The organism is Chryseobacterium joostei (assembly GCF_003815775.1).
In the GTDB taxonomy this organism is placed as follows: domain Bacteria; phylum Bacteroidota; class Bacteroidia; order Flavobacteriales; family Weeksellaceae; genus Chryseobacterium; species Chryseobacterium joostei.
Genome location: NZ_CP033926.1, coordinates 2191512 through 2306854, shown reverse-complemented (window position 1 = coordinate 2306854; position 115343 = coordinate 2191512). Strand labels below are relative to the sequence as shown.

General features: G+C 34.8%; 103 protein-coding genes and 2 pseudogenes (1 of these 105 only partly in view). 31 read left to right on the top strand and 74 right to left on the bottom strand.

The genetic code is table 11. The features are described from left to right. The 4 genes from EG359_RS10555 to folK form a co-directional block, all read right to left on the bottom strand. Positions 1–632 carry the 5' portion of an OmpA family protein gene (locus tag EG359_RS10555; protein WP_076354480.1) on the bottom strand. 808 nt of this gene lie to the left of the window's left edge, so 632 of the gene's 1440 nt are visible here — the first part of the coding sequence; its start codon is at positions 630–632; its stop codon lies off the left edge, out of view. Between the two features lie 212 nt (positions 633–844). Next, positions 845–2368 carry an OmpA family protein gene (locus EG359_RS10550; RefSeq protein ID WP_076354478.1) on the bottom strand — a complete coding sequence of 508 codons (1524 nt, stop codon included), beginning with the start codon at positions 2366–2368 and terminating at the stop codon, positions 845–847. 51 nt (positions 2369–2419) lie between these two features. Continuing rightward, positions 2420–3529, bottom strand: coding sequence for a flagellar motor protein MotB (locus EG359_RS10545; RefSeq protein ID WP_076354476.1), 1110 nt, complete (start codon positions 3527–3529; stop codon positions 2420–2422). 17 nt (positions 3530–3546) lie between these two features. Next, positions 3547–3963 (bottom strand): 2-amino-4-hydroxy-6-hydroxymethyldihydropteridine diphosphokinase, encoded by a 417-nt coding sequence (folK, locus tag EG359_RS10540; RefSeq protein ID WP_076354474.1) that lies wholly within the window; start codon positions 3961–3963, stop codon positions 3547–3549. Between the two features lie 20 nt (positions 3964–3983). On the opposite strand from folK, the gene sppA reads away from it, so the two are divergent. Further along, positions 3984–5744 (top strand): signal peptide peptidase SppA, encoded by a 1761-nt coding sequence (gene sppA, locus EG359_RS10535; protein WP_076354472.1) that lies wholly within the window; start codon positions 3984–3986, stop codon positions 5742–5744. Positions 5745–5815: 71 nt separating this feature from the next. Here the strand turns inward: sppA and EG359_RS10530 are convergent, their stop codons facing one another. The 6 genes from EG359_RS10530 to rpmB all read right to left on the bottom strand — a co-directional run bounded on the left by EG359_RS10530 (position 5816) and on the right by rpmB (position 8274). Continuing rightward, positions 5816–6070: a GlsB/YeaQ/YmgE family stress response membrane protein gene (locus EG359_RS10530; protein WP_076354470.1), complete on the bottom strand. Its 255-nt coding sequence runs from the start codon at positions 6068–6070 to the stop codon at positions 5816–5818. Between the two features lie 70 nt (positions 6071–6140). Next, positions 6141–7094, bottom strand: a complete 954-nt coding sequence (ftsY, locus tag EG359_RS10525) for a signal recognition particle-docking protein FtsY (RefSeq protein ID WP_076354468.1) — start codon at positions 7092–7094, stop codon at positions 6141–6143. Between the two features lie 15 nt (positions 7095–7109). Next, positions 7110–7580, bottom strand: coding sequence for a RidA family protein (locus tag EG359_RS10520; RefSeq protein ID WP_076354466.1), 471 nt, complete (start codon positions 7578–7580; stop codon positions 7110–7112). Positions 7581–7669: 89 nt separating this feature from the next. Then, positions 7670–7822: a DUF4295 domain-containing protein gene (locus EG359_RS10515; protein WP_002976755.1), complete on the bottom strand. Its 153-nt coding sequence runs from the start codon at positions 7820–7822 to the stop codon at positions 7670–7672. 20 nt (positions 7823–7842) lie between these two features. Continuing rightward, the gene (gene rpmG, locus EG359_RS10510) at positions 7843–8025 is read right to left on the bottom strand and encodes a 50S ribosomal protein L33 (RefSeq protein ID WP_027373683.1); all 183 of its coding nucleotides are present in this window, start codon (positions 8023–8025) and stop codon (positions 7843–7845) included. 6 nt (positions 8026–8031) lie between these two features. Continuing rightward, complete coding sequence (rpmB, locus tag EG359_RS10505; protein WP_002976757.1) at positions 8032–8274, bottom strand: 50S ribosomal protein L28; 243 nt, start codon at positions 8272–8274, stop codon at positions 8032–8034. A gap of 242 nt (positions 8275–8516) precedes the next feature. On the opposite strand from rpmB, the gene EG359_RS10500 reads away from it, so the two are divergent. Continuing rightward, positions 8517–10235, top strand: a complete 1719-nt coding sequence (locus tag EG359_RS10500) for a T9SS type A sorting domain-containing protein (protein WP_076354464.1) — start codon at positions 8517–8519, stop codon at positions 10233–10235. A gap of 225 nt (positions 10236–10460) precedes the next feature. On the opposite strand, the gene lnt is transcribed toward EG359_RS10500, so the two are convergent. Continuing rightward, positions 10461–12095: an apolipoprotein N-acyltransferase gene (lnt, locus tag EG359_RS10495; protein WP_076354462.1), complete on the bottom strand. Its 1635-nt coding sequence runs from the start codon at positions 12093–12095 to the stop codon at positions 10461–10463. Positions 12096–12150: 55 nt separating this feature from the next. Here lnt and EG359_RS10490 point away from each other — a divergent pair, with 55 nt between their 5' ends. Continuing rightward, positions 12151–12573: a VanZ family protein gene (locus tag EG359_RS10490; protein ID WP_076354460.1), complete on the top strand. Its 423-nt coding sequence runs from the start codon at positions 12151–12153 to the stop codon at positions 12571–12573. Here the strand turns inward: EG359_RS10490 and proC are convergent. The 8 genes from proC to EG359_RS10450 form a co-directional block, all read right to left on the bottom strand. Then, positions 12554–13357 (bottom strand): pyrroline-5-carboxylate reductase, encoded by an 804-nt coding sequence (gene proC, locus EG359_RS10485; protein WP_076354458.1) that lies wholly within the window; start codon positions 13355–13357, stop codon positions 12554–12556. The two genes, EG359_RS10490 and proC, sit on opposite strands and share 20 nt — an antisense overlap. Before the next feature lie 145 nt (positions 13358–13502). Beyond that, the gene (locus EG359_RS10480) at positions 13503–14651 is read right to left on the bottom strand and encodes a cytochrome-c peroxidase (RefSeq protein ID WP_076354456.1); all 1149 of its coding nucleotides are present in this window, start codon (positions 14649–14651) and stop codon (positions 13503–13505) included. A gap of 2 nt (positions 14652–14653) precedes the next feature. Beyond that, complete coding sequence (locus EG359_RS10475; RefSeq protein ID WP_076354454.1) at positions 14654–16186, bottom strand: DUF6850 family outer membrane beta-barrel protein; 1533 nt, start codon at positions 16184–16186, stop codon at positions 14654–14656. Positions 16187–16213: 27 nt separating this feature from the next. Then, complete coding sequence (locus EG359_RS10470; protein WP_076354452.1) at positions 16214–17452, bottom strand: DUF4876 domain-containing protein; 1239 nt, start codon at positions 17450–17452, stop codon at positions 16214–16216. 21 nt (positions 17453–17473) lie between these two features. Further along, positions 17474–20227 carry a TonB-dependent receptor plug domain-containing protein gene (locus EG359_RS10465; protein WP_076354450.1) on the bottom strand — a complete coding sequence of 918 codons (2754 nt, stop codon included), beginning with the start codon at positions 20225–20227 and terminating at the stop codon, positions 17474–17476. A gap of 138 nt (positions 20228–20365) precedes the next feature. Next, positions 20366–21379 carry a UDP-N-acetylmuramate dehydrogenase gene (gene murB / locus EG359_RS10460; RefSeq protein WP_076354448.1) on the bottom strand — a complete coding sequence of 338 codons (1014 nt, stop codon included), beginning with the start codon at positions 21377–21379 and terminating at the stop codon, positions 20366–20368. A 3-nt stretch (positions 21380–21382) separates the two neighbouring features. Then, positions 21383–21862, bottom strand: a complete 480-nt coding sequence (locus EG359_RS10455; RefSeq protein WP_076354446.1) for a hypothetical protein — start codon at positions 21860–21862, stop codon at positions 21383–21385. 9 nt (positions 21863–21871) lie between these two features. Continuing rightward, positions 21872–23077 carry a pyridoxal phosphate-dependent aminotransferase gene (locus EG359_RS10450; RefSeq protein ID WP_076354444.1) on the bottom strand — a complete coding sequence of 402 codons (1206 nt, stop codon included), beginning with the start codon at positions 23075–23077 and terminating at the stop codon, positions 21872–21874. A gap of 225 nt (positions 23078–23302) precedes the next feature. On the opposite strand from EG359_RS10450, the gene EG359_RS10445 reads away from it, so the two are divergent. Both EG359_RS10445 and EG359_RS10440 read left to right on the top strand, forming a co-directional pair. Beyond that, entirely contained in the window at positions 23303–25099 is a 1797-nt protein-coding gene (locus EG359_RS10445) for a fibronectin type III domain-containing protein (RefSeq protein WP_076354442.1), read from the top strand. Between the two features lie 104 nt (positions 25100–25203). Next, a complete protein-coding gene (locus tag EG359_RS10440) occupies positions 25204–25659 on the top strand; it encodes a DUF1801 domain-containing protein (protein WP_076354440.1) in 456 nt (151 codons plus the stop codon). A 238-nt stretch (positions 25660–25897) separates the two neighbouring features. On the opposite strand, the gene EG359_RS10435 is transcribed toward EG359_RS10440, so the two are convergent. Genes EG359_RS10435 through EG359_RS10420 form a run of 4 tightly spaced genes read right to left on the bottom strand, consistent with a single transcriptional unit; the run spans position 25898 to position 31869 of the window. Next, complete coding sequence (locus EG359_RS10435) at positions 25898–27157, bottom strand: TolC family protein (protein WP_076354438.1); 1260 nt, start codon at positions 27155–27157, stop codon at positions 25898–25900. Next, positions 27147–30242, bottom strand: coding sequence for an efflux RND transporter permease subunit (locus EG359_RS10430; protein ID WP_076354436.1), 3096 nt, complete (start codon positions 30240–30242; stop codon positions 27147–27149). Before EG359_RS10430 ends, EG359_RS10435 begins: the two co-directional genes overlap by 11 nt. A gap of 42 nt (positions 30243–30284) precedes the next feature. Then, complete coding sequence (locus EG359_RS10425) at positions 30285–31382, bottom strand: efflux RND transporter periplasmic adaptor subunit (protein ID WP_076354434.1); 1098 nt, start codon at positions 31380–31382, stop codon at positions 30285–30287. Positions 31383–31386: 4 nt separating this feature from the next. Continuing rightward, on the bottom strand, positions 31387–31869 hold the full coding sequence (locus EG359_RS10420; protein WP_076354432.1) for an MgtC/SapB family protein: 483 nt from the start codon (positions 31867–31869) through the stop codon (positions 31387–31389). Positions 31870–32294: 425 nt separating this feature from the next. Between EG359_RS10420 and EG359_RS10415 the strand changes: the two genes are divergently transcribed. After that, positions 32295–33140, top strand: coding sequence for an EamA family transporter (locus EG359_RS10415; protein ID WP_076354430.1), 846 nt, complete (start codon positions 32295–32297; stop codon positions 33138–33140). Between the two features lie 32 nt (positions 33141–33172). Here the strand turns inward: EG359_RS10415 and EG359_RS10410 are convergent, their stop codons facing one another. After that, entirely contained in the window at positions 33173–34531 is a 1359-nt protein-coding gene (locus tag EG359_RS10410) for a sensor histidine kinase (RefSeq protein ID WP_076354428.1), read from the bottom strand. 11 nt (positions 34532–34542) lie between these two features. Then, a complete protein-coding gene (locus EG359_RS10405; protein ID WP_076354426.1) occupies positions 34543–35241 on the bottom strand; it encodes a response regulator transcription factor in 699 nt (232 codons plus the stop codon). Between the two features lie 102 nt (positions 35242–35343). Between EG359_RS10405 and EG359_RS10400 the strand changes: the two genes are divergently transcribed. Together EG359_RS10400 and EG359_RS10395 are read left to right on the top strand one after the other, a co-directional pair. After that, entirely contained in the window at positions 35344–36015 is a 672-nt protein-coding gene (locus EG359_RS10400; RefSeq protein WP_084180438.1) for a YiiX/YebB-like N1pC/P60 family cysteine hydrolase, read from the top strand. Between the two features lie 159 nt (positions 36016–36174). After that, positions 36175–36486: an NIL domain-containing protein gene (locus EG359_RS10395; protein WP_076354424.1), complete on the top strand. Its 312-nt coding sequence runs from the start codon at positions 36175–36177 to the stop codon at positions 36484–36486. Between the two features lie 143 nt (positions 36487–36629). Here the strand turns inward: EG359_RS10395 and murA are convergent, their stop codons facing one another. Together murA and EG359_RS10385 are read right to left on the bottom strand one after the other, a co-directional pair. Next, positions 36630–37937: a UDP-N-acetylglucosamine 1-carboxyvinyltransferase gene (gene murA, locus EG359_RS10390; protein ID WP_076354422.1), complete on the bottom strand. Its 1308-nt coding sequence runs from the start codon at positions 37935–37937 to the stop codon at positions 36630–36632. Further along, positions 37937–38605 (bottom strand): DUF4290 domain-containing protein, encoded by a 669-nt coding sequence (locus EG359_RS10385; RefSeq protein WP_076354420.1) that lies wholly within the window; start codon positions 38603–38605, stop codon positions 37937–37939. Before EG359_RS10385 ends, murA begins: the two co-directional genes overlap by 1 nt. Before the next feature lie 187 nt (positions 38606–38792). On the opposite strand from EG359_RS10385, the gene EG359_RS10380 reads away from it, so the two are divergent. Beyond that, the gene (locus EG359_RS10380) at positions 38793–40235 is read left to right on the top strand and encodes an alpha-amylase (RefSeq protein ID WP_076354418.1); all 1443 of its coding nucleotides are present in this window, start codon (positions 38793–38795) and stop codon (positions 40233–40235) included. A 122-nt stretch (positions 40236–40357) separates the two neighbouring features. Here EG359_RS10380 and EG359_RS10375 read toward each other — a convergent pair whose 3' ends face one another. Both EG359_RS10375 and EG359_RS10370 read right to left on the bottom strand, forming a co-directional pair. Beyond that, entirely contained in the window at positions 40358–40768 is a 411-nt protein-coding gene (locus EG359_RS10375; protein ID WP_076354416.1) for a thiol-disulfide oxidoreductase DCC family protein, read from the bottom strand. A 4-nt stretch (positions 40769–40772) separates the two neighbouring features. Beyond that, the gene (locus EG359_RS10370; protein WP_076354414.1) at positions 40773–41240 is read right to left on the bottom strand and encodes a heme-binding domain-containing protein; all 468 of its coding nucleotides are present in this window, start codon (positions 41238–41240) and stop codon (positions 40773–40775) included. 422 nt (positions 41241–41662) lie between these two features. Between EG359_RS10370 and katG the strand changes: the two genes are divergently transcribed. Further along, positions 41663–43942, top strand: coding sequence for a catalase/peroxidase HPI (gene katG, locus EG359_RS10365; protein WP_076354412.1), 2280 nt, complete (start codon positions 41663–41665; stop codon positions 43940–43942). A gap of 53 nt (positions 43943–43995) precedes the next feature. Here the strand turns inward: katG and EG359_RS10360 are convergent, their stop codons facing one another. The 23 genes and pseudogenes from EG359_RS10360 to EG359_RS10255 form a co-directional block, all read right to left on the bottom strand. Then, positions 43996–44370 (bottom strand): hypothetical protein, encoded by a 375-nt coding sequence (locus tag EG359_RS10360; protein ID WP_076354410.1) that lies wholly within the window; start codon positions 44368–44370, stop codon positions 43996–43998. Positions 44371–44558: 188 nt separating this feature from the next. Beyond that, the gene (locus tag EG359_RS10355) at positions 44559–44963 is read right to left on the bottom strand and encodes a hypothetical protein (protein ID WP_076354408.1); all 405 of its coding nucleotides are present in this window, start codon (positions 44961–44963) and stop codon (positions 44559–44561) included. A 2-nt stretch (positions 44964–44965) separates the two neighbouring features. Continuing rightward, complete coding sequence (locus EG359_RS10350; protein ID WP_076354406.1) at positions 44966–45400, bottom strand: hypothetical protein; 435 nt, start codon at positions 45398–45400, stop codon at positions 44966–44968. A gap of 202 nt (positions 45401–45602) precedes the next feature. Beyond that, positions 45603–46076, bottom strand: a complete 474-nt coding sequence (locus EG359_RS10345; protein ID WP_076354404.1) for a hypothetical protein — start codon at positions 46074–46076, stop codon at positions 45603–45605. Next, entirely contained in the window at positions 46051–46512 is a 462-nt protein-coding gene (locus EG359_RS10340) for a hypothetical protein (RefSeq protein WP_123867349.1), read from the bottom strand. The genes EG359_RS10345 and EG359_RS10340 overlap by 26 nt, the downstream gene beginning before the upstream one ends. Positions 46513–46518: 6 nt before the next feature. Continuing rightward, complete coding sequence (locus EG359_RS22755; RefSeq protein WP_228450483.1) at positions 46519–46782, bottom strand: RHS repeat-associated core domain-containing protein; 264 nt, start codon at positions 46780–46782, stop codon at positions 46519–46521. A gap of 16 nt (positions 46783–46798) precedes the next feature. Further along, positions 46799–46951, bottom strand: a complete 153-nt coding sequence (locus EG359_RS22750; RefSeq protein ID WP_228435057.1) for an RHS repeat-associated core domain-containing protein — start codon at positions 46949–46951, stop codon at positions 46799–46801. A gap of 524 nt (positions 46952–47475) precedes the next feature. After that, the gene (locus tag EG359_RS10330) at positions 47476–47934 is read right to left on the bottom strand and encodes a hypothetical protein (RefSeq protein WP_076354398.1); all 459 of its coding nucleotides are present in this window, start codon (positions 47932–47934) and stop codon (positions 47476–47478) included. An 11-nt stretch (positions 47935–47945) separates the two neighbouring features. Beyond that, positions 47946–49061 (bottom strand): RHS repeat domain-containing protein, encoded by a 1116-nt coding sequence (locus EG359_RS22885; RefSeq protein ID WP_228435055.1) that lies wholly within the window; start codon positions 49059–49061, stop codon positions 47946–47948. Between the two features lie 289 nt (positions 49062–49350). Beyond that, on the bottom strand, positions 49351–49650 hold the full coding sequence (locus EG359_RS10320) for a hypothetical protein (protein WP_076354396.1): 300 nt from the start codon (positions 49648–49650) through the stop codon (positions 49351–49353). A 734-nt stretch (positions 49651–50384) separates the two neighbouring features. Beyond that, positions 50385–50532, bottom strand: a pseudogene (locus EG359_RS22955) (RHS repeat-associated core domain-containing protein); the annotation flags it as partial. A 663-nt stretch (positions 50533–51195) separates the two neighbouring features. After that, positions 51196–52071, bottom strand: a complete 876-nt coding sequence (locus EG359_RS10310; RefSeq protein ID WP_076357749.1) for a tyrosine-type recombinase/integrase — start codon at positions 52069–52071, stop codon at positions 51196–51198. A 5-nt stretch (positions 52072–52076) separates the two neighbouring features. Further along, positions 52077–52859 carry a tyrosine-type recombinase/integrase gene (locus EG359_RS10305; protein WP_076357751.1) on the bottom strand — a complete coding sequence of 261 codons (783 nt, stop codon included), beginning with the start codon at positions 52857–52859 and terminating at the stop codon, positions 52077–52079. 102 nt (positions 52860–52961) lie between these two features. After that, a complete protein-coding gene (locus EG359_RS10300) occupies positions 52962–54218 on the bottom strand; it encodes a hypothetical protein (RefSeq protein WP_123867345.1) in 1257 nt (418 codons plus the stop codon). Positions 54219–54331: 113 nt separating this feature from the next. Next, positions 54332–54574 carry a hypothetical protein gene (locus tag EG359_RS10295; RefSeq protein ID WP_076357653.1) on the bottom strand — a complete coding sequence of 81 codons (243 nt, stop codon included), beginning with the start codon at positions 54572–54574 and terminating at the stop codon, positions 54332–54334. A 149-nt stretch (positions 54575–54723) separates the two neighbouring features. Continuing rightward, entirely contained in the window at positions 54724–55107 is a 384-nt protein-coding gene (locus tag EG359_RS10290) for a DUF2750 domain-containing protein (RefSeq protein WP_076357651.1), read from the bottom strand. A 94-nt stretch (positions 55108–55201) separates the two neighbouring features. Continuing rightward, on the bottom strand, positions 55202–55390 hold the full coding sequence (locus EG359_RS10285; RefSeq protein WP_076357649.1) for a hypothetical protein: 189 nt from the start codon (positions 55388–55390) through the stop codon (positions 55202–55204). Between the two features lie 176 nt (positions 55391–55566). Then, positions 55567–55902 (bottom strand): hypothetical protein, encoded by a 336-nt coding sequence (locus tag EG359_RS10280; RefSeq protein ID WP_076357647.1) that lies wholly within the window; start codon positions 55900–55902, stop codon positions 55567–55569. 127 nt (positions 55903–56029) lie between these two features. Continuing rightward, positions 56030–56659, bottom strand: coding sequence for an immunity protein Imm33 domain-containing protein (locus EG359_RS22745; protein WP_228435142.1), 630 nt, complete (start codon positions 56657–56659; stop codon positions 56030–56032). A 283-nt stretch (positions 56660–56942) separates the two neighbouring features. Continuing rightward, the gene (locus EG359_RS10270; RefSeq protein WP_076357645.1) at positions 56943–57362 is read right to left on the bottom strand and encodes a hypothetical protein; all 420 of its coding nucleotides are present in this window, start codon (positions 57360–57362) and stop codon (positions 56943–56945) included. 13 nt (positions 57363–57375) lie between these two features. Then, the gene (locus EG359_RS10265; RefSeq protein ID WP_076357643.1) at positions 57376–61170 is read right to left on the bottom strand and encodes a DUF6443 domain-containing protein; all 3795 of its coding nucleotides are present in this window, start codon (positions 61168–61170) and stop codon (positions 57376–57378) included. 9 nt (positions 61171–61179) lie between these two features. After that, entirely contained in the window at positions 61180–64350 is a 3171-nt protein-coding gene (locus tag EG359_RS10260; protein ID WP_076357641.1) for a hypothetical protein, read from the bottom strand. A gap of 5 nt (positions 64351–64355) precedes the next feature. Continuing rightward, complete coding sequence (locus tag EG359_RS10255) at positions 64356–65954, bottom strand: T9SS type A sorting domain-containing protein (RefSeq protein WP_076357657.1); 1599 nt, start codon at positions 65952–65954, stop codon at positions 64356–64358. A gap of 1356 nt (positions 65955–67310) precedes the next feature. On the opposite strand from EG359_RS10255, the gene EG359_RS10250 reads away from it, so the two are divergent. The 6 genes from EG359_RS10250 to EG359_RS10225 all read left to right on the top strand — a co-directional run bounded on the left by EG359_RS10250 (position 67311) and on the right by EG359_RS10225 (position 71708). Then, on the top strand, positions 67311–67547 hold the full coding sequence (locus EG359_RS10250) for a hypothetical protein (protein ID WP_076357639.1): 237 nt from the start codon (positions 67311–67313) through the stop codon (positions 67545–67547). A 36-nt stretch (positions 67548–67583) separates the two neighbouring features. Further along, positions 67584–67886: a helix-turn-helix domain-containing protein gene (locus EG359_RS10245; RefSeq protein WP_076357637.1), complete on the top strand. Its 303-nt coding sequence runs from the start codon at positions 67584–67586 to the stop codon at positions 67884–67886. A 25-nt stretch (positions 67887–67911) separates the two neighbouring features. Continuing rightward, a complete protein-coding gene (locus EG359_RS10240) occupies positions 67912–68688 on the top strand; it encodes a reverse transcriptase family protein (RefSeq protein WP_164463058.1) in 777 nt (258 codons plus the stop codon). Between the two features lie 39 nt (positions 68689–68727). Then, on the top strand, positions 68728–69489 hold the full coding sequence (locus EG359_RS10235) for a hypothetical protein (protein ID WP_076357633.1): 762 nt from the start codon (positions 68728–68730) through the stop codon (positions 69487–69489). A gap of 17 nt (positions 69490–69506) precedes the next feature. Next, a complete protein-coding gene (locus tag EG359_RS10230) occupies positions 69507–70433 on the top strand; it encodes an HNH endonuclease (protein WP_076357631.1) in 927 nt (308 codons plus the stop codon). 312 nt (positions 70434–70745) lie between these two features. Continuing rightward, complete coding sequence (locus EG359_RS10225; protein ID WP_123867343.1) at positions 70746–71708, top strand: hypothetical protein; 963 nt, start codon at positions 70746–70748, stop codon at positions 71706–71708. 263 nt (positions 71709–71971) lie between these two features. On the opposite strand, the gene EG359_RS10220 is transcribed toward EG359_RS10225, so the two are convergent. The 3 genes from EG359_RS10220 to EG359_RS10210 all read right to left on the bottom strand — a co-directional run bounded on the left by EG359_RS10220 (position 71972) and on the right by EG359_RS10210 (position 76483). After that, positions 71972–73975 (bottom strand): UvrD-helicase domain-containing protein, encoded by a 2004-nt coding sequence (locus EG359_RS10220; protein WP_084180559.1) that lies wholly within the window; start codon positions 73973–73975, stop codon positions 71972–71974. Continuing rightward, positions 73956–75863 (bottom strand): ATP-dependent nuclease, encoded by a 1908-nt coding sequence (locus EG359_RS10215; protein WP_076357627.1) that lies wholly within the window; start codon positions 75861–75863, stop codon positions 73956–73958. The genes EG359_RS10220 and EG359_RS10215 overlap by 20 nt, the downstream gene beginning before the upstream one ends. 215 nt (positions 75864–76078) lie before the next feature. Further along, positions 76079–76483, bottom strand: a complete 405-nt coding sequence (locus EG359_RS10210) for a helix-turn-helix domain-containing protein (protein ID WP_076357625.1) — start codon at positions 76481–76483, stop codon at positions 76079–76081. Positions 76484–76683: 200 nt separating this feature from the next. Here EG359_RS10210 and EG359_RS10205 point away from each other — a divergent pair, with 200 nt between their 5' ends. The 5 genes and pseudogenes from EG359_RS10205 to EG359_RS22740 form a co-directional block, all read left to right on the top strand. Next, positions 76684–77217, top strand: coding sequence for a hypothetical protein (locus tag EG359_RS10205; RefSeq protein WP_123867341.1), 534 nt, complete (start codon positions 76684–76686; stop codon positions 77215–77217). A gap of 68 nt (positions 77218–77285) precedes the next feature. Continuing rightward, on the top strand, positions 77286–77930 hold the full coding sequence (locus EG359_RS10200; RefSeq protein ID WP_076357621.1) for a hypothetical protein: 645 nt from the start codon (positions 77286–77288) through the stop codon (positions 77928–77930). Next, a complete protein-coding gene (locus tag EG359_RS10195; protein WP_076357619.1) occupies positions 77927–79597 on the top strand; it encodes a hypothetical protein in 1671 nt (556 codons plus the stop codon). Before EG359_RS10200 ends, EG359_RS10195 begins: the two co-directional genes overlap by 4 nt. Positions 79598–79715: 118 nt before the next feature. Further along, complete coding sequence (locus EG359_RS10190; protein WP_123867339.1) at positions 79716–79883, top strand: DUF2624 family protein; 168 nt, start codon at positions 79716–79718, stop codon at positions 79881–79883. A 91-nt stretch (positions 79884–79974) separates the two neighbouring features. After that, a pseudogene (locus tag EG359_RS22740) lies at positions 79975–80709 on the top strand (recombinase family protein); the annotation flags it as partial. A gap of 773 nt (positions 80710–81482) precedes the next feature. On the opposite strand, the gene EG359_RS10180 reads toward EG359_RS22740, so the two are convergent. After that, entirely contained in the window at positions 81483–82637 is a 1155-nt protein-coding gene (locus tag EG359_RS10180; protein WP_123867337.1) for a CHC2 zinc finger domain-containing protein, read from the bottom strand. Positions 82638–82795: 158 nt separating this feature from the next. On the opposite strand from EG359_RS10180, the gene EG359_RS10175 reads away from it, so the two are divergent. Beyond that, entirely contained in the window at positions 82796–83134 is a 339-nt protein-coding gene (locus tag EG359_RS10175; protein ID WP_076357755.1) for a helix-turn-helix domain-containing protein, read from the top strand. Positions 83135–83137: 3 nt separating this feature from the next. After that, positions 83138–83593, top strand: coding sequence for a hypothetical protein (locus EG359_RS10170; protein ID WP_076357757.1), 456 nt, complete (start codon positions 83138–83140; stop codon positions 83591–83593). Positions 83594–83637: 44 nt separating this feature from the next. Here the strand turns inward: EG359_RS10170 and EG359_RS10165 are convergent, their stop codons facing one another. The 5 genes from EG359_RS10165 to EG359_RS10145 all read right to left on the bottom strand — a co-directional run bounded on the left by EG359_RS10165 (position 83638) and on the right by EG359_RS10145 (position 89818). Then, complete coding sequence (locus EG359_RS10165; RefSeq protein ID WP_076357759.1) at positions 83638–84093, bottom strand: hypothetical protein; 456 nt, start codon at positions 84091–84093, stop codon at positions 83638–83640. A gap of 5 nt (positions 84094–84098) precedes the next feature. After that, positions 84099–84998 carry an RHS repeat-associated core domain-containing protein gene (locus tag EG359_RS10160; protein WP_228450482.1) on the bottom strand — a complete coding sequence of 300 codons (900 nt, stop codon included), beginning with the start codon at positions 84996–84998 and terminating at the stop codon, positions 84099–84101. A 666-nt stretch (positions 84999–85664) separates the two neighbouring features. Further along, positions 85665–86540, bottom strand: coding sequence for a tyrosine-type recombinase/integrase (locus tag EG359_RS10155; RefSeq protein ID WP_076357749.1), 876 nt, complete (start codon positions 86538–86540; stop codon positions 85665–85667). A gap of 5 nt (positions 86541–86545) precedes the next feature. Beyond that, positions 86546–87328, bottom strand: a complete 783-nt coding sequence (locus tag EG359_RS10150; RefSeq protein ID WP_076357751.1) for a tyrosine-type recombinase/integrase — start codon at positions 87326–87328, stop codon at positions 86546–86548. 102 nt (positions 87329–87430) lie between these two features. Then, positions 87431–89818, bottom strand: coding sequence for a CHC2 zinc finger domain-containing protein (locus EG359_RS10145; RefSeq protein WP_123867335.1), 2388 nt, complete (start codon positions 89816–89818; stop codon positions 87431–87433). A 158-nt stretch (positions 89819–89976) separates the two neighbouring features. On the opposite strand from EG359_RS10145, the gene EG359_RS10140 reads away from it, so the two are divergent. Both EG359_RS10140 and EG359_RS10135 read left to right on the top strand, forming a co-directional pair. Then, entirely contained in the window at positions 89977–90315 is a 339-nt protein-coding gene (locus EG359_RS10140) for a helix-turn-helix domain-containing protein (RefSeq protein WP_076357755.1), read from the top strand. 3 nt (positions 90316–90318) lie between these two features. Continuing rightward, on the top strand, positions 90319–90774 hold the full coding sequence (locus EG359_RS10135) for a hypothetical protein (protein WP_076357757.1): 456 nt from the start codon (positions 90319–90321) through the stop codon (positions 90772–90774). 44 nt (positions 90775–90818) lie between these two features. Here the strand turns inward: EG359_RS10135 and EG359_RS10130 are convergent, their stop codons facing one another. From EG359_RS10130 to EG359_RS10115, 4 genes are read right to left on the bottom strand one after another with little or no spacing between them, the layout of a single operon-like run. Continuing rightward, positions 90819–91274, bottom strand: a complete 456-nt coding sequence (locus EG359_RS10130) for a hypothetical protein (RefSeq protein WP_076357759.1) — start codon at positions 91272–91274, stop codon at positions 90819–90821. Between the two features lie 5 nt (positions 91275–91279). After that, complete coding sequence (locus EG359_RS10125) at positions 91280–94954, bottom strand: DUF6443 domain-containing protein (RefSeq protein ID WP_123867333.1); 3675 nt, start codon at positions 94952–94954, stop codon at positions 91280–91282. 5 nt (positions 94955–94959) lie between these two features. Further along, entirely contained in the window at positions 94960–97932 is a 2973-nt protein-coding gene (locus EG359_RS10120) for a hypothetical protein (RefSeq protein WP_123867331.1), read from the bottom strand. Positions 97933–97937: 5 nt separating this feature from the next. After that, positions 97938–99536 (bottom strand): T9SS type A sorting domain-containing protein, encoded by a 1599-nt coding sequence (locus EG359_RS10115; RefSeq protein ID WP_076352731.1) that lies wholly within the window; start codon positions 99534–99536, stop codon positions 97938–97940. Between the two features lie 560 nt (positions 99537–100096). On the opposite strand from EG359_RS10115, the gene EG359_RS10110 reads away from it, so the two are divergent. The 6 genes from EG359_RS10110 to EG359_RS10085 all read left to right on the top strand — a co-directional run bounded on the left by EG359_RS10110 (position 100097) and on the right by EG359_RS10085 (position 105931). Next, the gene (locus tag EG359_RS10110) at positions 100097–101551 is read left to right on the top strand and encodes a tyrosine-type recombinase/integrase (RefSeq protein WP_076352730.1); all 1455 of its coding nucleotides are present in this window, start codon (positions 100097–100099) and stop codon (positions 101549–101551) included. Beyond that, on the top strand, positions 101551–102054 hold the full coding sequence (locus EG359_RS10105; protein WP_076352729.1) for a hypothetical protein: 504 nt from the start codon (positions 101551–101553) through the stop codon (positions 102052–102054). The genes EG359_RS10110 and EG359_RS10105 overlap by 1 nt, the downstream gene beginning before the upstream one ends. 186 nt (positions 102055–102240) lie before the next feature. After that, positions 102241–102504, top strand: coding sequence for a helix-turn-helix domain-containing protein (locus EG359_RS10100; RefSeq protein WP_076352728.1), 264 nt, complete (start codon positions 102241–102243; stop codon positions 102502–102504). A gap of 121 nt (positions 102505–102625) precedes the next feature. Further along, positions 102626–103396 carry a DUF5131 family protein gene (locus tag EG359_RS10095; protein WP_076352727.1) on the top strand — a complete coding sequence of 257 codons (771 nt, stop codon included), beginning with the start codon at positions 102626–102628 and terminating at the stop codon, positions 103394–103396. Between the two features lie 145 nt (positions 103397–103541). Further along, positions 103542–105077 (top strand): hypothetical protein, encoded by a 1536-nt coding sequence (locus EG359_RS10090; protein ID WP_123867329.1) that lies wholly within the window; start codon positions 103542–103544, stop codon positions 105075–105077. A 170-nt stretch (positions 105078–105247) separates the two neighbouring features. Continuing rightward, entirely contained in the window at positions 105248–105931 is a 684-nt protein-coding gene (locus EG359_RS10085; protein WP_076352725.1) for a hypothetical protein, read from the top strand. 59 nt (positions 105932–105990) lie between these two features. Here the strand turns inward: EG359_RS10085 and EG359_RS10080 are convergent, their stop codons facing one another. The 9 genes from EG359_RS10080 to EG359_RS10040 form a co-directional block, all read right to left on the bottom strand. After that, positions 105991–106692 carry a hypothetical protein gene (locus tag EG359_RS10080; RefSeq protein ID WP_076352724.1) on the bottom strand — a complete coding sequence of 234 codons (702 nt, stop codon included), beginning with the start codon at positions 106690–106692 and terminating at the stop codon, positions 105991–105993. A 15-nt stretch (positions 106693–106707) separates the two neighbouring features. Then, entirely contained in the window at positions 106708–107082 is a 375-nt protein-coding gene (locus EG359_RS10075) for a hypothetical protein (protein WP_076352723.1), read from the bottom strand. 10 nt (positions 107083–107092) lie between these two features. Next, on the bottom strand, positions 107093–108154 hold the full coding sequence (locus EG359_RS10070) for an SH3 domain-containing protein (protein ID WP_084180337.1): 1062 nt from the start codon (positions 108152–108154) through the stop codon (positions 107093–107095). Positions 108155–108157: 3 nt separating this feature from the next. Continuing rightward, on the bottom strand, positions 108158–110683 hold the full coding sequence (locus tag EG359_RS10065) for a hypothetical protein (protein WP_076352721.1): 2526 nt from the start codon (positions 110681–110683) through the stop codon (positions 108158–108160). 12 nt (positions 110684–110695) lie between these two features. Next, the gene (locus EG359_RS10060; RefSeq protein WP_076352720.1) at positions 110696–111199 is read right to left on the bottom strand and encodes a DUF4280 domain-containing protein; all 504 of its coding nucleotides are present in this window, start codon (positions 111197–111199) and stop codon (positions 110696–110698) included. 27 nt (positions 111200–111226) lie between these two features. After that, on the bottom strand, positions 111227–112303 hold the full coding sequence (locus EG359_RS10055; protein WP_076352719.1) for a hypothetical protein: 1077 nt from the start codon (positions 112301–112303) through the stop codon (positions 111227–111229). Positions 112304–112557: 254 nt separating this feature from the next. Beyond that, positions 112558–113004, bottom strand: a complete 447-nt coding sequence (locus tag EG359_RS10050) for a hypothetical protein (protein ID WP_123867327.1) — start codon at positions 113002–113004, stop codon at positions 112558–112560. 6 nt (positions 113005–113010) lie between these two features. Further along, a complete protein-coding gene (locus EG359_RS22640; protein WP_076352717.1) occupies positions 113011–113982 on the bottom strand; it encodes a hypothetical protein in 972 nt (323 codons plus the stop codon). A 1-nt stretch (position 113983) separates the two neighbouring features. Next, the gene (locus EG359_RS10040; protein WP_076352716.1) at positions 113984–114382 is read right to left on the bottom strand and encodes a hypothetical protein; all 399 of its coding nucleotides are present in this window, start codon (positions 114380–114382) and stop codon (positions 113984–113986) included. Positions 114383–115343 lie beyond the last annotated feature (961 nt).

Below are 115343 nucleotides of genomic sequence, written 5' to 3'. Positions count from 1 at the left end.
CTGTTTACCTTAAACTTCAAACCGGCACCTGTTTGCATAAACATGGATCCAAGTTGGAACGGTTTGATTTCGGTCATTAGATTTTGTCCCTTGCTGTCTTTCTGGTAAGCTCTGTAGGCAATGGTACCAATACCTGCATATCCGTGAAGAGCCCATCTGTAAGGAGAATGATTGTCAACTCTCCTCAAAAGGTTAGAGAAGTTAATATCTCCCAAGATTGAGATTGCATCATACTGAGTTCTTGCGCCTATCGCAGTAGCATCAGGAGCAGCATCCTTGGTATTGAACCATCCTTGTCTAGTTTCACCTCTGTCATACTGTAAGTTAATTCCAAAAGCATGAGTAATTGCCTTATCAATACTTACATAAGCAGAGTATCCGAAAAGGTTTTTACCGTTACCATTCTTGATGGAAGTTAAATCTGCTGACTGCATCAGTGGAACTCCAACCCCAGCTGAGATTGACCAGTCATTAAACCTTTTTGATTGATTGGTGAAAGGGGAAACATTAGCAGACCCGGAAGAAAAAGTATTTGGGTACTTTCCATTTGAAACTGCCGTTGAGTCTTGTTGCGCATAGCTGGCGGTAGGAATGGCCAATGCTAGGGTAACAATTGCTAAACTTAATTTCATAGTGTTATTTTTTTAAGTTAAGTTATATTAAATGATTTTTTACGCTAAAAAGTGATTTTATGTTATTTTTTTTCAAAACAACCATGCTAATGCATTGTTTATTTGGCACCTATTACCTTGAAAATGATATAAAGGTATGTAAAATATTTCGTAGTAGGAAAAAAATAAACCGAAAAGAATTATTCTTTTCGGTTTATGTATTTAATAAGAAATTACTTTTTCTTTTTTTTAGCAGGTGCTTTTTTAGTAGCTTTTTTTACAGGAGCATCTTCATAATCTTTCTTTTGAATAGAATTCCATTCAGAACTTTCTATAAATCTTACTGTAACTTTTCTGTCAGCTAATCTTTCAGCATCTGAAGCTGAGGCAGGGATCGTTGCTTCTGCAGAACCTACACCTCTAGATTTTAGAACATTATCATTTACTCCTCTGGTTTCTAAAGCTCCAACTACAGCAGCAGCTCTTTCTTTAGATAATCTTAGGTTGTATGCTGCATTACCTTTAATATCGGTATGTCCTGTTAATAGATAATTACCTCCGTTTTCTTTAATAATTGAAGCTGCTAAATCAAGTTTAGGATTAGATTCAGGTCTTATTGTTGCTTTATTAAAGTTAAAGTAGATATCCTTAAGTGTTTTTTCTACTTCTACTGCAGTCTCTTTATTGTCTTTTTTTACCGGGCATCCATTGTTTTCAACAGGTCCAGGAACCGTTACACACTTGTCGTAAAGGTCAATTACACCATCAAGGTCAGTGTCAAGAGCAACACCCGCACCATCTACTCTTGCTCCAGCAGGAGTGTCAAGCTGTCTGTCCCAGTCATCACATACTCCGTCATTATCACCATCTCCTTTCTTACATACTTCAACGTCTTGCTTTTTATTCGCCAATACATCAAGCTTGTAATAAATTTCCTGAAGTGGATCATGCCACATTAGGTGAGATTCATGTTTTCCTAATTTGAAAGAAAGACCTAGGGTTGCATTGAAGAAATTATCAGAAACCTGCTCCTCACGTCTGTTGACAGCACTGTATTTGTCACCACCACCGTCAAATTCATCATCGCCGGTAACCACGTACATTAATCTACCTTCAATGTCGATTCTTCTGTTTACCTTAAACTTCAAACCGGCACCTGTTTGCATAAACATGGATCCAAGTTGGAACGGTTTGATTTCGGTCATTAGATTTTGTCCCTTGCTGTCTTTCTGGTAAGCTCTGTAGGCAATGGTACCAATACCTGCATATCCGTGAAGAGCCCATCTGTAAGGAGAATGGTTATCAACTCTTCTCAAAAGGTTAGAGAAGTTAATATCTCCCAAGATTGAGATTGCATCATACTGAGTTCTTGCGCCTATCGCAGTAGCATCAGGAGCAGCATCCTTGGTATTGAACCATCCTTGTCTGGTTTCACCTCTGTCATACTGTAAGTTAATTCCAAAAGCGTGAGTAATTGCCTTATCAATACTTACATAAGCAGAGTACCCGAAAAGGTTTTTACCGTTACCATTCTTGATGGAAGTTAAATCTGCTGACTGCATCAGTGGAACACCTGCTCCAACTGAAATAGACCAGTCATTAAATCTTTTTGATTGTTGAGTGAAAGGGGAAACATTTGCAGAACCAGAAGAAAAAGTATTGGGATACTTCTCATTCATAGTTACTGCAGAGTCTTGTGCATAGCTGATAGCAGGCATCGTCAAAGCCAGTACAGCAGTTGCTAAACTTAATTTCATCGTGTATTATTTATTTTGATTTTTGAAAAGCAGTTTTTAGCTTCTTTTTTATTATTTAATTGGGCATCCGTTGTTTTCAACAGGTCCAGGAACCGTTACACACTTATCATAAAGATCAATAACTCCGTCAAGATCCATATCAAGGGCAACACCCGCACCATCTACTCTCGCTCCAGCAGGAGTGTCAAGTTGTCTGTCCCAATCATCACATACACCGTCATTATCTGCATCTCCTTTTTCACAAACTACAAGATCTGTAGTTGCATTTTCTAAAACGCTAGTTCTGTAGTATGCTTCCTGAAGAGGATCATGCCATGCTAAGTGGGATAGGTGTTTTCCTAATTTGAAAGATACCCCTAAGCTTACTGTCCATGCATTGTCAGATCTTCTGGCGTTAAGTTTATTATAACTTACTGAAGCTGGATCGTATTCACCAGGACCAGCCCATCCACCACCATCAAATTCATCATCACCACTAATAATGTACATGGTTCTTGCTTCAACGTCAATAAGTTTTGAAACATTATACTTTACACCTAAACCTCCCTGATAGAATATAGAGTTGATGTCTAGGTCTTGTTTAATAAATAATGGGATTCTTCTCGGGTTATCACTCCATCTGTTTTCATTACCATCATGTAATGACGTTCTGAATCCTTGAACCCCAATTCCCATATATCCATGGAAAGCCCATCTATAAGGAGAATGATTATCAACTCTTCTTAATAGATTAGAGAAATTAATATCTCCCATTAGAGCAATTTGGTCAAATTGAGTTGTTGCAGTGGCTACTCCGGCAAGTTGACCGGCTGTACCAGGAAGTTGTCCTGTTTGCTTTGTTTCTCCTCTTGTATACATTAAGCTTAAACCAAAAGTATGTGAAATTTGCTTGTCAATACTTACGTAAGCATTATAACCCCAGTTGGTCTTATCCTTGCGAAGAGATTTAAGATCAGAGTGAACCATAAATGCCGGACCTCCACCAACTGAAATAGACCAGTCTCTGAAACGTCTGGCTTTGTTGTCGAAAGGTTTTACATTAGCGGAACCTGAGGAAAAAGTATTAGGATACTCAGTAGAAGAGTTTACTGTAGTACTGCTATTCTGTGCGAAAGCTGCAATTGGCAATGTGGTAGCCAATAATAATAAACCTAATTTCATACAATATGTTTTATGTTTTAAATAAAATCTTTTAATAATATTCTGGAAAAATCCCTTTCAAAAAGATGTTTGCTATGAGGGATTTCTAATCTTTCTGACTTAAAATTTAATTCATTATACTTAATGATATCAATATCTATTACTCTATCAGTGTAGCCTCCGGATACTTTTGAATCATTAACTCTCCCCATATCAATTTCAATTTCTTTAATACAATCAAGAAGTTGAATTGGTGAAAGATGCGTGAATATTACAGCTGCAATATTACAAAAAATATTGGAACTAACAAACTCTACAGGATCAGACATTAAAAATTCGCTGGTTTGTGAAATGTTATTTCCTGCATCACTTATTCTCTGTAATGCAAGCTCTATATTTTTTTTTTGCTCTCCAAGGTTACTTCCTAGTAACAAAACTACCTTTTGCTGCGACATATTGGAAAATTGATTGATTTATGAGAAGTTTCTTTAAAAATGTTTTGGCAAATATAGTTGCAATAGTTATACTTTGCGCTGTATTTTTCATCTTTTTCATTATGTTGATTGTGTTCAGTTCTATGGGAAGTGATAAGGCTGTTGCAGTGAAAAAGAACTCGGTTCTTACCATTAATTTAAAGACAAACATAATAGACAGCCCTACGGAAGAAGAAATGGGACTATTTGGTATCAGTAGCCAGAACAAGAGTGTTCTTCTATATGATGCATTGGAAGCTATTAATAAGGCTAAAACCGATGATAATATCAAAGGAATAAGTATTGAAGCTGATGAGCTGAATGCAGGGCTAACACAAATTGATGATCTTAGAAATGCCATTGAGGATTTCAAGAAAAGCGGGAAGTTTGTTTATGCTTATGGTAATGGCGTTTCTCAATCAGCTTATTACCTAGGATCTGTTGCTGAGAAATATTATCTGCATCCTGCAGGAGGAATAGAATTAAAAGGCCTTGCTACTGAAGTTACATTCTTTAAGGATTTTGCTGATAAATATGGAATCGGGATTGAGGTTATTCGCCATGGTAAATTTAAATCTGCGGTGGAACCTTTTTTAAGAAATGATATTTCTCCGGAAAATAAGGAACAGCTAAGTACTCTGTTAAATGACCTTTGGAAAAATACTTCCGATAAAATGGCTGCATCCAGAAAAATTGATACGCTTCAGTTCAGAACGATTGTTGATAGTCTATATGGAATGATTCCTGAACAAGGATTGAAATATAAGCTTGCTGATAAGCTTATTCAAAAGACAGAATATGAAGATTTGCTTAAAGCTAAATTAAGTTTAACAGATAAAGAAAAACTGAATAAGATCTCTTTGGCTAGTTATATTAATTCTTATGCTGATGAGGATAAGTCTGGTGAAAAGGTAGCGGTACTATATGCTTCAGGATCTATTAATAATGGGGATCAGTATAATGACATTCATTCCGAGAAATATGTAAAATACATTCAGAAACTTCAGGAAGATGATAAAGTGAAAGCGGTAGTTCTTAGAATCAATTCTCCGGGAGGAAGTGCCAATGCTTCAGATGAAATCTTATTTGAACTACAACAACTAAAAAAGAAAAAACCATTGGTGGTTTCATTTGGTGATTATGCTGCTTCAGGAGGGTATTATGTAGCAATGGCTGCAGATAAGATTTATTCTGAACCTAATACACTTACTGGTTCTATTGGGGTTTTCGGAGTCTTACCTTATTATAAGGATATTGCTGCCAAGAACGGGATTCGTGCAGATATTGTTTCTACTAATGCCAATTCTATGTATTATTCAGGCTTGAATGGAGTGACTCCATTTGGAATAAACATGATGACAAAAAGTGTAGAAGGTACTTATAAAAGATTTGTACATTTTGTTACTCAAAACAGAAAGAAAACTTTTGAGGAGATCGATAATGTAGGTGGCGGTAGAGTATGGAGTGGTGTTCGTGCCAAGAAAATAGGATTGGTGGATGAGTTGGGAACACTGAATGATGCTGTAAAGTTTGCAGCACAGAAAGCCGGATTAAAGTCAGATTATCAGGTTGAGTCTTTCCCTAAGAAAATGTCTCCTTTTGAGCAGATCTTTAAGGATCTGAATGAAGAGGATGTTTCGGCGAGAATCATCAAGAGCAAAATAGGAAAATCCAACTATGAGATTTTGCAGCAGATTACAGATAAAAAGCTACAGTCTGAGGTGAAAATGGAAATGCCTTACCAGATTAGAATTAACAACTAACTAAATTATATTTTACAGAAAATCCCGGATCTGAATTTCAGATCCGGGATTTTATTTTTTATTAAGATTGATTAGCTTTTCTTTGTAGCCATTCCGTAAATCCAGAGGACGATCAGAGATCCTCCTATTGCAAGTAGCAGACTTCTGAAATCAAAACTGTCAACTGTTCCCCAGCCAAGAAAATTTCCTATAAATCCCCCAACAAAAGCTCCTATAATTCCCAGGATAATTGTTATTAGCCATCCGCCTCCTTGAGTACCAGGCATTATTAATTTAGCAATGGCTCCCGCAATAAGACCAAATATGATCCAAGTTAAAATTCCCATAGTCTTAAGATTTTAATTGTTAATATTTAAAAATGATTTGTTGCTAATATAAGGGAAAACATGATATAAATCATCTTTTCTTGAAGAATGAGTCTACAAATTCCGTACCATTAAAAAGTTGTAGATCCTGCATTTTTTCGCCTACACCTATATATTTTACCGGAATTTGGAATTGGTCTGAAATACCAATCACAACACCTCCTTTTGCTGTTCCGTCCAATTTTGTTACTGCCAATGCGTTTACTTCAGTAGCGGCTGTAAACTGCTTTGCTTGTTCAAATGCATTCTGTCCTGTAGAACCATCAAGAACCAATAGGATCTCATGAGGTGCATCAGGAATTACTTTCTGCATTACTCTCTTAATCTTGGAAAGTTCATTCATCAGGTTGATCTTATTATGAAGTCTTCCCGCTGTATCAATGATGACAACATCTGCATTTTGTGCAACAGCACTTTGCACTGTATCAAAAGCTACAGATGCCGGGTCAGAGCCCATTTCCTGTTTTACAATAGGAACGCCCACTCTTTCACTCCAAATGGTAAGTTGGTCAACGGCAGCAGCTCTAAAGGTATCAGCAGCTCCTAAAACTACTTTTTTACCCTCAGATTTGAACTGGTGAGCAAGTTTCCCAATAGTTGTTGTTTTTCCAACTCCATTTACCCCTACTACCATAATTACATATGGCTTCTTGGAAGTGTCGATATTTCCTGTTCCTGCGTGAGGGTTTTCAAGCAAAAGACCTGCAATTTCATCACGAAGAATTTTATCCAGTTCGTTTACCCCAACATATTTGTCACGAGAAACACGTTCCTCAATTCTTTCTATGATTTTGATAGTAGTAGAAGCACCTACATCGGATGCAATCAGTATTTCTTCAAGATCATCCAGAACTTCGTCATCTACTTTGCTTTTACCGACAACGGCCTTCGTCATTTTTTCAAAGAATCCCTGACTGGATTTTTCCAATCCTTTATCTAAGGTTTCTTTTTCTTCTTTTTTGAAAATATTTTTAAACCAACTCATAGTTTTAGTTTATTCTTATCTTTTGTTTTTAATCACTGCTGTGGCCTCTACCTCTATCAGTACATCATTCCTGAAAAGCTTGCTTATCTCTACAAGGCTGCTTACAGGAGGGTTTTGGATATTGACATGCTTGTCCCTTATTTTTCTGAAACCAGGGGTTTTTGATATGTCTGTGATGAAGATTACCAGTTTTACAATGTCCTTTCCTGTGCCTCCATATTCTTTCAGAATGTTTTCAATATTATTGAAAATCTGCTGTGTCTGTTCCTCTACATTATTTCCCACCAGATTTCCCGCTGAATCCAAGGGAACCTGCCCAGATAATAAAATCATTTTGGAACTTCCACAATCAATACTTACCGATTGTGATAATCCCTGAATGTTGAAAACTTTTGAAGAACTTTTATATTCTATAGTATTCATTGTTTCCTGACTATATGAAAATAGAAAAATTACCGTACATGCCAGAATTAGAATTTTTTTCATATTTCATTGATTAATAATCTGGTGAACAAAGATAACAAAAAAACTACCCAAAATATGAGTAGTTTTTTATATTGTAAATAAAGTATTAATTATTTTTTCAAATAACCATCTACTTCATCAGCATTCATTACTTTTTCTTCGAAAACGTAAGCTCCTGATTTAGAAGACTTAACCATTTTCACCACTTTAGTCATCTTTTTAGACTGACCGCTTTGTAGGGTTGCTACTACTTTCTTTGCCATGGTAAATTATTATTTATAAATTACTTGATTTCTTTGTGAAGGGTAGATCTCTTAAGAACAGGATTGTATTTTTTCAATTCCAATCTCTCTGTAGTGTTCTTTTTGTTTTTTGTAGAAATGTATCTAGACATTCCTGGCATACCACTTTCTTTGTGCTCTGTACATTCAAGGATTACTTGAACTCTATTTCCTTTTTTTGCCATGATTTATTAATTCTTTTTAATCAATCCGTTTCTAGTAGCTCTTTCAATAGCTTCCTCGATTCCAATCTTGTTAATCACTCTCAATCCATGAGCTGATACTTTCAGTGTTACGTGCTTATCTTGCTCCGGAAGGTAAAACTTCTTCTCTAATAAGTTAATTTCAAAACGACGCTTCGTTTTGTTATTAGCGTGAGAAACGTTGTTACCAACCATTGCACGCTTTCCTGTTATTTGGCAAATTCTTGACATATCTCGATGTTCTTATTTGTATAATATTTGAGAGTGCAAAATAACGAAGAATTTTTTAGATAGACAAATCTTTTGGAAAATATTTATAAATAAGTGACTGATTAATAATATTGATTTTTTAAAATATCCGAATTTCTGGGATATAGCCGAAAATCGCTGCTGATATATTTCATACAGGCTTTTTTTTAAAGGAGAATTTTAATATTCTATCTTTGTTTTTAATTAATCTAAATAAAAACAATATGAAGAGAATTTACTTTCTTTTGTCTATGTTTCCTGTAGGCTTGGCAGCGCAAAGCTTTAGTGAGATACAGACCGGGATGAATAATTTTTATTTTTCAGCTTCTGATATTGCTGATATCGATAATAATGGAACCATGGATATTGTAGTTACAGGAGCAATAGATTCTGATGGAGACGGACAGCCTGATGCTACCTATAACGAAGTTTATCAGAATAATGGAACAACATTCCAGCCCTATACAGATCTTGGTGGGGATGTGACGCATTTGGGAGATGTAAGGTTTATTGACTTTGATAATGACGGGTTGATGGATATGATCTCTACTGGACTTAGCTATATGGATATTGTGAACTATAAGCATTATCGATTTAAAAATACAGGGACAGGTTTTGTAAGGCAGAAAGAGCTTCCGGGAAAAATCTATGGTTCTATGGAAGTCTTTGATTTTAACCATGACGGAAAGCAGGATTATGCAATCAATGGAACTCAATTTGCCCATGGTAGTGGGGAATTTAATAATACAATAGATTTTTACAGAAATACAGGATCAGGTTTTGAAATGACTGAAAATTGGGTTAATGGAACTCAAAACGGTAGTTTTAAGGTAGTGGATTTAAACAATGATCATCTTTTGGATGTCATTGTCATTGGATCTGATATTAATGGAGATCCTGTATCTAAAGTATATCTGAATCAGGGGGGAACTTTGGTTGATGCACAATCTCTTGATTCTTTGACATCCGGTAAACTTGAGGTTGCAGATTTTAATGCGGATGGTTTTCAGGATGTTGTAGTTGCTGGTAAGGATGCCAATGATGATCCTTATTTTGCTGTTTTAATGAATGATGGAACAGGTACGCTGGTTGCTCAACAGATTGGCCCTGCTGAAATTGAAGACGCTTCATTAAGCGTAGGAGACTTGAATAATGATGGATATTATGATTTTATCATCTCGGGTAATATAAACTATAATGCGGTTGTAAAGACTTATTTATATAATCCGGCCAGCCAGACATTTACTGAGGGAACAACAACGGGAATATATAAATTGGGTGGTCCTGGAATGGTGCAGTTGCTTGACTTTAATAATGATAATCACCTGGATGTTGTATTGGGCGGATTTGATTGGTCCGATTCAGTATTTCCATCGCTGACAAAAGCTTTTAAAAATAATTCTACAGCTACCAACGCAAAGCCAACGGCTCCTACTCATCTTAATCTGACAAGAAGCGGAAATAGGTTTAATTTTACATGGAGTGGGGCAACAGACGATAAAACTCCTGTTAATGCATTACGCTATGAAATTAAGGTAGGATCTACTCAGGGAGGGCAGGATATTGCCAAATATATTGTAACAACCCCTTCTTGGTTTCTGGATTTAGATCCGTCTGTTCAAAATGTATACTGGAGTGTAAGAGCAATTGATGCTTCAAAGAAGTATTCGGATGTTTCTACAGTGGGTACACTGGGAACTAAAGAGAATAATATCAATAAAGAAATAGAACTTGTTATCTATCCAAACCCAACATCTGATAAAGTTTATATTAAAGGTGAAAAGGTTTCAGAAGCTGAAGTGTATTCAATGGAGGGACGAAAGCTGAATGTTATTTTAAATGGGGATCAATCTATTAATGTTTCTCATTTACCAAAAGGAGTATATTTATTAAAACTGAAAATAAAAAACGAAATAACCACGAAAAAACTTACAATTAAATAACTGAATCATTCTATCATGAGAAAAGCCAGACGTCCAGCTGGCTTTTCTCTTTTTATAGGGTGAATCTTTTGATGTTTTAAAATGAAGAAGGAATTGAATTTCTTCTGAAAAAAAAATCTGCGTTATCAGCAAAATCTGCAAGAATTTATATTTCTATTGCAGGCCTGGCGGATAACGCAGATTCTTATATTGTATATTTAAGCGAGTGTAATTAATATTTAAACACTATGCCTTCTTTGTTTTTGCCTGAAACCATTTAATCAGAAAATAAAATAATAGAAATCCTAAGGCAAAGATTGAAAATCTTGAAAGAAGATCTCCTGCCCTCGAGTAGAACGTCATGGTATCATAAAGATTTACCTTGGCAAACAGAGTGGTTTGGTCACCATAGAATGTATCAGCCACTATTTCACCTTTTGCATTGATATGCGCTGAAATTCCACTGTTAGCAGCACGAGCAATTTCTCTTCGGGTTTCGATGGCTCTCAATTTGGCATAGGATAAAAGCTGCTTATGTCCTTCCGTAACTCCCCACCATGAGTCATTGGTCATAATTCCTAAGAAGTTAGCCCCCTTTTTTACATAGTCAGTTACAAATTCACCGTAAATGCTTTCATAGCAAATAATAGGAGCAATTTTCCCTTTGTTGTAAGGATTAGAAAAAGCCACTCTTTCTTTATCTGTTCCCAAGGAGGCTACAGTTCCGCCCAGATTAAGCATTGCATCGCCCAGAATAGGTTTAAGAACACTCATATAAGGGAAGATTTCAACACCCGGAACAAGTTTTCCTTTGTGATATACCTGTACTTTTTGATTAGGCGCAAGCTGAATAGATGTATTGTAGCTTGCCACCCAGACCCCTGGATTTATTGGATAAGCTTCACTAGGTACTTTGGCAGGATCAAAATAAAAACGATGTGAAGAAATCCCTGTTGCAAAAACAGATCCCGGATGTTTGGCTAAAAAGTCTTTGATATTATTTAAAAGTAAACTCTTTTCAAAAGCAGTTTCAGAAATAGAGCCTCTGCCCGGAAGCGCTGTTTCCGGAGCTATATAGTAATCAATTTTTGTAGTCGAGTTTTTTTCCGCAAGATTAAGAAGATCCTGCTCAATTGTTAAACTGTCCTTAGAATATTTTTCTGCGTAAGGATCAAGATCAGGTTGCAGCATCAGGACATTGACTTGCCCGGATGGTTTTTCATTGAAGTTGTTATACTTAATGATTGAAATAATCATCGGAATAGCAATTAAGCCTGCTACAATGGATGAATTTCTAATCAAATCCTTTGTTTTTCTTCCTGCTTCCCATGTTCTTACAGTATAGAAAATTAAGACATTGATGAGAAGAATCCAGAAGCTTCCGCCGGTTGCTCCTAAGGTATCATACCATTGAATTAATTTAGGATAATCTGAAAACACGTTACCCAAGTTCAGCCAAGGCCAGGTAAGCTCCCAACCCAAGTGAAATTTCTCAAAACTCATCCAGATGGCAATAAAGAATCCAAGTCCCCAATAAGTTCCCTGTGCATTTTTGTACCAATGATAGCACTGGAAAACCAAGGAATATAAAAGAGAGTTAACAAGAACCGGAAATACAACAGCCATCATAGAGTGGCTTCCGTCCGGGTTTTTAGAACCATATAACCATCCTGTGGTCACAACATTCCAGATGATAAAGCAAAGATAGGAGAGTCCAAAGATGATCCAGCCTTTTCTTTTATAATCTGAAAATTTTGAAATTCCATGTTCCATCATCAAAAGAGGAACAAGAGCGAAAAATATAAAAAACGGAACTCCATAAGTTGGCCATGAAACCGACAGCAGCATTGCTGAAATAAGTGTAAGTAGAACGTATTTCATTAAATTATTTTAACATACAAATTTAATGTTTTTGAAATGAATATATTAGCACTTCATGTTAAAGAAAATTTATAAAATCATTATTATTCCTTATTCGCTGTTTTTGCTCTACCTGATGTTTCTGGGAATGGGTAGGTTTCAGTATGATGATAACTTGATTACGGTGGAACCAGTTTTCTCTACCATCAAATTTATTCAGGGGGCAATGTCCTGGAAAGATATTGTAGTGATTGTAATTGGAAATATTGTAATGTTTATTCCTTTTGGTTTTCTGGGATGGATCTTTCCGGAATTAAGGAAGCTGAAAACATTGATTTTTACTTTTGTTTCAGCAATTGTCATTGTAGAAGCACTCCAATACTTTACAAGAATGGGAATATTTGAGGTAGACGATATCATCCTGAATACTTTTGGAGTGTATTTAGGATGGCGGTTTTGTCGGTTTATTGAAAAAAGGTTTAGTTATTTAGTTCTTTAGCTCGCTTTTCAGCATTTAAAATTCCCTGCTTTAAAATTTCTTTAAAATTGTTTTCCTCAAATGTTTTTAAGGCTGCTTCTGTAGTTCCGCCCTTGGAGGCAACATCCTTAATAAGTTCTTCAAGGTTTTTTTCAGAGTTGTTAATTAAATGATAAGCTCCCAGCATGGTTTGCTTTACAAAAAGCTTGGAAAGGTTTTCTTCAATTCCCATTTCCACTCCTGCCCTGATCATGGCATCAATAATATAATAAAAGTAAGCAGGCCCGCTTCCTGAAAGTGCGGTAACACCATCCAATAGGTCTTCATTCTCCAGATAAACAGACCTTCCTGTACTGTTTAATAGCCTTTCAATATTGATAAGCTGGCTGAATGAGATGCCGGCTGCAGCGGTATAACCTGTAATTCCCATTCCTAAAAGAGTAGGAGAGTTGGGCATAGCTCTTACCACCAATGGATGGTTCAATAATTTTTGAATTTTCTCAATATTAATTCCGGCCATGATGGACAGAACCATCTGGTTTTCCTTTAAGGTAAATTGAATATTCTGAGCAACAGTCTGGAAATCCTGTGGCTTTACAGCAATAATGATAAGGTCTGCATCCAGATCTTTCACCTCTTCAAAGGTGGAAATTTTTGACTTGGTAAATTCTTCCGCTATTTTGGAAATTTTTGATGAATTTCGAATGATAAGATGAAGGTTTTCTGGCTTGATCAGTTCATATTTCAAAAATGATTTTGAAAATGACAATCCCATGTTTCCGGCTCCCAAAATAGCTATTTTCATATTGTTGCGTTATTTTTAACGAAAATAATGTTTTTTATTGTGACAGGAAAGATTGTTCAGGGGAAAGCTTAAAGTTATCGTCGTATTATTCAACGAAAAAGTCCGGTATTGTACCAGACTTTATTTTTTTGATTTAAACCATTTCTTATTCCACGGGGAAATCAGGTCTTCTCATTTTATACTTTGTTCCCGAAAGAGCTTCAAGGAAAGAAACCAGTGCCTTTCGTTCTTCTTTCGTCAGCTTTAAAGGCTTTAATAAAGGGTCAGTCACAGGATAAAGCGGGTCCTTTTGCTTCGCTTCGGGAGAGGGGTCTATCATGTGCATTCCGCTGTTGTACATATTTACAACTCCTTCAAGTTCATTGAAAAGTCCATTGTGCATCCATGGTTGTGTAAGCATCAGATCTCTTAATTGAGGAGTTTTGAACTTACCTACATCTTCAGCATTTTTGGTAATATTATACAACCCAAGATCCTCATATTTTCTTTTATAATAGGTCAACCCGATATTATGAAAAGATTCGTCTGTAAGGTACTGGCCGCTGTGGCAGTTCATACATCTTGCCTTGGTCCGGAAAATATGCATCCCATAGATCTCCTCGTCAGATAATGCAGTGTATTTTCCTTCTAAAAACTTATCAAAACGGCTTGGCTGGCTTTTGATGGTTTTCTGGAAGTCTGCAATAGCTTTTACAATTCTCTCATAGGTTACCTTTTCGTCCCCATAGGCATTTTTGAAAAGCGGTTTATATCCTTTTAATGCCTGGATTTTTGCAGGTAGTGTTTTTACATCCATGGCCATCTCATGATGAGCGCTCAAAGGACCGGCTGCCTGCTCTTCAAGGGTTTTTGCTCTTCCGTCCCAGAAAAACAGCTGTCTTTCCGCAATATTATAAAGAGATATTGTATTTCTGTTTCCTTGAAGGTGATCGTTTCCTAAGGCTACATGTCTTCGGTCTGACCACCCCATTTCAGGATCATGACATGAGCTGCATGAGATCTGGTTGGATTGGGATAATTTTGGATCAAAAAATAGCGTTTTCCCCAAGATAATATTGGGCTTGTCTTGCTCTGCAAAAAATGCGGAGTCAGATGTAATGGGTGAGAACTCATTCCATTTTACACCATAGTCAATAGTTGGTTTTGGCCATTCTGATATTGCTTTCTTATAGCTTTTCACAATATCTTCAATGGTAGGCTCCTGAAGTTCGAAAAGTTCCTGATTTACCTTAGGAGTAAAGCTTAGTAAGATCATTACAGCTCCGCCTAATCCCCAATAGATTATTTTTTTCATGTCTAAAATGTTATCCCGATACTCGCACTTACAAAATTATTATTTTCTTTCTGAATCTTCTGAGACTGATACTGTACTCCTACAAAGAAAGCAGGAAGTTTTTGCAGTTTAAAGTCATATCTTACTGAGGCTCCCAACGTGGTCATATCACTTGCCTGGTACATATAATCCTGAAGAATCCATTCGTTTACAGCTGCATTTCCTGTAGTAGTTAATGCATTGAAATTTTTGCCAACTACTCTTTGCGAGAAATAAGGTTGTACTGTCAATACGTGATTTTCTTTGATCCGCTGCTTATAATCTACATTGATTCCGAAATAGCTATACGTAAATTTTTGACCTGCAGTAGGATAGAGTCTTCTTTCCTTGATTTCTTCATATGCAAAGAACGGAGTTGCCGTAACAGAAAAGTCTTCCTGAGTGTACTGGTAAAACCCTTTTACTACAGTGGTATAATCTTCCTTACGATACGATTTTCTTTTATAAATCTGTTGTAAACTTGCTGTATTCAGTGAATACCCATATTCATAGCCTGTTTTTACAGAAGAAGTAAAGTTGGCCAAAAGTCCGATTCGGTTTTTTTCATTGATACTTAAGAATTTTGCTCCTTCCACTTCAATAGTTTTATTTTCCAGATCAGAAAGATCATAAAATAAGTTGGAAGATGTGCTGTTCACATAGCTTTTAATGTTGTTGGATTTCCCCCAAGCAGCCTGAAGATAAAAATCTCTACCCTTTTTATTGGCGATCTGCAACCCTCCTTTATAGGCGAATTCTTCAAAAGAAACATTGGGATTGGCACTTCCGTTGAACAAGTAATTTGAAAATCCAAAACCTGACATCTGGTACGTATAAGGTCTACCCAATAAACTCTGAAATGTAATGGAGCTATTTTGAGTGTACTTGCTGAATTCACCAAATACTCCTATTTCATATTCTTTGTAGAAATTATAGTTCAAGCCTGCCTTTATGCGGAGATCAGAAGTCGTACTTTTTAGTCTTGGATCCTTGGCACGGAATCCCATTTGCGCAAGATAGCTTACTTGCCCTGCAATAGTCCATCGGTTAAATTTCTGTAAATATCCTCCTGCAAACTGATAGTGTTCAAGGTTTAATTTTCCTCCGGCAGAATCTGCAGTGATGTAAGGTGCTACACGGTCATAATCTAATGATTCGTTCCATTGGAGTAGTCCTGTTTTTAGATTTTGATAGCTTGCATTTCCCCAGACATAACGGTTTGGTTTTAATTTTTGAAATGATTTTGCTTCCACAGTTAAGCCTTTATCTCCGTTTCCGAGCTGCTGGCGGTAAATTTTCTTATCATTGTTATGATAGCCAACACGGAACTCCGAAAATGAAGAAGGACTATAACCCGACATGGAAGCCGGGTTATTGAAAAAATTATCTTTAAAATTTCTCTCTGTATCGTATTGGTTGTTGATCGTCTTAAAAAGACTGATGCTGTCCTGTGCTTTCACAGAGGGAAAACACATGTTGACCAATACCAGAAAGAAAAATGTTTTTGTATTGAACATAATGTATTGAAAGTATAAACCGATATTTTAATGAACAATACCGTCTTTTAAACTAGCTTCGGAATCCTTAACGAAGTCATTCGAAGAATTGTTGGTGTCCATGTAAAGATTTTTATTCCCTACCATTTTTCCAGTAATCTTACGTCTTACAGATTTTCCGAAACGGGTAGGGTCACTGTCTACTGATCCTGCAGAAGTCCATCCTGCATCAATGCCAGGAGCTGTTAATGTGTGGAAAAACTTGGTAGGAACACTATTATTAACTCCATCTATGATCCATGAATTTGGAATTGAATAAACACTTCTTTTGGTAACGGTTCCCGCAGAATTGATATAACTAAAATCGTATTTACGGTTTTGAAGGAAGGTGTCTTTTGATTCTCCAGCCGGGAAACGTGCTATTACGTAGCTTTCAAACCCTCTGTTGTGCATGATAAACATATTCTTTGCTGTAGTAAAGGCAACATCTACATTAGGTACAGCCGGATTGTCAACCTGTCCCAGAGCCGGAGCTGTTGAGGGGAATTCAAAGTCTGCATTATGAAGATCAAAAGCGGTACTTGTCTGCGCTTTGTGGTTAATTGCATTATCTGCTACAACGATAAAGTCACCTGGTTGTACAGGGTATTTCTTTATGGCTTGATCTACTTCGTTTGTAGGTAAAATCAGAACTCCTTTTACCGGAAAATATTGGTTGACGTCATAAGGAGTAGGGTTATCATCTTCAGTCGTCATAAATTGAGACTGGCCAATGATCAGGTTATCTGCATATAAAACTTTGTCCGTATTATTTACGATTTTAAAATAACGGCTAGAGTTATAGTTTTTACCATCCGGAGTTTTAACTCCTGTAAAGAATACTTCTTCAATGATAAAATCCTCATGGAATGTTTTAAAATATAGAGGAACCGTAATATTGGTCGCCATTGTGGTAATATCAGCAACTGCGGTACCGGCGGCATCAGTAGTTGTCAACTGAGTGGTAACTACTTTACCATTCACAATAATCTTATAAGAACCATAAGGAACTTGTATGGAGGTTGCCGTTACTTTTTGAGTTTTTTTGTTGATAATCGCTCCTGTATTCACTTCTCGAAGTTCAATATCCAGATTTTCGTAAGAATTAATATTCTCACCGGTAAAAGATAAAGTTAGGACACCAATTTGTGCGGTCTGTACTCCGAATTCATCATCTGTACATGAGGTTACTGTAAATGCAGCTCCCATCATGGCTACAAAGCTTAATAGTAAAACTGTTTTTTTCATGCTATTTCCTTTTAGTATATTTTAAAAATTGTAGTTTAATTCCATTCCGAAGTAAGGGGTATTCATCCTTTTTCTGTATACCGTCACATTGTTGAATGTGTACGGTGCACTATAATTGAAAAGTCTGTTAACAAATAATGAGGTGCGCAATGCCTTATAAATGCTTTTCGTGATCTTTACATTTCCTGTGATTGTAAATGTGGTAAGCCTGTCCAGATTATCAGAAACGGAAACATTTCTTACCAGCCATTGTTTATAGGTATCTGTTTTGTCGGCTTCTGTGTAAGGATGTATTACACCATCCATTCCATAATAAGAAATAGGTTCGGCAATTCTTCTGTCATTTCTCGAGTGATCATATAAACTACCCTGAAATGATGTTGAAACAATCAGATCTAGGCTTGGGATATAAGTATCTACAAGAAGGTTGTAATTTAAATTTGAATTAATGTATCCATTATCGCTTTTGTAGATTCCATAATAAGGGTAAATCTCTGAACCAATGGTTACCGGGGGTTTATAAATAACAGGCGCTGAATTTCTGTATTGTGACTTAAACCATGCTCCCGTAAAGGTAAACCTGGTGTTGATAGCCTTTATTCTTGGGGAGGTATAGCCAAATTCGATACCTTGTTTCAGGGTTTCGCTTCCATTCTCTGTAGTGGAGTAGACCCCGAAAATATTTTTTACTTCATACGGAACATTCGTTAAGTCTGGTCCGTTGGGAGTCCATTGAGAAATATCCACCTTTGTGGCATCATATTGTTTATAATTGTGAACAGCTGTCTGATCCATAGTACGGAAGCCATTGTTCATGTTTTCCTTGAAATAGGTCATAAAGAACTCATGATTTCTATAGGCGAGATCTAAACGGATTTCCTTTTTTATACTTTTTGCTGCCTGAATATCCTTATTTTCTCTTGGCTGTACATACGTCATAAAGTTGACATATCTGTATTGTGCATCATTATGATAATAGTTCAGCTGCGTATAATCCCAATATTCATTATTTGGGTAAAGCATCAATAAAGTAGGTTGTTTGTAGAAAAGTCCATATCCTAGTGTAACATCTGTTTTTAAAGGATAATTATTGATCATGATATGAGGCAGACTGTATTGAAAATTCAATCTAGGTTCTGTGAATACCTTTTTACTGATGGCGTAGGAATTATCGATTCCCAGATTTTTAGAAAATCTTAAACCTGCATACAAAGTGAATTTATGCTGGTCAATAGCATAACTCATTTGATCTCCTACAAAAGCAGCGAACAGACTGGAAGCAGGAATGGCATTGTAAGCTCTAGGTCTTGTAATACCTGTACTGGCAGATGGCGGAGTTTTCATATCATATTGAAGTCCCTTACCATTGTTTTTAGAATACCTCCAGTCGAGACCCGCTTCATACTGATGTGTAATTCCCATTGTTTTTTTTGTACCAGTCGCTTGTAGGAAAGTAGTAATATCCAATGGCTTTCCTTCTGTAGAAAATTCAGCAACATAACGAAGATCCGGGAAATATCCTACATTTTCTCCCTGTTCGGTAGCAAGTGAAAAAGAGCGTGGCCCTGATAATTGTACCAGTTTTACCTGTTCTATCTTTTCAAATCCTTGACGGATGGCTGTATTTAAAGCCAGCTTATTGAAAAATGAATTCTTATCCAGCTGATAGATGAAATTATTCGTGAAGCTGATTCTTTTATTGTTGGACGTATACTTGTCAATAGATGGGTATCCGTTGTCCGGGTCATACTTTTTATTATCAATATTCGTAGAGAAATCAATGTTTGATCTCCATTCCAATGGTCTTGACCATAGTGTGGAAATCTTTTTTGAACGAATAGAGGCCGTAATACGCTGATAGTTTTCAAAATCATCAGTAGGATTTGATTTTGAATCCAGAAAATCTGCACTGGCACTCAACTGCCATGTATCAGTTAATTTAAACCCCTTACCTACATAATACTGCTTACTGAATCCATCCGCCTTGAATCTTGCCTGTAAAGGAGATGCTTTTATTTTCCTTTCAATTTTGATTAATCCGGAAGTTAAGTCTCCATAGGCTGCAGACGGAATACCACGAATGACCTCTACCTTTTCAATATCGTTGGTAGAAATGGTTCTCATATCAACTCCTGAAGATGAGGTTTCCCTGTATTTCGGAGCTTCCAGAAACTGTTTTTCGTCCAATGAAACCTGCATGTCTGCATTAGAGTTTATGATATTGTCATCAATCATAAACTGTATACCCAGTGATGAGGTGTTATATTGATTACCGGTATAGATTCCTGTATTTTCCCGAAGCGTAGCTTTATTTACTGAATTTAGCATCGGTGCCTTAGAAAGTCCTCCGGGAAGTAGCTCCATTAAGTCAGTAAAACTAGATGGCTGAAGATGCTGCATGGCCTGTCTGTCAATAACAGACTTGGTTGTTAAGCCCTTACTTTCCTTGGAAAATACAACAATTTCATCCAGTTTGTTGATCGGCTGAAGCTTGATGGTGATATTTTGTGGGGAAGAATGACTGATGCTCAGTTCCTTTTCCTGATAGCTTGGGTGAAGAACTTTTACAAGATACTTACCATTGGAAATAGAAATACCGGTAGTTCCATTCTTATCAGTAGTTAAAGAGGTCTGGTTGATGATAACAGAAGCGCCTCCTAATTCTTTATTGTTTTCATCAAAAACGGTGATGTTCAGTTGTGATTTTTCATCCTGAGCGTGTATACGCTGTATACTGAATATGAAAAAGAAAACAAGAAATAAAGATCTAGTCATTTTTATTTATTCTAAATAAGCAGACGGCGAAATTATAAAATATAATAATGCAGACCAATAGTTATTTAGAATAAATTAAAATAATAAACAAATGTCAGGAAAATAACCCTGAAAATGTTATATAATATAATGCGGAATTTATATAATATTCACTTCCCGCTCAAGTTCTATCCCGAATTTTTCCTTTACAGAATTGATGATTTCAGTAGAGAAATCAAAAATCTCTTTTCCGGTTGCAGTTCCCGTTGCGTTGATGATCACCAATGACTGAAGCTTGTGTGAGGCTACATTTCCAATCTGCTTACCTTTCCATCCACATTGTTCAATGAGCCATCCTGCAGGAACCTTTACCATATTTCCGTTTGGGTATCCCTGAATATTTTCAAACTTCTGTTGAAGAGCTTCAAATTGTGCCAAAGGAATGGTAGGGTTCTTAAAAAAGCTTCCGGCATTTCCAATCTCCTTGGGATCCGGTAATTTACTTTGTCTGATGCTGATCACGGCCTTAGAAACATCTTGAATCGTAGGTTGCTCAATTCCCATGTTTTTCAGTTCAGAAGTAATGGCTCCGTATTCTGTCTTGATGTGGTGATCTTTTTTAGTAAGCCTAAAGGTAACTTCAAGAATAATATATCTGCCTTTCCCTTCCTGCTTGAAAATAGAATCTCTGTAACCAAACCTGCATTCTTCAAGGTTGAAAGTCTTCAGTTCAAGGTTTTCCAGATCCAATACCTTACAGCTTACAAATACATCCTTGATTTCTGTTCCGTAGGCTCCGATATTCTGCATTGGAGAAGTTCCTACATTTCCTGGAATTAAAGAAAGATTTTCCAGTCCGCCATAATTTTTTCCAAGACAGTCTAGAACGAATTCATGCCAGTTTTCACCAGCCTTTGCTGTTACAAGAACTTCATTTTCGTTAAGGTTTTCCTCAGAAATACCTTTTAAATTAAGCTTAATGGCAAGTCCGTCAAAATCTTTTGTCAGCAGAATATTACTTCCGCCTCCCAACAATAAAAGAGGAAGAGATTTTGCCTTTGAAAAACTAAGGGCATCTTTTAACTCTTCAATGTTATTAATTTCAATGAAATATTTTGACTTGGCATCAACGCCAAATGTATTGTAAGGCTTTAATGAAAAATTTTCTTGCATGTTTTATTTGTATTCTTGTGGAAGAATTAGATCTAATTGTTCTTTAAACTGTTGAAGTTGTGGGTAATGTTCAGTATCTGCAAAAGAATTAACGTAGATATGAATCTTTTTTTTGGTTTTTATCTGAAAAGTCTCATCAATTCCATCCACCGATTGCTGGCTCGGAGAACTTTTTATTTGGTCAAGATCCTTAACGTTGATCGAAGATCTAAGACGCTTCCATGTATCAATGTTAATGGCCGAAGACCATTCCTGATGAGTTTTATTGGCTGTAGCACCTTTTTCTGCAAAGACAGAATCTTTTGTGACTTTGATGATCCTGTATTCACCCATTGTTCCTCCAATATGAGATAACCTGATAGAAGTTATTTCATTGGTATTTTTAGAAGCAACAGATGACTTCTGTTTTTCACAGGAAAAAAATGCCGACAGCAAAAGAATCGAAAAGAATATTTTCAGATGGATATTTCTTGTTGTCGGCATGATATAATTTTATAGGCTAAATTCTTCTCTGTACTTCTTTAGGGCTTCCTTAAGAATTTCAGCACTTTTCTTTAAATCTTCTTCTTTTAAAACGTAGGCAATTCTTACCTGTTTTTTTCCTAGTTCAGGGTTGCTGTAGAATCCACCTGCAGGAGCTACCATAATGGTTTCGTTGTTATAAGAATATTTCTCTAATAACCATTGTGCAAATTTTTCAGTATCATCTACCGGAAGTTCTGCAACACAGTAGAATGCTCCTCTTGGCTTAGGGCAAATTACCCCTGGAATAGCATTTAAAAGATCTACTAAAATATTTCTTCTGTGTGTATATTCTTCTCTTACTGCTCTGATGTAAGCACCGTCATTCTGGTGTGCTGCTGTTGCTGCAATCTGTCCCAAAAGAACCGGGCTTAATCTTGCCTGCGCAAAAAGCATCGCTGCATTACGGATTTTTTGAGAACGGGTAACCATACATCCAATTCTTACTCCACACATAGAATAACGCTTGGATTCCGAATCAATAATAATACAGTTTTCGCTCAATTCAGGGAAGTCAAGCATTGAAATCTGCTGCTTTCCGTCATATACATACTCTCTGTATACTTCATCTGAAATGATAACAATATCATATTTTAGAGCAATTTCAGCAAGCTTTTGTAGCTCTTCACGTGTGTACAGGTATCCTGTAGGGTTTCCTGGGTTACAGATGATGATTGCTCTTGTTTTTTCTGTAATTTTTTTCTCAAATTCCTCAATAGGAGGTAATGCAAAACCAGTATCAATGGTGGATGGAACAGCTACTACATTTACATCAAATGTACTGGTGAAACCATTGTAATTTGCATAGTAAGGCTCAGGAATAATCACTTCATCTCCATCATCACATAAAGTTGAAATGGCAAAGTTAAGGGCTTCAGAACCACCATTGGTAACAATAAAGTTATCCGGAGTAAGATCTGAAAAACCTAATGAATGATAATATTCGGTAAGGGCTTTTCTGTATTCAATATTACCTTCAGAAAGCGCATATTCCAATACTTTTAGATCGATGTTCTTTAAAGCATTTAAAGCTGTTTCCGGAGTTTCAATATCAGGCTGTCCGATATTAAGGTGATATACTTTTATTCCTTTCTGTTTTGCTTGTAATGCAAAGGGAACCAGTTTTCTTACCGGTGATGCCGGCATATGCAGTGCTCTGTTTGAAATATTTGGCATTGTTCAAAAAATTTGTATGACAAAAATAGGATTTAATTTCTCAATAATAAAATTCAGAGTAAGAAGATAGTGGCTCATCGTTCCTCTCATTCCTTTTCCATAATGAATAACTCAAATTATTTGGATACTGATTTTAGATAGATTTTAATTTTTTATTAAATATTTATCAAAAATATTTCTGTTATATTGGTATTTTTATTAATTTTCGATTCAAATATAGATAAAATGACAATAAATTTATTTTTTAAAGCTTTTCCGGCTATTGCACTTCTTTCAGCATCTGCTATGATGGGGCAAAACTTTCAAACAATGCCTGTTAGTTCAGGATATACCGCTGATGTTATTGCTAATGGAATAGGTTCTTCCATGATTTCTACCACAACCGATGTAGATGGAGTTTCCTATAATTTTGTAGCAAGGGATTTTCAACTTACTGCAACAAGCACACCTATTACTTATGGTATTCCTACCAATGGAACTATTAATTCTGTAGTGGCTTCAACACCGGGTTTAAGTTTCCAGCTTGGAGATCTTTCCGGTAATAATTCCTTAAGAATCAATAGCAATGCTGCAGGAAGTAATTCCGGAACACTTGTATTTAGTAATCCAGTGGCTGCTTTTAAATTATATATGCTTTCTACCAGTGGAAGTGGAAGTTCTACAGTTACCATAACAGTTAATTTTACAGATAATACTACTCAGGTTTTTACTGGACAAAGTATTTCAGACTGGTATGGCGGAAATAATTTTGCCATTCAGGGAATTGGAAGAATTCTAAGGACTTCAGATTCGTTGGAACCTAATTCTGCCAATCCAAGATTATATCAAAATGTTTTAACTATTGATCCTGCTAATCAGGCAAAACCCATTCAAAGCGTTACTGTAACAAAAACAAACAGTGCAGGAGTGGTGAATGTCTTTGCTTTTTCAGCAGATGCCTATACAGATTGCCTTGCTCCAACAACAGAAGCGGCAACTGCAGTAACTTCAAACTCTGCTCAGATTTCATGGACGGTTCCGGCAAGTAATCAGACTACAGGTTATGATATTTATTATAGTACTAATTCAGCAGTTCCTGCTAATAATGTAAATCCTAACCATTCTAATGTTACGGGTACTTCTTATACTCTGAATAACTTATCTCCAAGTACAACTTATTATTATTGGGTAAGGGCCAATTGTAGTACAGCAACAAGTAAAAGTGCATGGTCATTCTCAAAATCATTTACCACATTATGCGGAGCGGTAGTTCCATCATATACCAATAATTTTACCAGTTATCCAGGAAATTGCTGGGCTAATGCGCTTTCTGGCGGAACTCCGGACACCGGGCCTACAGGTACTACTCCTTATTGGACTCAGCGTAATTTCTTAAACGGACCATCCAATGGGTCTGCACATATGAATTTATATGGGACTTCAAAAACAGGATGGCTTAAGACACTGCCATTTAATCTTTCAGCAGGAGGATATAAAGTGAAGTTTGATTATGGAGTAACTGCGTATAGCGGAACAGCCTCTTCAGCAATGGATAGCGATGATGTAGTTCACTTCCTGGTTTCCAATGATGGAGGAACTACGTGGACAATATTGCAAACCTGGAATGCTAATAACAGTCCATCTAATACATCCACTGAGTATACCTTTAGCTTGGCAAATTTTACAAATGCCAATACCGTATTTGCCTTTTATGGAGATACCGGACCGGTAGATGATGATCTTGATTATAATTTCTATGTTGATAATTTCACAGTTGAAAAAGAGCAGTTAAGCACTTCTGAAGTAAGCAGCCAGACCAAAAAAGCAGCCGTTCATCCAAATCCGTTTAAAGATATTCTGTATATCTCAGACACGAGGAAAGTGAAATCTGCGAGCGTTGCAGATGTATCCGGAAGAATTGTAAAAACTACTGAGGGAGCTGTAAAAGAATTAGATCTTAGCAGACTGAACTCTGGGTTGTATTTTGTTACGCTTTACTTTAAGGACGGATCTAAGTCCACCGTAAAAGCAATTAAAAAATAATTTTTTTAATGTAAATAAAGTTAGGCGGCAGTACATTTTTGTGCTGCCGCCTTTTTATATCAAATGATTTTTTTATTAACTTCAAAGCTTAAAACTAACTGAAAATGCAAATCTCATCCCAATCTATTGAAGACTATATTTCAAAGATCCCAGAAGAAAGACAGGAGGTCTTTAAAAAGCTTTTTGATACCATCAATTCCAATCTGCCAAAGGGTTTTGAAGATACCACCAATTACGGAATGATTGGCTGGGTAGTCCCTATGGAAACGTATCCTGCAGGTTATCATTGTGCTGCCAATACTCCTTTGCCGTTTATCAATCTGGCCTCACAAAAGAACTTTATAGCACTTTATCATATGGGATTGTATTCCAAGCCGGAGCTTCTTGACTGGTTTGTTGCAGAATATCCTAAACATTCAAAGAAAAAACTGGATATGGGCAAATCCTGTGTCCGTTTCAAGAAACCGGAAGATATTCCCTTTGAATTAATCGCTGAACTGAGCAAGAAAATGACCGTAGAGGACTGGATTGGTATTTATGAATCACATTATAAGAAGTAGTTTCAAATTTTTAATTGAAATACAGATGAAATTGAACCACAAAAGTCACAAAATCTTTAACACTTAAGTAAGAATAAGTTATTATAAACACGGTTGAGAAAGAACACTCAAGTTTCTATGAAAATCTCAGATTTTCATCTTACATGAACTTTATATACAGTACTTTTTACACTTACTTATGTGAACTAAAGTGTTTTTTTAAAGAAAACTTTTGTGGTTAAAAACAATCAGTTTCATCTTAGAAATCAATATCCCAGATTCCTGCCTTACGCTCAAGATCAATTAAAGCAGCTGCATTTTCTGCCAGAAGCTGGAAATAATTCTGGCGAAGTTCATTATAGGTTCTCTGTGCATTGAGGACTTCCAAAATGGAACTTTCACCGCGCTGATAACTGTAGGTAATTCCTTTCAGAATATTTTCTGCTTCTTTCAGCATGCCATTGTCAAACTGTTGTAACTGTTTTTGAGCAGAACTATATTGTTGATAAGCCTGAGTAACCTCCATCCGGATGCTGTTTTCAATCTGTCTGTATTCAGTTTCAGCTTGTGAATAACCCATTTCTGCAATTTTCAGATCGGCATTTCTTCGGTTGGAAAACTTCAAAGGAACACTAATTCCTAATTTTACAGTGTTTACAGCAGGTGAGGGAGCTATTTCATTATTGGCAACCGTGTTGTGGCCAGCGCCGGCACTTAGTCCAAGATCTATGATACGATTGGCTTTTTCAAGTTTAATACGACTTGCAGCTGTATTGATATTCTGCTTGGATGCCAAAATATCAGACCTTTCGTTGACTGCCTGTGTGATGAGGTCATTCAGATTATAGTTTCTGTTGAAGGAGTTTAAGTCTCCGTTTACATCCTTTTCTGTACTGTCGTTGCCAATAAAATCAGAAAGCGCAGTAACGGATTGCTGCTGGGTTCCTTCCAGATGGTATACCTCATTCAATAAAGAAGAAGCTTCTAGTTTGCTTTGCTGGGAAGTTACTTTGGAAATATCACCCAATTTGTATCGGATACTGTCAGATTTAGCCAGTTTCAACATACTTTGATAAGATTCTTTCTGAACATTCAGTAGGGCTTTGGATTTTAAAGCTTCAATATACCCCAAGGTAGCATCAGCAAGCAGGTTTCTTAAATAATCCTGTAGCTGTAACTTGGAGTATTCTGCTTCATTTTTTGCCGTTTCAATTCTTGCTTTTCTTTTTCCTCCCAGTTCAAGAGTCCAGCTGATGGCTCCTTCTATGGTATGTCCCATATCTTTGGAAACCCCGTTGTTTGAGGTTTCCATTTCTATTTGTGGATCAGGAAAAATACCTGCTGTGAGAATAGATGCTTCTGCCATACTGACATTGTACCTCTGTGCGGCAAGTCCTAGGTTTTTATCTTTAACATAAGCCAGGTATTCATTGAAGTAAAGAGGCTCTTTTACTGTTTGTGCATTGATGAAAATACCTGTAACGGTACAACATAATATGATTAAAAAATTAAATTTCATGGGATGTTACATTTTGTTTGTCAAAACGAAGTTCAGCTAAATAATAAATGGCAGGAAGTACAAACAGGGTAAGGAATGTGGAGAACATAAGTCCATACACAATTACTGTTGCCAGCGGCCTTTGTACATCGGAACCAATTCCTGTTGCCAGTGAAGCAGGTAATAATCCAATGATAGCCACTGAGGCTGTCATTAATACCGGTCTGAAACGATCCTTAGCTCCCTGAATGACTGATGTTCTGAGATTAATTCCATTTTTTCTGAGGGTATTGATATGAGAAACCATAATCACCCCATTTTGTATGGCTACCCCGAATAAGGCAATGAAACCTACTGCAGAAGAAACATTCAAGGACATTCCTCTGATATTCAGGGCAAGCATTCCCCCAAATAAAGCGAGCGGAATAATACTCATCAATATAAGTGGCTGTCTGAAAGTTCCAAATGCACCATAAAGCAGCAGAAACATAAGGGCTAATGCGAGAGGTATAATAACTGCCAGTCGGGAGTAAGCTCTGTTTTTATTTTCAAACTGTCCGCCCCATTTGATCTGGTATTTTTCATGATCGTAGCGAATGTTGTTTTCAATGCTTTTCTGTGCTTCGTTGAGGAATGAAGTAAGATCTCTTCCGCGTAGGTTTAGTTTTACGGTAAGATGTCTCTTATTCATTTCTCGTGTTATGGTGCTTTCTCCGGTACTCAATGTTACACTTGCAATCTGCGAAAGCGGAATTTTAGCTCCGGATGAAGAGGATAGCATCAGATTTCCTATTTTCTCTGGAGTATTACGGCTGTTTTCCACATATCGGCAGGAAATATCATATACTTTGTTTCCTATAAAAATTTGTGAAACGGCTTTTCCTCCAAGAGCGGTTTCGATGAGGTCGGTTACGTCGGAAACATTCAGACCATATTGAGCAATTTTATTTCTGTCGGCGACGATCTGTAATTGAGGAAGCGGAGGCTCCTGATCAATGGCAAGGTCGGCTGATCCTGGAATTTTCTTTAAAAGTGAAAGTACATTGTCTGCAACCTGTCTTGTTCCTGCGAAATCATCACCATAAATTTTGACTACCAATTCACTGTGCGCTCCAGAGATTTTATCCATTACACCATCTATCATTGGCTGCGAAAATCCTACGGTAAAGCCGGGCATTCCTTTGTAATCTTCTGCCAGTTCTTTAATAAGATCAGCTTTTGTTTTTCCTGACGGCCATTCTTTGTAAGGTTTTATTCCTACCGATACTTCAAAGTGAGAAGCTGTCCATGGATCCGTTCCATCATCATTACGTCCCGCTTGTACCATAATGTATGTGACTTCTGAGTGCTTCATTGTTCTGAGACGAAGCGAATCACTCATTTCTTGAGCCTTTTTCAATGAAATGCCGGGAGGAAGCTGTACCTGCAGCCAGATAGAACCTTCATCAAGCTCCGGTAAAAAGTCTTTACCTACGTTGTAAGAGAGAATTCCGGCACCAACCAGTACAATTCCGGCAGGGATGAAAATCTTTTTTGGAGCAGCCATTATTTTATCTATTCCTCTTCCGTAGGCATTACTTATTTTTTCAAGCCATTTATTATAATAAATTTTTCTTGGCTTTTTATAGATCATAAAAGCCAGCCCGGGAATCAAAAGTAAAGCAACAGCCAATGCTCCCAGTAATGCATATCCTACCGTAAAGGCCATTGGGGTAAATAGCTTTTTTTCTACTCTTTCAAAGGCAAATAGCGGTAAATAAGCTGTAATGATGATGATTCCTGAAAAGAAAATAGGTTTAGCAATCTCAGTGGCTTTCTGGATGATTGTTTTTTCTTCCAGCTCCTCATCGGGATGATCTTCTCTTTTCTTCAAAATAGCTTCCAGCATTACAATGGAACCATCTACAATAATTCCGAAATCTATGGCTCCCAATGACAGAAGGTTGGCAGGAATATTGGTGAAATGCATTAAAATAAAAGCAATAAGAAGTGAAAAAGGAATGGTAATGGCGGTAAGAAGTGCTCCTCGCCAGCTTCCAAGGAATATGATCAATATAATAATGACCAGTACAATTCCTTCCGTTAAGGTATGGGAAACTGTATTAAGGGTTGTTTTTACCAGATCAGTTCTATCCAGATATGTATGAATTTTTACGCCTGCCGGAAGGGTATTTTTGTTGAGCTCATCTACTGCTTCATGTACTCCTGTTAAAACCTGTGACGGATTTTGACCTTTTAGCAAAAGAACGATCCCACCTACGCTTTCATTGTAATTTCGGTTACGGTCTGTAAAGCCCAGAATTCCCTTACGTTCAAGGTTTCCGTATTTCAATGTTCCGATGTCGTTCAGGAAAACGGGAACTCCTTTTTCTGTTTTTACAACGGTTTTTCCCAGATCATCAAGATTTTTGATTAATCCAATTCCACGAACCACATAGGCAAGGTCTCCGCGGGGAAGCATGCTTCCCCCTGCACTGGCATTGTTTTTACTGATGGTTTCAATAACCTCAGCTAAGGAAAGACCATATTGTTCCAGTCTATTGGGATCAAGCTCTATCTGAAACTGCGTGGTGATTCCCCCGAAATTAGTGACATCAGCAATCCCGGAAACCTGTTTTATTCTGGGAATAATAACGAAGTTTTGCAGATCTGTAAGTTCTCTTAGGCTGTGGTTATTACTTTCAATAACGTAGCGGTAAATTTCTCCTACGGGAGAGGTTAAAGGATCCAGTCCCGGCTGTGCGCCATAGGGTAGGGAAACATCGGCAAGTCTTTCCTGAATACGCTGTCTTGCCCAATAATCATCAATTCCATCATCAAATACGATGGTAATCATTGAAAGTCCAAAAGTACTTTTGCTTCTCATCACATGCATTCCGGGAATCCCATTGAGTGCTCTTTCCAATGGAATAGTGATCTGCTGTTCTACTTCTTCGGCAGCCAGGCCTTGTACCTGGGTTACAACCTGTGAAGTGGTATCGGCAATATCAGGATAGGCTTCAACGGAAAGTTTAGTCCAGGAATAATATCCAAAAACTCCTAATAATATGAATAGGGCCAGTATCAGCCATTTTTTCTGTATGGAAATTGTTAATAACTTTTTCATATGCTAACTTTAATGGGAAACTTCTGTTTCCGCATTCGACACTTATTTTACATCCAGCAAATAGATTCCGCCAGTGGTCATGATTTCATCTCCGGATTTAAGTCCTGAGGTAATCTTTACTGTTTTTTCAGAGGCTTCTGCAGTGGTGATATTTCTTTTCATGAATTGATTTTTTCCTGTTTTAATCCATACATACTGGTTGTCATCTTTCTGCATCAAAGCAGAGGTGGGGATAATAATTGTGTTTTCAGAATCGGTGGAATAGGTAATGGTGGCAAACATACCAGGTTTCAATGTTCTATCAGGATTTTCACACTGTATTAATACCTTAATGCTTCGTGTTGCTTCATCTACCCAATCGTTGATGTGATAAACCTTTCCGGTGATGGCTCTGTCCGGATAAGTATTAACCTTTACAGATACCTGATCTCCGTTTTTAATAAATCGAAGATCTTTCTCCTTAACTTCTCCGGAAATCCAGACTTTTGAGAGTTCAGCAACAATCATTACAGGTTCAGCATCTTCACGAAGGTATTGTCCGGTAACAATCTTGTTAGAAATAATTTCTCCTGAGATGGGTGCTCTTACGATCAAACCTCCGGAACCTTTGCTCTGGCTGTTGTAGATCTTTAATGCTGTAGAAGCATTGGTTAAAGAGATTCTTTTATTTTTAAATTCGGTTTCTGACTCCTCCAGTTCTTTCTGTATTCCCAACCCGTGTTTTACAAGGTCCTGCTGGCGTTTGTACTTCTTTTCAGCGAGACCTGCTTCATTCAGGGCATCAGAATATTCTTTCTGCACATCCAGATAACCTGAAGAAAGAACTTCAAAAAGGGGACTTCCTGCGCTTACCTTTTGGCCAATATTGACAAAGGCTTTTGTAATTCTTCCGGAAAAGGGGCTTGCAATTTCGGCGTAGTTATTGGGGATGGCTTCTATGGTTCCTACAGAGGTAATATCATGGTTGTATTCCTGATCGCTGACGGTTATGGTTTTGATTTTTTTTAAAACGGGACTGCTTTCGGGAATAATGACCTGATTATTTTTGAAGGTGATTTCCTCTTCCTTGTTTTGCTGAGGGGCATTGTCTTTGCAGGAGATGGCAAAGAGGGTAATAATGCTTAAGATTATTCTTTTCATGATCTTAATAAAATTGGGTACTGTTGCTGATTTTTGCTTTTGTATCGTTTTTTTTCTTTTTAATGACGATGTTTTTACTTCGGACTTCCTTTTGGGTAGACAAAGTGGATCGTAGAAATATATTTGTGGAAACGATGAAGAAAACTGTAATAAGTGCTTCTATGGGATAACCTAAGGCACATAATGCACCTATTGCAGCGGAGCACCATAAAGTAGCGGCAGTATTTAATCCTCTTACGGTAAGGCCATCTTTCATGATAACGCCACCACCAAGGAAACCGATGCCACTGACAATATAAGAGGTAATTCTTCCGGCTGCATCACCACCAATTCTGATAGCAATTAATACGAATGCTGCAGAGCCTATACAAACCAGAGTATTGGTACGCAGGCCCGCATTTTTTCTGCGCCACTGTCTTTCGAAACCTATACCGGCTCCTAAGCAGAATGCAGTTAATAAACGAAGAGTAAATTCAAATGTATTCATAACTTTTCCTGTTTTTATAAAGCTTTTAGGCTGTACGGGAAAAGTGAGTACAACTAAAGCTTTTAAGATTGATAATTACTGTAAGGATCTGAGTCCATATGCTTTATTTTTTACTGTGCAAAAGTAGAAATGAAGCTGCTTTTTTACAGTTAGAAAGGCTTTAGAATGCTATTAGAATGTTATTAGAGAAAATAAGGATAGTGCTTTTTTAATTGAAATATATAATTGATCTTATGTAAAGGATTATTAATGGTTACAGATTCAGAATTAAAATACTAACCTGTAACCATGGTTTAAGATAATAATTCAATACATTTGGCGAAAATTTAGTTTTGTACTATACTATTATTAATTTTGTAGAATAAAGCTTGTTTTATCTCCCGGTTTCATCCCCCAAAGTTGTCTTTATAAATTAAATTGTAGAAATGAAAAAATCAAATCTAGCGATCCCCGCTACGCTTTTAGCTATTGTCTGTGTACAAGGCGGAGCATCTATTGCCAAGCAGCTTTTTCCTGCGATAGGAGCTATTGGAACCGTTACTTTAAGGATTGTTCTTTCTGCAATTTTACTGACATTAATTAACCGCCCGAAGTTTTTGCAGTTTACCAGCCAAAAGTGGAAGTATTGTGCAATGTATGGGATAGGACTGGCTGCTATGAACCTTATTTTTTATATGGCTATTCAGAGAATTCCACTAGGGTTAGCGGTTACTGTTGAGTTTGCAGGACCTTTATTTCTGGCCTTGGCTCTTTCGCGTAAATTATTGGATGTAGTATGGGCCCTGCTGGCCTGTGTAGGGATATTGCTTATTGTTCCCTGGAAAAGTGACCATATCGATTTAGTGGGACTTGGACTTGCTTTTCTTGCAGGAATATTTTGGGCCCTTTACATCGTGATGGGCGGAAAGGTTTCCAAAATAATGGACGGAAAAGATGCCGTTACCACTGGGATGTTGTTTGCAAGTCTTGTGATTATTCCTTTTACCATATGGGATGGCGCAGTCTTTAATCTTACGCCTACAATTTTTATGAAAGGGCTAGGAGTGGCAATCCTTTCAAGTGCATTGCCATTTTCATTAGAAATGATGGCCCTTAAAAAACTTCCGGCAAAAACTTTTAGCATTCTGATGAGTCTGGAGCCTGCTTTTGCAGCCCTTTCGGGGTTGGTGTTTCTGGCAGAAGAGTTAACTTTTTTGCAGTGGATATCCATTGCCTGTGTCATAGCAGCCAGTATCGGAACTACAATTTTCAGTAGAATTTCTCATGAGTAGACTCTAAAAAAGAAAAGAACTTTAAATTCATATTAAAAATCAAAGATCACCATAAAAACTGTTTTATTGTTTTCTGAGGCTACTTTTATCTTGGCATGATGAAGATGGATGATTTTCTCGGTCAGGAAAAGTCCGATGCCGTATCCTTTTTCTTCTTTGGAATTTTCACTTCTGTAAAATGGCTCAAAAATATGCTGCAGATCTTCAGGTGAAATGATAATTCCTGTATTGGTAAAACTGATGATCAGTGAACTTGCATGGGTTTTGACATCTATGCAACATGTATGTTCAGGAGAATATTTACAGGCATTATCAATAAGATTGTTGAATGCTACCTGTAGCAGATACTCATTTCCTTGCAGGGTGAGCTGAGGTTCTTCCACCTCACTGTCTATATTCAGTGAAACTTTATATTCAGAATTTTCCTTTATAATTTTAGAATAAGATTCCAGAAGAATTTCGTCAAGACGTATTTCAGAAAAACTGATTTCATTAGGGTCATAGCTAGCCTTAGCGAGATCCATTAAGCTGTTGGATAATTTGACCATATTGCGGGCATCATCCAATGCAAACCGAATTGTCTCCTGGTATTCTTCCTTGGTGTGTTCTTTTTCAGAAGCCAGTTCCAGTTCTGTAATAATGGCTGATAATGGCGTACGAAGTTCATGCGAAATATTGGATACGAAATGCTTTTGAGCATCAAAGGAATTCTCCAGTCTTTCCAACATCCCATTGAAATTTTGGGCAAGCTCATTAAGCTCATCCTTCTCTTTGGTGGTTTTTAAACGCAGTTGTAATTTTCCGGCTGTAATTCTTTTGATTTGTTCCACCATTTCACTAAGTGGATTCAATGCTTTTTTAGAAAGAAAAATTCCGGCCAGATAAATCAGAATAAGAATACTGATAAAAGCAATGATGCTGATGGTCAGTAAATGATTGATCGAGTTATAACCATATTGATCATAACCGGCTGCAGTTACTAAATATTCTTTTCCGTTATGAGTATAAACAGTTCCAATAGCCTGAAGATCATTGATGAAAAAACTGATTTCCTTATTTTTTAGAATTCCGGAAAGCATTTTCGGATCTTCTTTTACATAATCTACCTTTGAGTCATCATGATAGATGAGATTGAATTCCGGATCATAGATGGCTACCTGAACTTCATTAATGGTTTTTGTATTGTTTTTATAAAGACGGTGCATTTCCTTTTCAGACAATGTACTCTGAAAAAAAAGATTGGCCTTGGCAACTCCTTCATTTCTGAGCTGAGCATAAAATGAGGTTTCCCTTGCCTTACTTGAAGAATAATAGACGGCAATACCATAGAATATCATCAGCATTGCTGTGACAAAAGTAAAAAGTAGAGTAAGCCGGGTTCTGACTTTCATGCTTTAAAATGCTATTGGTGGTTTTCTTCGTATCCCTTTTTTAAAATGAAACCCATTCCTGCTTTGGTATGGATTAGTTTACTTTCAAAATCCTTGTCAATTTTCTTTCGGATATAATTGATGTAGACATCAATAAAATTGGTGCCGGTATCGAAGTGAGTTTCCCATACATTTTCTGCAATTTCAGAGCGGGAAAGAACTCTTTCCGGATTTTCCAGCATGTATTTCATCAGATTGAATTCTTTAGGAGTGAGTTTTATGGAGATTCCGTTTCTGCTTACAGACTTCAATTTAAGATCCATTTCAATATTTTCATATTTTAATAGCTGTTCTGTAGGGGAGTGCAGAGAAAATCTTTTCATTAAAACCTTAACTCTGGCAATGAGTTCACGCATTTCAAACGGTTTGGTAAGGTAATCATCCGCTCCGGAATCAAACCCCTCCAATTTATCATCGGTAGTTCCCAATGCTGTAAGCATAATGACGGGAACATGGGGCTTTGAACTTTTTATTTCCCTGCAAAAATCCAGACCATTTTTTAATGGAACAATAATATCTGTAATGATGAGGTCGAAGTCCTGAGATGACGCCAATTCCAATGCCTTTTCGCCGTCATAAGCAAAGCTTACGTCCATATCCTGTTCCAGAAGTCCTCTGCCGATAAGCCGTGAAAGTCTTTTGTCGTCTTCTACTAGTAAAATATGAGGCATAAGAATGTGTAAAGTGTTTTTATTGGAATGAAAACTAGCTCAATATTCACCACAAATGTAATGAATTCTATTTTGTAATTTTAACCCCGAAATAATAATCAAATGTCAGAAATTAAAATGTTTTTACATAAAAGGCTTAAGGAAATATCTGTTGCCGGACTTTTATCTTTTTTAATGGCCGTGTTGATGCAATGTGCTTCTCATAAGGATATAGCACAGCTTAAGAATGGAGATCTTCTTTTTGTAACCGCCAAGGAAACGGGTCTTTCCGGTGCTATTAATAACGTTACCCAAAAGCAGAAGATTGCTTCTTTCGATCATATTGGTATTCTTGAAAAAGTAGATGGAAAAATGTATGTTCTCCATGCTGCACCAAAAGGAGGATCTCAGCAACAGGATTTAAAAGATTTTATTAAAGATCAGAAAGATGATGGCCAGAATGTAGTGGTGTACCGTTTGAAGCCTGAATATCAAAAATCGATTCCGACTGCTATTGAAAAGGCGCATTCAATGTTAGGGAAACCCTATAATTTCAATTATATTTTGGATGAAAATTCATATTACTGTTCAGATTTTATCGAAAGAGCTTTTAGAAATGATCAAATTTTCAAATTAGAGCCCATGACGTTTATTGATCCCAAAACAGGAAAGATCAATGCATTTTGGGAAGAATTTTATAGTAAGAAAAATCTGAAAGTCCCTGAGGGTGAGCCTGGCTGTAATCCCAATGGCTTGGCCGGCTCAGAAAAACTGGAAAGGATAAAAGAACTTTAAAATATTGAGAGAAGCTGTAAAGGCTTCTTTTTTTTGTTAAATTTTAAAAAAATATTAGTCTACTAATTTGGTGGACTAATATTTTTTTATATTTTTGTCACAGATTTAAATGCAAAGAGCAATATGATCTGAAAGTGTTTAACCAAAAAATGTTTAGTGATGATTACACCTAATCCTAGCCTGCAGGTTCTGCAAAATAAACTGAACCTACCTAAAAAAGAATTGTTATTGGAAATAGAATTGAATGGCAAAATGAAATTTGAGCATTTAATGAATACCATCTATAATCAATTTGGGATTTGTCACAGAGTGTTATCAGCCAATGTGGAATATGTGAACGGATACAGTTTTGGTTCAGTACAGTTATACATTAATGTTAATTCAGAAGACTATCATCAGCTTGAAGTCTATCTGAATAAAAATAAACTTTTGAATACAACGGTGGAGTATCTCTGCCGAAAATATTCTTAGGGGAGATTCATATAGTTTTAATTACTCAAAGTGTCTGATTTTTTTAATCGGGCACTTTTTTTATAGAAATTTTTTATTTTACACCAGCCAACAAAAAAGCGTCCAGATCACTCTGAACGCTCTATTGTAATAAAAATAAGTTTTTAAATTCTTTCGATATCAGCACCAATTGCTTTTAGTCTTCCATCGATATTTTCGTATCCTCTGTCGATTTGCTCGATATTGTGGATAATGGATTTTCCTTCTGCAGATAATGCCGCAATAAGAAGTGCATTTCCGGCTCTGATATCAGGGGAAACCATTGTAGTTCCTCTTAATGGAGCTTCTTGGTTTAATCCTATTACCGTAGCTCTGTGCGGATCACATAAAATAATCTGAGCACCCATGTCGATTAATTTATCCACAAAGAATAATCTGGATTCAAACATTTTCTGGTGAACAAGGATACTTCCTTTAGCCTGAGTGGCTACCACCAAAATAATGGATAATAAATCCGGAGTGAATCCCGGCCATGGAGCATCCGAAATAGTAAGGATAGATCCGTCAATAAATTTCTGGATTTTATAATGTTCCTGGGCAGGAATATAAATATCATCACCGCTTTGTTCAAGCTGAATTCCCAGTTTTCTGAATGTATTCGGGATAACCCCTAGTTGGTTCCAGTTTACATTTTTAATGGTAATTTCAGATTTTGTCATGGCTGCAAGACCAATCCAAGATCCGATCTCTACCATGTCCGGAAGCATTGTGTGTTCAGTACCTCTTAAGTAATCTACTCCTTCAATAGTCAATAGGTTTGAACCAATTCCTGAGATATTAGCACCCATTCTGTTCAGCATTTTACATAACTGCTGAAGATAAGGTTCGCAAGCAGCGTTGTAAATTCTTGTTTTTCCTTTTGCTAATACAGCAGCCATAACGATATTGGCTGTTCCTGTTACAGAAGCTTCTTCCAGTAAAATAAATTTACCATTAAGTTCTTTAGCCTTTAAAGAATAGAAATATTCTTCTTCATCATAATGAAATTCTGCACCAAGTTCTACCAATCCCTGGAAGTGAGTATCCAATCTTCTTCTTCCGATTTTGTCACCACCCGGAGTTGGCATATAAGCCTCTCCATAACGTGCCAACATTGGGCCCATAAGCATGATAGAACCACGTAGTTTAGCTCCGTCTTTTTTAAACTCATTAGACTTTATATAGTCAAAATTAACTTTATCCGCTTTGAAAGTATAATCTCCGTGAGCATTTTTAGTAACTTTTACACCAAAATCACCCAGAATTTCAATCAATCTGTTCACATCATGAATGTCCGGAATATTTTTGATTCTAACTTCTTCATCCGTTAACAGAACTGCACATAAAATTTGTAGAGCCTCATTTTTGGCTCCTTGTGGAGTTATCTCACCCTGCAGTCTTTTTCCTCCTCTTATTTGAAATGTTCCACTCATTATTTTCTGTTTTTATGATTGTTATTATGCCTTCTTTTGTTAGGTTGATTTTTATTATTGTTGCTGTTACTATTGTTTCGGTTGTTGTTACCGTTATTGTTTCGGTTGTTATTATTGGTATAATAAATCTTACTTTTTTCAAGAGATTCAATTCCTGTAAGATCCAACCTGTTTTCAGACAGTTCTTTCAGATGACGGAAAATAACGTCATCCGTCACATGTTCTTTATTATAGACATTATAAGATTTCTTCATATTGTTGGCAATTACCTCTATAAGGGCTTCTTTTTCATCCCCTGGTTCTAGTTCTATTGCTTTTTCTATCAATTGAAGAATACTTTTTCCGTAAAACTTGAAGTCACCTTGAAGTTTTGGATATTCCATTCTTTTAGGTTTTTCTGCCAATTGTTCCATCGTAGGAAACGGATAAGGAGATTCTACATCCAAATCATGATTAGCAAGAATAAAAAGATGGTCCCAAAGTTTATGTTTATAATTTTCCTCGTCGCGAAGTTGCGGGTTTCTCTGACCCATAAAATCGATGATTGCCATAGCCATTTCATTCCTTTCCTCTTTGGTAGGAAGTTCTTTGCAGCGCTCAACCAACTGTTGTATAATTCTGCCATATTCCGGCATATGAAGCTGAGTTTTTTGGGTATTGTATTCCATAGTATGCAAATATATGGATTAAAAGAAAAATTGTTTGGAGAATCTTAAAAAATTATGATTTTTTAATGAAACTTCATGTAGGGTATCTTATTGATTTATTATGAAAAGTAAAAATATTTCACATAAAATTGAATTTGGTTTTAAGAAAATTGTAAATTGTTTAATAGATTAATAATTAAATATTTCGATGAAAAAAGTACAATTTTTACTTTCCTTACTGGCATTGGCAGTAGCCAGCTCATGTCAGAACAATGATGAATTTATCAAAGAGCCTTCACAAAAAGATGAAGTACATGATAAAATTGTAAATGTAACCCATCATGATGGGAGACCTTTCAGTACTACCGTAAAGGAATCTGGATCTGTACAAGGTAAATTTGTTGCCGGTCCGGGTGGCAGTGTTTTGATGCAGGGATTTTATTGGGATGTTCCGGAAGGCGGTAACTGGTGGAACACTGTTAAGGATAAATTAACTGCATGGTCCAACGCAGGAATTGGAGCGGTATGGCTTCCTCCGGCTTCAAAGGCACAAAACGGAGCCTATTCAATGGGGTATGATCCTACGGATTATTATGATTTTGGAAATTTTAATCAAAATGGAAGTGTAGAAACCCGCTTTGGGTCAAGAACTGAACTGGAGGCTTTAATTACCAAGGCTCATGCTGAAAATATGCAGGTATATGCTGATATTGTCATTAATCATAATAGCGGTGGGCAATCTGAGGCTAATCCTTATACCGGAACAAATACCTGGACAAATTTTTCAGGAGTAGCTTCCGGAAAATTTCAGAGAAACTACAATGATTTTTATAAAAACTCTTACGGAAATAATGATGAAGGTTCTTTTGGTGGTTTTCCGGATCTTTGTCATGCTAATCCTCATGTGCAGGACTGGTTGTGGGGTAGAGACGATTCTGTAGGGAAATACTACAAAAATGTAATGAAGTTTGATGGTTGGAGGTTTGATTATGTTAAAGGATTTGGACCTTGGGTCGTTAATAACTGGAATTCAAAGGTGGGTGGATTTTCTGTAGGGGAATTATGGGATTCTAATGTTAATACTCTGGAATCATGGGCAAATAATGCAAACAGTTCCGTATTTGATTTTGCAGCTTACTATAAAATGGATGAAGCCTTTGATAATGGAAATTTAAATGTCTTAAATGATGATATGATGTGGAAAAGGAACCCGTACAAGGCTGTAACTTTTGTGGCTAATCACGATACAGACATCATCTACAATAAAATGCCGGCCTATGCCTATATTTTAACCCATGAAGGATATCCAACCATTTTCTACAGAGATTATGAAGAATGGCTGAATAAAGACAAACTAAATAATTTAATCTGGATTCATAACAACAAAGCTACGGGAACAACTTCCATTTTATACACAGACAATGATGAATACATTGCAAGACGTAATGGGTACAACGGAAATCCGGGGTTGGTAGTGTATATCAATACATCATCAAGCTGGCAGGAACGCTGGATTGAAACCAATTGGAGTAATCAGCAGATTAAGGATTTTACAGGAAGTTCAAGCTGGTATCCGACAACGCAGGGTGATAAATGGGTGAAAATTCAGTGCCCACCCAATAGTTATTCAGTATGGTCGCTTAATTTATGAGTAATGAGTTCTGAGCTTGAAAAATTAAAATAATGTAGAATCTCTCGCAGATTTTGCTGATAACGCAGATTTTTTATAGTATAAATAGTTGTGTAAATCTGTGAAATCTGTGGGAGATCATATTATACCTGAATGAATTTTTTCTTTTGATGCTGATCCGGCAGATAGCATTTTTGATTGGCCAGTTTCATTCTGTTTCTGGATATAACATCATACATCTTATCACTCAGGAATGAGGGCATTAGTTTACCAATGGCTGATACTTTGTAAATTCCGCCTAATAAGCTCGCAATTTGAAGTACTGCTCTTGATTTGATCAGATAGTATTGTTTGGGTTTCCAAAGATACATGGTGTTGAACTCTGTGGTTTTCAGGCCTCTTTCGGATAAAAATTCCTGTCCGAAGTCAGACTGCAGTGAGGCAAACATGAATTTGTCTTTTTTGTCTCTTTCCAAAATCCATTGGACCCAGAAGTTACATACTCCACAGTCGCCATCAAAAAATACAATATGTTTGTTTTCCCAGTTTTCCACGATGTTATTTATTAAACATGATTCTTCTTTCTGTGTCTTCCTTTACCTGCTTGAAGTATTTAATGAGATCTGCCCGTTGCTCATCGGTTAACTTGGCATTTTGATGTCCTATGTAATAAGATTCAAGTGGCATTTCTTTTTTCTCAACCATCTCCATGCTTTCTTTCAGTTTACGAAGCTGTCTTTGAGGTTCGTATACTGCAAAGGTAGAAAAATTAAGATGCTTTCGGCCTTCATCAATATGATTTTTTACAAACCATGAAACCGGTGAGATACTGGAATACCATGGATAAACCGTTTCATTGGAATGGCAGTCATAGCATGAAGTTCTAATGACTTTAGCTGTTTTTTCAGGAGTATTTTTTATTTTCAAAAAGTCCATGCCGGGTGTAGGGCGCGGATTGGTTTTATCAATAGGAAAAAACTGAATGATAACGAAGGCTACGAGAAGAATGACAACTATTTTTTTCATATCGAATTCATGTTGGTGAATGATAAAGATAGCTAAATAATTTTTAGTCTGAATTGAAATTAAAAGATTAAATGCTTGTTATACAGTTTTATGGGATGGTTTTTATTTATCAAGAAATCAACAACATTCTGACAATATATATCTTCCTTTTTCTGTTGATGATTATATTGAGTTATTCTAAATAGGGTAGAGTATTGCTTTTTTTTACTAAGGTGAATTTAAAATTTTACTAACTTAATACCACAATTGTGTCTTTGGTTCAGATGCTGTCGGAAATATTTCTTTATAGTTTTTAACTATCGTTGAAATAATTATTAATAGATTGTATTTATTGAAAAGACGTTGTAAGTTTGTCATGTTCTTACAACAGAGAAAGTTACTTAAACTGTATTAATCAATATAAAAAAAATAAATAAACGACAATGGAAAACGATTTGAATGACATCAGTAAATGCCCGTTTCACAACGGAACCATGAAGAAGAATAATGTAGCAGGTGGAGGTACTCAAAATCAAGATTGGTGGCCTGACCAGCTGAGGGTAGATCTTCTGCGTCAGCATTCATCACTATCCAACCCTATGGATAAAGACTTTGACTATGCTGAAGCGTTTAAGAACCTTGATCTTGAAGCTGTAAAAAAAGATCTTCATGCATTAATGACGGATTCACAAGATTGGTGGCCGGCAGATTTTGGTCATTATGGACCTTTGTTTATCCGTATGGCCTGGCACAGTGCCGGAACTTATCGTGTAGGTGACGGTAGAGGTGGAGCAGGAGCGGGACAGCAACGTTTTGCCCCTTTGAATAGCTGGCCGGATAATGTAAGCCTAGATAAGGCAAGAAGGCTATTGTGGCCTATTAAGCAGAAATACGGAAAAAATATATCATGGGCAGACCTTTTAATTCTTACAGGAAATATAGCCCTTGAATCTATGGGGTTCAAAACCTTTGGATTTGCCGGCGGACGTGAGGATGTATGGGAACCGGATGCAGATGTATATTGGGGATCAGAAAAAACATGGCTGGGAGGAGATATTCGTTATGCACATGGCTCTGAAGGAGTAGTAGAGAAAGGTGCTGTTCTTCCTACCGATGAAAAAGCAGATGGAGATATTCACTCCAGAAATCTTGAAAATCCTTTGGCCGCTGTACAAATGGGATTAATTTATGTAAACCCTGAAGGGCCGGACGGAAATCCTGATCCGATTGCTGCCGCTAAAGATATCCGGGACACTTTCGGACGTATGGCCATGGATGATGAAGAAACTGTAGCCTTGATTGCCGGTGGACATACTTTTGGAAAAACCCACGGTGCCGGTCCGGCAGATCATGTTGGTAAAGAACCTGAGGGCGCAGGTATTGAATTACAGGGATTAGGATGGGCAAGCAGCTATAAATCCGGAAGCGGAAGAGATGCCATTTCAAGTGGATTGGAAGTAACATGGACTGAAACACCAACCCAATGGAGTAATTATTTCTTTAAAAACCTGTTTGAAAATGAATGGGAACTAACGAAAAGTCCTGCAGGTGCTCACCAATGGGTAGCAAAAGATGGGGCCGAAATCATTCCTGATGCATTTGATTCTTCTAAAAAGCATAAACCTACCATGCTTACAACGGATCTTTCTTTAAGACTTGATCCTGTTTACGAAAAAATTTCAAGACATTTTTATGAAAATCCTGATGCGTTTGCAGATGCGTTTGCAAGAGCATGGTTCAAGCTTACTCACAGAGATATGGGACCTCGCGCCCGTTATTTGGGACCGGATGTGCCTCAGGAAGAACTGATCTGGCAGGATCCTATTCCGAAAGTAAATCATGAACTGGTTAATGATACGGATGTTCAATCTCTTACTTCTAAAATTTTAGCTTCCGGATTAAGCATTTCTGAATTGGTTTCAACAGCATGGGCGTCTGCATCTACATTTAGAGGAAGCGATAAACGTGGCGGTGCCAATGGTGCCAGAATAAGACTGGAGCCTCAAAGAAATTGGGAAGTAAATAACCCTGCACAATTACAAAAAGTATTGGGTACATTGGAAGGGATTCAAAAAGAATTCAATGATTCTCAAAGTGGAGGCAAGAGAATATCACTGGCTGACATCATTGTTTTAGCAGGTAATGCTGCGGTAGAAGCTGCTGCAAAAAATGCAGGATATGAGGTTAAAGTGCCTTTTTCACCGGGAAGAATGGATGCTTCTCAAGAACAGACTGATATAGAATCTATGGGATATCTGGAACCTGCAGCTGACGGATTCCGAAATTATCTGAAAAGAAAATTCACAGTTTCTACAGAGTCTTTATTAATTGATAAAGCTCAGTTATTAACGCTTACTTCTCCCGAATTAACAGTATTGATTGGCGGAATGCGTGCTTTGGACACCAATTTCGATGGCTCTAAGAATGGAGTATTTACCAACCGTCCGGGAGTTCTTACCAATGATTTCTTTGTAAATCTTCTGGATATGGGAACGCAATGGAAAGCTATGTCGGGTGACAATGAAGTATACATGGGAACAGACCGTTCAACGGGCCAACCAAAATGGACTGCTACAAGAGCTGATCTTGTTTTCGGATCAAACTCAGAACTGAGAGCGATTGCAGAAGTTTATGGAAGTGCTGATGCCCAAGGTAAATTTATCAATGATTTTGTTGCAGCTTGGACAAAGGTGATGAATCTGGATAGATTTGATCTGGCTTAATGGTAATGATTTAAAGCAATATAAAGAGGCTGCGTTATGCAGCCTCTTGTTTTTTATTTTAATACTCCATATTTTCGGGATTCTTCGAAAAGATTATACTTTATTATACTGTCTTTTCTAAAAATATATTCAATAGAATCGCCTTTCTTTTTTGAAACAGAATCACCTATTTGATATGAAAATTCTAAAATTTTTTGAGTTCCATTGGAATATTTAACATAGAGGAAATTATGCTCTTTTTTATTATTATAAATATCAATTACCTTAGTATTTCTTTCGATTGATAATATTTTCTCTTTCACTAATTCATTTGAATTAATAATTAAATAAGCTATTGTAGACAATAAAATACATCCAAAAAAAACGATAAATAGGATAATCGTTTTTTTACTGGATTTATCAACTTCTATATTAAAATCATCTTCCATCAAAACTGGTTTGTGTATTATTTTATGAGGTAAACTTATGAAAATATTGAGAATTGAAATAGGAGTGTCGAAATATATAATGAATTATTTGTATAGATATCTTTTAAATAAAAATCCATCGCAATTGCGATGGATTTTTATTTATCTTCCACACGAAAGGATTTGTGCGACAGCGGGGGGATTTACTTTCAAATTTCTATAATATTACAATTTAATAATTCCCATTTTTCCTTTTTCCTTTCCATATTTATTTCGACAACAGCTCCTTGATTAACAATTTTATATAATATATAAAATTTATTGGAACTTGTTTTGTAATCTAGAATCTCGATTAAATTACCGTTTTCATTTAAACGATCATTTTCATTCACTAAAATACCAAAGCACTTTATTTTTCGTGTTAATGGATTGTTTATTCTTTTAAAAACAATATTAATGTTTCTCCTGTTTTTAATCTCAAAATGGTAATATTGTTTAACATCATTACAAGCATTTAAAGAAATTTCAAAAAGATTTGATATATCTTCTTGTGTTGAATCAACTTTATTAGAGCAACTTGCAAATAGTAAGAGTAATAAAATAGATAATTTCATATTTATTTTAAAATATTAATGTTCAACGTTCTTTTAATATTTGTATTATCTTTCTCTTTCTCTTTCTCTTTCTTTTCCTCGTATTCTCTCGTCTCTTTTATCATTTTCATACTTTTTTTAAAAAATTTATCAGATAATATCTTTTGATACCGTTTATTAAATTTCTCTCTGTTATCACCTGAGTTATATCTTTGAATACTTTCTCCAAAGGCTTCTTCTTCAAATTTCTCACCCTCTTCCTCAGGATTATCAACTCCGTCAACATCATCTCCTCTATGTACATCTTCATGTAGTATAGAAGCTGCAATCAAGAAAATTAAATTAGATTGTTCTTCTCCTGAAAGATTATTTGCACTATCAATAGTTCCAGAATTTAAATTAAATTCACCTGAACCTTTATTATTACCTGTATAACTTGCGTATGCAGGATTTAGCAAAATTTACCTTCGCGTTTCCTAAATGATCTCTGTACTGGTAAATATAATATTTTTCTAAATGCAAATAATTCTATTTTCATATACAAAACAGAACATTATATAACACAAAAACCATCGCAATTGCGATGGTTTTCTTTATTTATCCGCTCAAAGTCACAGACTTTGCGCAGCGGGGAGGTAGCAAGGAAGCGAGAAAAATCCCTTATTCGCTTTTACTACAATCGCTCTCCATAAAAATATGAGCTTTATTAAAATCTGGAATGAATTTTTTATCTACGAAGTAGAGTATTCTTTCATCAATTGTTGATTGCCTACCTTTCTTTAGATTAGAGATATCTTGATTTGTCTTTTCAAAAAAAGAATCGAAAAAGTTAATAATTTGCTTATCTTTTTCTTCACCCAAATCATAGATTATTAAAGAACCTTTATAATGATAAGTCTTAATTCTGTTAGAGAGATTATCATTGTAATTCATTTTTGCAAGACCGAACAGGTATTGATTGTTACATTTTTTAATTAAGCTTATTTCAAAAAAAGCGAACTCTTTTTCAGCAATTATTTTTTCTACATAATTATAAAATTCCTTCTTTTGGTGGGTCTGAGCAGAACATCCAAAATTTAATAAAAGAATATATAATAAGATAACTAATTTAATCTTTTTTAAATTTTCCTTCATAAGCTTTAATTATTTGTGTGCTATTATATATAATGGTTGTATTGTGTGCTGGCGCATAAATAAAGTTAACTGCATTAGGCATAGTTTCTGCAGAAACTCTATCTCCACTATTCTTTTTACTTAAAACCTTAGAAGTATAACCATTCGCCTTAAACGGAAACTGTGACATCCGAAATCCACTAGGGTTTAAAGGACCTGAAATTTGGTCAGGACTCCATGTCCCAGGATGCAAATGTCCTTGTAATTTAACATTACTTCCCTCATAAACGGGACTTGCAGAAGTTTGCTGATTAGATGTATATACAACAGTATTATCTTTACCATTTACTTCAGCTGTCTGTATCCCAAATTCCACATTTACTTCTCCCGACTTCATCCAATCGCCTACTTGATTAAGATAATCCATACCTTTTGCTTCATCTCCTTTAAAGTCCAAATATGTCTATCCAGTTGTTGAATATTGATGAGTATTCTCTTTGATAAAGCCTTTTTCACCAACTTCAAATCCACCATCATTTTCAGTCTTTAGATTTCCACTACTATCAAAATTCTTTTCAGTATAAATCACATCCGTTTTAGATTCAGCCATCCATGTAAGATTGCCACTTTTATCCATTTTGTATATATCCGTTGCTTGTCTTCCATCAGGGTCAATAAACCTTATTGGATTATTAAACGCATAATTAAAAGGACTATGACGTGTCATCTTCTCTGCCAATGGATCAATCACCCCCCCCCCATCTACCCAAATCTGCCATATACATCCTCGCTCCATAATCGTACATACCTGTCTCCTGAAGCTCCTTACCGTTGTACTTATAGTTCTTATAGCTACCCACTCCAAAGAACGCATTACCTGTCTTCAAATGGTTCATCCCAAATGGATAATAGTCATTGGCATCTGTAATTTCAAGGGCACCTACATTATTTCTACCAAAACTTACCCTCGCGTTTCCTAAATGATTCCTGTATTGATAAATATATGTCTTTTCGGGTTATCATTTAAATATAAACCCTCGTCTTTGCGAGGGTTTATATTTTTATATATTGTCACTTTTTAAGTATTATTATAGAGGTACATTATAGAAATTATATATAGTAAAACATTTGTAATTAAATGAAAACCGCTTAAACCTCTAAAATTCTTTTTTAGTATAATTGAGGATACAATAAAATGTAATAAAATAATTACAAAATAAAGTATCCAAATTTTAAGCTGATGCTTTTGATTATTACTTGCATATCCTAATAAAAAACAAGAAAAATACCAGATAATAATAAGAATGAGTAGTAGCAATGTGCTGAGAAAGTAATATTTTAATAATGATTTCATTTTAATATTTATTGTCTAACAGTTACTGTTATATTATATTTTTTCTTCATTTCTTGTATAAAGTTATTATCCGCCTCCATATTTATAAATATCACTTAATTTAACCTCTTCTTGTTTTACAAAATTAATTTTATTACTATCACTTGTTAACATAAATGTTCCTAAATAATTTTTAGGAGGTTCTTTTAACCAAAAATTTCCAATTAGACTTATATTTCCTTTTTTTTTGTCAATACTGTACCAAGAGCCATCACAATCAATAATTATATAATTATTTTTATCTTGATAGAGATAACTATTAGCCCCTGTACCATTATCCTCCATAAGTTTTATAGATTCTAATTCCTCATTTTTCTTAGAAAAGATTGTTAGATATCTTTTATACTCTTTCAGATATAAATGGTTTTTTTTTAATACTATCCCAATATTAAAATTTACTAATGTCACTTTATAAACATTTTGTTTCTTTTCACTACAAGATATTAGAGTTAAAGAAAATAAAATCAAAAAAAATATTCTTTTCATACTAACTTAATTTAACGAGATTGCATAATAGTATTTATAATCCCTGCTTTTACACCACCACTTAGGTATCCCCAATCAGAAACGTTAATATTCCAACTAGATGTCATATTAAAATTTGCAGCCTGTCCGTTTTCTACTAAATCATCAAAATTACTATCATCAGTATAGCCGAATCCTGGAACATAATCTCCTTTACCAGCATCCCAGTTATAAGTGTCAAAATAACTTACATCTATATCGCCAGAAAAAGTATATCCATTAAGACCGGAGAGCTTACCTCTTGTTACTTGTACAGAAACATTCGTAGTAATAGTGTATCCGCCACTTCCATACAACAAATCTAATTCATTAGCAGAAGCGTAATATGAATCTTTCCAAGTTCCTTTTAAAGTAATAGTTTCTCCTAATTTCATATTATCAAGCTGCTGACCAAATTTTTTATTAAATAATTTTGCAACATTCAAAGCTGTAGCATGTCTAACACTTGAATTACTTTTTAAAAATTTAGAAGAAATCTTTTTGTCATTTGACCATCTATCTTTTCCATTTAAAAAATACTCCATATTATCAGCTGCAAAATTTAGTCCTGTAGCTCTTGCTGAGGAAATCATTTTTCTCCCATCTTCTTTTGTTTTTTTACATTTAGGACAGTCACTTCCATCAGAATTTAAGCCATATGAATTCATTGCTTGCCCAAAAGAAACTTCTTGTGTTCCATCCATATATTTCCCTGTACTCCAATTATAAACAGGATTCATACCTTTAGGATCTATGAAAAGAATAGGATTATTTGCGGTATAATTAAATGGCGATATATTAAAATATTTCTCCGCCAGCGGATCTACGACACCCCATCTTCCCAAATCAGGCATATACATCCTCGCTCCATAATCATACATTCCAGTCTCTTGCAGTTCCTTTCCGTTGTACTTGTAATTCTTATAGCTGCCCACTCCAAAGAACGCATTCCCAGTCTTCAAATGGTTCATCCCAAAAGGATAGTAATCATTGGCATCCGTTATTTCCAGAGCACCTGCGCTGTTTTTACCAAAGCTTACCCTTACATTTCCAAGATGATCCTTGTACTGGTAAATATAATGATCTTTTTTATAATCATAGTATCCCAAAAAGCACAGTCCCTTATATTTAAAACACTGAGTTACAAAATAGTTATTATCAAAAATTAAAATATTTTTTAATAAAAATAGATTAAATTATGGTAGGAAAAAGTCTCGCAAATTGCGAGGCTTTTTCTTATCTGCTACACAATAAAATCTTGCGGAAGCGAGGAATGCTACTCCTGTTTTTATAAAATATTTTTTTTAAAAAATAAATGCTGATAATGAGTTAGTTGTAAATTAAAATAGTTATATCACTAAGTTTAGGACATACCCCGATCGAGCTAACGGGATATTATTAAACAATTAAAAACTTTTTCTTAACTTCCAACATATCCTTTATTAAATTCACCTTATAATCTTCAATGCTTATATTTTGAATTGAAGGAAAATTATGTGATTTTGCATCAAAATAATACGAAACCCTCTCAGTAAAAGAATCCTCATTCGTCTCTAAATAATTTGTTATCTGTCGTGAAAGATCATCATTTAAATAATCTTCTGGAGATTTAACATAAAATCCATAATTAATATTATCATTTTCAAAAGCCCTTTCTAAGGCTGGGATATATATACTATAAAAATCTTTTTCGTTCATATTCTACCATCTTCTTTTTCCATCAGGCCCTTTTTCCCAAGGTCTATGGTATTTTAAATTGCTGCCTTTTCCTCTGTGATAATGTGGTACTGGGACTTTTTTATCTTTTATCCATTTAGGCAAGGTTAATCTTGAAGTTCTTCTACTTGGGTGTTTGAGGGGATGGATATCAAACCTTCTCTGGGCTCCATAGCCTGATCGAGAACCTTTACTAATTCCATTAACTTTCCCCCCAGAACCGCGTAAAAGTTTTGTGTTTTTCAAACTACTTCCACCACCTAAAGCTAAAGTTGCTACATCTGCACCTGTTGCTACATTTTCAGCGGTCTCTTCATCTGCCCCTAAAGCTAAAGAACCTTCCTCAACTCCTTGATGCAATAAGGTTTCTTCATCTTCTCCTGTCCATAATTGCTGTGCCCCTGTTGTTGCATTATCAATTCCATTCATTAGTACCAACCATCCTAACGCTGCTCCAACGCCTGTTTCTGCTGTAAGAATTCCACCAACACCACCAACAAAAGCTTCAAGAGTACCACCTACCATTTGCAAACCGCCCAAAGCTCTAGTACCTACATTCCAAGAAGAAGACCCTTGTAATTTAACTTCTTCAATTTGTATTTCTTTTTCAGCAGTTTTTGTTTCAGAATTATAAGCATAAGTGTTGTTTGGATCATCAATAAATGGTTTAAATTCCGGTGTGTTTGGACAGGTAGGACAAATTGCTAATTCTCCAATCATTCCTGTTGGATCAATAAAAATAATAGGATTGTTATAAACATAAGTGTATGGAGAAAATCGTCTGCTCGTTTCAGCTAAAGGATCAACAACACCCCATCTACCTAGATCAGACATATACATTCTAGCTCCGTAATCATACACTCCGTAGTCTACTGTATTTTTGGAGATTTGCCAACTTCATTTTTCCTCGCGCAAACCCTTACTTTTTGAACGCTTTTCTGTCACTTTTCAAAAATACAGATTTATTCATTTGAAAATAAAAAATAAAGTTCTATTCTTTTTAATTATCTGTTCTACACAGACTTTTTTATTTCAATTGAAAAAAAAAGTTTCGGCGTTGTTATAAATGTGGACTTGTGGAAAAAATTGGTGTGGGATTTAGCTAGGATTTTTCCATAAATCTACATTATTTTGAAAACAAAAATTGGCTGTCGGTGTTGTTGTAAAATGTTAAAATGTGGGTAACCCTTCGGCTCCGCTCAGGGCAAGAGCGCAGACAAAGCATTGGGTGGTTATCCACATTTTAATATTTTGGGTTTGGCGGTTGGATTCAGTTGTATTGTAGGATAAAATTCCATGAAAAGACTGCAGAGCGTAGGCTGTGGAATACTTTGTATGGAACAAAGGAAAGCATTTTACATAATCCCAAATTATAGGCGCTGATGGATTTTGCACGTAATGGAACTTGTGTAATGGAGGGCAACGTTTAGCGGCTGGTGCGCGTATAATTTTGATTATGTAATTTGCTGTGGCGTATTTGGGTGAGAGCGTTTTAGGTTTTTAGAGTTGAAGAGTTGTTCTAATTTCTCAAATGTATTTTTCAATTTCCTGTTTCAGGTTTTCGAGTTCGGTTTGATTAAAATATTCCAGACTTCTTAAATATCTAAATCCTGCTTTGTATTGAACTTCTCTCAAATTGTATTGTTTGAGCCAGAGATTAATTCTGCTGTTTCTGATGAGCTGTAAACTCTGAATATTAATTTGTTTTCTAATCTCTGATGTTATGCTGCTAAATCTTGTTTTTTCACTTAAAATAAATAGCTTTTCCGTTTCTTTTACTGTTTTTGAGAGTTTTAATAATTCCGATCTCGTTTCATTAATATACCTGTAAAGCTCTAAAATTTGTGATGCTTCCAGCGGTAAAATTCTTTCTTTTAATCGGTTTTCTGTGGCTTCCGGAACTTTGATAATTCCTTTTTCCAGATCAATATCTTTTACTTTCAGTTCTCGTAAACTTCCTGTGTTTAAACCTTGATAAATGATTAATCCTAAAATAATCCGGTTCCTTTTTCCAAATAAACTGAACTGTCCTTTTTTGTATTTCCTTTTTCTAAATTCTTTCTCGATATTCTGCAATTCTTCTTCACTTAAAAAACCTGTAATTAAAGCTTTCTTTGGTGTTTTTATTCTAAAATTATTTAACGGATGATCTTTTCTTTTCCCTGTAAATTGTAAATATTCAAAGTATTGCTCTATACTTCTGATCTGAGCATTGATTGTATTTAATTGATATTTTTTCTGTTGTAATTCTATTATTTTTAATAATTCCTGAGTAGTAATTCTGTCAAAATTCTGTTTTCTTGAACATAACTTTTTCCATAATAAAACCTGTTTTTCCTTTTCTATCAATGTCTTTTCTGTGTAGTGATATTGATCTCTCAGATAACTGATAAACTCTTTCATCTAGCCTATATATGTGTATATCTCTGTGTGCTTTCTAAACTTCTATGCCCTAAAAATCTGCTGACTTTTATAAGTTCCATTCCGTTTTTTAATAAATGAGTCGCAATACTGTGGCGTAGTAAATGAGGATAAATTCTCTTTTTAATTTTACTTTTTTCGGCTACTTTTTCTATGATAAATTCTATTCCTGCAGTCGTTAAATTTCCTTGTAATCCCTGTAAAAAACAATCTCCTTTATGAGTTCTTTTCTTTAGATATTCTTCAAAAATATCTAATGCTTTGCTGTGTATCGGAACCTCTCTCTGATATCCTGTTTTCGATTTTCTTATGAAAACTTTTCCGTCTTTCATATCTACATCTTCGAGTAATAATCCTACTGCTTCTCCGGCTCTTAATCCTAGGTAATATAGACAGCATAGAACCGCTTTATCTCTAATATTTATTGTGTTTTCAAACAGGTGTTGCACTTCCTCCGGACTGAGGATTTCTATAGGTAAATGATTTCTTTTTAAAAGTCTGCAGATGATAAGATATGTATCCTGATGCAGGATTTCTTCCTGATACGTTTTATAGATTTTTAGGGCAAAAAGATGGTTGTTTATGGTATTTATACTGATGTTTTTTTCAGGATTATTTCTACATTTTCTCTGTTTTAAATAGATAATATATTTTATTGGAAGATTTCCTCTTTCTATGTAATTTCTATATTCCTGAACCATTGCTAATATCTTGGTAATATTCCTTTTCTGATAGTTCCGAAGCTCTAAATATCTCTTGAAGTTTTCCATCTATGACCAATTTGCTTGTGTACTATTTTGTGTTTTTCCGAACGCTAAATAATTATGAGTTATAAGTTGTTAATTATGAGTTATTTACTCTGTCGCATTTTCTCATCTAGTGTTCGTTTGGTTTCCGTTTAGCGTTCGCTTGTGTTCAGTAGCGTTCAATTTTAGTTGTTCTAATTGCTTTGTAAAAGAGTCTTTTAATTCTTTTCTAACTCTCTGTATATTATCGTTATAAGAGATTTTATATTTAAATCCCTTATTCGCAAAACCTATTTGTTTCAGATATTCTAATCTCACCAATTCGTTCAGATAAAACTGTAATTGTGTCTTTTTAAATCCTGTAATTTCCATCGCATCAAACCTGCTGAACTGATCTTCTTTAAAAGCTTTTTTCAACTTTTCAAAAAACTGTCTTAAGCTTCCGTCTAACTCGTCAATCTTTAAAATAATACTCTCGAATAATATCTCCACAGCGTTCTCGATATCTTCAATTTCTGTAATTAAAAAATCGTTTTTTATTTCTCGCTGATACTGATGTAAAAGTGTAATTTGTTTAATAATAGATTGGAACATTTCATTTAATCGTCTCTTATTCTTTACATTACTTGGTAGTTGCATCTGTGTTGCATAAGGATTTATAACTTCATAATGCTTTAGATTTCTAACAATTTTCTGGACAAAGTTAGTTGCCAATTTCTCTCCGTTTTTATCAATTTCTCCGGCATTTCTGCGGTTCTGATAACTGATAATTTTCTCTGTCTGTTCCTCGCTTTCATTCACTGCTACAATAAAACTGCGGTTCATATTGTCCTCGTATAATTCTCCTTTTGTCGTTGCAGATAAACTGCTGAACTGTCCTTTCACGATTTTATGACTCGATTTATTATTTCCTTTTTTATCCTTGATTGTTACTGAACTTCTGAGTACCTGGTTCGATATAAATTCCCTCAACGCATACAAAGCATCTTCCTTTAAACCGTCCAAATCTTCAATGATAATGATCTTTTGGAACAGATCAAACTCGCCCCAATTATATAAGCTAGATTCTGTAATTCTTGTAAATCTCAACACATCTTCCTGTGGCATCATGTCTGCAATTCTGCTGATAATATGGGTTTTACCACTTCCGCTGCTTCCTTGTACAATTCCGTGTAATGGGCTTTTATTTAAGTAGCTGATTGTGATTAAGAATAGTAGAAGTCTTGATTGTTCTTCGCCAATAATTCCGGCTTTCTCGATCAACTTATTTAATTCCTGCAGGAGATTCTTTTGTTGTAAAATGTCTATTGCGGACAAATTCGGGGATGTTTTCGGGGGCATACTTTTGTTTTCGTCCGTAAAGACAACACTTTTTGTAGTCATAACGGAACAAATGTCGAAACATTTTATAGAAGATTTAAATAAATTAAACTCTTTAAACAGTTAGTAAAACACTACCGAATAATGTAAAGCTCATATTATATGGGGGTTTTATATTAGCTATTATTCCACGTTTTATCAAATTCTTCTTTTGTAATAAAATCTGAATTTTCCACATCGAGTTCTTTAAGACATTGATCATATAAAATAGACTCACCTTGTTGAGAGCTTTCTAATGTTAAAAGTATTCTCTCTTTTGGGCTAATCTCAATTTGTCTTATTGCTTCTTCATTTTGAAAATGTATATAAAACCATATATTTTCTTCTTTCCAAAATTTTTTAACAAATAACTCTTGCATATTTTTAGGTTTAAAGAAAGTCCATGATTTACAATAATCCCTTTTAATTGAAGATAAGTTGTATTTGGGATTAATTTACAGAATGCCTATGCTGTAAATTTCAAAGCTTACCCTTAATATATATTTCTACTAAAGTAATTCCGCACATTTTAGCTATAATTTTTGAGTTCTTCACTTAAATCTTTTGAAAACTCTATTAGACTTACTACAAAGCCAGTTCTGTTATATATTGGAAACACATTAATTAAACAGTTTTGATCGGCTATAAAATCAATAATTTCATTTTCTAAATCATCAAGCTTTAGTTCTTTAACTGTATATGTTTCCCATCCTGAGACTTTGCATAGTTCAGCAAATTCCCTCGCACTCCACATGGGAAATAACTTTTTATCTTTAAGTTCTGATAATGCATACTCCCCACTTTCATTGAGTAATGTGTAAAATATTTCCCAATCGGCTACTTTCTTTATAAAATAATTATATCTTTCAATCGGTTCTAGAGATATTACGTTTTCAATTTCTTTTTGATTCATTTTGTTTAGGCTTATTTATTGAAGAGGTCTTTCTTTTTCTTTCTCCCTCCATTATCAATTATGTTTCTTTCTATTTCTTTTAACTATTTCTCTCTTAAGCACCATTTATTGCATAATTAAAGAGAAGTCTGGTTAATTCCTCATCATTTAGGGCCTGATTTTCCTCGTTATTAGCTTCTTCAATAGTGTCTGGGAAATAATAAAAATCAAAAAAATTAGATTGACAAAATTCTTCATAAGAACCACCATTTCTAAAATAGCTTACTAATTCTAAAAGTTTCATGTTATAATTCATATGCCAGGCTTTTTTAATTTGCTCACTGTTGTCTTTACTTAATCAATAATAATTTTTCATTTATAATGAACAAATGAAAATTAAGGCCACAAAATTGTGGCCTTAGGTAAATATCAAAATACACGAAAAGTACATAGTATTCTTCATGATAAAGACCTTTATTGCTATTCAATAAGCTCTAAAAACAAGCTTTGTAAATCATCATTAATTTTCTCTTCACTATTTTCAGTTGTTAGAATAAACTCTTCATCTATCCCATCGGCATATGTAGATCCATCTAATATCCCCAAAACATGGGATAATGTATTTATTTCAACAAGCTTTAAAAATTTCAAGAATGTATCTTTCTCTTCTTTTGAAAAATTAATATAAATTGGTAGAATTCCTTTCCATACAGGATCTTGGGCTTCGGTTGTTGTATCTAGTAAGTCTTTATACAACTCTAAATTTCCATCAATTGTTTCTCTATTGAGAATTTTCACTAATTCTTCTGGTCTCATGGTAATTTAATTATACTTCTTGGTAATCCTTATTTAAAATATAAGATAAAACTATAATATTAGAGTGTTGAATTTTCAACACTCTAATATTTATGCTTAAGAAACTGCTATCATTTCATTTTGAATCCTACTCATCATCTTTGGATATTTCCACCTCATCATTTTCAATTAAAAATCTATACCCAAATGGTAGAGCCAAATATTTCAAAATATCAGGGCGGGAAAATGCAATATGATGATAATGAACTGTCATTAATGATTCTATATTATCATTATAATCATCAGTAATTAACCACCATCCGGACATATGTTCAGGCGATTCATATCTTATTCCCTCTATATCTTTTCCCTCATATACCCCTTGAGAAATAACAACCATCTGATTAAAGTTTGGAAATATTATCGATAATCCATAATGTGAACATATTTCTGATTGATTCCTGATAATTGAAATTGCAGTATCACAGCCTTTATGAAATTCACTTCCATCAGGGTCTACCTCATAAATATCATAATAGCTCGGCTCATTTGAGCGAAACTGTAGTAGCCAAGAATAATATTCGATATTTTGATTTTCGGAAACAACAGGCTTATTTTCAACAACATATTCAACAATATATTTAATAACATCTATATAGTCTTCTATATTATTACTACCAATAATAACCCTAACTTCTTTTTCTATTAGAGAAGTTAGCCCCTTTGTCTCAACATAAATACTATCATTTATATTTATTGCAATTTCTTTACTATTCATAAATATATTTTATTCTTTCATCTCACTTTCTCTTTTATTGAAGATTTCCTCGGAAACCGTTGAATGTTTCCGAAATTAAATAAAGGTTTGAATAGTTAATATCATATGAATCTCAATAATCAACTTCGTTTTCATTATACTAAAAGTAAAAATTGTAATTCTGTTTGCGAAAAAAATACCATAATTAATTTCTTAAAAGTATTTATTTGAAATAATCTATTTGGACTTAAAAATATAAAGTTGATTTTTAACTCTATATTTTATTACTACCTTTTCTGAAACATTACTCTAAATCTTCAATATCGGCTTGAGATATATTATATTTTTGCAATAATAAATAAGCACGTTCTGATATTGCTAATCCATTTTTTTTAGTTATATAAAAATCATCTTTATTATCTTCTCCATTAATTTTTGCCCAAAAGAAGAAAGGAAGCTCCTTATCTGGATAAAGCTCCAAAAAAATTTCAGATTTTGATATTATTACTTCATCAAAAATAATTCCTGTGAGGTGTTCAGATTCTATTGCTTTCTTTAAGAATTCTGTCATAATATAACAAGGAAATGATTCAAGAATATCATCTCCTAACCAACCATCAAATTCATAATGAAGCTTTTTAATAATAGGAGGAAAGAATGAATTATCAATTTGTGTGTGTTTTCCTAAACCACCTGCGACCTCAGGTTCAATAAGTTTATACATATTTTTATTAATTTTATTCTACTTTTGGAGTGAATTGTGAACCAAATTTTTTGTCTACTAAAGTTGCTTGATCTAAAAGGTCTTGTTTTGTAGGATTGGGTGTTTCTTTATAAAACTTATTCCAAATTTTTCTTATTTGACTTAAGTGTACATCACTATTTATTGTTTTTGGAATTCCTCTTAAATTGTCTAAACTATGCATTTCACTTTCGGTGACAATTCCTGGATATCTTTTTAAAACTTGTTGTTCAACAGCATGATGTACCACAACAGTTCCTTTTAATTTAGGATTTGCTTTAAAAAAATTAGCCTTATAATTATTGGAGGTGCTAGATCCAAAAATAGCACCTTTTTCTGCAGCTAAAAGTTTTAATGCATCATCAGAATTTTTTGTTACCATCAAAAGTGGCAATGCAGCCAATTTCAGGCTTGGTTCTTCTGATGTTGATGCTATAATTCCCAATAACTCCCAAATTCCCCAAGGATCACCTGCTCCACCTACATACATTATTGGTCCATCATTACAATGTCCACAATTCCAATTCGGAGGCAGAGGTTTTACCCTCGGCGGGGACAGTGTAATATTTACTTGCATTCCACGTCCACTATAACATAGTTGGCAGTTTGATGGCAACACAGAACCAGGGTTACTAGCCATTGCCCTAATTGGTGCATTTATCACTACCTCTCCAACATCTAAAGGGTTGTCAGCTCCTCCCGGAGAAGTTGCTGGCAGCTCCCCCTTTTTATTTATCTGAGCTCCATACAATCCCGTAGGATCTGAAAAGAACATTGGGTTATTGTAGGCATAGCCATAAGGGTCCAGCGTTGCTGCGCTTAATGGATCATGTTGTGCAAATATTCCCAGCTCAGGCATGTAGAATCTGGCTCCCAAGTCATAAAAACCAGTTTCCTGTAATTCCTTACCCAAAAACTTGTAGTTCTTATAACCAGAGCCACGTTTCCCATAGAATGCATTTCCTGTCTTCAGGTGATTCATACCAAACGGATAATAATCATTGGCATCTACAATTTCCAGAACGTCTGCGCTGTTTCTGCCAAAGCTTACCCTTACGTTTCCATAGAGATCCTTGTACTGGTAAATATACTGATCTTTTTTATAATCATAGTATCCCTCTGAAGTAGGAAAAAAAGAAAGATCAGCATCCTTTAAAACAAACTCTCCGCCTCCAATCGGAGGATCAATACCTGGTTCTATTGGTCCAATTCCTCCGATAGTGTAGGCCTGCATTTCCATAGCTCTGGACATCTCCCTGCTAACAGCCAGTGATTCAATGCTACCACTACCACCTCCTGTGGTTGTACTGCTGACATACTGAAATCCGTCCAGATAGTCTGAAACCGTACTGACTGTGTAGCAGTCCTTAATGCCACACTCCATGATGGAGTTTGTCTTTTGGAGCTTTGTTCCATCAGCAGTATATTTAAATCCAATGCCACCACCCTGTAGATTGGAAATTTCAATCCTTTCAGGCAGGTTAAGGAAATTGTACTTTATGGAAGTTATCCTTTTATCCAATAGATTTTCCATATTTCCATTCGCATCATAGGTAATGGTATTTCCGCCACCCTCATACCCTGATGGGTTCGTGGAAAGGTCATTGATATTGATAACCTTGTTTCCTGCGTAGCCATAGGCAAGTCTATCAATAACCGTAGCCGTTGTACTGTTTTCAACCACAGAAGTTCTATACATATTGGAAATATTCCCATTGATATCATAGTCCATTACCTCGGTATGTTCCTTGCTCCATGGATTATTTGGATTTTGGTAATACCCGGCAGTTAGCCTGTTCAATGCATCATAGGCATAGCCATATCTCTTGGGTTCCAGAGGAGGATTAGCTCCGATAGATTCCACCGCCCTCCAATCAACCTCCGTAATGTTGCCATTATACTTCGATTTTACATCCTTTCCGGGAAATAGTACCTGGTCTGGATTGGTGGTTCCATCCTTTTGGTTGTATTTAATTCTGTAGGAGAACAATTTCCCATTGAGGTTAGGTGCAGACATATCACTTTTATTGATGTCCGTCAGCCAGCCTCTGATATTATAGGTATAATCTATACTCTGCAGATTGTTGCCTACTTTCTTATTTATCAACTGGGAAAGTTCATTGTAGGTATTTTCCGTAAGCAGTTGTTCAGCTCTGTCATCTACCTTATGCCAGTGCTTTACAAGTCGGTTGGCACTATCATATTCAAAACGTTCCTTCACCTTTATCCCAATATCACTACTTTTTCTTTTATGAGTTGTAGTGATCTGCTTTGGTGCACCTGTAAAATCCAGTTCAGTTTCAGTGATGGTATAGCCTCCCAAGTGATTAATGGAATGGGTTCCAATTTCCCTACCACTACGATCATACCAAAAATAGTCCCTTGTCCAGTTGGTATCGCTGATGTTTCTTATATAGCTGGCAGTAGGCAGACCCTTTGTACTACGGGTTGTCATTACACCATTTATCGTTAGGGGAATTGACACAGATGTAAGTAGCTCTTGCCCCAGAATGAGACCTGTTTTTGATGGAGTATCCTGAGGATATTCGTCATAATAATTTACACTGAGGATCGTCATACTCCCTGTAGGAAATGCTTTCTTCGTATAGTAGACATTCATGCCGTCCTGAACAATCGGAGTGGTACTAGATTCTTCATTATTCCCTGCATTGGAAGCCATACTATTTAGGGAATTCTGCATTACAGGCCTTGTAGCAGTATTGGCAAAGAAGCCTGTATATACAGTTCTTCCAAAATTGTCATACTTGGTGAAAATCCAGCCCTTAGCTCCAAAGTTATTGTTGAGAGTTCTCAGGTTTCCGTCCTGTATTAATACGATTCTGTCCTGCTTGTCGTACACCATAAATTCCCAGTCTCTTCCCGGAAACTTCTTTTCAACCATTCTGTTCTGGTTGTCATAACGGTATTGGTAACAAAGGTCATTCAGTACCGAGGATGAAATGGTCCCACCTGCTGCCTCTATTAATTTTACTGCCGATGGTGGAATCACAAATGTTTGCTGCCCATATTCATCGTATACATAGTAGGTATCAATGTTTTGCGTTCCATCATTTTTTCGAACCAGAATGGTTTGCCCCTTACCGTTAATGAACTTAGTTGCTGTATTTCCATCCTCATCAGTTATAATGGTTTTGTACAATGTACCTTTCAGGTAGTAACCTCCTGTAGAGGATGGGTCTGTACCACTTGCCGGAATACTTGGAGCAGGTATACCTACTGCAATATTGGAAACAGTAGTCCAGGCAGTACTAACCACAAATCTTTTCACCTCCGTATCACCATTGGTCTGATAGGTATATTTCACGGTCTTTCCTGTTTCCATCTTCCATGGATCACCTGGAGAGGATGCTTCCAGAACCCTGTTTAGTGGTGAATATTCCAGTTTCTTCTCTGCATAGTAATTGGAGGCGTTGCCATATACAGACATAGCTCCGGTCATATCCGGAGTACTATAAATTCCTCCATTATTGGTCCCTTGCTGAGGTAATGGCAGCATGTTTATGGTCTGCCTGCCATATCCATCATATTCTATGGGCTTAACTATATCTTTTCCTGCCGGAGTAGCCTTAATGGAAATACTCTGCTTGGCACGCCCCAATCCATCGATATAGGTAACAGTCTGTGCCTGTTTTGCCTCACTGTTGGAAACCGTAACGGGTTCCAGATAAGTTCTGCTATATACATAATTTTCTGTCTTTGTCAGGTTCTGTGCTTGCAGGAACGTAGCAACAGACAGTAACATCATTAATGAATGCAAGTATTTTTTCATGATCTGTGCTTAGTGTTTATAATTGTAATTAGATTCCTTTAAGATATTATTGTTGGCATCCACCACAGATTGTAGCCTGTTCATGGAATCATACCTATAAAATTCCCTGATTCCTGAGGGAGGCGTGATACTTGTTACCCCAACCTGTGGGTCATAGGTGTAGGTAGTAATACTATGGTTCTTAAAGACAGACTGGTTTCTATAGGTATCCAGCGCATTCATGAGTGCCTTTTCCTTATCTGCATCCACATCCTCGTTTGACTTCGCAATAATATCAGCAGCCATTGCAAAAGCTTGTTGATAGGTTGTTCCCTCTATCCTGGCAATGGGCAGGGTATTCTTGTAGCCCCAAATAATGGCAGTGGGAATACTTCCCTTTGTAGTATATTGCAGGATATTTCCATTGGCATCATACTGGTCATAGCTTATTACATTTTGTGCAGAAGCTGTATTGTCTGAATCAAATTTTTGCTCTAATACAGGAAGTACCAGATTACTGGTCTGGGCATTCTTGGTGTAAACTGTACCGGCCTTGGAAGTTACCTTTCCGTTTTCCTTAACTTCGGTCTGAAGCGGAATACCTACCATATTGGCAGCAATCATATCGGTATTGTTCTGCTCATGGGCATACTGGTAGCTTGTCTCCTGAATGGTCTTATCCGGAAAGGTGGTGACACTTTTAGTAAGGTTGTTGTGCATGGAGGAGGTATAATCAAGCTCCTCCTTGGTAATTAATCCACCATTGTCAAGGTATTTGGTTGAGATCTTCCTAAGCAGCTTATAGGGCGATGCCTCCAGGGAATAAAGACCCCAGTCAATATCATCATAGATCGTCGCATTCGTATTGATGATACCGACAATATCACTGTAGGATAATCCCCTTAATGTTGTGATACAGTCATTGGTAGGGATCTCATTCATACATTTATCAGGATAGGAATACAAGTAATTAACATCCTCTACTTTCGTGAACCTATCTGTAATATAATCATACTTAAAATGCTCCTCCCAGGTGAGCTGCCCACTTGTATGGCTTCTGTCATCAGGTGGGGGGAATGGATATCTGTTAAAACTCGCTCCTCCAATAGGCTTGTTAAAGTATTGTACCGTTTTTCCATTGGAAAGGCCTGACCCAGAACCGTATTCCAATTTTTCCACTCTTCTGTACACCAAATTTTGTCCCCTAAGCTTGGAAAGCGGATTGGTACCTATTGAATAGATAACCTTCCCACTACCATCCTTCATGGCTACATAAGGAGTCGTAATGATACTTCCTGAGGTGGTCTTATTATCATCAAGTTTATAAATAAATTTTTGGGTATGATACTGATTACCGGCATTAGTGATAATCTGCTGCACCCTTCTCCCCCCTATAAGTATGGGGGTATCCCTCATTTCAGCAGCCGTTTTACGCTGTTTCCATTGTATCCCTGCTGAAAAGTGATAAGGAAACTCCATGTCATCAAAGTCCTCTGTAACACTGGAACTCGCCTGAAGTTTGTGGGGACCAACACCCAGGTTAAAACTACTGGCAACCAAATCCTTACTTACTCCAGGATTGACCCACATTCCATCAATCATCACTTTGTAGGGGCAGGTTGTTGAATAATATGAACCGGGGCAATTGGTAATTCTTACCTGGGCATCAATTACATTACCGATGATCTCTGAATCTACCGTAAACGGAACTTCAAACTTTCCATGTCCTTTGTAGTGAACCTTCATCCTTGCGATATTTACTGCCCTGGGAGTAAATTCCTCGGCCTCAGGAATCATCTGGTCATAATTGGCTGGTTTTGCAGATTCGTTACTCTCAAAGGTATACTGTGAGTACCCCCCTGTAGGATAGGTTACCGTACTAATCTGGCCAAGACCACTGTAAGCAGGATCAACATTCAGATTCGCAGGAGTTCCACTGCCACCCCAGGATGAATCTCCCAGGAACATATATTCAATATTGGGCTTGCCATTATAGTATCCCCAAAGATCCTGCTTGGGGGAGAATCTATTGGGTAATATATCAGAATTATAGGTAAAACCATAATGATTCTGATAGGTACCGGTTGGGATATCCAGCCTCTTGACCTCTCTTAGCCTCAGTCTTTTGCTTTTATAATTGTAAACCACTGACGTTGCTGCATAATTCGGCAAGGGCTCTGTTTCATTATAATAATCGTAGTACAGCTGAAACTGCTTGACAAGCTTTCCATAGTTGTCATATACCTTGATGAATTTAAGCAGGTCAGCTTTCCCATTATCCCCGTTCATATCCTCTCTTTCGGGACTATAGTCAAAGACTACCTTTTCATACGGGGTGGTAATGGAACTAATCATCTTAACATTTTCAACATTTTTCAATATTGAAACGACTTTATAGTTCTCAGTTCCCTTTGAGTCATAGCGATTGGAAGAGCTAACATATTCAAGCTTGGCAGACTGCCCCCTGCTGACAATATCGGTAAGATACCAGGAGTCATTCAGCTCAGGAGATGTCTCCAGACTGCCAGGACTTGCATTTGGAGATTTTGGGATTGTAATGGAATTCACAGACTTCCGGGAGTACATGTTATTGAAGTTGAACTCCGTGCCATCACTAAGAGAGACAGTCCATTTATTATTCTCCTTAACAATTCTGGTATTGTCTTTTTGTTGGGGAATGTAGGTATTGTCGTTGTAGTTGTAAAAAAAAGGGATGGTATTCCCAAAATAGTTAATATTATAAATATCTGTTTCAAGATCAGTCCCTGTATAGGGCTGATTAAGATGCTGATAATTATATAAAATGGCATTTCTTCCATCAATGGTAGGTGTATTGACGTACTGCTGAATAATATTGGTGGATTGTCCATCTATCTTATCTCTTACTTCCTGGGTTAATATTCCTGAGTTATTGATGGACCAACCCAGCCCCACAGAGGTCGCCATTTGCCCTACTTTAATTCCCGAGGCATCATACTGCAGCTTGATAGGCAGTTCAAGGTCTCCCACCTTGATCGTATGGAAAAGGACCTCTATATTGGGAGTTCCGGTAGACAGGTTCACCGATTGTTTATCAAAAACACCCAAGGCATTGGCATCAATATTGGGAGTAATGACGGAAGGAATTATTTTGTTGCTCTGTGCCTGGACAACTAAATTTAGTAATAAAATAGTCCCTAAAGTTATGATCTTTCTTTTCATCGTGTTTATTTCTTAATCAGCTTTGCATTCGCTGTTTTATTATTATCAGTTTTTATGGTCACCAGATACGCTCCCTGAACCAAGGCCTGGGTATTGATCTTGGTTACTCTGTTCCTGGTTTTCAGGTTCTGGAGCTGTCTTCCGCTCATGTCATACAATAGAATATCAGCGTCCTTGAAGTCAAAGCCAATTTCTACATAGGCATAATCGGATACAGGGTTTGGATAGATCTTGATGTCGTATTTCTCAATCAGGTCATTAACCTGCCTGTCTCCCAGTTTTACAATCTTCCAGTTCTCCTTGCCTAATTCTTCGGCACTGGTTCCTGCCAGAATTATGGAACCATCACGGTTTAGTCTCAAATCTGAAAGTCTTTCCTCCCGTTTTCTGGATTCTCCCTTTACATGTTTTCGCCACTGCTCATTTCCGTTTCCATCCAGATACAGCATCCAGAATGTCTCATCATCTTTCTCTATTCTTCCCTCAGCCTGGGTATAGCCCCCCAGCAAGATTCCCTTGGTTACATCCTGGCTCTGAATGGCATTCATGCCCATTAATAGATCCCTGTTTCCAAAGGTGTAGGATTTTTGCCACTGCTCATCTCCACGTTCATTCAAGGAAACCAGCCAAAGATCTGTTCCCTCTTCAACCCCAACGGTTTTGTTTCCTGATCTTTCGGATCTGGATTCTCCACCAATGAGGTAGCCGTTTGAGGTTAATGACAGGGTTCTGATATGGTCATCTCCCTTACCGCCAAGGTTCTTCTCCCACTCTACTTTTCCGGTTTTGTCGAGCTTGATGATCCAGTAGTCGCCCTCGCCGAAGTTCTCGCTTTGTTTGTGTACAGCTGTCAGTTGTCGGGTATCAGATGTATTTTTATTGTCCTGGATAGGGTTTGATTGAGTGGGTACGGCTGAGCTTCGGGAATAGACTCCCAGTAAGGCGCCTCCATCCTTGGTGGGGATCATCTTTTCAACTTCGTCAAGGCCTCTTCCGCCCAGAATCAGTTGGGATAGTTCTTTTCCGTTCTTGTCGAGTCTGGTAATCCAGACATCCTTGGAACCATAGCCTTTGGGGGAGTTTTGTACGTTTCCGGCCACGATGAATCCGAGATCTGTAGTCTGGATAACGGCTCTGGCTTCTTCATCGGAGGAACCTCCAAGGGTTTTCTGCCATAATTCATCCCCAAATTCATTGATTCTGATCAGCCATACGTCTGAGCCTCCCCTGGAATCGTCTTTTTTATCCAGTCCTTTTCCTGAATAAGTAGTTCCTGTCAACAGGAATCCGCCATCTTGTGTGGTTACGGTGGCTGAAAGGTAATCATGATTTTGTCCTGAAAAGTATTTCTCCCAGGCCTGTTCTCCCTGCTGATTGAGTTTGATGACGTGAAAGTCGTAGCCGTTATTCTGCTTGTTGCCTTGCTGTAATTTGTCGGCCTGAATGGAACTTCCTGTGATAAGGTATTGCTGATCGATGGTAGTGGTTACCTGGCTTAGAAAGTCCTGGGTGGAGGATTTGATGTCCTTTTGCCATAACACTTCCTGGGCAGATAATCCCAAGGCGCTACATATAAACAATGCAGCCAAATAATTTTTTTTCATAGGCATTTGAAATTTTGTGTGAATTTAAAAATTACTGATATACCTCACCATGGGGAAAACCCTATATTTTAGATGATATTGTAGATTGAATGATTTTTTTATGAGGACTTTTATAAATTTTGTGCACGGGTAAGGTATTTCTACTTTGTAGTTTATTTTTTGCATACTATAGCAATTCTATTTACTAACAAGTAACCCAATTATAAAGATGAGATTAACAAATCTTATTTTAATAAACAATTCATAAAATGAGTCATCTAATGACTAAGTCATAAAACAAAACATCACAAACTCTTTAAATGTGGTTTTTTAAAACTATTACCAATCATTTTTTTAGCTGTTTCATGTTGTTTTTAAATAAAGTGGTATATGTCATTACTTAAGCTGTTAAAATATCCAGCAATATTCTTAATGTTATGTAAAAACATATTTACATAATTTTATGAGTAATTGAATCCTTGAACAATTTACTTTTGTTTATAAAATAATATCTAGAAACTAATTGTTATGAGAACAGGAAGATATGTTTTAATGTTTAGATACAATAAAAGGATATTTATATCTTCTAAGTCAATTAATAACTAGGCGAGAAGTTAGGAGCTCATTCGCAACTTTGAAAGTCCTAACGTCCTAACAAAGTTGCTACTTCGCTCTGCGAGGCAATTGTATAATGATTTGATTAATTTCTTTCTGAAATTTGTTCTAGAATATAAAATATTAAATATACCTCAAATCTAAAGTCCATTAACAAATGGTTGGATAATTCTCAGTTACAATGATCAATTAAGAAATTTTTTATAACCAGTATGTTAAAAATATTTATTTTTTTTAATTGAGAGTTAAAAAATAAGTTTTATATTTGCAATAGAAGTTCTTTGAATTACACGAGGTATATTAGCAAATGTATGAATTGAAGTGAATTAAGTTTCACAGCCGAAAGGTATTTTTAAGCGACACATATTGTTCATGCAACATTACTCCCTGAGAGACAACCCTCTGGGACTTACATGCAACATTTAAGTTTTTTCCAATGACAATTTCAATGGATGATTACTTTTTCCAATTAGCAATTCTTTTAAGTAATTAGGAATCAATAGATCAATTTATGATTGGTATTTTGGAATTTCAAATTTTACAATAGAAGTATTAGGAGATTAACAATAGATGTTTTTACATGCTTTCCATTTTAATTTTTAGATGAGTTTATTTTAAATTAATTTTTATTTATGGAAGCAGGAATCTGATAGAGATGACAGCAACTTACGAGTATGCATTTGCTAATATACATTGATTGAAGCAGGCGATGTAAAGCTAAGCATTGCATTAAAATTTTAATAACAATAAAAAAAATAAGTTATGAAAAAAACATTTTTCAGTCGTACAACTCGTGTAGAAGCTGTTATCAATAGTCTTGAAACAGTTCTTGAAAAGAACCGTGAATTGCTCATGGATGATGATATTCGTTTAATCGAAGAAAATCTGGTAGAATTAAGGAAACTTGATAAAACCATAATTGACAAAAACGATTCAATAGCAATAATTAGAGTAATAATTGATGTGCTCCATTTATGTGGTATTGAAAATTTATTCTAAATCCAACATCTCTATCTTAATTTTCAAATTATACTTATGAATATAGGTCAAGTAATAAAAGATTTCCGAAAACAGAAAGGTATAAAACAAGGAGAATTTGCAGAATTATGCAAAGTCTCACAAACATATCTTTCTCTTATCGAAAATAATCAGAAAGAACCTAATTTATCCTTGCTTAAAACAATTGCTGAGCAATTGGAAATTCCTTTGCCAATATTGTTTTTTTTAAGTTTGGATGAAAATGATGTTCCAGAACAAAAGAAAGATATATTTAAAATATTAGAGCCCTCATTAAAAGGTCTTATAGCACAAATATATATAGATGATCCAAAGTCTTAAACAATTATCAGAATATTATTTAAAAATGTCAGAAAAGGATTTGAAGGCTTTAGCTCAAAATCCACAACAATACTATAACGTTTTTATCAAAAAACAAAAGAAGCCTGATGGAAGGATTAAACGGAGAGAAATTACAGAAGCTGTTGGGTTGCTCAAAAAAGTTCACAAACTTATTTTGAAAAATATTTTGACAAAAATTGAATTTCCTTCTCCTCCTTTTATTGGTGGGCTGAAAAGTAAAGACAATATCTTGAATGCTTATTTTCATAAAGGCAAACCATACAAGTTTTGTACAGATTTAAAAAATTTTTATCCTCATATTAATAATAAAATGGTTTACAATGCATTTGTAAATTATGGATTTTCAGCTGATGTTGCTAGTGTATTAACAAAACTAACAACTTATAAGGGAGGACTGATACAAGGCGGAGCTAACAGTACCCATATTGCTTATTTAGCATTATGGAATACCGTAAAAGAAATTATGCCTATTTGTGATAAAAAAGAAATAACTTTCACTGTTTATGTAGATGATATGACATTCTCATCATCAACTGATTTTAAAGAGTTGTCAATTGAACTAAGAGATATTATTATTAAAAATGGTTTTTTTGTAAATCACAGTAAAACTTTTTTTACGAAAGGAAAAGCTGATATTACAGGAGTAAAAGTAGGACAGAATACGCTAAACGTTAAAGACGACTTTCGAGAAAAATTAAATAATCTTGAAGGGTTATCTGACTTACAAAAACAAGGATTAGAAAGATATTATCAAAGGGTTATTACTTATGGAAAGAGTTAAAATATAAATTGTTAAACTTTTTTAATTTGAAAATTTATTATGGCAGTAAAGGGAATTTGTAAATTATGCTTGAACGAAAAGGAATTGACATACGAACATTTTCCTCCACGCTCAGCTTTTAATAGAAATACTAGATTTTATAGGATTAACAGTTCTGATTATTATGAAAATTTTCAAAAATATAATAAATCAAGAAAAATTAAAGCTAAAATAAATCAAGGAGGATTAGGTGATTATTGTTTGTGTGAAGAATGTAATAATTATCTCGGGTTTAGTTATGTTAACGATTATGTCAATTTTGCAAAAATTTGTTTCTCTATCATTAAAAATAGCGGAGAGTTTAAATCAATTAGCTTTAAATTTAAAAAAGAAGAGGTTAATTTAAAATATTTTTTAAAGCAGGTTGTTTCTATTTTTATTTGTAATAATGAAGCATGGTTTGCACAATCTTATCCTGAATTATTAAATTTTGTAAAGGATAAGAATTCTTCACACCTTCCAGAAAAGTATCGTTTTTATTTATATTTGAATGAAGAAGGACAACTTAAAAATGGAAACTGGAGTATGACAAATATTCATGGGGAAATATGTGAATTTACATTTCCGCCTTTTGGAATTATTTTAAGTATTAATAATTCTGAAAGAATTTATGAAGCAAGTGAAATCACAACTTTTAAAAATTACGATGATATTTTTTTAGATGAATTTAATATAACATTAAATAAATATCCAACTTACAGCCCGTTTCCTTTAGACTTTCGTAGTAAGGAAGATTTTGAAAATGGCATATATGAATCTTAACATCTAAAATATTTATTGTGAAAAATTTTTTAGATTATTATGAATTATATAGCTCTACAGAAAATGCTGTAGAAAAATTCGATAAAAATTTACAAAATAAAATATGTAGATTTTGTAATCAAACAGATCAATCAAAATTTAATTCTATTCCTCATATCATTCCCGAACTTTTTGGAAAAAACAAGGTTACCTCAAATTTTGAATGTGATGATTGTAATAAGAAGTTTCAAAAATATGAAAATGATGCTGCAACAATGATACAGCATTATTTAAGTTTACTAGGGTTAAAAACCAAAAAAGGTATTCCAACTTTTCAATCTAGTAAGAAAAAAGATGAATCATCAACAAAATTAAAGGCTGAGGGAAATCAAAGATATTTTAACTTTAGTACTAACTTAAATGACTTTGAGTATCATGGAGAACAAAATAAGTTGACAGTTAGGTTTCGAACAAGAAAATTTTCACCATATTCTGTTTATAAGGTTTTATTCAAAGTAGGAATATCACTTTTAAAGGAGAATGATATTTTAGAAAACAAACATTACCTAGAACTCATTAATTCGGAGAATCCAATTTTAAATGGGATTCAGTTTTTTACAGTATACAGGTATATGTTAAAAACTATCTATTTCAAACAGCCAAAAGCATTTTTATATCGAGCTAAAAATGTTCTAATAGCTAAAAATGAGATTCCAGAATATACTCTTGTTATTCAATTTGCTAACATAGTAATTCAGCTGTTTCTTCCTATAAGCAAAAATAATGATGATACTCATAACAAAGAAAATGGATTAGTACTAGAATTATTTCCATCTTTCTTGTATGACGATATTAATCAAATCACAAATATTGAAATATTCCAAATGAACTTAGCTGAAACAGCTAAAGTATCTATTACAGATGAAATTGTTATGTATTACGATAAAAAAGAAAGGGTAGAATAATTTATGACTATAATACTTTTTAAATGCCTTTGACTGTCAAAGTATTCTTTTCGTTCAAACTTTTTTTTTGATAAATTTTAATTATTCATTTTGTAGATTATTACATCTCACAAGATGAAGACTTCAATCAACTTTAAAGCTGCTAAATCCGATTCTGAAGCCCACAGTTTCAGAAAGAAAACGTTCGATTATATTAGAAAGGATTTAAGTTCCAAAAACAAGTATTGGTCAGAAGAAAAAATTTCAGAGAGACTACATAAGATTGAATCATATTGTAAAGAAAAGTCAGGAAGAAAATTACAAAAGAATGCAATGCCTATTCGTGAAGCGGTTGTAGTGATTAAAGAAGATACAACAATGCAGGATTTGCATCAGCTTTCAAAACAACTTGAAGAAGAATTACAAATCAGAATTTTTCAGATTGCTATCCATAAAGATGAGGGCCATTATGACAAAGAAACAAAAGAATGGAAACCCAATTATCACGCTCATCTTGTTGCGGATTGGCAAGATTTGCAAACAGGAAAAACTTTAAAGCATCAATCTTTCCACTATTCAAAAATGCAGGATATCACAGCGGAATGTTTGGGAATGGAGAGAGGCATTGAAGGCTCAAAAGGTAGATTGGAAGCAATAGAATTTAAGATCCAGAAAAAAGAAGAAGAGCTTTTAGCACTAGATAAGAAGATAAATGTTGTCAAATCTGAACTCAGCTCCAAAAAGTTTGAAGATTTAATTGTAAAAGAAAGTGACTTCTTAGGTTTTAAGAAGATTAAAACCGATCTAACTCTCGGCAACTATGAAAAAGCTTTTAAAACGTATAATATCCAACTTAGCAAAAACAAAAAGGAGTTAGAATTCAAAAATAAACTGATAACAGAACTTCAAAGCAAAAATTTTGATCTTAAAAAAGAAATTTCGATTCTGAAAAATAAATTATCCATCGTTCTATCCAACGGCAATATTTATTCGAGTGAAAAAATAAAATATTTAGACTCTGTAAAGGATACTTTAATCAAAACATTGCAGTTTGAGAAAACAAAATTACCTCAGCTTTTTATTGGTTCCAACGAAATGTTAATAGCAAAAATTAATGATGTTTGTAAGCAAGTTTCAAACGATAACAATATACCTTTCTCTTCATTTGAAGAAATTTTTAAAGATTCTGAAAGTATTTCTCAAATACTATCTCTCTTAAATTTTGGCAATTCTGAAATCAACTATAATTCTGAGCAAATTCCATTATTGCAGAAGAAAAAACAACGAAGGTTGTAGTTGGTGATTGTAAAAATAATAAAAAGAAAACAAAGGAATAGTTTCAGATTATTAAACTCAAGTTCAAGCCTAAAGGTATAAAGAAAAATCTCCACCTTTTAGGTCGTATTTTTCTTTATAAACTTGCTTTTTAAAATCTGCAACGATGATGAATTGGCTTTCTTTTTTTTCTTTTTTTCTTTAGAAATTATAGATGATCAATTATGGTAGAAAAGTAGTAGCGATGTATTTTTCTCTTTTGTATACTCCATCATGATTTAAGTCTATAACTCAATAATATTCCATTTTTGTTGATCAATATCACTTAGGTGTAATTCAAACCTTTGCTTATTTACAGCAATGCATAATAAATTTGTTGGTCGAGAAAATCCAACGTACGCCATTTTAGATGATTGTCTGTGATTTTTCTGTGTTTTATCAAAATTAATAAATTTGAATTGATCAGCAAGTCTTTCACTTTCATAATTATGATTTCCATTTCCATAAAAAGTTTCGAGATATAAAGTCGCGGTATGTGTTTCACCTTTCACAGAATGAATCGTAGAAATATCTATATCAAATCCGTGTATATTTATTTTATTGTTGCTAATTTGCTCAATAGCATTATCAGTATCCTGTATAGCAATAATTGTAGATTGATTATTAATAAAATCGTTAGAAGCCTGAATTGATTTTCCAAAACAGGATAAAAACGTAGGTATATAGGTTTTTAATGACATGTAGGTTTCGTCATCTTTTTTTCTTATAATATTTATACTCCATGTATATAAATTTCTTTTCAAGGAGATATATTCATTATAATGTGAAATTTCTAAATTTCTTAGCATTTCGCTTTTAGACATATACAACCCTTCTAGTCTTAAGATTTTAATAAGGGCATTTAATATGCTTTTCCGGATAGGTTCTAAAGTTTTCTTTTCGCGATTGAATAAAACCAAGTAAGAATCTAAATTTTCGTAGTCTATCTTTTGTTTTGCATTTTCATTCGATAAATTTTCAAAATAATGTTTAATAGCCAGCCTATTTCCTTCAGTAGGCTTTTCCTTTGTCCACCCTATAACTTTATATTTGTTTTTTGAATTAACGAGAATTTCGCCCGAAGTTATATAGGTTTGTATTAGTTCAGAAAATTTAGGGATTACTTGTTGAATATTTTCTAACGTAAAAATAATAATATGTGGTTTTAAATTACAAGAATCATTATGTCCTTCTAAACTAAAATTCCCTTCTCTGCTTAATGCAAAACAGTTTACAAGCTCTGCTATTTTAGGAGAAAGTCGTTGGCTTCCATTAATATTTTTAATTCTACCATTATTTCTGAGAGACCAAATTTCTTCCAATGCTACTTCATTTGTGTATATAGCCTGATTTTTGTCTCCAATTCTCTGATACTTTGACAAACTGTTGTCGGAATCATAAAATATTTTTTCAAGAAGATTATATTGATGTAAATCTACATCTTGCATTTCATCGATAAAGACAAATTTAAAGCGATGCTGTATTATATTTTTAATTTTAGGATATCTATGTAAATATATTTCGGCTAATAGATATGCATCATCAAAATGTAATATACCTTGCGCTAGAATCTTTGTTTTAAAAGAAATCATCCACTGTGCGACTTTATTTTTTTCTTCTTGAGTAAAATCCTGCCGATTCTTTCCCCTTTTTGGTTTTGCTATTGTAATAGGCGATTTGTTTAAGCCACTTAATATTTTTAATGAACCACTATCAAATAGTAGTCTGTATTTATACAGCAATCCAGTATTTGCACGAAGAAAAGATTTAGCATTTTTACCCTGTTGTACAGTATAATTTGATAAATTTAATTTTAGATTCCTCTCCACGGTCTCGTTATAAATCTCATTATCAATTCTTAAAATTTTTCTTTTGTATTTGATTTGATAGTAGGGAATCGCTAAAAATTGATCTACAAAACTTTGGATTGTTCCAATGAAATTTGGATACGAAAATAATTTAGGACAATGTTTACCAATTCTCTCTCTTATTTCATCAATTGCAGTATTCGTATGCGAAAGAATTAAAATACCTCTATTACTTTCTAAGGGTAGTTTTGTTTCTAAAATTAGTAGTTTAGCCAAAAGCACTGTTGTTTTACCACTGCCCGGAACGGCTAGTAAATCTAATGTTTCAAGATTTTTTATGAAATCAACTCTCTGTACATCGAAAGTTTTCCCCGCCGGGAGTAAAATACTTTCGGCATATTTTATGTCACTGTCTGAAATATTAATCATTCCTTGTAGCATATTTTATTGCATCTACTAAATATTGAATAGGATTATCTCGCACTAAAATGTCTTCACGGATAATAACGTCAGTTTTTAAAAATTGTGCGAAATACATAGCAATCATAGATTTAGAAATTTCTTTTTTATCGATTATAAAATAATACATAATATCAAAAGCGATCTGCTCATCACTTTTGTTTGCAATAAAATCATCCCATCTTCTTTCGAAATTAAGCAGAGAAATATCTTTTATTCCTTTTTTACTTTCATTTTCTCCAGAATAGTTATCAGCTCTTATTTCCTCTAGACATTGAACGATTGCCTTAAAAAGAATCCTTCTCAATATCGGGTGCATTGCAATACAATATTCTAAAGTCCAGAAATTACTAATGAATGCTTTGATCGATTGCGATTCTATGGTGGATTTCTTTTGTATTATAAAATCGGACGGATTATATTTCGTTATAATATTTTTTGCGAGCAGTTTATCTTCAGTGATATTGTATTTGTACGCATATTCTACAGGTCGCAAATCCAAATCATTTACTATACTAATGGGAATATCTATGTGTGGTAATTTTGTTCTTAAGAAAATTTTGGAATATCTTAAGAATGCAGTGTTTCCTATAGGTACTATTGATACAGAAGAAGAGGTAAGGCTATTACTTATTTCTCTTAATTCAAAAAGCTTATCTGCTAAAGCTGGGATAATAATTTCTTCTGAAATGCCTTCTACAAAAATTAACCCTTTAGCAAAGAAAAGATTTGACTTTGTTACATCCAAAAATCTTTCTAAGAATGGATAGTCGGTTCTTTTCAATTTTGTGTAATCTTCTCCTAAAGGAAATGCGTAGTTCTTTGTACAAATAATTAAATTTTCCAACTTTACCTTTGATGCTAAATTAGGGCTATGAGTCGTTAAAATCAATTGAATGTCGGTATGTTTTTGTAATGATTCTATGATTTGCATCTGAGCTTGCGGATGCAAATGCGCTTCCAATTCTTCCACAAGTCCCAAGCGAATGCCGTCCCAATCTCTTTTGTTAAGATGAACCAATTCGGATGACATAAAAAGTCTATTTAATGTGCCTAGCCCTACATTAATTTCATCTTTTACTAATAATTCTAGTTTTTCTAAAATATTTCTAAGCTTTGCTTCTGAAACTTTTATATCTGTCTCTTTAGAATTATCATAAAAAGATTTTAAGTATTTATCTATTTCGTCTTTAAGTTCTTTGCCATTTAAGTCACTCAAAACTGTTGTCTCGTCACTCTCTAAACCTTTAAAATATGAGGCAATACTTGAATTAAAATTTTTGAAAATATCTATCAAAAGATGATCGTTTTCTTTATTTTTAAACGCTTCGTGTTTTTCAAAAATTTGTGATAATCGAGATGCCTTTTTTGGAATTAATTCTGATTTCGCATCTCGTAAAGGTTTGAGATATGTAGCTTTTAGAAATTCTTTAGCATCTGAATTTAATATATACCCTTCTTCAGACAATCCTGCTTTAAGATCAAATGTTACAATTTTATCGTTGATCTTTGTTGATTCGTAATACATAATAAGTATTGGCTCAGAATTCTCTCCTTCACCTTCCCAAGAAAGCCATTCGGTAAAGTTTTTAGCTTCTTCAATAGTTATATCCTTGAATACTAACTCTATTCTAAATCGTTTAGAATTTTTATAAAAGTCTTCTCTTTCGGGTTTAATCCACTCAGAGGCGTGTGTTTTCAAAGCTAGTTTAATTGCATCTATAATTGCTGTTTTGCCAGAATCATTTTCTCCAATCAAAACATTTAAGCCCTTTGTAAAGTTTAAATCTAAATTAGGGCTATCTAAAATAAAGCTTCCATCTGTTCCAAATTTTCTAAAATTCCACAGTTTAATATTATGTAAGTACATTAGGTTTCTATAGATTTATTAGTTAATCTAATATAATAAAAACTTAATACTTACTAGCTGAAAACTTAGTAATTAATAAATTACTAGGTTTCAATTAATATTTTTTTGATTATTTTTTTAAAAATATTTAATACTACAATCACTTCACAAAAAAAAGGTCAACATCAAGTTGAGCCTTTCTTATGAAAAAGTAATTATCTTGAATTACTTATATTTTATTTACTGATTAATTTTTCTAGTCTTTCCATCATTTCCTCTTTCTCCTTTAACATTCTTTCATACAAGGCAATCTTTTCTTCGTGTATTTTTAAAATTTGCTCAACTGGATGAAACGTTGGATTGTCATTTCTTTGAAATCCAATACTATGATCCCCGAACGTATTAGCAATAACATTGACAGCAAGTTCCTCATCAAAGTTCTGAAAAGCTTCCACAGGAATTTTTAGTGCGGTAGAAATTGCTTTCAATAAATCATCTTCGATTATATCTTTCTGTTCCAACAAAGAAATTTTCTTTTGATTCCAGTCTTCGCCCAAGTCAAAAGCTAAAGCCTCCTGTTTTATACCAAGCATTTCTCTAAAGCGCTTCACGTTTCTTCCCTGATGTATTTTCTGTTCCATAGCGGTTATCAAAATTTTAAAGGCCTAAAGATAAAGCCATTTCTGTTAATTCGTCTGAATTGTAAAGTTAAAAAATTATCCTGTAAAATATCCATTTAATCGGATATTTTATTCCCCATAAGTATAGATTATTCACAGCTAATCTTAGAAATTAGACTATCAATTTTAATCCTATTGTTATGAAAAAAATAAAAATATCGATGGAAACCACTTTCTGGGCTATCGATGAAATTGTAGATCCATTTAAGCTGATCAATGCGTTCTTTAATTATTGTACTATAGATATTTATAAAAATACACTCAGCGATATTATGTTGTATGTAAATAAAGCTGAGGTCTGTAATAAAGAACGTCCAGGAGATCTTTTTGATTTTCATAATGCTGTCAGATCATTTATAAGGGGTGCGTATCTGCTAAACTTCAAAGCTAAAAGATGGGAAGTAAAAAAAGCTCCCAAAGAATGGCAGATCATAAGTCAGGGATCTTTAAACAAAGAAGAATATCAAAATCCATTTCTAGTATTTGATAAAGCATTTGAATATAAGACTATAGAAGAGTACGAATTTTTTCTTAACGAAATTGTTCACGTATCGCTATCTCCTTATAAGGAACAATTTGATTATGACCTCATCACTCCACATATCCACTTAGTTAAGATGTTAGATGCAGCACAGATAATTAACGAAAGAGGTATTAAAAAAATCAAGAATAAAGTAAATAAGAATCGTGAATAAAATATCCCTTACCTGAATAGAATATCTCTTACCCCTTTTTCAACTTTACTAAAGATAAAATTATTGATATGAAAAATAACACATCCTTTAGTAAAGAAAAACAGCTTGTACATACAAAAGAACAAGCTAAGATCGCATTAAATATTCTGGTTCAGAATTCTCAAGGAGAAGATCTTGAATTAGGTTTATTCCGCCTGCGTGACCAACTGAATAATCCCAGACTCACAGAACTGCTCGATAGCTATCCAGATTTGATTCAAAAATACGAATTGGGGAAATTGCTATCAGGAAAGATTGAGATCAAAGATGCGAGCAGGCAGGATATCAAGACGGCAGGATTGATGTCCTGCATATTACTGCTCATTCATTTTTACTTTGCCAAGGATAAAGATAATCTGAGAAGATCCGAAAATGATGAGTTGAAACATTTTGACAGCATCAAGTATATATTAAATTCGATCACTTCTGAGAAATGTATCAATGAATTGTTTATTCTGATATTATCAATTGTTGGAATTGATTACTTTGAGAAATATCAGGAAAAGATTAAAGACCCTGATTTTGTTTTGAAACAGACCATAGGATTTGACAACGATCCGGAAATGGATGAACATATTGATATGATGGTGTGGTTTGCCTTGGTTCGTTTATTTATTGAAGCTATCTTTATATACTATGATAGTGGTTTTGAATCTAAAAACGTTCAGCTATGAAAACACCAAATAAATCTCCGTTTTCAATCCTCGCCAATGAATTTATTGAAAATACACTAGAGCAAATTGTTAGGGATTATTCCGTCGGTCAGGTATTCTTTAAGATAGAAAAGCATTCAACTCGATCACACATTTTGGTTCAGCTCAATAAATTTGCTGATGTAGCGAAATTGCGTTCAAAAAGATGGGTGAAAGAATTTAGAGATCAGTATCAAGTTTACTTTTATTTCATTGATTATTCAAAATTAGAATATCAATTGTCAAAAGGTCATCCTTTCATAGAGTACCATTGCCAGCGATCTTCAATAATCTATCAAAATAAAGATTCAAGATCATCAATTTTGAAAGATAGGATTTGGAAAAAATACAGAAAGAAATTCAACCGCTATGAAGATTCTTTCCATCACGATCACGAAATTCGTAGGGTAAAAATTGAAAGACTTATTTCGGAGGATTCATATAACAGTGTTTTTACCTCTTTCGAAGAACTGATCCAATATGACTTGGAGTACTTAGAGGAACTATATAGCGGAGAACGGAAAAGTGACATCGATCTAAATCAAAGGATAAATCAATTGCTGATTTATACTCCGGAACTACAATCCTATTTTGTCAAAAAGAATCAGCGAGAATACTTCTTAAATGAACTTTTTGCAAAGGTAAAGAAAGCGATTGACGAAGATGATATCATTTACAACACAGGAATGTTTGAATCATTACGAATCATCGAGGATTCGCTTTTTACACTTATTGAAGCTCGATTCTACGAATTGAAACATTTGATCAAAAAGCAATATGAAAAAATTTACAAAGTTGATCAGTACGAATTTCATAGGGAAGAATACCCAGCAGATGAAATACTTGATAAGGCAATTAACAGAATCCTGACCTTTACACAACTTGAACAAATATATTTCTTTCATAAAACAACCTATGGAGAAGTGACAACCTACTATTTACTTTTGATTGGCTTAAATGTGAATAACGAAAAAGTAAAAGCCATTACTCATTCTTTGACGAGTATATTTGGAAAAGAATATAAATTTTTATTAGTCGGTCACGATCGGTATTGGATTCAAAAGAATCTATATCAATATCAAAGTTTCTTCGTTTTCATTATGCAAGGCAAAAATTTGGTCTTTACCTCAGATCAAAATCATCCCGAACCGCATTGGGAGATGCCTAATCAACCACAGCACAGTGACCTGTATTTCCATTATAAGAGTGCATTACAAAGTTCATTACAGTTTTATAAATTAATTGATGGAGAGCAAGAAAATTATCAGGGAGTAGATAATATCTTCGCATTATTTCTCTTGTCCTTTTGCAGAACTTACATCTATGTAAAAACATTTTATCTCCCCAACTATATGACCAGCGAAGCGCTTTGGCAATTGTGTATTTACGCTGATAAGGATATATATAAATACAACTATCTATTTGAGCAATTTTCCAGCAATATATTTTCTTTCACGGATTACAATATGAGCGTGCATCACAGCATAGGAAAAGTTGACAAAGAGAAAGTAAATTGTATGAAAATGATTGTAAAAAAGCTGATGAATGAACTCAAGATAACTGTGATCGATGGTAAATTGCTAGATAATTTTAAGATGAACTTTATATACGATAAAACCGAAAATCCACTACTTGCAGAAAATAATTAAGCCTTTAGAAAATAAATTTTATCGAATTGAAGACTTTCTGTGCCTAACGATGCAGTGAGATACATATCACGGAATAAATGGAATTTCTCTGAATTATTTTTAGGGAAATTCTGCATTTATGTCTAAGGCAAAAGAAATCAAAAAAATACCAATAGAGGAAGTTATTGAATATTTCCGCTCTGAAGGCATGGAGCTTACAAAGGAAGAAGCTGAATTGATAATGGAGTTTCTTTACAATCTTACACTGATGGTCATTAAAAAGTATTTCGATACTGATCAGAAATGATGATCCGTAGTGGAATATCTGACCAATAAATCTAAAATTCTATTATTTGATTATACTTACTATTATTCCACAGGATTAAATTTTAAAAATTATGAAAACAGCAGATTTATATATACGTGTATCGACAGATGAACAGGCAGATAAAGGTTACTCCCAAAGAGATCAGGAGGAACGTCTCAGACGTCATTGTTCACAAAATAATTTTACTGTTGGAAATGTTATTTACGAAGACCATTCTGCAAAATCTTTTAACCGACCTGAATGGAAGAAGCTTCTGATTGAACTTAAGAAAAAAGGTTCTAAAACCAATGTTATTTTGTTTACGAAATGGGATCGTTTTAGCAGAAACGCAGGCGATGCCTATCAGATGATAAGCATCCTTTCAAAGTTAGGTGTGGATTTACAAGCCGTTGAACAACCGCTTGATCTTTCTATCCCTGAAAATAAAATGATGTTGGCTATTTATTTGGCTGCTCCGGAGGTTGAAAACGACAGAAGAGCACTCAATGTATTTTATGGGATGAGAAGAGCTGTCAAGGAAGGGCGTGTTATGGGGAAAGCTCCATTTGGTTATGCGAACAAGATAACCGAGAATGGTAAAAAGTATATTGCAATAAAAGAACCGGAAGCAACAAAAATGAAATGGGCATTCAATGAATTGGCTAAAGGTATCTATGCCAGCAATTCGATAAGAACAAAAATTAATGAATCTTTGAGAAAAGGTGTCAGTAGAACATCTTTTCATATAGCCATTCGTAACCCGATTTATTGCGGTAAAGTATTTGTTCCAAAACATAAAGATGAGGAAGCCTGTTTTGTTGAAAGTCAGCATGAGCCATTGATCAGTGAGGAACTTTTTGACAAAGTACAAGAGATACTGGATGGAAAGAAACGGCCTCAAAGACCGAACACGAAAATCACTGTTCAGGAAAATTTTCCACTTCGTGGATTTTTAACGTGTCCGAATTGTGGCAAAACACTTACTGCCAGCGCTTCAAGAGGTCGGAACAATAGATACTATTATTATCATTGTAATTCTATTTGCGGATTCAGAGAAAGAGCCGAGATCGTCAATAAAGTTTTTGAAGATGGATTAATGACATTAGAAATGAATGCACCAGTTAAAAAATATCTTAAAAAGCTTTTGACTGAAAATTATAATAACTTCGTTAATGATCCATTAAAAGAGAAGAAGAAAATATCTGACGAAATTGATACTTTGAATAATAAATTATCTTTTGCTCGAAACAAGTTTCTTAGTGAGATAATTGATGATGATGAATATCTGGAGATTAAAAGAGAATGCAAAGAACGGATTTCAAAGTTGGAAGAAGAATTGAATAAAAGTTCACTCCCTCAAATTAGCAATATAGATAAACTGCTCGAACAAGCCTTAGAGACACTTCAAAATATCGGAAAACACTATCAAGAAGGGGAAATTGAGATAAAGCGGGCAATAATTGGTTCGATATTTCCTGAAAAATTGGAATTTGACGGAAAACATTATCGAACCGCCAGAATCAACTCCGTAGCATACCATATCTTTCAGATTAATAATGAGTTAGATGGTGTAAAAAAAAAGAGAAACGATCAAAATGATCATTTCTCCTTGAATGTAGTCTTGTCAGGATTCGAACCCTTTTCTTTTTCATCTGAAAAAATAAATTTTCTTTCACCTAAAAGCTTTGTAAAGATTTCTTCATCGTGGAGTTGCAGCGTCTCGTTAACATCTTTATTTGGTAATTCTACAGAACCTATCCTGAGTGCCTCCTTACCAAGGAAGAGGTCGTTTAAGGTTTTAGAATATTTCTTTACCGCTTCTTTTCCTGCTTTATCGTTATCAAAACAAAAGATAATTTCTTCTAATTCCGGAAGGTTTTTTATTGAGTTTAAAACTTCCTCATTTAATCCGTTGGTTCCAAAACATGCTAAAACGGAAAACTTCTCATTAATGATCTTCAATTGAAGCAGCGAAGCTGCATCAATAATAGATTCTGTAAGAATGAGTTTTTTAGTTTCAGGGTTTGGATAATTTGGATAAACACCGCTGCGGTTTTTTAAGTAAAAATGTTTGGAGTTATTATTGTCGATTATCGACCTAAAATAAAAGCTTACGATTTGATTTTCCTTATTTTTCAGTGGAAAAACAATGCTTTTGATTCCAAAGGTTTTATAGGCTTGTCCGCCTGTTCTGCTGTTGGTTCCGGCTAGGGATAATAATCCTACATCTGTTAATTTTTGGATAAGTGCTTCTCTTTTGTTTGGATCTTTGTTTTTTCTGTCTGCATAATGGAGCTGTCCGCTGTTAAAGCCTATTTCTAAATCTTCCAACTGTAAGGCTCTGCTTTTTACATACTCTTTCGCAGGAACACAATTAAAAATTCCTTTTCTAAAACTTAAATATACTTTCTCTAAAAAATGGGCAGACGTTTCCACCTGCCCAAAGTCCGCAGCACCTTTATATAGAGGGTTTGTGTTTTTCTGAGGGGTGGGCTGCGAACCCAGAGCCAGAACTCCGGCTTTTTTTATCGCTTCATGTTTGGAGACTTTCTCGTAATCTTCTATAAACTGGATGACATCGCCCGTTTTTCCGCATGCATGGCATTTGTAAAAGTTCTTTTCTACATTCACCTGCAGGCTTGCTGTTTTATCATCATGCATAAAGCATTTGAGCATTGAGTTTTTTGGCTCAAGATTGTAATGCTTCAGAACTTCGGATAAACTTAAACGTTCTTTGATTTCTGTAATCTCCATAAAAGAAAAATATTTTATTTTTTTTTGATGTTACTATCAGATACAAAAGTATCTTTTTGTTTTCAATTGAACAAATCTTATCAGATTTTTTTATATCCTTTAATTTCATATTTTTGATATAATATTTAATTATTAAGAACTTTTATATCTTTTTAGAGATGAATATAGGAAGTATTATAACTACATTAAGAGACAAGAACGGCTTCTCCCAAAGCGATTTGGCAGATAAAAGCGAGGTGTCTCGTGTAATGATCGGCAAGTACGAAAGAGGGGAAGCGATTCCTTCTGTTGATGCTGCAAAAAAAATTGCAGATGCACTCGGTGTAAGTTTAGATTATTTGGTTGGTGAGACCAATCAGGTTTCTTTTGATAAAAGAACGGTAGAAAGAATTAAGGATTTGGAACAACTGGAAGAGAGTAAAAAGCAAACGCTTTACGATCTGATAGATACCTACATCCGTGATTGTAAAACTAGAAAAACTTTTGCTAATTTATAGATTATGAAAAACATTTTATTACTACTAACTTTTTTTGTTACTTCTTTTACTTTTGCTCAGGAATTTACGCCACCACCACCACCAAAAATAGAAATAGCAGCAGATAAGAAAGTCCTTGTCGATGAACTTATTAAAGTGACAAATTTTGAAAATTATGTTTATAACTATTGCAAAAGCATAATTTCACAATATGCTCAACAAAATAAATGGGATGATAGTAAAACTCAACAAATATTAGAAAACAGCAATTTTAAATATTTTAATCAAATGCTTTACTATACTTTTAAAGATGACTCTAAAGAAGATTTGAAAGATTTAATAAAATCATTTAAACAAATTAATCAAAAAAGAAAACCCGATCAGTTTTTAATTCCTAATAATTTTCAAATACAAAAAGATTTAATTGAATTCACCATAAATGTGATGCAAGGGCAATATATTCTTAGTAAAAAGAAATAAAATAAGCGACCTCAAGGTCGCTTATTTTATTATATAATCTTCTACTAAAAGTAGTTCTGAAAAAAATATCCAGGAGAAGGAATAGAATCTATTTTTGATTTAATTTTAATATTATTATCAATCCATTCTTTTAATTTAACATTATTATCTAATGAATCATCTATAGGAATGTTGGAATAAATTCTATTATTGTAAACATCATTATTCAGATATACTACTAAAAAATTATTATTTATTCTTTTTTTAGCCTCCGAATAAGATAAGCTTCCAATATCACAAACAGATTCATATTTTTTTCCATTTAGATTGAAAGTGTATAGATAATTAAAACCAGTTCCTCTTCCATATCCTTTAACATCTTTTATTTTACCAATTGTATAAAGTCCTTTTTGATTATAGAAACTTTTAAAAATTTTCACAAAAAAATATTGATATGAAAATATTCCTGCAAAAAAAACTACAAAAACTATAAGATAATGTTTTCTTTTAAAAAAATTCATTTTAGCTATTTTTGTTTTTTCTGAATTTCTGTCGCATTTACCGCTGCCGCTCCATACATACCAGTCCCTATAAGAAAATTATTTACACCAACTACAGCTTTATCTACTCCTGTAGCTCCAACTTTTGTAGCTCCATTTAATTTTCCAAGTCCCTTACTCCCTAGAGCAAATCCAATATTGGAAGCTGCTTCTTGAGGAGACATTCCACCACCATTAAACACGGTTCTGAATGCAGATTCACCGTTTATTAGCTTTTTAGCTGAAAGCTCACTAACTCCACCAAGAACCTCTCCAGAACCATATGCTCCAAAAGTATCTCCCACAACACTCATTATATTAACATCTCCCGTTCCTAAAAATTGAGTAGCTGTACTTAATGTTGCCTTACCCGCTAAGACTTCTGCAGAACCTCCAGAAACTAAAAGAGGCGAAGCTTCTAACAACATAGGAAAATATAATGGTGCAGAAAGAGCTTTCCCTAAATTATCTACCGCTTGTGAACTTACATAAGGAGCATTATCTTGTGCAATAAAAGATTCTCCATCTACTTTATAATTTCCGCCTTCTCCTAAAACAACCGTTTTATTTACTCCTGTATCTATACCATTACTTGACATTGGTGTTGTATAAGTACTATTAATATCTCCACGCCCATTAGCATAACCTGCATATCCAGCATCTGAAGCTTGTTGAGCAGATGTTATATCACTTCTGTATTCCCAACCACTCTGACCTGTTCTTTTTACCCAATCTTCTGTTCCTCTACCATCAGGATCAGTAAATCTAATTGGGTTATTGACAGTATAATTATATGGCGACCATCTTCGGTATTTTTCAGCCAGAGGATCTACGACTCCCCATCTACCAATATCAGCCATATAGAATCTCGCTCCATAGTCATACACTCCGTAGTCTACTGTATTTTTGGAGATTTGCCAACTTCATTTTTCCTCGCGCAAACCCTTACTTTTTGAACGCTTTTCTGTCACTTTTCAAAAATACAGATTTATTCATTTGAAAATAAAAAATAAAGTTCTATTCTTTTTAATTATCTGTTCTACACAGACTTTTTTATTTCAATTGAAAAAAAAAGTTTCGGCGTTGTTATAAATGTGGACTTGTGGAAAAAATTGGTGTGGGATTTAGCTAGGATTTTTCCATAAATCTACATTATTTTGAAAACAAAAATTGGCTGTCGGTGTTGTTGTAAAATGTTAAAATGTGGGTAACCCTTCGGCTCCGCTCAGGGCAAGAGCGCAGACAAAGCATTGGGTGGTTATCCACATTTTAATATTTTGGGTTTGGCGGTTGGATTCAGTTGTATTGTAGGATAAAATTCCATGAAAAGACTGCAGAGCGTAGGCTGTGGAATACTTTGTATGGAACAAAGGAAAGCATTTTACATAATCCCAAATTATAGGCGCTGATGGATTTTGCACGTAATGGAACTTGTGTAATGGAGGGCAACGTTTAGCGGCTGGTGCGCGTATAATTTTGATTATGTAATTTGCTGTGGCGTATTTGGGTGAGAGCGTTTTAGGTTTTTAGAGTTGAAGAGTTGTTCTAATTTCTCAAATGTATTTTTCAATTTCCTGTTTCAGGTTTTCGAGTTCGGTTTGATTAAAATATTCCAGACTTCTTAAATATCTAAATCCTGCTTTGTATTGAACTTCTCTCAAATTGTATTGTTTGAGCCAGAGATTAATTCTGCTGTTTCTGATGAGCTGTAAACTCTGAATATTAATTTGTTTTCTAATCTCTGATGTTATGCTGCTAAATCTTGTTTTTTCACTTAAAATAAATAGCTTTTCCGTTTCTTTTACTGTTTTTGAGAGTTTTAATAATTCCGATCTCGTTTCATTAATATACCTGTAAAGCTCTAAAATTTGTGATGCTTCCAGCGGTAAAATTCTTTCTTTTAATCGGTTTTCTGTGGCTTCCGGAACTTTGATAATTCCTTTTTCCAGATCAATATCTTTTACTTTCAGTTCTCGTAAACTTCCTGTGTTTAAACCTTGATAAATGATTAATCCTAAAATAATCCGGTTCCTTTTTCCAAATAAACTGAACTGTCCTTTTTTGTATTTCCTTTTTCTAAATTCTTTCTCGATATTCTGCAATTCTTCTTCACTTAAAAAACCTGTAATTAAAGCTTTCTTTGGTGTTTTTATTCTAAAATTATTTAACGGATGATCTTTTCTTTTCCCTGTAAATTGTAAATATTCAAAGTATTGCTCTATACTTCTGATCTGAGCATTGATTGTATTTAATTGATATTTTTTCTGTTGTAATTCTATTATTTTTAATAATTCCTGAGTAGTAATTCTGTCAAAATTCTGTTTTCTTGAACATAACTTTTTCCATAATAAAACCTGTTTTTCCTTTTCTATCAATGTCTTTTCTGTGTAGTGATATTGATCTCTCAGATAACTGATAAACTCTTTCATCTAGCCTATATATGTGTATATCTCTGTGTGCTTTCTAAACTTCTATGCCCTAAAAATCTGCTGACTTTTATAAGTTCCATTCCGTTTTTTAATAAATGAGTCGCAATACTGTGGCGTAGTAAATGAGGATAAATTCTCTTTTTAATTTTACTTTTTTCGGCTACTTTTTCTATGATAAATTCTATTCCTGCAGTCGTTAAATTTCCTTGTAATCCCTGTAAAAAACAATCTCCTTTATGAGTTCTTTTCTTTAGATATTCTTCAAAAATATCTAATGCTTTGCTGTGTATCGGAACCTCTCTCTGATATCCTGTTTTCGATTTTCTTATGAAAACTTTTCCGTCTTTCATATCTACATCTTCGAGTAATAATCCTACTGCTTCTCCGGCTCTTAATCCTAGGTAATATAGACAGCATAGAACCGCTTTATCTCTAATATTTATTGTGTTTTCAAACAGGTGTTGCACTTCCTCCGGACTGAGGATTTCTATAGGTAAATGATTTCTTTTTAAAAGTCTGCAGATGATAAGATATGTATCCTGATGCAGGATTTCTTCCTGATACGTTTTATAGATTTTTAGGGCAAAAAGATGGTTGTTTATGGTATTTATACTGATGTTTTTTTCAGGATTATTTCTACATTTTCTCTGTTTTAAATAGATAATATATTTTATTGGAAGATTTCCTCTTTCTATGTAATTTCTATATTCCTGAACCATTGCTAATATCTTGGTAATATTCCTTTTCTGATAGTTCCGAAGCTCTAAATATCTCTTGAAGTTTTCCATCTATGACCAATTTGCTTGTGTACTATTTTGTGTTTTTCCGAACGCTAAATAATTATGAGTTATAAGTTGTTAATTATGAGTTATTTACTCTGTCGCATTTTCTCATCTAGTGTTCGTTTGGTTTCCGTTTAGCGTTCGCTTGTGTTCAGTAGCGTTCAATTTTAGTTGTTCTAATTGCTTTGTAAAAGAGTCTTTTAATTCTTTTCTAACTCTCTGTATATTATCGTTATAAGAGATTTTATATTTAAATCCCTTATTCGCAAAACCTATTTGTTTCAGATATTCTAATCTCACCAATTCGTTCAGATAAAACTGTAATTGTGTCTTTTTAAATCCTGTAATTTCCATCGCATCAAACCTGCTGAACTGATCTTCTTTAAAAGCTTTTTTCAACTTTTCAAAAAACTGTCTTAAGCTTCCGTCTAACTCGTCAATCTTTAAAATAATACTCTCGAATAATATCTCCACAGCGTTCTCGATATCTTCAATTTCTGTAATTAAAAAATCGTTTTTTATTTCTCGCTGATACTGATGTAAAAGTGTAATTTGTTTAATAATAGATTGGAACATTTCATTTAATCGTCTCTTATTCTTTACATTACTTGGTAGTTGCATCTGTGTTGCATAAGGATTTATAACTTCATAATGCTTTAGATTTCTAACAATTTTCTGGACAAAGTTAGTTGCCAATTTCTCTCCGTTTTTATCAATTTCTCCGGCATTTCTGCGGTTCTGATAACTGATAATTTTCTCTGTCTGTTCCTCGCTTTCATTCACTGCTACAATAAAACTGCGGTTCATATTGTCCTCGTATAATTCTCCTTTTGTCGTTGCAGATAAACTGCTGAACTGTCCTTTCACGATTTTATGACTCGATTTATTATTTCCTTTTTTATCCTTGATTGTTACTGAACTTCTGAGTACCTGGTTCGATATAAATTCCCTCAACGCATACAAAGCATCTTCCTTTAAACCGTCCAAATCTTCAATGATAATGATCTTTTGGAACAGATCAAACTCGCCCCAATTATATAAGCTAGATTCTGTAATTCTTGTAAATCTCAACACATCTTCCTGTGGCATCATGTCTGCAATTCTGCTGATAATATGGGTTTTACCACTTCCGCTGCTTCCTTGTACAATTCCGTGTAATGGGCTTTTATTTAAGTAGCTGATTGTGATTAAGAATAGTAGAAGTCTTGATTGTTCTTCGCCAATAATTCCGGCTTTCTCGATCAACTTATTTAATTCCTGCAGGAGATTCTTTTGTTGTAAAATGTCTATTGCGGACAAATTCGGGGATGTTTTCGGGGGCATACTTTTGTTTTCGTCCGTAAAGACAACACTTTTTGTAGTCTTGTCAGGATTCGAACCCTTTTCTTTTTCATCTGAAAAAATAAATTTTCTTTCACCTAAAAGCTTTGTAAAGATTTCTTCATCGTGGAGTTGCAGCGTCTCGTTAACATCTTTATTTGGTAATTCTACAGAACCTATCCTGAGTGCCTCCTTACCAAGGAAGAGGTCGTTTAAGGTTTTAGAATATTTCTTTACCGCTTCTTTTCCTGCTTTATCGTTATCAAAACAAAAGATAATTTCTTCTAATTCCGGAAGGTTTTTTATTGAGTTTAAAACTTCCTCATTTAATCCGTTGGTTCCAAAACATGCTAAAACGGAAAACTTCTCATTAATGATCTTCAATTGAAGCAGCGAAGCTGCATCAATAATAGATTCTGTAAGAATGAGTTTTTTAGTTTCAGGGTTTGGATAATTTGGATAAACACCGCTGCGGTTTTTTAAGTAAAAATGTTTGGAGTTATTATTGTCGATTATCGACCTAAAATAAAAGCTTACGATTTGATTTTCCTTATTTTTCAGTGGAAAAACAATGCTTTTGATTCCAAAGGTTTTATAGGCTTGTCCGCCTGTTCTGCTGTTGGTTCCGGCTAGGGATAATAATCCTACATCTGTTAATTTTTGGATAAGTGCTTCTCTTTTGTTTGGATCTTTGTTTTTTCTGTCTGCATAATGGAGCTGTCCGCTGTTAAAGCCTATTTCTAAATCTTCCAACTGTAAGGCTCTGCTTTTTACATACTCTTTCGCAGGAACACAATTAAAAATTCCTTTTCTAAAACTTAAATATACTTTCTCTAAAAAATGGGCAGACGTTTCCACCTGCCCAAAGTCCGCAGCACCTTTATATAGAGGGTTTGTGTTTTTCTGAGGGGTGGGCTGCGAACCCAGAGCCAGAACTCCGGCTTTTTTTATCGCTTCATGTTTGGAGACTTTCTCGTAATCTTCTATAAACTGGATGACATCGCCCGTTTTTCCGCATGCATGGCATTTGTAAAAGTTCTTTTCTACATTCACCTGCAGGCTTGCTGTTTTATCATCATGCATAAAGCATTTGAGCATTGAGTTTTTTGGCTCAAGATTGTAATGCTTCAGAACTTCGGATAAACTTAAACGTTCTTTGATTTCTGTAATCTCCATAAAAGAAAAATATTTTATTTTTTTTTGATGTTACTATCAGATACAAAAGTATCTTTTTGTTTTCAATTGAACAAATCTTATCAGATTTTTTTATATCCTTTAATTTCATATTTTTGATATAATATTTAATTATTAAGAACTTTTATATCTTTTTAGAGATGAATATAGGAAGTATTATAACTACATTAAGAGACAAGAACGGCTTCTCCCAAAGCGATTTGGCAGATAAAAGCGAGGTGTCTCGTGTAATGATCGGCAAGTACGAAAGAGGGGAAGCGATTCCTTCTGTTGATGCTGCAAAAAAAATTGCAGATGCACTCGGTGTAAGTTTAGATTATTTGGTTGGTGAGACCAATCAGGTTTCTTTTGATAAAAGAACGGTAGAAAGAATTAAGGATTTGGAACAACTGGAAGAGAGTAAAAAGCAAACGCTTTACGATCTGATAGATACCTACATCCGTGATTGTAAAACTAGAAAAACTTTTGCTAATTTATAGATTATGAAAAACATTTTATTACTACTAACTTTTTTTGTTACTTCTTTTACTTTTGCTCAGGAATTTACGCCACCACCACCACCAAAAATAGAAATAGCAGCAGATAAGAAAGTCCTTGTCGATGAACTTATTAAAGTGACAAATTTTGAAAATTATGTTTATAACTATTGCAAAAGCATAATTTCACAATATGCTCAACAAAATAAATGGGATGATAGTAAAACTCAACAAATATTAGAAAACAGCAATTTTAAATATTTTAATCAAATGCTTTACTATACTTTTAAAGATGACTCTAAAGAAGATTTGAAAGATTTAATAAAATCATTTAAACAAATTAATCAAAAAAGAAAACCCGATCAGTTTTTAATTCCTAATAATTTTCAAATACAAAAAGATTTAATTGAATTCACCATAAATGTGATGCAAGGGCAATATATTCTTAGTAAAAAGAAATAAAATAAGCGACCTCAAGGTCGCTTATTTTATTATATAATCTTCTACTAAAAGTAGTTCTGAAAAAAATATCCAGGAGAAGGAATAGAATCTATTTTTGATTTAATTTTAATATTATTATCAATCCATTCTTTTAATTTAACATTATTATCTAATGAATCATCTATAGGAATGTTGGAATAAATTCTATTATTGTAAACATCATTATTCAGATATACTACTAAAAAATTATTATTTATTCTTTTTTTAGCCTCCGAATAAGATAAGCTTCCAATATCACAAACAGATTCATATTTTTTTCCATTTAGATTGAAAGTGTATAGATAATTAAAACCAGTTCCTCTTCCATATCCTTTAACATCTTTTATTTTACCAATTGTATAAAGTCCTTTTTGATTATAGAAACTTTTAAAAATTTTCACAAAAAAATATTGATATGAAAATATTCCTGCAAAAAAAACTACAAAAACTATAAGATAATGTTTTCTTTTAAAAAAATTCATTTTAGCTATTTTTGTTTTTTCTGAATTTCTGTCGCATTTACCGCTGCCGCTCCATACATACCAGTCCCTATAAGAAAATTATTTACACCAACTACAGCTTTATCTACTCCTGTAGCTCCAACTTTTGTAGCTCCATTTAATTTTCCAAGTCCCTTACTCCCTAGAGCAAATCCAATATTGGAAGCTGCTTCTTGAGGAGACATTCCACCACCATTAAACACGGTTCTGAATGCAGATTCACCGTTTATTAGCTTTTTAGCTGAAAGCTCACTAACTCCACCAAGAACCTCTCCAGAACCATATGCTCCAAAAGTATCTCCCACAACACTCATTATATTAACATCTCCCGTTCCTAAAAATTGAGTAGCTGTACTTAATGTTGCCTTACCCGCTAAGACTTCTGCAGAACCTCCAGAAACTAAAAGAGGCGAAGCTTCTAACAACATAGGAAAATATAATGGTGCAGAAAGAGCTTTCCCTAAATTATCTACCGCTTGTGAACTTACATAAGGAGCATTATCTTGTGCAATAAAAGATTCTCCATCTACTTTATAATTTCCGCCTTCTCCTAAAACAACCGTTTTATTTACTCCTGTATCTATACCATTACTTGACATTGGTGTTGTATAAGTACTATTAATATCTCCACGCCCATTAGCATAACCTGCATATCCAGCATCTGAAGCTTGTTGAGCAGATGTTATATCACTTCTGTATTCCCAACCACTCTGACCTGTTCTTTTTACCCAATCTTCTGTTCCTCTACCATCAGGATCAGTAAATCTAATTGGGTTATTGACAGTATAATTATATGGCGACCATCTTCGGTATTTTTCAGCCAGAGGATCTACGACTCCCCATCTACCAATATCAGCCATATAGAATCTCGCTCCATAGTCATACATCCCTGTCTCCTGAAGCTCCTTGCCATTGTACTTGTAATTCTTATAACTACCTACTCCAAAGAATGCATTCCCTGTCTTCAAATGGTTCATCCCGAAAGGGTAATAGTCGTTGGCATCTGTAATCTCCAGAGCACCTACATTATTTCTACCAAAACTTACCCTTACATTTCCTAAATGATCCCTGTACTGATAAATATACATTTTTTTCTGATAATCATAAAAGCCCTCTGCCGTTGGAAAAAACTGCAATTCAGGATTGTGAGGATTCTTGATGATTCCACCACTATCGCCACCTGTTGGAGGGACAACCACACGACTCGCCATACTGAATGCCTGTTGCTCCAATGCAAACGTAGTTTCTCTAGAAAACATTTCAGCAGTGCCAGAAGAAGTTTTGTTCAGGTACTGAAATCCATCAATATAATCTGTAATCTCCTTGGTCCAGCTTGTTCCCGCAACTCCAACTGAAGTTTGTAAATTCTCCTTTCTCAGCTTTACCCCGTCAGCACGATAGTTGGTCTTTACCTGGGAGGTAATAGGATCATAGCCTATATCCAAGGTACGAGGCAGGTTCAGGAAGTTGTAGCTGATCCCCTTGATCTGCTTATCCAGCATATTGATCATGTTTCCGTTGGAGTCATAGGAAATGGTATTTCCCCCGCCCTCATATCCGGCCTTGTTATTTCGGTTGTCCTTGACATCCAAAAGACGGTTCCCAGGACTTGTCGGGGAGCCATAGTTATATACCAGCTCATCAATAACCTCGGCTGTGGTCCCGTTCATGACGGAAGTTCGGTATAGATTGGTAATGTTTCCATTCAGGTCATAGTTTATTGCCTCCGTATGCTCCTTGCTCCATGGGTTGTTGGGGTTCTGGTAGTATCCGGCTGTAAGCCTGTTCAGCCCATCGTAGGCATAACCATACCTCTTAGGTTCCAGGGGAGGATTGGCTCCCAGGGATTCCACGGAACGCCAGTCTACCTCGGCAATGTTTCCATTGTACATGGGTTTTACATCCTTGCCTGCAAAAAGGCTTGTGTCAGGGTTGGTGGTTCCATTCTTTTGGTTATACTTAATCTTGTAGGAAAACAATTTCCCACCCAAGTCAGATAATGACATCTGTGCCGGGTTAATATCGGTCATCCATCCCCTGATATTGTAGGCATAGTCAATGCTTTGCAGGTTATTTCCAACCACCTTGTTCTTAAGCTGGGACAATTCATTGTAGGAGTTTTCTACCAATAGCTGCTCAGGCCAGTAATCCACCTGATGATAGTGCTTCAAAAGCCTGTTTTGGTTATCATATTCAAAACGCTCCTTTACCGTTACCTCCGGTTCACCTGCTCTTCTTAGGTGTTGGGTTACCGTATTCTGGGGAACCCCAGCAAAGTCCAGCTTGGACTCCGTCCTTGTATATCCTCCCAAGTGATTGATGGAATGGGTGGCAATGGCCCTGCCTCTGGTATCATAATAAGTGTAGCTCTTTGTCCAGTTATCATCCTCAATGTTCTTCACCAGGTTCATCACGGGAAGTCCCTTGGTACTTTTCCCCCCAGTAGGAGCATCCGTTAGAGGAGTTTCTCCCTGAATAGATTGTGGAAATGATGGATTGAAGCTGTACCCCTGTGGATAGGTATCGTAGTAGTTAACACTTAGAATGGTTGGGATTCCCCCAATGAAATTATTATTCGTATAATAGATTGTCATTCCATTTTGGGTAAAGCCTGAGGTACTTCTTTCTTCAGCAATCACCAGGTTTTTGATCTCATTCTGCCTGTCTGATCTTTCTCCGCCTGTTAGGAATCCTGTATAGGCTATCCTACCTAATTGATCGTACTTGGTAATGATCCATTTATTCTGGGCCTTAAGGTTGGTGTCCTGGGTTAGAATCAGTCTATCTGATTTATCATACACCATATACTCCCAGCCTTTGCCTGGAAGTTTCTTTTCTACCAAACGATTTCTGCCGTCATAACGATACTGATAATATAGATTTTCCATTGTCGAAGACTCAACAGTCGGAGCAGAAGCCAATGGCGGAATCACATATGCTAATTGGTCATATTCATTATAAACATAATAAGTATCGGCATTTTCCGTTGCATTTAATGCTTTTCTTACCAATAAAACCTGTCCTTTTCCATTTTTAAACTCAGTGGTTTTATTTCCGTCCTCATCGGTTACTGTATTTTTATATAACTGATTCGGTAAGAAATATTGAAGCAATTGAACTGTAGTCTGCGTTCTGCCTTCAACCCAAGTCGTTGAAGTTTCATATTTTCTTACATAATCTGCATTTGTATTAGCTTCATAATCAAACTTTACAGGTTTGTTGGCCCAGTCGGTACCCACCTGAACCTGCTGCTGGATTCTGCCCAGGGGTGAGCTTTCCAGCTTCTTTTCCGAGTAAATCTTCTCCGAGCCATAAATATTAGGCTGGCTAGCATTGGACAATGGATCTGTAACAATAGCACCGTTTGAAGTGCCTCCCTGTGGAACAGGCAGGTAATCCAACACCTGTCTTCCAAAACCATCATATACGATTTGGGTGACAACGTCTCTTCCTAATGGGGAAGCTTTCACATTCACGATCTGTTTAGGTCTGCCTAATCCATCAAAATACTGAACGGTTTCTACCTGCTTGGCATTGACATCACTCTGGGTTTTCTCCTCAAGATAGGTCCTTGATTGTATATAGTTTTCTGTAGGGGTAAGCTGTGCCTGCATAGACTGGGTGATCAACAGCATACCTATGGGAATTATTATTTTCTTCATTAGTGTTAGTTTTTATAGTGGTAGCTAAATTCCTTTAATAGTTTTCCTCCTTGGTTATCTTCTCTAATTTCTATTAGCCTGTTTGAGATGTCATAAATGTAGATCTCACTGATCCCTGTTGGAGGAGTAATGCTTCTTACACCAACAAGTGGATCATAGGTGTAGGTAGTAACCTGGTAATTGGATAGACTGTCCCTGAATGTCTTAAGAGCACTTAATAGATTGGTTTCATTACTGCCGGACATTGCATAGCCATCCTTATCGGAGGCTGTTACAATGTTAGTGATTAAGGAGCTTGGGATGTTTTCCAGCTTTGCATTCTCAATCTTGGCAATAGGCCTGGTATTCTTGTATCCCCAAATAATAACTGTTGATATTCCATTGCCAATGGTGTACTGTTGCAAATTACCATTAGAATCATATCTATCATAGGAAATTTCTTCTCTAGGAATATTATTATTCTGAAGATCATAAGATAGTACAGAAGTAGGAAATGCATAGGTGAGATTATCATACTTTGTTTCTGTCTTGGAAATAACTTTTCCCGACAGATCATTGGTATTCTGCTTTTTTACAGTTTTGGTCTCTAATGGAATACTTACCATATTGTTTGTGATCAGCTTTTGATTTCCTTTTTCATGAGCATATTGGTAGCTGGTTTCCTGGCTTGTACCATCAGAGTAAGTGGTTTTTTCAAACGTTATCTGGTGATGATTTAAACTTTCATTAGCTGTGTCTGTTATGATGGTCTTTACTGGAAGCCCATTCTCATATTCTGTTTTGATCTTTTGGTAGTTTTTGATCATTGCACCATAAAAAAATGCAGTCCTGTATAGATTAACATCCAAAAGTTCTCCTGAGGTTGGACCGGTGCCCTCCCAATATTTTCCAGGTTTGTACATGGGAATACTTTTTACATTATGGGAAAGTAAATAGTTCAGTGGTATCTGGGCTGGAGGTGTAACTACAGGAAAGCCACTTTTAGGAATATTGTTGACTACTGTACCTCCATATTTTTCGTAAAATCTATAGGGGAGAGGTGTTCCTGAGAAACTATACTTGTTCTCCAGTTTTTCTACCGGTTTTCCAGAAGAGTCATAGGAAACGGTTTCTGTGTTTAGTCCCCTTGCCCAGCCCATATCGTCAGGAATATGATAAGGATATCTATAGTACTCCCCTCCATCTAGATAATTGGTATAACTATATTTCCTCGACCATAACACAGAGTTGTCCGCAGAAAGAAAAGATTCAGTTACCTGTGAATAGCCTACCTGCCCCGCATTGTTAAAGCTTGACATGGGTTGTATTCTATTTGAGATCTGTCCTGCTACTGTAGATATTTTTCCGTATGTATCTATAACGGATAAATAGTCGGGGATACCCAAAAGTTGGCCTGAAGTTATTCCATTATCCAGAGTATAGGTGAATTTTCTTTTTGTAACCTTGTTGTTATCATTGGTCTCAATTCTTGATATTCTTCTTCCTCCACCCACAAAGTTATTTGATGAGGGAGTAGGATATATCTGGGAAATCAGATGATCGGGAATCAATGAATTGTTATTCTCATAGTAAAAACTTTCAGTTCCTCCTGTAGGGTAAGTTATTTTTGTTAAAATTCCCGCCTCGGCCGCATCAGCATATACATTCCTGTCAGCAACGGTTTCGAAGATATTCTTGAAATTAGGCTTTCCATTATAATAGCCCCAATAATCGATGGAGTTGGAATGACGATTGGGTAGTTTCCTAGGATTGTACTCGAATTTATATGAGCTAATTACTTCATTGTTGTATGGTTCAACTTCATTGATCTGATTCAAAAACAATCGCTTATCACCCTTATTGTCTGTAGTTAGTACAGTAGGTTCAATATTGGAGTGATCGAGATCTCCCTCACGAAAGTTTTGCAGAAGTTCGATTTTTTTTATGTAGGGCTGCACCTGATTTTCCGTCTCTTTGATTTTTTTCAATGTAAAACTCTTGAGGGCATACCCTCCTTTTAAGTCCTGGCGTACTGTTGTATCATACTCCAAATCTAATTGCCCATCCGGAAAGGATATACTTTGAAGCCTTTTTTGCTCGGTCCTGTTGAATCCCATGGAAATACGCATGTTAATAGGCTCATTAAGATTTTTTTTCAGGTCTGTTTTGGAATAGGTGTCAACAGTTTCTGGTGTATAGTTAAAAATATAGCTATATTTTAGTGTTTTGACTTCCTTTAAATGCCATGCTGTTCTATGATTATCATCACTTGCTGTTACATCTCCGCTGCCTAATAACTTTGAACTAGAAGATTTAACAATATCATATGCAGGGGAATTTGAACCAGCTGCATCCTGTCCAAAGAAGTATTTAATCCCCAGTTCATCTGTAATTGTGATTCTATCGATTGCAAAATCTGAAGCATTGATATTAACATAGTCTATTTTGACTTGCCAATCTTCAAAACCTTGAACGACTGCCTTTTTTGTAGAATTATCTATTATGAATTTTCCTGATTTTCCTAGAAAATTGATGATATATAAATCAGGATCTTCATCCAAAGGTTGACTTGAGTCTGAGTAGGTAGAACCAATGGTACGTTGAGCTTGACGTACATTGACATCAGTCTGAAAAGTAGAATTATAGTTATAGGTTAAATAACCCTGATTATATTCGTCTGGTCGTTGTCTTACCTGTCGGGTTATTAAACCTCCAGCGTTCAGGCTCCATCCGGCTCCGACGGCAGATGCTATTTCACCAACGAGGATTCCCTTTGTATCATATTGTAGAGATATATTAAGCGGAAGATCTCCCGAGTCAATATTAAATAAAGGAATATTTACATTAGCGGTTCCTCTGTAATAAGAAACCGGACTCTCCACAAACTTTGCCAGAGAAGAGGCATTGGGAGATGGAGGTAGCACTTTGGGTGTATATTGTGCCTCTACTATTGAATTTAAAAATAAAATGGTCCCTAACGTGATTATTTTTCTTTTCATCGTGTTTATTTCTTAATCAGTTTAGCGTTTGCTGTCTTGTTATTATCAGTCTTTATCGTCACCAGATAAGCCCCCTGAACCAGAGCCTGTGTATTAATTTTCGTTACTCTGTTTTTTGTTTTCAGGTTTTGCAGTTGTCTTCCGCTCATGTCATACACCAGAATATCAGCTTCTTTGAAATCATAGCCTATTTCAACATAGGCATAGTCCGACACTGGGTTGGGATAGATCTTGATGTCATATTTTTCAATCAAGTCATTCACCTGCCTGTCACCCAGCTTTACAATCTTCCAGTTTTCCTTGCCCAGTTCCTCGGCACTTGTTCCTGCCAGAATGATAGAGCCATCTTTGTTTAATCTTAAATCCGAAAGTCTTTCCTCCCTTTTCCTGGATTCTCCCTTGATGTGCTTTCTCCACTGCTCGTTGCCATTCCCATCCAGATACAACATCCAGAAAGTCTCATCATCCTTTTCCACTCTTCCCTCAGCCTGAGTGTAGCCTCCTAACAGAATGCCTTTGGAGGATTTAGAATCTGCTGAATGAATCACGTTCATACCCATCAGAATATCACGGTTTCCAAAGGTGTAGGACTTCTGCCACTGCTCATCGCCACGCTCATTCAAGGATACCAGCCAAAGGTCTGTTCCTTCTTCAACTCCCACCGTCTTGTTTCCTGACCTTTCCGATCTGGATTCCCCGCCAATAATGTAGCCATTGGAAGCCAATGCAAGGGTTCTGATATGGTCATCTCCCTTTCCGCCAAGGTTCTTTTCCCATTCAACCTTGCCGTTCTTATCGAGTTTGATGATCCAGTAGTCACCCTCTCCAAAGTTTTCGCTTTGCTTGGAGGTTGTGGAGAGTTGATTGCTGTTAGCCGATTTTTCATTTGAGGCATTGCCACCGTTATTGACAATCCCGCTTCGGGAATAGACGCCCAGTAGTGCGCCTCCATCCCTTGTGGAAATCATTTTTTCAACCTCGTCAAGACCTCTTCCACCTAAAATGAGTTGGGAGATTTCCTTGCCATTTTTGTCGAGTTTGACCACCCATACATCCTTGGAGCCATGTCCCTTGGGTGAGTTCTGGATGTTTCCTGCCATAATGAATCCCTGGTCCGTGGTTTGGATCACTGCCCTGGCTTCCTCATCCGAGGAGCTTCCCAGGGTTTTCTGCCACAGCTCATCCCCAAATTCATTGATGCGGATCAACCAGACATCTGAACCTCCCTTGGAGTCGTCCTTTTTATCCAATCCTTTCCCTGAATACGAGGTTCCTGCCAAAAGAAATCCTCCATCCTGAGTGGTTACCGTCGCTGAAAGGTAATCGTGGTTGTTTCCTGAAAAATATTTTTCAAAAGCCTGTTCTCCCTGCTGGTTCAGTTTTACCAGATGGAAGTCGTAGCCGTTGTTTTGTCTGTTATTTTGTTGGAGTTTATCGCTCTGAATGGAGCTTCCCGTGATTAGATACTGCTGATCGATGGTAGTGGTCACCTGACTTAGAAAGTCCTGTGTGGAGGATTGAATATCCTTTTGCCAGATCACTTCCTGGGCAGACGCACCTAACACAGTGCACAAGGTAAATGCACCGAGATAAATCTTTTTCATTCCTGTATTTTTAAGTTAGTAATTAGTTTTATTATTTTGTTGCAAATTTAACTTTTTTTATGACTTATAGCTCATGTTGTAGTGATTTAATATGAGGTATTTAATTCATAGATGTATTTCATAATGTTATATCTTAATCTAATGCAAAGATATTTCCAGGAAGCGACAGAATATGACGTATTTTAATTTTGTGCTGAGCGATGTGTTATACTTTTAAATATGATTATATATGAAAGAGTAGAAGAGGGTAATAAGTCAGAAATAAAGATGTACTGTGGTATTCAGAAAAGTGTAATAAGAAAGATTGAAAGTAATCAATAAAAAAAACAACCATCTGTATATTAAGATGATTGCTTTTGTTTGGTTGTAGACCCACAGGATATAACATCTTGCATTTGTTTATTTCTTGCTGAATGAATTTGATTGCTTTTATTGTTGATTAATAAGTGGTTAAATTTGATTGTATGTAAATGAATTCAAATAAATTCAAAATTTACAGTGACCAAAATAGTGACCAAAATTGAAATGTTCGTATATTTGTTATGCGAATATTTTATTTTATGGCACAATACAACAACGAAACAGGAAGTGTAAATTTCAGGCTGAAAGAACCAAAGACGGAAATCTCCCGAATAATGGGTAGGTATTCATTTAAAGGTTTACAGACGGATTTTTCAACAGGTTTAAAAGTTGTTCCGAGCAATTGGGATGTAGATTCCAAAACAGTTATTTCTGGTGGAGATAAAAGAGAAATTAACCAAAAGCTGAACAGGTTCAAAACTTCAATTGTAGATGCTCACAAAAATTTTAATGAGCATTACAATCGTATGCCAACAAAAGAAGAACTGAAAACCATTGTTTGCAATGCTGTAGAGGGAAAGCAACTCAACACTGTGCAAAAAAACAAGAAATCTTTTGATGATGTATTCTTGGAGTTCATGAAAGTGATTGATCTTAAAATTAAACGTGCTATTGCATCAGGTCAAAAACCACTGCATAAAAGTTATGTATCATCTTTTAATGTGATGTACCGTGATTTAAAAGATTTTGCTACTGATAATAATATCTTTTTGGACGTTGACAAATTTGATGAAGTACAATGTTTAGAATTCCAGAACTGGCTTTTAGGTAGTGAGAGAGTAGGAGAGTTGAGTACACTTAGAACCCGAATCAAAAGACTAACTGCGGTACTTAAACGAGCATTTGAAAAAGGGTATACTGAGAATAGGAGCTATATGCAGGATGAATTTAGTGTTAAAGTTCCTCCAAGCTTCCATACTGTACTGACTGAACCAGAGATCAAACTATTGTATGAACATAATTTTTCTGCCTCGCCAAGGCTAGAAAAGGTGAGAGATCTTTTTGTTCTGGGTTGTCATACCTCGCTTAGGTTTGGAGATATTACACGAATTGAGAGCGGGCATATTGAACTTAATTCTGGAAATATTAGTATTTTATTAAATAAAGGTTCTCAAGTTGATAAATACAAAACAGTGAATTTTCCGATCTTTGGTTATGCAGGAGAGATTTTGAGCAAATACGATAATGATATAAAAAGTATTGCAATATCTAATCAAAACACTAATGAGTATTTGAAAGAACTGTTTAAGGCTGTACCTTACTTTAGTGAAAAGGTAATAACTCGTGAACGTCCAACTAATGAGGGAGTAGTATTTGAAACAATCAATTTTTCGGATAAGGTAGCTTTTCATGATTCTAGGAGAAGCTTTTGTACCAATCGATATATTGAGGGATGGGACTTATTGGAAATATGGCAGTTTACAGGACATACTGACGAATCTGTTTTCAAAACCTATTTCAAACCGACCTTTGAACATGAGCAGGTAAGACAGGAAAGTATCAAAGTTAGAAATGAAAAGCTTCAAAAGGTTGATTTACAGACTAAAGAGATAGAAGAGCTGAAAGCCCAAATGCAGAAAATGCAGGAACTCATTGAGAGTGGAAACATGGAGCAGTTGGCAGAAATCATTAATATCAACAAAAATGTTTCTTAATGTTGAATCTACCTAGCGAAAGTGAATGTGCAGAACGTCTGAAAGAGCTAGTTTTAGAGCGTGGATTGAGATGTGGATGTAATGACACCAGAGGTTTCTATTGGCTACGGAAAAAAGCTTGTTTTGAGTGTAAAAACAGAAGCTGTAAAGCAACCTTATATCTGAAAGGATTAACTAAAATGAGAGGGAGTAAGCTCCCTTTTCGTATTTGGTTAGGTGCTATATACCTGTATGTGATTGACCAAAGTGTCACAGCTACAGAAATACAGAAACAATTAGGCCACGATACATACAGTTCGATATGGCAACTTCTGGCAACAATTAGGAAGCTTGACATTGAAATATCCGAACTTCGGGAAAAATACAAGACTGAAAATGATAACACGAATGTTATTCCTGACCGTTTGATGCATTTATGGTGGCTTGACTTTCATCAAACTTTCTTTTTCAGACAGCCGTCAGAGGTACAGGACGGTATCTGGAATTGGTTGATTGATTTTTAGGTGCTGTTCCGATATTTTTTAATTTTAACAAATTTTAACTTTTCTTTGAAACTCCCTGATAGATTCAAATTCAAATTTTCATTAGAAATAGGGCTACGAAAGGATTAAAACGATTTTAATGCTTTTGTGTTTCTTTTGTATAGTTCATAATTTTGTGGTATTAAATGAGATATAAAAACAAATAATATGGATTATTTTAAAGATTTTTTCAAAAAAATTGAAGATTTAATTGATGGTAAATTAAATCAATTTGAGTGTAAACTGGCAGAAATGTATAAGCCAGAGGGTAAAGAAATAATGACGAGAGTAGAAACAGCAGAGTATTTCGGAGTTTCGCTCGGAACATTAAACAATTGGTCAAAAAGCGGGATTTTAGTTCCTATCGACTTCGGTGGTAGAGTGTATTATACCCGCAATGAAATTCAAGCAAAATTAGGATTGGCTTCTTAATCTTATTCGGGAAATTCTAAACAGTCCCGATCTACTTAAAAATTCACACTTTTAATATTAATCAAGACATAGTTTGAGTACTGTGTGGGTACCCTTTGTGTCATTTTTTTTTTAATAGATTATGGAAAATACAAAAATTCAATGGACAGATAACACATGGAATCCGTGGTATGGCTGTCAAAAAATATCACCAGGATGCAAATTCTGTTATATGTATAGAGATCAAGAAAACTATGGAGGTAATCCCCAAAAAGTTTTTAGATCAAAAACAAGATTCAAAGAACCTATGAAATGGAAACAACCCAGAATGATCTTTACTTGTTCGTGGAGTGATTGGTTTATTGAAGAAGCAGACCTATGGAGAAATGAAGCATGGGAAATTATCCGAAAAACTCCACATCATACCTACCTGATACTTACCAAAAGACCTGAAAGAATCAAAGATCATCTTCCTAGTTATTTTGAATCATTACATAATGTCTGGATTGGGGTTTCTGTCGAAAGCCAACAGCAAGTAAGTAGAATTGCTTATTTGAATGATCTGTCATGTATCACTTTTGCGAGTTTTGAACCTCTAATCGGAGAGATTGAGTGGGACCAAAATATGAATCTTCTAGATTGGTGTATTATCGGTGGTGAAAGCGGTTATGATACGGGAAAGCATAGATACAGACCTATGGAGTTAGCGTGGATGGAGAAATTGATTGATGCTTCCGTTAAAAATAATGTAAAATGCTTTGTAAAACAACTGGGGACTTATCAGGCAAAATCATTAAGCCTCAAAGACAAGCATGGCGGGGGTATTGATGAATGGGATTCACACCTACGGATAAGAGAATATCCAGAAAAAAGAAAACCTTACGACTTATTTTCATATTCAATTTCTGAATAATCTAGCAGAATAACCAGTTTAACTTCAACTGCTGGGTAGTAAACTTTTTAAATCTCCAAAAATTTTAACAATTCGAGGTTTAGCCGTAGTAAGGTTACTATGGAGAGCTATTGCTATGCCTAATTTTCAACAAAAACAAACAAATATGCAACAATATAAAAGCAAAAAATTAAACCGTAAAATAAATGTAACGGCTTTCTATCACAAAGATTTTAAGTGGAAAGTAGTATTACCTACGATCATTTATAATTATCTTCAAGACAAGCTTCAAGAACAACCGCCATTTAAAGGATTCAAAGAGGATATAGCCTTGTATTACCTTAGCTTAATTATTAGTGTTCCAGCACGGAAAAAGGACAAAATATATAAATATGGTTATGTCCCATTGTTCGCTCAGGCACTAAAAGATAAAAACTACAGATACAAAGAGTATTTTAAATACTTTCTTGATATTGGTATTCTTGAATATAAGGAGTATTCAACAAGTGCTAAAAAAAGCAAAAGTTTTAGATATAACTTTTCTAATATCAAATTTGAAGGTACTGAATGTGTTAACTTTCAAGTTTTTGAAATTTCTGATGTGAATTTTAATAAAAAACTGCTGAAAGAAGATCTTTTTAATGACTGTTTTTCATCATGCCCGCAATTATGTACTTGGTTTGATGAAGGCCTTCATATTGATTTTGATCGCCTGTGTTATGATATGCAATCGGAATTTTGCTATAACAAATATAATTTGAACTACAATGTATTCAACCCAATCTTATCAAGAGTGTATAACTACTGGTACTCGGCACTAATGTTGAAAGAACAATGTTTCAGAGTTTCCCGTAAATCTGATTCTGATAATAGATTACATACTAATTTAACCAACATGCCATCTATATTTCGCCCGTATCTGACTTATCATGATGAAAACATTCAAAGTCTGGATATTAAGAACTCACAACCCTATTTTATGGTTTTAGTATTGGAGAATTTAGAGAATAGTAATGTTAGAGGAATTATAAATAAAGTATTTAATAATAATAGTGATATGGGTATAATGATGCAGAAATTACAACAAATCACCTCTAGTAAAGCATTTCAAGAGGAATTTAGCCCTTTGAAAAATGCGGTGTTGACAGGCCAGTTTTATGAATTTTTAATGCCACTTTTTCCTGATATTAAACCTTTTAAAGTAGTTTCTGATAGTGATGGTGAACTAATCGAGTATTATCAACATCGTTTTTATAATTCCAGCAAAAAACTAATCGAGCTTTGTGAGTTTAAGAGTAAACGAGATTTAATGAAAAGATTGACACTTCAAATTCTGTACACCCCACTTACAAGACCTTCAAAAGAATATATGATCTTTAAGCTGCATTTTCCATTGCTTTGTGAATGTATTGAGACTTTTAAGGCTACCACAGATGAATCAGATTCGTTCAAGTTGTTTCCTAGACTTCTGCAACAGGTTGAATCTGATTGTGTACTTGATAAGATCTCAAAGGAACTTTGTGAAAAATATCCTCAAATGCCGCTTTGGACAATACATGATTCTTTCTGTACTACTCAGAGCTGGTTTCCGATCATGGAAACTGCTGTTAAGGAACTATTTTTAAGCTATTCTGACGGTATTTTACCGAGTTTTAAATGTGATGCATGGTGTAAGGATTGTGAGTGCCTGAAAGTAGCTTAAAATCAAAATGATTGCTTAGGTAGAGTAAGTGTTTTAGTGATAATTTGTACTTTATTTAAAAGAAGTAAACAAGATTATGGTTTTCCGTAAGCTTTACTAAAAAAGGCTTTGAAGGATTTAATTTTTCTAATGATTGTGATTTAATATATTTGCGCCCTAAAAAAAATATTATGAATCAAAAAAATCACATTGAAGAAATTACTAAGTACAATGCTAAGATTTCTATTTACAATTTAGTTTACAAAAAGTTCAAGATTAAATGGTGGGCTTACATTATAATCCCGCCATTGCTACCTACAATAGCATCTTTTATACTTTTATTCTATGAAAAGGAATCATGGATATTTTTGACATTTTCTCTTATGATAGTATTTTGTGGTATATCCGCTAATTTTTTGGTAACTAAGATTGAAGTCGTTATTAGAACCTATTATAGTTATGCCTTGATTGACAATAACAAGTATAATTATAGTTCATTTTTGGAAATACAAAAAAGGGTACTAATAGATTTACTGGGAGATACTCTGACTAAAAAAGATAATTTGCTCTTTTTGATAGATAAACTTTCAGCTCAACAAAATAAATATTCCTATGGGCTTTCAGTGCAAACGGTAGTAATAACGATTTCAATTATAACAGGAGGGTTCTTATCTAAGTTCTTAGATTATTCAACAGATATGCAGGATTTTTATGATGGTTCTAGAATTCTAATTTCTATTATACTATTAATGGGCTTTACAGTAATTATTGTTGACTTTTTCTTCGTGAAAGGTTTTGTGGAGCAATATATAAAGAATAAAAACAGATTGGTAAGAACATTAACTAATATTTATTTGGATAAATATGCTGATTAATTTTTATGATAAATAGATAAAAAAATAACCTTGGAATAATTTAGCCAAGGTTATTTTAATTATTTTCCTGTTTTAGGAGAGCTAGTTCTTATTGGCCCTCCTTGCGACACTTCTCTAGGTTCTTGCGGTCTAGGTGGTGGCGGTGGCGGAGTTGGTGTTTGCCCTCCTGATAGTCTTTGATTCATAATTTTTATATTATATATTTCTTGTTTTTCATGTTGGATATAATTAATACTGAAAAAGATTCCTGTCAAAAATATAGTTGCTGTGCAATTTATTAAATGAATTTTAGATTTATACAAATAATTTGCTTTCCTGTCATTGTTAAACATATTTCTATTAATGCAACTAGACAAAATTTCATCAACATTTTTTGCTACTAACATTTCAAAAGTAATATCATTCGCTATGAAATAATCTTTATGGCTCTCATAATAAGGTTCCAGTTTATTCTCTTCTTTTTTTACAAAATCAGTACAAGGAAAATAACGATAAGTATATTTTTTACTTTTAAATATTCCATTATAAGATAATAGAACGTATACTATACTTATAATCCAGAAAGTTACTGTTGTCGCTATACACGCTATAAAAGCCACTTTTAAATAGATATTCTCATCTTGGTAGTTGTACTTGCTAATTAAATAATAAATTCCAGCAACCAGACCCGTCAATATTCCAATTGGAATATTCAACGAATTATCTAAGGCATATCTTCTTTCATCCTCTTTATAATACCATTCTAAAAGAAAGTTATTCATCTTGTTATTAATTTGTTAGCGGTTAATACGTGGTTTAATTTCATCACCGAAAATTACTGACCCATTTTCAATTGTATATGGGTGAATACTTTGGTAATTACCATCTAAAGAAAGAAATACTTCTGTAACAATAACATCTTTTCCATCAACTGTACCATTCCAGGCAATAGCTGTTGCTCGGATATCTTCGTCCTTTAGATCTTCTCTTACTCCTTGTATTAGTAGATCATACATTTCGTTTGAATCAGTTGTTTCAGAATAAGCACCAATGTAAGTCAAATCGCCATTTGCTCTAATGTATGTACCAAAAGGAGCAAACTCACCATTTTCTTTTAGAAATAATTCTGCTTGCTCTATCAAAGAGTTTAGTAATTTTTCGATGTTGTTCATTAAGGATACATTATTTTGATTTTATCCTGCTTTTATGAATATATCCTTCTTTTCCTTCATTAGTCTTGACTAAAAACCAATCTCCAGCATTATCCAAAACCTCAATATGTTCTCCTGATTTTACCTTTTGTAGAACCTCAGAGGAGGTATTTTTATCTTTTCTTAAATTGGTATAGCCATCTGGGTCAATTATGATGGCTGAAGACTGGCTGGCTGTTTTTTCGGAATTAATTATATATCCTTTTAATGTGTTTTGAATATTTTGATTAAAATAATTTCTTTCAAATACATTAAGCTTTATCAATAGTTCTTCACCAAAAAGTGGACTGATATCTATGAAATTTATTGTTTTGTTTTGCCATGCGGTGTATAAACTTGGCGAAAATATACACTCCTCAGTACTAAATTTAGATATTTTTCTTTTAAAAGACTCGCTAAATTCTTTTTCTTTATCTGGGAAGAGAAATAACTGCCCATTCTTTAAATCAATATCACCCAAATTATCCTTAAAAAAAGACTGTTTTACAAAAAATTCATCTAATTGTGGAAAAATTGTATTTAATAATGTCGTTTCATGATATTTGGCTCCCTGTTGTATAAAAAATAATGGATTCTCTATAAAGAACTTTGTAAGTTTCTCACCATATAATTCAACACCATTATAGGCTACATCATTATCTTTGGAAAGTTCGGATAAGATGTAAAATGCATTTACATCTGACAATTGAATCATTCTGATAATCAATAATTGAGAGACTAATGTTGATTTAAATTCATCATCTTCAGTTTTTGTCTCTTTTAAAAATTTTATAAACTCAGTCCTATAATTTTTATCTAATAAATCTTTAATCTCTATATCTTCAATATACTGATTATTATATTGATATTTTTTGAGGTCGATATCGTTTTTTTGAAAAATTGTATTATCAATAGTAATACCATCTATCAACCTCGTTTCATTTATGACCTGAGTATTATTCATAAGATTATCTTGTTTTTTGTTGTTTTTTTGACAGCTATATGTCACAAATAAAAAGCTTAAAAAAAATATGCTTAATAATCTATTTAACATGATTTATTTCTTTAAAGTTAATTTTCCAGGTTTAACGTTTGGATTATTTTTATGATATTCAACCCACCAATCATAAAACTGCTTAGCCTCAGAATCCCATATTCTTATACATCCTTTCGTTCTCAGTAGATCTGGATTTTTTCTTGGCTCAAATGTTTCCGTTTCTTGCCTTCCACCATGAATTCTTATGGCTGATCTACCACTTTTATCTGCTTCATCACCAGTACCCTTTATTGGCTCAAATGCCAGTCTTGGATTGGGACCATAAGTCGTTCTTTTTTTTCCTGATGATGATCCCATTATAAATGGAGATGATGCTATTTGATATATTCCAAACGGAGCATCAGAATCTGTTATCATTCTATCTTCTCCTGCTATCCCTTCAAGTAGACAATCTTTTATTGTAAAAACAATCTTTCCTGAGTGATCGTAAACCTCCATCTTTCCTCTTCTACAGTTGTTCCTAATGGGGGTTTTTTCTTTATGTGTACATTTACTACCAGTATATTTTTCTGTAATGATAACGTTCCATACTCCTTTTTCCAAAGTAGGTTGGATTTTTTGTTCTTGGCTTTTTTGACATTCAAAAGTTTTAACTTTATGAGCTTTTCCTTCTTCATAGAAGTTACTAATGCTTTTTTCAATTTCCCAAATATAAGTCTTTCCCTCTCCATCATATTCCTTTTTTCCTCCATTTTCGTATCTTTTTTTTTCACCTTCTTCATGAAGAAAAGTTGGATTTTGTCTGTAGCCGTAATGTCTTGATTTGCTTAAATCTGTTAATTTTCCATTTTTTTTATATGCTAAGGGGTATTGATTATCAAAAACAACATGGTTAGGTTGATTTCCTCTTCCAACATCAACGGGCATTAATATTGATAAGTAAAAATCTGTAAGAGTATTTATTTTATCTTTCTTTTTTGCTAAATATTTCTCAACATAATCTAATTGCTGTATTGCGGTCATTTTTAATAAATCAGCTCTTGTAGTTCCAACGGATTCTGCTGCGGAATCTCCAAATTGTATGAGTCCAACATAGCTTGTTTTCTTTCCTGCGGTTGGTGAAAATGTTTTTCCTGTCTCCAATGCCATTCCTGCCATTAACAAATTAGGATCTTTTCCTAGTCTTTTTGCTATTTGTATAACTTTTTTTCTAAATTCACAGCTGACTTTTTCTCCCCAAATCAAGTCTTTATATTGTTCTTTACAAATACAACTAGAAAGAGTTTTTCCTTGTTTCGGTTCTTTCACCATCGTTGCACTATTCCCACTTTCCACTTCTGTAGGAGTTGCATCTATACTCACAGGCATCACGGCAGAGTTTACAGAAATATCATTGTGTATTACTTCTATAAAATAATCCTGTCTACTGCTATCACTACCGCCATCATTGCCTTCGATAAACATGTTTTTTGTTAAAACAACCCAGATGAAATTTTTGTCATAAAGCAATTCATAATCTTTCTCAAAAATCTTATCATTAGTCCATTTGATATTATCTTCCTCCCATATTTTCACCGTCACTTTTTTGTTTTTCATATCCTTTGCTGTAATCTTCATGATGACGGTTGCCCCCACTTTGGAAGAATGAAGTTTGTTTCCTTTTCCATCAACAAATTCAGCACTTAGTATCTTTCCCTGCGGATCATCACTTTTTTTTCCACCTGTGGTTACTGGGAATTTTGCTGAATTCCCATCAGGTTTAGGTTTGGGCTTCTCTGGAGCTGGAGGTGTTTTAGGTTTTGCTGGTGTGGGAGTATCCCCTTTAGGAACCTGTCTTTTTCTTGGAGGTTCTGGATTATAAGTAGGATTAACTACATTTACGTTAGGACTTGCTTTTTGTATATGTTTACTAACTACATCAGCCGTTACATAATATTCGTGGGTTGCTCCCTCGCTTTTATCGCCTGATGCAGTACGTGCATTGGCTATCAGTACAGCCATCGTGTAAAAAGGTAATCTGAAAACAGCTTCTGCCATTCCTTTTTCATTCACTCTGCTAAGAACAGGGACAGGGTTTATTTTATTCAAAGCATTTATTGTAGGATTGTGTCCTTCTCCCTGAGCATCATCTTCCCAAAGGGTAAAAGCAATATTCATCTCGAACATCTCTACACAATATGCCCTTGCAATAATGGTATCTTTATAGCTTAGCTTTTTACCTTTTGGAATAGGTTTATAGTTAGCATCCAGAAGTTCCACTCTGGTTATTTTAGGTTCTTTAGCCCTTTGTGGATGTACAATCAGTTCTCCATAGTCTTCGCCCTGACGTACAATGATCTTTATTCCCTTATGAAATAAACTCTTCTGTCCGAAAATATAAGGAACCATTTGACCTTCTTTATCACTTCCACCTTTTCTCCAGCCTGTTTTAGTCTGTACCATCACTTCCCAATGTGCTTGGGGTACTTGCAAAGGGTTTTTAATAGGTTGTAAAGGATTCATCCAGCCATTTATTGTAGAAACAGAATACATTTCCTGTTTTCCTATCACAGGCTTATCGTTTCCGATGATTGTTAAGTTTCCCATATTTGTGTGTTTTTAATTACAGATGTTTACATCTTCTTCCTGTTCTTCCTGAAATTCTTTGTAGTCAAGCAACGGGTTAATATTCTGTTGCTGTTTTGGATCTGCATTTCTGACATTCTGTTGAGTTACCTCCGCAGTTTGCCCATGTTCTTTTATGGTTATTTTTCCTCCTGTTGTACACATCAATTCAGAAAGTTCTGTAATACAACTTTTGTTCATGACTTTTGTCTTCTCATAAGGTTTTTGCCATTTTCCAGCAGGGGCAAAAGCACAAGGTAAATAACCGCCTGAGCTTGGTTTCAACTTGCACTGTCCAAAGCTAGGACCAGATGGAGTAAACTGTAGATCATCTTCTGTAACGGCTAAATAATCCGCTTGTCCTTCTTTGTTATTCCAGTAATGTTTCTGGTGCGAGGTTACTTTAAACTGTGGAAACTGATTCCCTTGATTGCATTGGGCTTTTCCTTTTTGGATCACGAAATATTTACCATCGTGAGGGGATGAATTTTCTGACATCGTATTGTGATTTGGTGGTTTTCAAATTTAATAATTATCTGTAATTCTTTCTAATAAAAAATCTTCTCTTTTGATATTTTCATCCCCAAAATATTGGAATCTTGCGTCAATTTTATACAATGATAAATTTTCCCGATTAAAAAGATATTCTGCAAAATGTTCACAATCTATAGGTTTATTTTCTATATCTGTTTTCTCATCAAACTTGGAATCTGTAAAGTGTAATCCTTCCAAATTTCGACTATCAATAGAGATACCTTTTTGCTGGATCTTTACTCTTTCATCATCTACAATATCTTTAGGTAATAGTATATTTTGAAATTCAAATCGTATCGGTTGAGCATCAAAAATCCAAGGATAAAAATCATAGTAAACATCCGAACTCGTCCAGCTTCCTAATTTAGTTCTGTAGAGTGTACCAAACATAAAAGAGTTAAATAACGTATTTTTAAACTTCCGTAAAATGATTTCTGGATTTTCAATGATACCTTTCATCTTTTCAATATAATCAGATGAATATTGATCTGGAAAAAAGTTCTTTATGGAATCTAATTCAGAAACAATATCTTCTGTTTTCTTTGTCAGTACTATATTAATAAGTTTTCCTTCAGGATCTATACTATATCGAATTGGATAGATAACCTCTATGCACATTTTGGCAAGGGTGTCCATTTTGGAATCAGAAGTTTCCTCATTTTTTCTGAAATCAAATGCTGAAAAGAGAAAGTGATAATGCCCGTTTTTAATTCCTTCAAGATCTAATCTTACTTTGTTTTCATATTTTGCAAGGATTGTATCATCGGAATAGGTAGTCTGGGTAATTTGATAATTTCCTTCCCAGAGTTTAAAGTCAAAAGGAAATTTTCCTTTAGCTGGGAAATCATAAAAGCTTTGATTATTATCTATGATTTTTTTGTTGAGCTCAATGATTTCAGATGATGATGGAATATAGATTTTCATTCCCTGAATAATATCCCCATCAAAACGTTCGGACAAAGAACAATTTTGATTATGATACTCCCTTAAATATTCAGGATTTTCAAGCTGTATCTCATTACAGAGATCAGTAAGGGATTGTCCTGATTTGGTGTAATAAATTATCATTGGATTTGTGTCTTTTTATGTTTGCAAGTATACTTAAAATTGTTTAAAAGTTATATAGGTATTTTCCCCATACTTTGAATTAATATCTTCTGTTAGGATTGATTGAATGAGTTTAAGTTTGATTAGTATAGAATATTGTAATATGAAATTGGAGTATATATTGGTAATATGTTGCAGATTTTTCATACCTGTTTATTCATCAGTGTTTGTATAAAATAAAGCCCTGATTGAAAGTGTATCAACCAAGGCTATTTTTAGAACTTAATCAAAGTATTCCATGTGTTACTTACGTTATCTTTCCATTGAATCTGAGTAGCGGAGATCTTTTTAAACTCAAAGCTTTGTACTGTTCCAGTAGCTTTATAGTTTATCGAAAATTTATATTCATTCTCAGAACTTATTTCACTAGTGCTTGCTCCCTTTGGGGTTGAGTTGATTATGCCTGTCATACTTTGCTCAGTACCTGTCACCAACATTACAAAATCTTCTGTTGTGAATTTATAGATCTTTTGAGCGGTTGTACTATTACTAACTCCCCAAGTACCTTGAATCCATACTGGTGGATGAAAATAAGGGGTTAGATGCGGATTAGATGGTTGTGGATTAGTTGGTGTGTTGTCATCCTCATTATTGCTACCAGAGCAGTTTACTGTTAATAATGTTGATGTAAGCAATAATGCTAAAAATAGTTGTTTTTTCATGATTGATTATTTTTGATTGTTTCTTTTCTGTTCGTTCTCCCAGATTTCATATTCTGTCTGCAATCTTTTTGCTTCTTCCCATTCTTCTGGCGTAATACTTTTTAGTTCTTTAATAACCTGTTCCTGTTCTTCTTTAGTCAAAGTTTTGGGAGTAGGTTCCTGACTTGATACGGTTGTATTATGGATATTAGAAATTCGTTCTTTTTCCTGGCTTGCTTCTGTATAAGTATCAAAGCGCCTCATATACCTTTCAAGAATGTTTTTGTCAAACAGATATGCATGGCATTTTGCTTGTGTATCATCTAAGATCATATATTCTTCATCAGTTGTAAGCGGGTCAGGAGTATTAAAAATTCCAGTTACTATTACAGACTCTTTACCGAAGTATTTATCCTTTACTTTAAAAACAACAAACGAGTGTTTTATAGCTGTTTTTAGTGTGTTTTGAGGTGTTGCGATGTTTGTGTTATTTGAGTCGATTTTTGCAGTATTTATGGGTGTTATTGGCTCTTGTTTAGTCTTGTCACAACTCATGCCTAAGATTGGAAGTATAACAATCAAAACCTTTAGACGGTATCTTTTGAAAAACAGTATGATTAATGTGTATGCCAGCCAAAACAGCAAAAGATATTTGTAATCACTAAAAACAGATTTTGCATACAATAAACCTTTATTAGAATAACTTTTAAACTCAGAATCATATAATAACTCACTGCACATCATTCCGTTTGTAGGGAGATCTATTTTTGTCCCAAATGGAGTTGTTTGATATAATGCACCTACGGGAGTTGTTCGGGTATCATAAGTTCCGCTAATAACAATCTTATGGTTGTAATCAATCGCAGGTCTGGTAAGGTTGGGTATATATGAAAATGTACTGAAATGTTGGATTACAAAAACAGTTACAAACGATAGTACAAAACCTATCAATACTGACTTTGGTATGTTACGGTCAACCTGAATAGTTTTCTTTTCCATACTAGTAATATTCAGCTATTCCATCATTATCCATAACAATAATCTTTTTGTAATCCTGGGAAATGAACAGGTAGATGTTTTCTTTTGAACCAGTGTTATAGTATAATGATTGTTTGAAAATTATACCTGAAATCTCTTTATAGCCAGATTTTTTTATTTCAGCCGCCCAATATGCTTCATTATTGTTATTATAAACTGTGAAAAGTTGAGTTGCTCTTCCATCTGTAGAGACTTCAAAATAAAACTTGTAATTTGAAGTTTCGTCTGAAATAAGTTTATACTGCGTTTGTCCGTAGCTGTCGGTATATTTTATACTTTCCTTTCGGTGGTTGAAATAATAGTTTTGGGAAAAACAGAGGGTACTCAGCAGTACCAGTGCTCCTGATAATAGCTTTTTCATAGTGATTTTGTTATATCACTCAGCCCCAAAGTGAAAGGTTATTAATGCAGAAAGCGTGGGACTACACTCAATTTGCTATAGGAGGTTCTGACAAAACCATGTAACACAAACAAGTAATAGCCCGCACGCCATAGCACGGGCATCAACTGTTTATTCTATGTTACATTTTTGAAACTGTCAGATTTCCTATAACAGAATAAAAGCAGACGCTTTATATTTTTTCGTTAAAATTCTAGCTACGAAGATATGAATTTTTTCAAATAAATCTTGATTCGGTGTGGTAGCCACTTTCTGGCTTTGGTATTAAGGATTTAAAGTACAGATCAGAATAGATCTATTTTTGTTAATATATTATCTGCCGTTTTACCCCAGAATATAAAAGCCTCTCAAAGAATTGGGAGACTAAAAATACAAATGATAAAAAAGCTTGTTAAGTACTATGGATAGATGAGTTTTCATGATTTCTGCAACATCATACTTATATATACTAATTTATTTTATTACTATATCACACCCTAACACATCTCAAACCATCTTAAATCAATATTTTAGGGTTCTTTGGGGTAAACGATATGTGGTGTTTTGAATAGAGTCTTTTTTTCTCCGCAGACTTACAGACAAAGTGTATAATACTTAGTTGGTAATTTACACCATCCTCACCAACACTTATTTTAAAAAGTACCCCCATATTTCACTATCAAAATTTTCAAATAGGTTCCGAGGGTGTACCCACTAAGCAGATTTCGCACCCCCTCAAAGATCTTTTTTTGACATACCCCCGCTGGAGGTTTTTGTTTTTCTCAAACATGTTTTACTTTTCCTGTGCTTCGAGTGATTAAAAAGTTTTTAACAAGTGTTGATGTTTTGGTTGAAAACAGCTTGTAATCCTTGTGTTTATCAATGTTTTGTTGTATATTTATACTGCTTTTCTAAGCTACTTTCTACTAAAAAATACCTTGTT

Bases quoted from the DNA above. Each gene is read 5' to 3' on its own strand.
- EG359_RS10115 (WP_076352731.1), bottom strand. From the start codon at position 99,536: ATGAAAAAGATTTATCTCGGTGCATTTACCTTGTGCACTGTGTTAGGT.
- EG359_RS10120 (WP_123867331.1), bottom strand. From the start codon at position 97,932: ATGAAAAGAAAAATAATCACGTTAGGGACCATTTTATTTTTAAATTCA.
- EG359_RS10480 (WP_076354456.1), bottom strand. From the start codon at position 14,651: ATGAAAAAAATAATCTATTGGGGATTAGGCGGAGCTGTAATGATCTTA.
- EG359_RS10105 (WP_076352729.1), top strand. From the start codon at position 101,551: ATGTTGAATCTACCTAGCGAAAGTGAATGTGCAGAACGTCTGAAAGAG.
- EG359_RS10145 (WP_123867335.1), bottom strand. From the start codon at position 89,818: ATGGAGATTACAGAAATCAAAGAACGTTTAAGTTTATCCGAAGTTCTG.
- EG359_RS10110 (WP_076352730.1), top strand. From the start codon at position 100,097: ATGGCACAATACAACAACGAAACAGGAAGTGTAAATTTCAGGCTGAAA.
- EG359_RS10225 (WP_123867343.1), top strand. From the start codon at position 70,746: ATGCCTATTCGTGAAGCGGTTGTAGTGATTAAAGAAGATACAACAATG.
- lnt (WP_076354462.1), bottom strand. From the start codon at position 12,095: ATGAAATACGTTCTACTTACACTTATTTCAGCAATGCTGCTGTCGGTT.
- EG359_RS10265 (WP_076357643.1), bottom strand. From the start codon at position 61,170: ATGAAAAAATACTTGCATTCATTAATGATGTTACTGTCTGTTGCTACG.
- EG359_RS10220 (WP_084180559.1), bottom strand. From the start codon at position 73,975: ATGCTACAAGGAATGATTAATATTTCAGACAGTGACATAAAATATGCC.
- EG359_RS10435 (WP_076354438.1), bottom strand. From the start codon at position 27,157: ATGAAATTTAATTTTTTAATCATATTATGTTGTACCGTTACAGGTATT.
- EG359_RS10190 (WP_123867339.1), top strand. From the start codon at position 79,716: ATGTCTAAGGCAAAAGAAATCAAAAAAATACCAATAGAGGAAGTTATT.
- katG (WP_076354412.1), top strand. From the start codon at position 41,663: ATGGAAAACGATTTGAATGACATCAGTAAATGCCCGTTTCACAACGGA.
- EG359_RS10040 (WP_076352716.1), bottom strand. From the start codon at position 114,382: ATGAAAAAGCTATTATCAGGAGCACTGGTACTGCTGAGTACCCTCTGT.
- EG359_RS10320 (WP_076354396.1), bottom strand. From the start codon at position 49,650: ATGAACGAAAAAGATTTTTATAGTATATATATCCCAGCCTTAGAAAGG.
- EG359_RS10455 (WP_076354446.1), bottom strand. From the start codon at position 21,862: ATGCCGACAACAAGAAATATCCATCTGAAAATATTCTTTTCGATTCTT.
- EG359_RS10155 (WP_076357749.1), bottom strand. From the start codon at position 86,540: ATGAAAGAGTTTATCAGTTATCTGAGAGATCAATATCACTACACAGAA.
- EG359_RS10515 (WP_002976755.1), bottom strand. From the start codon at position 7,822: ATGGCAAAGAAAGTAGTAGCAACCCTACAAAGCGGTCAGTCTAAAAAG.
- EG359_RS10420 (WP_076354432.1), bottom strand. From the start codon at position 31,869: ATGAATACATTTGAATTTACTCTTCGTTTATTAACTGCATTCTGCTTA.
- EG359_RS10475 (WP_076354454.1), bottom strand. From the start codon at position 16,186: ATGTTCAATACAAAAACATTTTTCTTTCTGGTATTGGTCAACATGTGT.
- EG359_RS10490 (WP_076354460.1), top strand. From the start codon at position 12,151: ATGTTAAAGAAAATTTATAAAATCATTATTATTCCTTATTCGCTGTTT.
- EG359_RS10415 (WP_076354430.1), top strand. From the start codon at position 32,295: ATGAAAAAATCAAATCTAGCGATCCCCGCTACGCTTTTAGCTATTGTC.
- EG359_RS10440 (WP_076354440.1), top strand. From the start codon at position 25,204: ATGCAAATCTCATCCCAATCTATTGAAGACTATATTTCAAAGATCCCA.
- rpmB (WP_002976757.1), bottom strand. From the start codon at position 8,274: ATGTCAAGAATTTGCCAAATAACAGGAAAGCGTGCAATGGTTGGTAAC.
- EG359_RS10545 (WP_076354476.1), bottom strand. From the start codon at position 3,529: ATGAAATTAGGTTTATTATTATTGGCTACCACATTGCCAATTGCAGCT.
- EG359_RS10165 (WP_076357759.1), bottom strand. From the start codon at position 84,093: ATGAATTTTTTTAAAAGAAAACATTATCTTATAGTTTTTGTAGTTTTT.
- EG359_RS10445 (WP_076354442.1), top strand. From the start codon at position 23,303: ATGACAATAAATTTATTTTTTAAAGCTTTTCCGGCTATTGCACTTCTT.
- EG359_RS10100 (WP_076352728.1), top strand. From the start codon at position 102,241: ATGGATTATTTTAAAGATTTTTTCAAAAAAATTGAAGATTTAATTGAT.
- EG359_RS10260 (WP_076357641.1), bottom strand. From the start codon at position 64,350: ATGAAAAGAAAGATCATAACTTTAGGGACTATTTTATTACTAAATTTA.
- EG359_RS10305 (WP_076357751.1), bottom strand. From the start codon at position 52,859: ATGGAAAACTTCAAGAGATATTTAGAGCTTCGGAACTATCAGAAAAGG.
- EG359_RS10180 (WP_123867337.1), bottom strand. From the start codon at position 82,637: ATGGAGATTACAGAAATCAAAGAACGTTTAAGTTTATCCGAAGTTCTG.
- EG359_RS10060 (WP_076352720.1), bottom strand. From the start codon at position 111,199: ATGTCAGAAAATTCATCCCCTCACGATGGTAAATATTTCGTGATCCAA.
- EG359_RS10550 (WP_076354478.1), bottom strand. From the start codon at position 2,368: ATGAAATTAAGTTTAGCAACTGCTGTACTGGCTTTGACGATGCCTGCT.
- proC (WP_076354458.1), bottom strand. From the start codon at position 13,357: ATGAAAATAGCTATTTTGGGAGCCGGAAACATGGGATTGTCATTTTCA.
- EG359_RS10175 (WP_076357755.1), top strand. From the start codon at position 82,796: ATGAATATAGGAAGTATTATAACTACATTAAGAGACAAGAACGGCTTC.
- EG359_RS10095 (WP_076352727.1), top strand. From the start codon at position 102,626: ATGGAAAATACAAAAATTCAATGGACAGATAACACATGGAATCCGTGG.
- EG359_RS10130 (WP_076357759.1), bottom strand. From the start codon at position 91,274: ATGAATTTTTTTAAAAGAAAACATTATCTTATAGTTTTTGTAGTTTTT.
- EG359_RS10055 (WP_076352719.1), bottom strand. From the start codon at position 112,303: ATGATAATTTATTACACCAAATCAGGACAATCCCTTACTGATCTCTGT.
- EG359_RS10205 (WP_123867341.1), top strand. From the start codon at position 76,684: ATGGAAACCACTTTCTGGGCTATCGATGAAATTGTAGATCCATTTAAG.
- EG359_RS10090 (WP_123867329.1), top strand. From the start codon at position 103,542: ATGCAACAATATAAAAGCAAAAAATTAAACCGTAAAATAAATGTAACG.
- EG359_RS10065 (WP_076352721.1), bottom strand. From the start codon at position 110,683: ATGGGAAACTTAACAATCATCGGAAACGATAAGCCTGTGATAGGAAAA.
- EG359_RS10425 (WP_076354434.1), bottom strand. From the start codon at position 31,382: ATGAAAAGAATAATCTTAAGCATTATTACCCTCTTTGCCATCTCCTGC.
- EG359_RS10450 (WP_076354444.1), bottom strand. From the start codon at position 23,077: ATGCCAAATATTTCAAACAGAGCACTGCATATGCCGGCATCACCGGTA.
- EG359_RS10170 (WP_076357757.1), top strand. From the start codon at position 83,138: ATGAAAAACATTTTATTACTACTAACTTTTTTTGTTACTTCTTTTACT.
- EG359_RS10195 (WP_076357619.1), top strand. From the start codon at position 77,927: ATGAAAACACCAAATAAATCTCCGTTTTCAATCCTCGCCAATGAATTT.
- murA (WP_076354422.1), bottom strand. From the start codon at position 37,937: ATGAGTGGAACATTTCAAATAAGAGGAGGAAAAAGACTGCAGGGTGAG.
- EG359_RS10360 (WP_076354410.1), bottom strand. From the start codon at position 44,370: ATGGAAGATGATTTTAATATAGAAGTTGATAAATCCAGTAAAAAAACG.
- EG359_RS10125 (WP_123867333.1), bottom strand. From the start codon at position 94,954: ATGAAGAAAATAATAATTCCCATAGGTATGCTGTTGATCACCCAGTCT.
- EG359_RS10255 (WP_076357657.1), bottom strand. From the start codon at position 65,954: ATGAAAAAAAATTATTTGGCTGCATTGTTTATATGTAGCGCCTTGGGA.
- EG359_RS10465 (WP_076354450.1), bottom strand. From the start codon at position 20,227: ATGACTAGATCTTTATTTCTTGTTTTCTTTTTCATATTCAGTATACAG.
- sppA (WP_076354472.1), top strand. From the start codon at position 3,984: ATGAGAAGTTTCTTTAAAAATGTTTTGGCAAATATAGTTGCAATAGTT.
- EG359_RS10050 (WP_123867327.1), bottom strand. From the start codon at position 113,004: ATGAAAAAACAACTATTTTTAGCATTATTGCTTACATCAACATTATTA.
- EG359_RS10250 (WP_076357639.1), top strand. From the start codon at position 67,311: ATGAAAAAAACATTTTTCAGTCGTACAACTCGTGTAGAAGCTGTTATC.
- EG359_RS10295 (WP_076357653.1), bottom strand. From the start codon at position 54,574: ATGCAAGAGTTATTTGTTAAAAAATTTTGGAAAGAAGAAAATATATGG.
- EG359_RS10135 (WP_076357757.1), top strand. From the start codon at position 90,319: ATGAAAAACATTTTATTACTACTAACTTTTTTTGTTACTTCTTTTACT.
- EG359_RS10405 (WP_076354426.1), bottom strand. From the start codon at position 35,241: ATGCCTCATATTTTACTAGTAGAAGACGACAAAAGACTTTCACGGCTT.
- EG359_RS10500 (WP_076354464.1), top strand. From the start codon at position 8,517: ATGAAGAGAATTTACTTTCTTTTGTCTATGTTTCCTGTAGGCTTGGCA.
- EG359_RS10400 (WP_084180438.1), top strand. From the start codon at position 35,344: ATGTCAGAAATTAAAATGTTTTTACATAAAAGGCTTAAGGAAATATCT.
- EG359_RS10300 (WP_123867345.1), bottom strand. From the start codon at position 54,218: ATGACTACAAAAAGTGTTGTCTTTACGGACGAAAACAAAAGTATGCCC.
- EG359_RS22640 (WP_076352717.1), bottom strand. From the start codon at position 113,982: ATGGAAAAGAAAACTATTCAGGTTGACCGTAACATACCAAAGTCAGTA.
- EG359_RS10280 (WP_076357647.1), bottom strand. From the start codon at position 55,902: ATGAGACCAGAAGAATTAGTGAAAATTCTCAATAGAGAAACAATTGAT.
- EG359_RS22750 (WP_228435057.1), bottom strand. From the start codon at position 46,951: ATGAACCATTTGAAGACAGGTAATGCGTTCTTTGGAGTGGGTAGCTAT.
- EG359_RS10330 (WP_076354398.1), bottom strand. From the start codon at position 47,934: ATGAAAAGAATATTTTTTTTGATTTTATTTTCTTTAACTCTAATATCT.
- EG359_RS10215 (WP_076357627.1), bottom strand. From the start codon at position 75,863: ATGTACTTACATAATATTAAACTGTGGAATTTTAGAAAATTTGGAACA.
- EG359_RS10200 (WP_076357621.1), top strand. From the start codon at position 77,286: ATGAAAAATAACACATCCTTTAGTAAAGAAAAACAGCTTGTACATACA.
- EG359_RS10385 (WP_076354420.1), bottom strand. From the start codon at position 38,605: ATGGAATACAATACCCAAAAAACTCAGCTTCATATGCCGGAATATGGC.
- EG359_RS10430 (WP_076354436.1), bottom strand. From the start codon at position 30,242: ATGAAAAAGTTATTAACAATTTCCATACAGAAAAAATGGCTGATACTG.
- EG359_RS10345 (WP_076354404.1), bottom strand. From the start codon at position 46,076: ATGAAGGAAAATTTAAAAAAGATTAAATTAGTTATCTTATTATATATT.
- EG359_RS10245 (WP_076357637.1), top strand. From the start codon at position 67,584: ATGAATATAGGTCAAGTAATAAAAGATTTCCGAAAACAGAAAGGTATA.
- EG359_RS10085 (WP_076352725.1), top strand. From the start codon at position 105,248: ATGAATCAAAAAAATCACATTGAAGAAATTACTAAGTACAATGCTAAG.
- murB (WP_076354448.1), bottom strand. From the start codon at position 21,379: ATGCAAGAAAATTTTTCATTAAAGCCTTACAATACATTTGGCGTTGAT.
- EG359_RS10070 (WP_084180337.1), bottom strand. From the start codon at position 108,154: ATGTTAAATAGATTATTAAGCATATTTTTTTTAAGCTTTTTATTTGTG.
- EG359_RS10310 (WP_076357749.1), bottom strand. From the start codon at position 52,071: ATGAAAGAGTTTATCAGTTATCTGAGAGATCAATATCACTACACAGAA.
- EG359_RS10150 (WP_076357751.1), bottom strand. From the start codon at position 87,328: ATGGAAAACTTCAAGAGATATTTAGAGCTTCGGAACTATCAGAAAAGG.
- EG359_RS10210 (WP_076357625.1), bottom strand. From the start codon at position 76,483: ATGGAACAGAAAATACATCAGGGAAGAAACGTGAAGCGCTTTAGAGAA.
- EG359_RS10285 (WP_076357649.1), bottom strand. From the start codon at position 55,390: ATGAAACTTTTAGAATTAGTAAGCTATTTTAGAAATGGTGGTTCTTAT.
- EG359_RS10235 (WP_076357633.1), top strand. From the start codon at position 68,728: ATGGCAGTAAAGGGAATTTGTAAATTATGCTTGAACGAAAAGGAATTG.
- EG359_RS10395 (WP_076354424.1), top strand. From the start codon at position 36,175: ATGATTACACCTAATCCTAGCCTGCAGGTTCTGCAAAATAAACTGAAC.
- EG359_RS10470 (WP_076354452.1), bottom strand. From the start codon at position 17,452: ATGAAAAAAACAGTTTTACTATTAAGCTTTGTAGCCATGATGGGAGCT.
- EG359_RS10240 (WP_164463058.1), top strand. From the start codon at position 67,912: ATGTCAGAAAAGGATTTGAAGGCTTTAGCTCAAAATCCACAACAATAC.
- folK (WP_076354474.1), bottom strand. From the start codon at position 3,963: ATGTCGCAGCAAAAGGTAGTTTTGTTACTAGGAAGTAACCTTGGAGAG.
- EG359_RS10270 (WP_076357645.1), bottom strand. From the start codon at position 57,362: ATGTATAAACTTATTGAACCTGAGGTCGCAGGTGGTTTAGGAAAACAC.
- EG359_RS10290 (WP_076357651.1), bottom strand. From the start codon at position 55,107: ATGAATCAAAAAGAAATTGAAAACGTAATATCTCTAGAACCGATTGAA.
- EG359_RS10380 (WP_076354418.1), top strand. From the start codon at position 38,793: ATGAAAAAAGTACAATTTTTACTTTCCTTACTGGCATTGGCAGTAGCC.
- EG359_RS10140 (WP_076357755.1), top strand. From the start codon at position 89,977: ATGAATATAGGAAGTATTATAACTACATTAAGAGACAAGAACGGCTTC.
- rpmG (WP_027373683.1), bottom strand. From the start codon at position 8,025: ATGGCAAAAAAAGGAAATAGAGTTCAAGTAATCCTTGAATGTACAGAG.
- EG359_RS10410 (WP_076354428.1), bottom strand. From the start codon at position 34,531: ATGAAAGTCAGAACCCGGCTTACTCTACTTTTTACTTTTGTCACAGCA.
- EG359_RS10520 (WP_076354466.1), bottom strand. From the start codon at position 7,580: ATGAAAAAAATTCTAATTCTGGCATGTACGGTAATTTTTCTATTTTCA.
- ftsY (WP_076354468.1), bottom strand. From the start codon at position 7,094: ATGAGTTGGTTTAAAAATATTTTCAAAAAAGAAGAAAAAGAAACCTTA.
- EG359_RS10370 (WP_076354414.1), bottom strand. From the start codon at position 41,240: ATGAAAAAAATAGTTGTCATTCTTCTCGTAGCCTTCGTTATCATTCAG.
- EG359_RS22745 (WP_228435142.1), bottom strand. From the start codon at position 56,659: ATGAATAGTAAAGAAATTGCAATAAATATAAATGATAGTATTTATGTT.
- EG359_RS10355 (WP_076354408.1), bottom strand. From the start codon at position 44,963: ATGAAATTATCTATTTTATTACTCTTACTATTTGCAAGTTGCTCTAAT.
- EG359_RS10080 (WP_076352724.1), bottom strand. From the start codon at position 106,692: ATGAATAACTTTCTTTTAGAATGGTATTATAAAGAGGATGAAAGAAGA.
- EG359_RS10075 (WP_076352723.1), bottom strand. From the start codon at position 107,082: ATGAACAACATCGAAAAATTACTAAACTCTTTGATAGAGCAAGCAGAA.
- EG359_RS10530 (WP_076354470.1), bottom strand. From the start codon at position 6,070: ATGGGAATTTTAACTTGGATCATATTTGGTCTTATTGCGGGAGCCATT.
- EG359_RS22755 (WP_228450483.1), bottom strand. From the start codon at position 46,782: ATGACACGTCATAGTCCTTTTAATTATGCGTTTAATAATCCAATAAGG.